87 protein-coding genes, 8 tRNA genes and 1 pseudogene are annotated in these 93,041 nt (G+C 60.5%); 51 read left to right on the top strand and 45 right to left on the bottom strand.

Features of this window, described 5'->3' with window-relative positions; genetic code table 11:
- The first annotated feature begins 216 nt into the window (after nt 1–216).
- The 4 genes from rhtA (at nt 217) to JBO08_RS26770 (ending at nt 3,019) form a co-directional block, all read left to right on the top strand.
- On the top strand, nt 217–1,104 hold the full coding sequence (rhtA, locus tag JBO08_RS26785; RefSeq protein ID WP_065872593.1) for a threonine/homoserine exporter RhtA: 888 nt from the start codon (nt 217–219) through the stop codon (nt 1,102–1,104).
- A gap of 164 nt (nt 1,105–1,268) precedes the next feature.
- Nucleotides 1,269–1,550, top strand: a complete 282-nt coding sequence (locus JBO08_RS26780; RefSeq protein WP_049709138.1) for a hypothetical protein — start codon at nt 1,269–1,271, stop codon at nt 1,548–1,550.
- Nucleotides 1,551–1,661: 111 nt separating this feature from the next.
- Nucleotides 1,662–2,393, top strand: a complete 732-nt coding sequence (locus JBO08_RS26775; protein ID WP_065872594.1) for an SDR family oxidoreductase — start codon at nt 1,662–1,664, stop codon at nt 2,391–2,393.
- A 35-nt stretch (nt 2,394–2,428) separates the two neighbouring features.
- A complete protein-coding gene (locus tag JBO08_RS26770; protein WP_065891421.1) occupies nt 2,429–3,019 on the top strand; it encodes a 2-hydroxychromene-2-carboxylate isomerase in 591 nt (196 codons plus the stop codon).
- A gap of 51 nt (nt 3,020–3,070) precedes the next feature.
- Here JBO08_RS26770 and JBO08_RS26765 read toward each other — a convergent pair whose 3' ends face one another.
- The 3 genes from JBO08_RS26765 to JBO08_RS26755 all read right to left on the bottom strand — a co-directional run bounded on the left by JBO08_RS26765 (nt 3,071) and on the right by JBO08_RS26755 (nt 6,592).
- A complete protein-coding gene (locus JBO08_RS26765; RefSeq protein ID WP_220075220.1) occupies nt 3,071–4,879 on the bottom strand; it encodes an aminopeptidase P family protein in 1,809 nt (602 codons plus the stop codon).
- 49 nt (nt 4,880–4,928) lie between these two features.
- Nucleotides 4,929–6,089 (bottom strand): cysteine desulfurase family protein, encoded by a 1,161-nt coding sequence (locus JBO08_RS26760; RefSeq protein WP_065872596.1) that lies wholly within the window; start codon nt 6,087–6,089, stop codon nt 4,929–4,931.
- Nucleotides 6,090–6,322: 233 nt separating this feature from the next.
- Nucleotides 6,323–6,592 (bottom strand): hypothetical protein, encoded by a 270-nt coding sequence (locus JBO08_RS26755; protein WP_065872597.1) that lies wholly within the window; start codon nt 6,590–6,592, stop codon nt 6,323–6,325.
- Nucleotides 6,593–6,991: 399 nt separating this feature from the next.
- On the opposite strand from JBO08_RS26755, the gene msuE reads away from it, so the two are divergent.
- The 4 genes from msuE (at nt 6,992) to JBO08_RS26735 (ending at nt 11,197) form a co-directional block, all read left to right on the top strand.
- Nucleotides 6,992–7,555 (top strand): FMN reductase, encoded by a 564-nt coding sequence (msuE, locus tag JBO08_RS26750; protein WP_220075221.1) that lies wholly within the window; start codon nt 6,992–6,994, stop codon nt 7,553–7,555.
- 9 nt (nt 7,556–7,564) lie between these two features.
- Nucleotides 7,565–8,710: an FMNH2-dependent alkanesulfonate monooxygenase gene (gene ssuD / locus JBO08_RS26745; RefSeq protein ID WP_220075222.1), complete on the top strand. Its 1,146-nt coding sequence runs from the start codon at nt 7,565–7,567 to the stop codon at nt 8,708–8,710.
- A 184-nt stretch (nt 8,711–8,894) separates the two neighbouring features.
- On the top strand, nt 8,895–10,082 hold the full coding sequence (locus JBO08_RS26740) for an acyl-CoA dehydrogenase family protein (RefSeq protein ID WP_065872599.1): 1,188 nt from the start codon (nt 8,895–8,897) through the stop codon (nt 10,080–10,082).
- An 11-nt stretch (nt 10,083–10,093) separates the two neighbouring features.
- Nucleotides 10,094–11,197 carry a sigma-54-dependent Fis family transcriptional regulator gene (locus tag JBO08_RS26735; RefSeq protein ID WP_049709147.1) on the top strand — a complete coding sequence of 368 codons (1,104 nt, stop codon included), beginning with the start codon at nt 10,094–10,096 and terminating at the stop codon, nt 11,195–11,197.
- Here the strand turns inward: JBO08_RS26735 and JBO08_RS26730 are convergent.
- On the bottom strand, nt 11,186–11,551 hold the full coding sequence (locus JBO08_RS26730) for an antibiotic biosynthesis monooxygenase (RefSeq protein ID WP_065872600.1): 366 nt from the start codon (nt 11,549–11,551) through the stop codon (nt 11,186–11,188). The genes JBO08_RS26735 and JBO08_RS26730 overlap by 12 nt on opposite strands.
- A 101-nt stretch (nt 11,552–11,652) precedes the next feature.
- Between JBO08_RS26730 and soxR the strand changes: the two genes are divergently transcribed.
- The 9 genes from soxR (at nt 11,653) to JBO08_RS26685 (ending at nt 18,468) form a co-directional block, all read left to right on the top strand.
- Entirely contained in the window at nt 11,653–12,102 is a 450-nt protein-coding gene (gene soxR / locus JBO08_RS26725; RefSeq protein WP_065882524.1) for a redox-sensitive transcriptional activator SoxR, read from the top strand.
- 197 nt (nt 12,103–12,299) lie between these two features.
- Entirely contained in the window at nt 12,300–13,502 is a 1,203-nt protein-coding gene (locus JBO08_RS26720) for a PepSY domain-containing protein (protein WP_065882522.1), read from the top strand.
- Nucleotides 13,499–14,035, top strand: a complete 537-nt coding sequence (locus tag JBO08_RS26715; protein WP_065872603.1) for a thiamine pyrophosphate-binding protein — start codon at nt 13,499–13,501, stop codon at nt 14,033–14,035. Before JBO08_RS26720 ends, JBO08_RS26715 begins: the two co-directional genes overlap by 4 nt.
- Nucleotides 14,032–14,361, top strand: coding sequence for a hypothetical protein (locus JBO08_RS26710; protein WP_065872604.1), 330 nt, complete (start codon nt 14,032–14,034; stop codon nt 14,359–14,361). Before JBO08_RS26715 ends, JBO08_RS26710 begins: the two co-directional genes overlap by 4 nt.
- The gene (locus JBO08_RS26705) at nt 14,358–14,918 is read left to right on the top strand and encodes a DUF6162 family protein (RefSeq protein WP_049709154.1); all 561 of its coding nucleotides are present in this window, start codon (nt 14,358–14,360) and stop codon (nt 14,916–14,918) included. Before JBO08_RS26710 ends, JBO08_RS26705 begins: the two co-directional genes overlap by 4 nt.
- 19 nt (nt 14,919–14,937) lie before the next feature.
- Nucleotides 14,938–15,870, top strand: a complete 933-nt coding sequence (locus JBO08_RS26700) for a metal ABC transporter substrate-binding protein (RefSeq protein WP_065909842.1) — start codon at nt 14,938–14,940, stop codon at nt 15,868–15,870.
- Nucleotides 15,867–16,613, top strand: a complete 747-nt coding sequence (locus tag JBO08_RS26695) for a metal ABC transporter ATP-binding protein (RefSeq protein WP_065882517.1) — start codon at nt 15,867–15,869, stop codon at nt 16,611–16,613. Before JBO08_RS26700 ends, JBO08_RS26695 begins: the two co-directional genes overlap by 4 nt.
- Nucleotides 16,610–17,509 carry a metal ABC transporter permease gene (locus JBO08_RS26690; RefSeq protein ID WP_049709157.1) on the top strand — a complete coding sequence of 300 codons (900 nt, stop codon included), beginning with the start codon at nt 16,610–16,612 and terminating at the stop codon, nt 17,507–17,509. Before JBO08_RS26695 ends, JBO08_RS26690 begins: the two co-directional genes overlap by 4 nt.
- Entirely contained in the window at nt 17,509–18,468 is a 960-nt protein-coding gene (locus tag JBO08_RS26685; RefSeq protein ID WP_065872608.1) for a metal ABC transporter solute-binding protein, Zn/Mn family, read from the top strand. Before JBO08_RS26690 ends, JBO08_RS26685 begins: the two co-directional genes overlap by 1 nt.
- A gap of 154 nt (nt 18,469–18,622) precedes the next feature.
- Here the strand turns inward: JBO08_RS26685 and JBO08_RS26680 are convergent, their stop codons facing one another.
- Nucleotides 18,623–19,336 (bottom strand): UTRA domain-containing protein, encoded by a 714-nt coding sequence (locus JBO08_RS26680; RefSeq protein WP_065872609.1) that lies wholly within the window; start codon nt 19,334–19,336, stop codon nt 18,623–18,625.
- 347 nt (nt 19,337–19,683) lie between these two features.
- Between JBO08_RS26680 and JBO08_RS26675 the strand changes: the two genes are divergently transcribed.
- From JBO08_RS26675 to JBO08_RS26650, 6 genes are all read left to right on the top strand, one after another.
- Entirely contained in the window at nt 19,684–20,760 is a 1,077-nt protein-coding gene (locus JBO08_RS26675) for an ABC transporter substrate-binding protein (RefSeq protein WP_065882516.1), read from the top strand.
- Nucleotides 20,761–20,939: 179 nt separating this feature from the next.
- On the top strand, nt 20,940–21,746 hold the full coding sequence (locus tag JBO08_RS26670) for an alkaline phosphatase family protein (RefSeq protein WP_065872610.1): 807 nt from the start codon (nt 20,940–20,942) through the stop codon (nt 21,744–21,746).
- Nucleotides 21,743–22,579 carry an ABC transporter permease subunit gene (locus tag JBO08_RS26665; protein WP_065872611.1) on the top strand — a complete coding sequence of 279 codons (837 nt, stop codon included), beginning with the start codon at nt 21,743–21,745 and terminating at the stop codon, nt 22,577–22,579. Before JBO08_RS26670 ends, JBO08_RS26665 begins: the two co-directional genes overlap by 4 nt.
- The gene (locus JBO08_RS26660) at nt 22,566–23,366 is read left to right on the top strand and encodes an ABC transporter permease (RefSeq protein ID WP_049709163.1); all 801 of its coding nucleotides are present in this window, start codon (nt 22,566–22,568) and stop codon (nt 23,364–23,366) included. Before JBO08_RS26665 ends, JBO08_RS26660 begins: the two co-directional genes overlap by 14 nt.
- Nucleotides 23,363–24,352, top strand: coding sequence for an ABC transporter ATP-binding protein (locus tag JBO08_RS26655; protein WP_065872613.1), 990 nt, complete (start codon nt 23,363–23,365; stop codon nt 24,350–24,352). The genes JBO08_RS26660 and JBO08_RS26655 overlap by 4 nt, the downstream gene beginning before the upstream one ends.
- A 29-nt stretch (nt 24,353–24,381) precedes the next feature.
- Nucleotides 24,382–25,035, top strand: coding sequence for an HAD family phosphatase (locus JBO08_RS26650; protein WP_220075223.1), 654 nt, complete (start codon nt 24,382–24,384; stop codon nt 25,033–25,035).
- Nucleotides 25,036–25,177: 142 nt separating this feature from the next.
- On the opposite strand, the gene JBO08_RS26645 is transcribed toward JBO08_RS26650, so the two are convergent.
- The gene (locus JBO08_RS26645; RefSeq protein WP_065882514.1) at nt 25,178–26,140 is read right to left on the bottom strand and encodes a zinc-binding dehydrogenase; all 963 of its coding nucleotides are present in this window, start codon (nt 26,138–26,140) and stop codon (nt 25,178–25,180) included.
- A 138-nt stretch (nt 26,141–26,278) separates the two neighbouring features.
- On the opposite strand from JBO08_RS26645, the gene JBO08_RS26640 reads away from it, so the two are divergent.
- Together JBO08_RS26640 and JBO08_RS26635 are read left to right on the top strand one after the other, a co-directional pair.
- On the top strand, nt 26,279–28,360 hold the full coding sequence (locus JBO08_RS26640) for a carboxy terminal-processing peptidase (protein WP_220075224.1): 2,082 nt from the start codon (nt 26,279–26,281) through the stop codon (nt 28,358–28,360).
- 118 nt (nt 28,361–28,478) lie between these two features.
- Nucleotides 28,479–30,248, top strand: a complete 1,770-nt coding sequence (locus tag JBO08_RS26635; protein WP_220075225.1) for a bifunctional diguanylate cyclase/phosphodiesterase — start codon at nt 28,479–28,481, stop codon at nt 30,246–30,248.
- Here JBO08_RS26635 and JBO08_RS26630 read toward each other — a convergent pair.
- The 4 genes from JBO08_RS26630 to JBO08_RS26615 all read right to left on the bottom strand — a co-directional run bounded on the left by JBO08_RS26630 (nt 30,245) and on the right by JBO08_RS26615 (nt 32,701).
- Nucleotides 30,245–30,616 carry a hypothetical protein gene (locus JBO08_RS26630; RefSeq protein ID WP_005786715.1) on the bottom strand — a complete coding sequence of 124 codons (372 nt, stop codon included), beginning with the start codon at nt 30,614–30,616 and terminating at the stop codon, nt 30,245–30,247. The two genes, JBO08_RS26635 and JBO08_RS26630, sit on opposite strands and share 4 nt — an antisense overlap.
- Nucleotides 30,613–30,951 carry a helix-turn-helix transcriptional regulator gene (locus JBO08_RS26625; protein ID WP_065872618.1) on the bottom strand — a complete coding sequence of 113 codons (339 nt, stop codon included), beginning with the start codon at nt 30,949–30,951 and terminating at the stop codon, nt 30,613–30,615. Before JBO08_RS26625 ends, JBO08_RS26630 begins: the two co-directional genes overlap by 4 nt.
- 94 nt (nt 30,952–31,045) lie before the next feature.
- On the bottom strand, nt 31,046–31,504 hold the full coding sequence (locus JBO08_RS26620) for a YkvA family protein (RefSeq protein WP_065872619.1): 459 nt from the start codon (nt 31,502–31,504) through the stop codon (nt 31,046–31,048).
- 465 nt (nt 31,505–31,969) lie between these two features.
- On the bottom strand, nt 31,970–32,701 hold the full coding sequence (locus tag JBO08_RS26615; protein ID WP_049709171.1) for an FKBP-type peptidyl-prolyl cis-trans isomerase: 732 nt from the start codon (nt 32,699–32,701) through the stop codon (nt 31,970–31,972).
- Between the two features lie 258 nt (nt 32,702–32,959).
- On the opposite strand from JBO08_RS26615, the gene JBO08_RS26610 reads away from it, so the two are divergent.
- The 3 genes from JBO08_RS26610 (at nt 32,960) to JBO08_RS28250 (ending at nt 36,164) form a co-directional block, all read left to right on the top strand.
- Complete coding sequence (locus tag JBO08_RS26610; RefSeq protein ID WP_065872620.1) at nt 32,960–34,768, top strand: di-heme-cytochrome C peroxidase; 1,809 nt, start codon at nt 32,960–32,962, stop codon at nt 34,766–34,768.
- Entirely contained in the window at nt 34,765–35,931 is a 1,167-nt protein-coding gene (locus tag JBO08_RS26605; protein WP_220075226.1) for a catalase family protein, read from the top strand. The genes JBO08_RS26610 and JBO08_RS26605 overlap by 4 nt, the downstream gene beginning before the upstream one ends.
- A 110-nt stretch (nt 35,932–36,041) precedes the next feature.
- Nucleotides 36,042–36,164 (top strand): hypothetical protein, encoded by a 123-nt coding sequence (locus tag JBO08_RS28250; RefSeq protein WP_256530446.1) that lies wholly within the window; start codon nt 36,042–36,044, stop codon nt 36,162–36,164.
- Nucleotides 36,165–36,167: 3 nt separating this feature from the next.
- On the opposite strand, the gene JBO08_RS26600 is transcribed toward JBO08_RS28250, so the two are convergent.
- The 5 genes from JBO08_RS26600 to JBO08_RS26580 form a co-directional block, all read right to left on the bottom strand.
- Nucleotides 36,168–37,103, bottom strand: coding sequence for a LysR substrate-binding domain-containing protein (locus JBO08_RS26600; RefSeq protein WP_065872622.1), 936 nt, complete (start codon nt 37,101–37,103; stop codon nt 36,168–36,170).
- Nucleotides 37,104–37,186: 83 nt separating this feature from the next.
- On the bottom strand, nt 37,187–39,196 hold the full coding sequence (locus JBO08_RS26595) for a CocE/NonD family hydrolase (protein ID WP_220075227.1): 2,010 nt from the start codon (nt 39,194–39,196) through the stop codon (nt 37,187–37,189).
- A 27-nt stretch (nt 39,197–39,223) separates the two neighbouring features.
- On the bottom strand, nt 39,224–40,807 hold the full coding sequence (locus tag JBO08_RS26590) for a BCCT family transporter (RefSeq protein ID WP_220075228.1): 1,584 nt from the start codon (nt 40,805–40,807) through the stop codon (nt 39,224–39,226).
- A 303-nt stretch (nt 40,808–41,110) separates the two neighbouring features.
- Nucleotides 41,111–41,187 (bottom strand) — tRNA-Asp (locus tag JBO08_RS26585).
- Nucleotides 41,188–41,206: 19 nt separating this feature from the next.
- A tRNA-Val gene (locus tag JBO08_RS26580) sits at nt 41,207–41,282 on the bottom strand.
- A gap of 201 nt (nt 41,283–41,483) precedes the next feature.
- Here JBO08_RS26580 and JBO08_RS26575 point away from each other — a divergent pair.
- The 3 genes from JBO08_RS26575 (at nt 41,484) to JBO08_RS26565 (ending at nt 45,498) form a co-directional block, all read left to right on the top strand.
- Nucleotides 41,484–42,002: a sigma-70 family RNA polymerase sigma factor gene (locus JBO08_RS26575; protein ID WP_065872625.1), complete on the top strand. Its 519-nt coding sequence runs from the start codon at nt 41,484–41,486 to the stop codon at nt 42,000–42,002.
- 6 nt (nt 42,003–42,008) lie between these two features.
- Nucleotides 42,009–42,983, top strand: coding sequence for a FecR family protein (locus JBO08_RS26570; protein ID WP_220075229.1), 975 nt, complete (start codon nt 42,009–42,011; stop codon nt 42,981–42,983).
- A gap of 82 nt (nt 42,984–43,065) precedes the next feature.
- Nucleotides 43,066–45,498, top strand: coding sequence for a TonB-dependent siderophore receptor (locus tag JBO08_RS26565; protein WP_065891409.1), 2,433 nt, complete (start codon nt 43,066–43,068; stop codon nt 45,496–45,498).
- A 141-nt stretch (nt 45,499–45,639) separates the two neighbouring features.
- Here the strand turns inward: JBO08_RS26565 and JBO08_RS26560 are convergent.
- Nucleotides 45,640–45,716: transfer RNA gene (locus JBO08_RS26560), tRNA-Asp, on the bottom strand.
- 19 nt (nt 45,717–45,735) lie between these two features.
- Nucleotides 45,736–45,811, bottom strand: a tRNA-Val gene (locus tag JBO08_RS26555).
- Between the two features lie 159 nt (nt 45,812–45,970).
- On the opposite strand from JBO08_RS26555, the gene rdgC reads away from it, so the two are divergent.
- From rdgC to sugE, 3 genes are all read left to right on the top strand, one after another.
- Entirely contained in the window at nt 45,971–46,891 is a 921-nt protein-coding gene (gene rdgC / locus JBO08_RS26550) for a recombination-associated protein RdgC (protein ID WP_065872627.1), read from the top strand.
- 166 nt (nt 46,892–47,057) lie between these two features.
- Entirely contained in the window at nt 47,058–48,023 is a 966-nt protein-coding gene (locus JBO08_RS26545; protein WP_065882506.1) for a bile acid:sodium symporter family protein, read from the top strand.
- A 106-nt stretch (nt 48,024–48,129) separates the two neighbouring features.
- Entirely contained in the window at nt 48,130–48,444 is a 315-nt protein-coding gene (gene sugE, locus JBO08_RS26540) for a quaternary ammonium compound efflux SMR transporter SugE (protein ID WP_010211634.1), read from the top strand.
- A gap of 112 nt (nt 48,445–48,556) precedes the next feature.
- Here the strand turns inward: sugE and JBO08_RS26535 are convergent, their stop codons facing one another.
- The 4 genes from JBO08_RS26535 to JBO08_RS26520 all read right to left on the bottom strand — a co-directional run bounded on the left by JBO08_RS26535 (nt 48,557) and on the right by JBO08_RS26520 (nt 53,302).
- On the bottom strand, nt 48,557–50,431 hold the full coding sequence (locus tag JBO08_RS26535) for an MFS transporter (RefSeq protein ID WP_065872629.1): 1,875 nt from the start codon (nt 50,429–50,431) through the stop codon (nt 48,557–48,559).
- 67 nt (nt 50,432–50,498) lie between these two features.
- The gene (locus tag JBO08_RS26530; protein ID WP_220075230.1) at nt 50,499–51,647 is read right to left on the bottom strand and encodes a TDT family transporter; all 1,149 of its coding nucleotides are present in this window, start codon (nt 51,645–51,647) and stop codon (nt 50,499–50,501) included.
- A gap of 106 nt (nt 51,648–51,753) precedes the next feature.
- Complete coding sequence (locus JBO08_RS26525; protein WP_028615765.1) at nt 51,754–52,065, bottom strand: cupin domain-containing protein; 312 nt, start codon at nt 52,063–52,065, stop codon at nt 51,754–51,756.
- A 43-nt stretch (nt 52,066–52,108) separates the two neighbouring features.
- Complete coding sequence (locus JBO08_RS26520; RefSeq protein WP_220075231.1) at nt 52,109–53,302, bottom strand: MFS transporter; 1,194 nt, start codon at nt 53,300–53,302, stop codon at nt 52,109–52,111.
- 91 nt (nt 53,303–53,393) lie between these two features.
- Between JBO08_RS26520 and JBO08_RS26515 the strand changes: the two genes are divergently transcribed.
- Nucleotides 53,394–53,930 carry a TetR/AcrR family transcriptional regulator gene (locus JBO08_RS26515; protein WP_065872632.1) on the top strand — a complete coding sequence of 179 codons (537 nt, stop codon included), beginning with the start codon at nt 53,394–53,396 and terminating at the stop codon, nt 53,928–53,930.
- Nucleotides 53,931–53,995: 65 nt separating this feature from the next.
- Here JBO08_RS26515 and JBO08_RS26510 read toward each other — a convergent pair whose 3' ends face one another.
- The 4 genes from JBO08_RS26510 to JBO08_RS26495 all read right to left on the bottom strand — a co-directional run bounded on the left by JBO08_RS26510 (nt 53,996) and on the right by JBO08_RS26495 (nt 57,174).
- Entirely contained in the window at nt 53,996–54,775 is a 780-nt protein-coding gene (locus JBO08_RS26510; RefSeq protein WP_049709187.1) for an ABC transporter permease, read from the bottom strand.
- A complete protein-coding gene (locus JBO08_RS26505; protein WP_049709188.1) occupies nt 54,772–55,704 on the bottom strand; it encodes an ABC transporter ATP-binding protein in 933 nt (310 codons plus the stop codon). Before JBO08_RS26505 ends, JBO08_RS26510 begins: the two co-directional genes overlap by 4 nt.
- A 135-nt stretch (nt 55,705–55,839) precedes the next feature.
- Nucleotides 55,840–56,457: a glutathione S-transferase family protein gene (locus tag JBO08_RS26500; RefSeq protein WP_220075232.1), complete on the bottom strand. Its 618-nt coding sequence runs from the start codon at nt 56,455–56,457 to the stop codon at nt 55,840–55,842.
- Between the two features lie 57 nt (nt 56,458–56,514).
- Nucleotides 56,515–57,174 (bottom strand): transglutaminase family protein, encoded by a 660-nt coding sequence (locus JBO08_RS26495; RefSeq protein WP_065872633.1) that lies wholly within the window; start codon nt 57,172–57,174, stop codon nt 56,515–56,517.
- A gap of 158 nt (nt 57,175–57,332) precedes the next feature.
- Here JBO08_RS26495 and JBO08_RS26490 point away from each other — a divergent pair, with 158 nt between their 5' ends.
- Both JBO08_RS26490 and JBO08_RS26485 read left to right on the top strand, forming a co-directional pair.
- Nucleotides 57,333–59,780, top strand: coding sequence for an acyl-CoA dehydrogenase (locus JBO08_RS26490; RefSeq protein ID WP_065909856.1), 2,448 nt, complete (start codon nt 57,333–57,335; stop codon nt 59,778–59,780).
- A gap of 189 nt (nt 59,781–59,969) precedes the next feature.
- A complete protein-coding gene (locus JBO08_RS26485; RefSeq protein WP_049709191.1) occupies nt 59,970–60,377 on the top strand; it encodes a PA2817 family protein in 408 nt (135 codons plus the stop codon).
- A gap of 91 nt (nt 60,378–60,468) precedes the next feature.
- Here the strand turns inward: JBO08_RS26485 and JBO08_RS26480 are convergent, their stop codons facing one another.
- The gene (locus JBO08_RS26480; RefSeq protein WP_065872635.1) at nt 60,469–61,401 is read right to left on the bottom strand and encodes a LysR family transcriptional regulator; all 933 of its coding nucleotides are present in this window, start codon (nt 61,399–61,401) and stop codon (nt 60,469–60,471) included.
- An 89-nt stretch (nt 61,402–61,490) separates the two neighbouring features.
- Between JBO08_RS26480 and JBO08_RS26475 the strand changes: the two genes are divergently transcribed.
- The gene (locus JBO08_RS26475; RefSeq protein ID WP_065882497.1) at nt 61,491–62,132 is read left to right on the top strand and encodes a hypothetical protein; all 642 of its coding nucleotides are present in this window, start codon (nt 61,491–61,493) and stop codon (nt 62,130–62,132) included.
- 138 nt (nt 62,133–62,270) lie between these two features.
- The gene (locus JBO08_RS26470) at nt 62,271–64,010 is read left to right on the top strand and encodes a dipeptidase (RefSeq protein WP_220075233.1); all 1,740 of its coding nucleotides are present in this window, start codon (nt 62,271–62,273) and stop codon (nt 64,008–64,010) included.
- Nucleotides 64,011–64,150: 140 nt separating this feature from the next.
- Here JBO08_RS26470 and JBO08_RS26465 read toward each other — a convergent pair.
- From JBO08_RS26465 to JBO08_RS26450, 4 genes are all read right to left on the bottom strand, one after another.
- A tRNA-Gly gene (locus tag JBO08_RS26465) sits at nt 64,151–64,226 on the bottom strand.
- 4 nt (nt 64,227–64,230) lie between these two features.
- Nucleotides 64,231–64,306, bottom strand: a tRNA-Glu gene (locus JBO08_RS26460).
- A gap of 104 nt (nt 64,307–64,410) precedes the next feature.
- A tRNA-Gly gene (locus JBO08_RS26455) sits at nt 64,411–64,486 on the bottom strand.
- Between the two features lie 4 nt (nt 64,487–64,490).
- A tRNA-Glu gene (locus tag JBO08_RS26450) sits at nt 64,491–64,566 on the bottom strand.
- Nucleotides 64,567–64,925: 359 nt separating this feature from the next.
- On the opposite strand from JBO08_RS26450, the gene JBO08_RS26445 reads away from it, so the two are divergent.
- Together JBO08_RS26445 and JBO08_RS26440 are read left to right on the top strand one after the other, a co-directional pair.
- Nucleotides 64,926–65,696 (top strand): hypothetical protein, encoded by a 771-nt coding sequence (locus JBO08_RS26445; protein ID WP_065872638.1) that lies wholly within the window; start codon nt 64,926–64,928, stop codon nt 65,694–65,696.
- Between the two features lie 117 nt (nt 65,697–65,813).
- Entirely contained in the window at nt 65,814–66,626 is an 813-nt protein-coding gene (locus JBO08_RS26440; RefSeq protein WP_065945639.1) for an alpha/beta fold hydrolase, read from the top strand.
- Between the two features lie 36 nt (nt 66,627–66,662).
- On the opposite strand, the gene JBO08_RS28595 is transcribed toward JBO08_RS26440, so the two are convergent.
- From JBO08_RS28595 to JBO08_RS26425, 4 genes and pseudogenes are all read right to left on the bottom strand, one after another.
- Nucleotides 66,663–67,505 carry a methyl-accepting chemotaxis protein gene (locus tag JBO08_RS28595; protein WP_405045954.1) on the bottom strand — a complete coding sequence of 281 codons (843 nt, stop codon included), beginning with the start codon at nt 67,503–67,505 and terminating at the stop codon, nt 66,663–66,665.
- A gap of 18 nt (nt 67,506–67,523) precedes the next feature.
- Nucleotides 67,524–67,748, bottom strand: a pseudogene (locus JBO08_RS28590) (HAMP domain-containing protein); the annotation flags it as partial.
- Between the two features lie 996 nt (nt 67,749–68,744).
- A complete protein-coding gene (locus JBO08_RS26430; protein WP_220075234.1) occupies nt 68,745–70,157 on the bottom strand; it encodes a PLP-dependent aminotransferase family protein in 1,413 nt (470 codons plus the stop codon).
- 204 nt (nt 70,158–70,361) lie between these two features.
- Nucleotides 70,362–71,123 carry an SDR family oxidoreductase gene (locus JBO08_RS26425; protein WP_065872642.1) on the bottom strand — a complete coding sequence of 254 codons (762 nt, stop codon included), beginning with the start codon at nt 71,121–71,123 and terminating at the stop codon, nt 70,362–70,364.
- A gap of 240 nt (nt 71,124–71,363) precedes the next feature.
- Between JBO08_RS26425 and JBO08_RS26420 the strand changes: the two genes are divergently transcribed.
- A complete protein-coding gene (locus tag JBO08_RS26420) occupies nt 71,364–72,371 on the top strand; it encodes an NADP-dependent oxidoreductase (RefSeq protein ID WP_065872643.1) in 1,008 nt (335 codons plus the stop codon).
- Nucleotides 72,372–72,508: 137 nt separating this feature from the next.
- Here the strand turns inward: JBO08_RS26420 and pyrF are convergent, their stop codons facing one another.
- Complete coding sequence (pyrF, locus tag JBO08_RS26415) at nt 72,509–73,207, bottom strand: orotidine-5'-phosphate decarboxylase (protein WP_065872644.1); 699 nt, start codon at nt 73,205–73,207, stop codon at nt 72,509–72,511.
- 259 nt (nt 73,208–73,466) lie between these two features.
- On the opposite strand from pyrF, the gene JBO08_RS26410 reads away from it, so the two are divergent.
- Both JBO08_RS26410 and JBO08_RS26405 read left to right on the top strand, forming a co-directional pair.
- On the top strand, nt 73,467–74,231 hold the full coding sequence (locus tag JBO08_RS26410; RefSeq protein WP_065872756.1) for a response regulator: 765 nt from the start codon (nt 73,467–73,469) through the stop codon (nt 74,229–74,231).
- Entirely contained in the window at nt 74,231–75,268 is a 1,038-nt protein-coding gene (locus JBO08_RS26405; protein ID WP_065891398.1) for a HAMP domain-containing sensor histidine kinase, read from the top strand. The genes JBO08_RS26410 and JBO08_RS26405 overlap by 1 nt, the downstream gene beginning before the upstream one ends.
- 38 nt (nt 75,269–75,306) lie before the next feature.
- Here JBO08_RS26405 and JBO08_RS26400 read toward each other — a convergent pair whose 3' ends face one another.
- The 9 genes from JBO08_RS26400 to JBO08_RS26360 all read right to left on the bottom strand — a co-directional run bounded on the left by JBO08_RS26400 (nt 75,307) and on the right by JBO08_RS26360 (nt 83,151).
- Nucleotides 75,307–76,368, bottom strand: a complete 1,062-nt coding sequence (locus tag JBO08_RS26400) for an AI-2E family transporter (protein ID WP_065872646.1) — start codon at nt 76,366–76,368, stop codon at nt 75,307–75,309.
- A 71-nt stretch (nt 76,369–76,439) separates the two neighbouring features.
- Nucleotides 76,440–77,258: a DUF4892 domain-containing protein gene (locus tag JBO08_RS26395; RefSeq protein ID WP_065872647.1), complete on the bottom strand. Its 819-nt coding sequence runs from the start codon at nt 77,256–77,258 to the stop codon at nt 76,440–76,442.
- Nucleotides 77,259–77,360: 102 nt separating this feature from the next.
- Nucleotides 77,361–78,215: an alpha/beta hydrolase gene (locus tag JBO08_RS26390; protein WP_220075235.1), complete on the bottom strand. Its 855-nt coding sequence runs from the start codon at nt 78,213–78,215 to the stop codon at nt 77,361–77,363.
- On the bottom strand, nt 78,212–79,015 hold the full coding sequence (locus JBO08_RS26385; protein ID WP_049709209.1) for an alpha/beta fold hydrolase: 804 nt from the start codon (nt 79,013–79,015) through the stop codon (nt 78,212–78,214). Before JBO08_RS26385 ends, JBO08_RS26390 begins: the two co-directional genes overlap by 4 nt.
- Nucleotides 79,016–79,112: 97 nt before the next feature.
- The gene (locus JBO08_RS26380; protein ID WP_065882479.1) at nt 79,113–79,556 is read right to left on the bottom strand and encodes a hotdog fold thioesterase; all 444 of its coding nucleotides are present in this window, start codon (nt 79,554–79,556) and stop codon (nt 79,113–79,115) included.
- 30 nt (nt 79,557–79,586) lie between these two features.
- The gene (locus JBO08_RS26375; RefSeq protein WP_220075236.1) at nt 79,587–81,236 is read right to left on the bottom strand and encodes an AMP-binding protein; all 1,650 of its coding nucleotides are present in this window, start codon (nt 81,234–81,236) and stop codon (nt 79,587–79,589) included.
- An 85-nt stretch (nt 81,237–81,321) separates the two neighbouring features.
- Nucleotides 81,322–81,771, bottom strand: coding sequence for a phosphohistidine phosphatase SixA (gene sixA / locus JBO08_RS26370; RefSeq protein ID WP_065872652.1), 450 nt, complete (start codon nt 81,769–81,771; stop codon nt 81,322–81,324).
- Entirely contained in the window at nt 81,768–82,115 is a 348-nt protein-coding gene (locus JBO08_RS26365; protein WP_065872653.1) for a DUF4389 domain-containing protein, read from the bottom strand. The genes sixA and JBO08_RS26365 overlap by 4 nt, the downstream gene beginning before the upstream one ends.
- Nucleotides 82,116–82,125: 10 nt before the next feature.
- Complete coding sequence (locus JBO08_RS26360) at nt 82,126–83,151, bottom strand: NAD(P)H-dependent glycerol-3-phosphate dehydrogenase (RefSeq protein WP_220075237.1); 1,026 nt, start codon at nt 83,149–83,151, stop codon at nt 82,126–82,128.
- A 194-nt stretch (nt 83,152–83,345) separates the two neighbouring features.
- Here JBO08_RS26360 and JBO08_RS26355 point away from each other — a divergent pair, with 194 nt between their 5' ends.
- The 5 genes from JBO08_RS26355 to fabB all read left to right on the top strand — a co-directional run bounded on the left by JBO08_RS26355 (nt 83,346) and on the right by fabB (nt 90,292).
- A complete protein-coding gene (locus JBO08_RS26355; RefSeq protein WP_345945871.1) occupies nt 83,346–85,466 on the top strand; it encodes a TonB-dependent siderophore receptor in 2,121 nt (706 codons plus the stop codon).
- A 1-nt stretch (nt 85,467) separates the two neighbouring features.
- A complete protein-coding gene (locus JBO08_RS26350; RefSeq protein ID WP_220075238.1) occupies nt 85,468–86,397 on the top strand; it encodes an ABC transporter substrate-binding protein in 930 nt (309 codons plus the stop codon).
- Nucleotides 86,394–88,295, top strand: coding sequence for an ATP-binding protein (locus JBO08_RS26345; RefSeq protein WP_065872657.1), 1,902 nt, complete (start codon nt 86,394–86,396; stop codon nt 88,293–88,295). Before JBO08_RS26350 ends, JBO08_RS26345 begins: the two co-directional genes overlap by 4 nt.
- A gap of 249 nt (nt 88,296–88,544) precedes the next feature.
- Entirely contained in the window at nt 88,545–89,060 is a 516-nt protein-coding gene (gene fabA / locus JBO08_RS26340) for a 3-hydroxyacyl-[acyl-carrier-protein] dehydratase FabA (protein ID WP_003210552.1), read from the top strand.
- An 11-nt stretch (nt 89,061–89,071) separates the two neighbouring features.
- Nucleotides 89,072–90,292: a beta-ketoacyl-ACP synthase I gene (gene fabB, locus JBO08_RS26335; RefSeq protein WP_012723103.1), complete on the top strand. Its 1,221-nt coding sequence runs from the start codon at nt 89,072–89,074 to the stop codon at nt 90,290–90,292.
- A gap of 60 nt (nt 90,293–90,352) precedes the next feature.
- Here the strand turns inward: fabB and JBO08_RS26330 are convergent, their stop codons facing one another.
- Complete coding sequence (locus tag JBO08_RS26330) at nt 90,353–91,363, bottom strand: amidohydrolase family protein (protein ID WP_065882474.1); 1,011 nt, start codon at nt 91,361–91,363, stop codon at nt 90,353–90,355.
- A 140-nt stretch (nt 91,364–91,503) separates the two neighbouring features.
- On the opposite strand from JBO08_RS26330, the gene JBO08_RS26325 reads away from it, so the two are divergent.
- Both JBO08_RS26325 and JBO08_RS26320 read left to right on the top strand, forming a co-directional pair.
- Nucleotides 91,504–91,920, top strand: coding sequence for an OsmC family protein (locus JBO08_RS26325; protein ID WP_065872659.1), 417 nt, complete (start codon nt 91,504–91,506; stop codon nt 91,918–91,920).
- 64 nt (nt 91,921–91,984) lie between these two features.
- A complete protein-coding gene (locus JBO08_RS26320) occupies nt 91,985–92,851 on the top strand; it encodes a pirin family protein (protein ID WP_220075239.1) in 867 nt (288 codons plus the stop codon).
- The last annotated feature ends 190 nt before the right edge of the window (nt 92,852–93,041 follow it).

Genomic DNA, 93,041 nt, shown 5'->3' with positions numbered 1-93,041 from the left:
TCCGTTTCGACTGCGCCGGAAGTGGGGCGAATTATAGACTTCCAGAATCTGCCGTCAACCCTTAATTTTGTTTTTCTATCAAAGTGGCTGAAAACCTCAAAACTCGCACTCTGTAAGTTGCCTACTAGGATAATTGAGCAATATATTGCTCAACCCCCGACAGTTAAGCATCATAGCGCCGACGCTTCTCTTAATATGACCTCGGACGTACACCCAATGAATACCTCCCCCCGCAGCCTGGGCTCGACATTGTTCCCTGTCGGCCTGTTGCTGATCGCCATGGCTTCCATCCAATCCGGCGCCTCGCTGGCCAAGAGCATGTTCCCTCTCGTCGGCGCACAAGGCACTACGACCCTGCGTCTGATTTTCGCCAGTGTGATCATGCTGCTTCTATTGCGTCCTTGGCGCGCCAAACTGACAGCCAAGTCCCTGCGCACGGTGATCGTCTATGGAATGGCACTCGGCGGCATGAACTTCCTCTTCTATATGTCCTTGCGCAGCGTGCCCCTGGGTATTGCCGTTGCCCTGGAATTCACCGGGCCGCTTGCCGTGGCGATCTACGCCTCGCGTCGAGCGGTAGACTTTCTGTGGATAGCCCTCGCGATCACCGGCCTGCTCCTGTTAATCCCAATGGGTGAGGCCAGCAGCGGCATCGACTTGGTAGGCGCAGGCTACGCCCTGGGCGCTGGGGTCTGCTGGGCGCTCTACATTCTGTATGGCCAGAAAGCCGGCAATGACAACGGCGTACAAACCGCCGCCCTCGGCGTGATGATTGCCGCATTGTTTGTCGCGCCGATCGGCATCGTCCATGCAGGCAGCGCGTTACTGACTCCCGCGCTGATCCCGGTCGCCATCGGTGTCGCTATCCTGTCCACCGCCCTGCCCTACACCTTGGAAATGGTCGCACTGACGCGCCTCCCCGCCCGCACCTTCGGCACCCTCATGAGCATCGAACCGGCGTTTGGCGCGCTCTCTGGCCTGTTCTTCCTGCACGAGCACCTGTCCTTGGCGCAGTGGCTGGCAATTACTTGCATCATTCTGGCCTCCGTAGGTGCCACGGTAACGATGCGCAGCGAGTCAAAGCCGTTGGTTCCAGCGGATTGAAATCTGTTTGAATGTAGCTCTGGCATTTGGCGCGCATTTAGGCCATGTTTAAGCCGTAAACGAATGTCTTTCATGGAGAATTTCGACAAGGACAGCGCGAACGCGACACCCGAGAGCGAGTAGAGCAAGCTTCACTCTTTGCGAGGCGGCTATTAAGGATAGGAATGAAGCGAATTTTGATACTGTTAATGGTCATGGCCATTGCTGGCTGCGCCGCGACCACCAAGACAGAAGTAAAACGTGGCAAAAAAGGGCTGCATATCAACTGTTCCGGCCTGTCTTCTTCCTGGGACCAGTGCTACACCAGTGCTACCAACGCCTGCGGCGCCAAGGGCTACCGGGTAATCGCAAAGTCCGGTGACAATTCCGAGGAGCCAGGGGACTACCCCTTCGGCCTCAACCCTGCCGGCTACACCAGCCGCAGCATGATCGTCATCTGTAAGTAATCGCTTGAGCAGTCACCTCCTGGCTGCTCACATCTAGTTTCCGACACAAACCCGGCCCTTTGCACATCTGCGACTAGACTCCTGCTCGACATTCGAGCCAAGGGAGTTCCCATGACGCACAATAAGAAAATCGTCTTGGTAGTAGGCGCCGGTGATGCAACCGGCGGCGCCATTGCCAAACGCTTCGCCCGCGAAGGCTACGTCGCCTGCGTGACCCGCCGCAGCGCCGACAAACTACAGCCGTTAGTTGACAGCATCCAATTGACGGGCGGCGAAGCCCATGGCTTTGCCTGCGATGCGCGCAAAGAAGAAGACGTCATCGCGCTGATCGAACACATCGAAACCGAAGTGGGCCCTATAGAGGCCTTCGTGTTCAACATCGGCGCCAACGTGCCCTGCAGCATCCTGGAAGAAACCGCGCGCAAGTATTTCAAAATCTGGGAGATGGCTTGCTTCTCCGGTTTCCTGAATGCCCGCGAAGTGGCCAAGCGCATGGTCACACGCAATCGAGGCACCATTCTGTTCACGGGTGCCACCGCGGGACTGCGCGGTGCGGCGGGTTTTGCCGCATTCGCCGGCGCCAAGCACGGCATCCGGGCGCTGGCGCAGAGCATGGCGCGGGAATTGGGGCCCAGGAACATCCACGTTGCTCATATCGTGGTCGATGGCGCCATCGACACCGACTTCATTCGCGACAATTTCCCGCAGAAGTACGCGCTCAAGGACCAGGACGGCATCCTCAACCCCGAGCATATCGCAGAGAACTATTGGTACCTGCACAGCCAGCCACGTGACGCCTGGACATTTGAACTGGACCTGCGCCCCTGGAATGAACCCTGGTAAGCATGCCCCATAACAATAAGCAGCGAGCATCGACCATGAGTAAAACCCTGGAATTCTTCTTTGATCTCGGTAGCCCTGCCACCTACCTGGCCTACACCCAGCTACCGGCGTTGTGCGCGGCAACCGGCACGCAGTTGGTTTATCAGCCCATGCTCCTGGGCGGTGTTTTCAAGGCTACCGGCAACGCCTCTCCAATCACCGTTCCCGCAAAAGGTCGCTATATGTTTGATGACCTGGCGCGCTATGCACGTCGCTACAACGTACCGCTCAAGTTCAACCCGCACTTCCCCATCAACACGCTGATGTTGATGCGTGCAGTCACCGGCATCCAATTGCACCAACCTGAACGATTCGACGACTTTGTGGATTGCCTGTTCCGTGCCCTGTGGGTAGAGGGCCGTCACCTGGGAGACCCCGAGGTCGTGGCTGCCGTGCTTGCCGAGCACGGTTTCGATCCAGAAAAGGTCCTGGCCCTTGCCAATGACGACGCTGTAAAGGCGGCCCTCAAGGACAACACCGAACAGGCCGTTAAGCGCGGCGTGTTCGGTGCACCCAGCATGTTTGTAGGCAGCCAGCTGTTCTTCGGTCAGGACCGTTTGGAGTTTGTGCGCGAAGCCCTGAGTTAGCTGTCGGCACTATAGCCGGCGCCCTGATCAAGGCGCCGGAACGGCAAGCGATCAGATAGCCGCCGTACGCACCCGCAGCCATTCAAGCGCCGCGCCACTGAGCAATGGGCTTAGGCGCTCACGCACTTCGGCGTGGTAAGCATTGAACCACTCTCGCTCGTCCGCCGTCAGCAGCGACGGTTCCAGACAGCGCGTGTCGATCGGGCACAAGGTCAGGGTTTCAAACTTGAGGAATTCACCGAACTCGGTCTTGCCCGCTTCGCGGTTCAACACTAGGTTCTCGATACGCACGCCCCAACGTCCCGGACGGTAAGTGCCCGGCTCAATGGAGGTGATCATCCCCGGCTGCATCGCCGTTTGCGGGGCAGTGGCAGCCTGGTAGGCAATCACTTGCGGACCTTCATGCACGTTGAGGAAATAGCCTACACCGTGCCCGGTACCGTGGCCGTAGTCCACGCCTTCGGCCCAGATCGGCGCGCGGGCAATCGCGTCCAGCAGCGGTGACAAGATGCCTTTTGGGAAATGCGCACGGGACAACGCAATCACACCTTTGAGCACACGGGTGCAGTCACGTTTCTGCTCTTCGCTCGGCGTACCGATAGGCACCATCCGGGTGATATCCGTGGTGCCACCCAGGTACTGGCCACCCGAATCAATCAGCAACAAGCCATCGCCTTCGATCAGCGCGTGCTCCTCTTCAGTGGCGTGGTAATGCGGCATCGCACCGTTGGCATTGTACGCGGCAATGGTGTTGAAACTCAGCGACACATAACCCGGGCGACGGGTGCGCGCAGCGGTCAGGTGTTCGTCGATGGTCAGTTCGGTAATGCGCTCACGACCCAGCGCACTGTCCAGCCAGGCGAAAAACTCGCACAAGGCCGCGCCGTCCTGCTCCATGGCTTGGCGGATGTGCTCCGCGTCGGCCAGGCTCTTGCGGGATTTGGCCAATGTGGTGGGGTTGAGTCCTTCGACCAGCTTGACACCGGCATCAAGGTTTTCCAGCAAGCCGGCGGTGACGCGCGCTGGGTCGACCTGCAAACTGGCGCCCGCCGGCACCGCGCGCAACGCCTCTGCCACTTCGCTGTAATCGCGCAGTGTCACGCCATCCAGCTCCAGCACTGCCCGCAACTCGGCATCGACTTTGCTCAATGCCACAAACAGCGTGGCCTGCTGTTGATTGATCAACGCAAAGGACACAAACACCGGATTGAACGAAACATCACCGCCGCGCAAATTGAACAGCCAAGCAATGTCATCCAGGGTGGCGATGAAGTGCCAGTCGGCGCCCTTCTCTTTTAAGCTGGCGCGCAGTGCCGCGAGTTTTTCACCACGGCTGACGGTGGCTTGCGGTGGCAGGTGTTGATAGATCGGTTGGTCCGGCAACGCCGGGCGGTCTTTCCAGACCTCACTCAGCAGGTCGATATCAGTACGCAGCTGTGCACCGCGCTCCGCCAATTTTCCGCCCAGGGTACGCGCCGAGGCCACAGCCATCACCGCACCATCCACCGCCACCACACCACCTTCCGGCGTTTGCTCGGCCAACCACTCCAGCGGGCCAGGTTGGCCCGGTTGCAGCTTCACCAATTCGATGCCGCTGCCCTTGAGTTCCTTGGTGGCCTGCTCCCAGTAACGGCTGTCGGCCCACACACCGGCGAAATCCGCGGTGACAATCAGCGTTCCCACCGAGCCATGAAACCCCGACAACCATTGCCGCCCCTGCCAGTAACCCGGCAGGTACTCGGACAAGTGTGGGTCGGCCGACGGCACCAGCAAGGCATGAATGCCCTCGCGGCTCATCAGTTCACGGGTATGCGCCAGGCGCTGGGTAACCGTTCCATGGGTCAAAGGCTGCGTACTCATTGTGTCTCCTGCTAACCACGAATAATTATTATGTGTTGCGATAGATGAATCAGACCGCCCAGAACGCCGGCGCACTGGCCAGGGAAGCCTTGATCAATTGCACCGCCTGGTCGATATCCTGCTCGGTGGTAAACCGGCCCAGGCTCAAGCGAATGGTACGGCCAGCACTGCGAGCATCATGGCCCAGCGCCAGCAACACATGGGACGGTGCATTGCTCGCCGAATTGCAGGCCGAGGTCGCGGAAAACGCGATCCCCGCACTCAGCGCAGCGGAGTTGAATTCGCCTTCACTGAACGTGAGGCTCAGGGTGTGGGGAATACGTTGTGTAGCGCTACCATTCAGGCGCACGCCCGCCACCGATGCCAACTGATCCAGCAGGCGCTGGCGCAAGGCGACGATCACTGCTTTTTCCTCAGCAAAAGACGCCGCCGCCAGGGCGAACGCAGTGCCCATGCCGGCGATCTGGTGGGTTGCCAGGGTGCCGGAGCGCAGGCCGCCTTCGTGCCCACCGCCGTGAATCTGCGCCAAGACTTTCTGCTGCGCCCGCGGCCCAACATATAAAGCGCCGATACCTTTGGGGCCATACAGCTTGTGGGCGGAAAACGACATCAGGTCCACCGGCCACTGCGCAAGGTCGATCGCCACCTTACCCGCGCCTTGCGCCGCATCCACATGCAACAGCGCGCCATGCTCACGCACGCGAGCGCCGATGGCCGGGATATCGTTGAGGGTGCCCAGTTCGTTATTCACCAGCATCAGCGACACGAGGAAGGTGTCTTCGCGCAACGCTTCGCTGACCGCGTCGACACTGATCAACCCATCCGCGTCCGGCACCAGATAGGTCACCGCCACGCCGGCTTCCTGCAGCTGCCGTGCGGTATCCAGCGTAGCCTTGTGTTCGATCTGGCTGGTGATGATATGCCCACCCGCCACACCCCGCGCCTGGGCCACGCCCTTGATCGCCAGGTTGTTGGACTCAGTGGCGCCAGAGGTCCAGACGATTTGCTCGGGATTAGCACCGACCAGTTCGGCCACTTGGCGACGCGCCTGCTCAACCGTTTGCCGGGCCGCTTGGCCGAACGCATGGGAACTGGACGCAGGGTTACCGAAGTTGGCATTGAAGCCCAGGCACTCGACCATCACCTGGATAACCCGCTCATCTACCGGGGTAGTGGCGGCGTAGTCGAAATACAACGGACGTTTATTCATGACGTTAAAAACTCGCAGAGCAGGTTCCCGAGAGCAGCGTCTCAGGGGCACCGACCGGAACAGAGGTCGTCAGGTTTAACCGATCGGATGCCATTAAAGAAGGACCACTTTATGAAAATGTGCGTAGGAACGCTCCTGAAATTCAGCTTAACAGGCTGAAGTCGCGCCATGGCAAACAAAAAGCCCGAGGTTCCTTAAAGGAAGCCTCGGGCTTTTTGCCGCTGAGCGCAGGCTCAACTGGGACGACCATGCAGGGTCACGCTGCGTTCGGCGTTCATTTCACCCTGGCGATCAAAACCGAAAGGTTTCTGTGGTTGGCCGGTCAGTGCCGCGCGCTGTTGTTGATACTCATCAAACGACAACCCACGACGGCTTAACGCTTCCAGGGACAACTGTCTGGTTTCTTCCGCGGTGTAAGGGCGCAATTCAGGCGAAGGATGGGTCGCACATCCGGCAAGGACAGAGCTGACAATCAATAAGGAAACAGCGAAGAATCGGTTCATGGCGGTAGCCCTGCAGAAGAGGTTTCGAGTCAATGAACACAGGCTACTCCCGCCCTCGCACGGTGAAAAATCACCTCCCGTGATAGTTGCTATCAACCGCCAAGGCACCTCCGATAGCGGCGCCTTCATATTTCTTTATGATCTATAAATATGGAAATACGTTCATTTACGGAATAAAACTAACCCTCTATAAATGTCGCTACGCCCCAACGGCACTGTTGCCCACGCAACTGTTGCCCTGGCAACAGCCGTTCAACAAATCACCAGTCAGACAACAGCAGCATTTTTCAGCAGTGAGCTACAACCCCCGCCAATCAAGGCCTGCCCCCGTTGGTACAGCTCTTGCTCAACCGGTTGCACTTAACCTGCGGCAAACCACTGTTGAAAAAGGAACTGTTCATGACCCGTCCCCTGAATGTCGTTGCCCTCTCCGGCGGAACCTGGCGCCCGTCTCGCACCCTCGTACTGACCCAAGCCATACTGGCTGAACTGGCCACCTTGCTGCCGATCCAGACCACCCTGATCGAACTGGGTGATATTGCGCGGCCATTGGGCGGTGCGCTGTCGCGTGATGAACTGCCGGCTGAGGTCGAATCCCAATTGCTCACCATCGAACAAGCCGACCTGTTGATTGTCGCCGCGCCGGTCTATCGCGGTTCGTACCCAGGCTTGCTCAAGCACCTGTTTGATCTGGTCGGCCTTAACGCATTGATCGACACACCCGTATTGCTGGCTGCCACGGGCGGTAGCGAACGCCATGCGCTGGTACTCGATCACCAACTGCGCCCGCTGTTCAGCTTCTTCCAGGCACTGACCCTGCCGATTGGCGTGTACGCCACCGAAGCCGACTTCACAGACTATCAAATCACCAGTGAATTATTAAAAGCCCGTATTCAACTGGCGGCAGAACGCGCTGCGCCTTTGTTCGCTGCGCATTCCTCCTCTCTGCTGAAAATCGCTTAAGGATTTGTCATGGATGTTTTCTGGTTCCTGCCCACCCACGGCGACGGTCATTACCTGGGCACTACCCAAGGTGCGCGGCCCGTCACCCTCAATTACCTGAAACAAGTCGCCCAGGCGGCTGACAGCCTCGGCTACCACGGCGTGCTGATTCCTACCGGACGCTCGTGCGAAGACTCCTGGGTCATCGCCTCGGCGCTGGTGCCGCTGACCGAACGCCTGCGCTACCTGGTGGCGATTCGTCCGGGGATTATCTCGCCGACCGTTTCGGCGCGCATGGCGGCGACCCTTGATCGTCTGTCCAACGGCCGCTTGCTGATCAACGTGGTGACCGGCGGCGACCCTGACGAAAACCGTGGCGACGGCAGCTTCCTCGATCACAGCGAACGTTACGAAGTCTCCGACGAATTCCTACAGATCTGGCGCCGCGTATTGCAGGGCGAGTCGGTAGATTTTGAAGGCAAACACCTGCGGGTCCAGAACGCCAAAGCGCTTTACCCTCCCGTGCAGAAGCCTTATCCGCCGCTGTATTTCGGTGGTTCTTCCGACGCCGCCCACGATCTCGCCGCCGAGCAGGTCGATGTGTACCTGACTTGGGGCGAACCGCCTGCCGCCGTCGCCGAAAAACTCGCGGATGTGCGTGAACGTGCCGCGCGCCACGGGCGCGCTGTGAAGTTCGGCATACGCCTGCATGTGATCGTGCGCGAGACCGAAGAGGACGCCTGGAAAGCCGCCGACAAGTTGATCGAGCACATCAGCGACGAAACCATCGCCACCGCGCAAAAGTCCTTCGCACGCTTTGACTCCGAGGGCCAGCGCCGCATGGCCGCCCTGCACGACGGGCGCCGCGACAATCTGGAAATCGCCCCCAACCTGTGGGCAGGCGTCGGCCTGGTGCGCGGCGGTGCCGGTACCGCGCTGGTCGGCAACCCGCAACAAGTGGCCGAGCGCATCAAGGAATACGCGGATTTGGGCATCGAGAGCTTCATATTCTCCGGCTACCCGCATCTGGAAGAAGCCTATCGCTTTGCTGAACGGGTGTTTCCATTGCTGCCGGAACCCTATGCCAGCCTGGCCGGACGTGGCATCACCAACCTCACTGGCCCGTTCGGCGAAATGATTGCCAACGATGTATTGCCAACGACTAACAAGACCTGAGGACGTTTACATCTGCTGAAGGTAGAGCCTGGTTTTCTGTGGGAGCCGGGCTTGCCCGCGATACAGGCGACGCGATCTGCCAGTAGGACCGCAGTGATGCAATCGCAGGCAAGCCAGCTCCCACATTTGACGTTCATCACCCATCAGATAGCGCTTGGCCTTTGACCTAATTGAGGAACACCGCGTGACAGCCAAACCCCACAGCGTCCTGCCCTCACCGCTGCAGACCGCCAAACTGCTGGCCGCCGAGTTCGCTCTCACCGCCGTCGAACGTGACGAGCGTGCTGGCACACCCAAGGCCGAACGCGACGCCTTGCGCCAGAGCGGCCTGCTGGCCCTGAGCATTCCCACCCAATACGGCGGCCTCGGCGCACGCTGGAGCGACACCCTTGGAATCGTCCGCGAGTTCGCCAAGGTCGACAGCTCCATCGCCCATGTCTTTGGCTTTCACCACCTGATGCTCGCCACGGTGCGGCTGTTTTCGCGCCCGGAGCAATGGCAACCCTGGTTCGAACAGACCGCACGCAAAAACTGGTTCTGGGGCAACGCCCTCAACCCGCTGGACACGCGCACGGTGGTCAAGGACTTTGGCGGCTGGCGCGAGTTCTCCGGCAAAAAGAGCTTCTGCTCCGGCGCCAGCGACTCGGAAATGCTGATTGCCTCAGCGGTGGATGAGACCGCCGGCGGCACGCTGTTGATCGCTGCCATTCCCAGTGGTCGCAGCGGCATCACGTTGCACAACGACTGGAACAATATCGGCCAGCGCCAGACCGACAGCGGCAGCGCCAGCTTCGAACGGGTGCGCGTCGAGGAATCGGAACTGCTGCTCGATCCCGGCCCATTGAGTACGCCCTTCGCCTGCCTGCGCCCGTTGATCGCCCAACTGACGTTCACGCACATGTTTCTCGGCATTGCCGAGGGCGCCTTTGAAGAGGCGCGCAACTACACGCTTACCGAAACCCGTTCGTGGCATAAATCCAGCGCCGAAGATGTTCGCCAAGACCCTTACGTGCTGCATCACTACGGCGAGTTCTGGGTGGCGCTGGAAGGCGTGCGTCTTCTAGTCGAACGCGCCGCCGACTTGCTCGATCGAGCCTGGGCCAAGGGGCCGAACCTCAGCGAACACGAGCGCGGCCAATTGGCGATTGCCATCGCCACCGCCAAAGTGGCCGCGACCCGCCAAGGCCTGGAGCTATGCAGCCGCCTGTTCGAAGTCACCGGCGCGCGCTCCACCCATGCTTCGCTGCGCCTGGACCGTCACTGGCGCAACTTGCGCACGCAGACCCTGCACGACCCGGTGGACTACAAGCTCCATGAACTGGGGGATTGGGCGTTGAACCAATCCCTGCCAATTCCGACGTTCTATTCCTAAGAGAGGTGCCCATGCAGCTTTTGACCTTACCGCCCTCGCCCGCCCTTGCGACGTCGATCCGCGCCACGGCACAGGTCTTCGAAGACCCGAAATCCCAGGCGCTGCTCGACCATATCCAGCAAGTGGCGCCCAGCGAAGCCAGCGTGCTGATCATCGGCGAGACCGGCACCGGTAAAGAGCTGGTGGCGCGCCATATCCATAACCTCAGTGCGCGGCGTAACCGGCCGTTCGTGGCGGTGAACTGCGGGGCGTTCTCCGAATCTTTGGTGGAAGCCGAACTGTTCGGCCATGAAAAAGGCGCCTTTACCGGCGCCCTCAGTGCCAAGGCCGGCTGGTTTGAAGAGGCCGACGGCGGCACCTTGTTCCTCGATGAGATCGGCGATTTGCCGATGGCGATCCAGGTCAAGCTGCTGCGCGTCCTACAAGAGCGCGAGGTGGTTCGCCTGGGTTCGCGCAAGAGCATTCCGATTGATGTGCGGGTGCTTGCCGCGACCAACGTGCAACTGGAAAAAGCCATCAACGCCGGGCATTTCCGCGAAGACCTCTACTACCGTCTCGATGTGGTCAGCCTGGAACTCAGCCCGCTGCGCGACCGCCCTGGCGATATCCTGCCGCTGACCCGGCACTTCATCGAAGCCTACAGCCAACGCCTTGGCTATGGCCCGATCACCATCAGCCGCGAAGCCGAGCACAAACTCAAAAGCTACAGCTGGCCGGGCAATATCCGCGAGCTGGAAAACGTGATTCACCACACCCTGTTGATCTGCCGCAACGGCCTGATTGAACGCGACGATTTGCGCCTGTCGAACATGCGCATCGAGCGCCAGGACGACAGCCAACACGGCACCGACAACAGCGCCGAAGCGTTGCTGGCGCGCGCCTTCCAGAAACTGTTCGAGGAACAGGCCGGGGCCCTGCATGAAAAGGTTGAAGACGCCCTGCTCCGCGCCGCTTACCGCTTCAGCCATTACAACCAGGTGCACACCGCCAATCTGTTGGGCCTGAGCCGCAACGTCACGCGCACCCGCTTGATCAAGATCGGCGAGCTGGCGGTCAACAAGCGCCGCCCTGGCGAGAACGTGCAGGGCGAGCGCATGCTGCACTTATCCATTTAGGCGGCAGTGCAACGCGTTGTCATGGCTGCGCTCAATACTGCGCAGCACCTGGAACGAACCAAAGGTCACGGCGGTCGCCTGGTGGGCGCGAATCAGCGTCCAGAAATCTTCCTCACCGTGCTCAAAGCACTTAAAGGCCGCCTCGCCGTCTTCGCGCGTGCGCCATTGCAGGTAATTCAACACCCGCCGCCCGTCATCGCTGACCTGCACACTTGCGTTGATAAAACCGCCATGGCCCTGCGCCAGACGCTCACTCTGGGTGCTCAAGGCCGCCACCAGGGCGAGTTGTTGCTGGGGCTCGATCTGAAACTCGATCACCTGAGTGAAACTGCGATTCTTCTCTGTTACCTGCATGAACACTCCCCTTCCTCTGTAGGCAGAATCTTGTGATTCGATGCCACGCAGGGTAAAACCTCTAGTTAAGTCAAGGTCAAGCGCTGTTTGGGGGTTTTTGCATGATTACAAAAGAACTCACTGTCGGCCAATTGGCAGCACGCAGCGGTGTGGCCGTCACGGCCCTGCACTTCTACGAGGCCAAGGGGCTGATCAAGAGCAATCGCAACGCGGGCAACCAACGCCGTTATCCACGGGATGTATTACGCCGCGTGGTGGTGATCAAGATCGCCCAGCGTCTGGGGATTCCGCTGGCAACCATTGGTGACGCGTTGCAAACGTTGCCGGATGGACGCACGCCCAACGCTCAGGATTGGGAGCGGTTGTCGGCGCTGTGGCGGGAGGACCTGGACGAGCGCATCAATAAGCTGATGCTGCTGCGGGACAAGCTCAGTGGTTGTATTGGCTGTGGGTGCCTGTCGATGGAAGCGTGTCCGTTGCGTAATCAGGATGATCAGTTGGGTGAGCGTGGGCCTGGAGCTCAATTACTTGAGCCAACACCCGAAACCTGACCTGCCCCCCCAATCACTGTGGGTGCAGGTGTTCGAACGCGCTGAATGTGAACCTGAAACATTTTCTTTCATATCTGGGTTAGGGATTTCTCATTCTCATCCGTCTTAACTTAGATACAGCCTGTCGCGTCAGCAAAAGCTACGACTGGCCTTTTCTGGGCCTTCACTGCCCCCCTCCGATCAAGACCCTCATTCACATGTCGAAGAAGTCACGCTCCAAACTCTGGTTTCTCGTGCATAGCTGGCTGGCATTGCCCATCTGGTTCTTTGTACTGATCGTCTGCGTCACCGGCACCCTGGCGGTGGTCAGCCAGGAGATCGTCTGGCTGGCCAACCCGGATATCCGTGCGAGCAAGCCGTCCGACGATGCCGAGCCACTGAGTTACGACCAGGTGATCGCCGCGATCAAACGCGATGAACCTCAGGTATTCGTCCAGTCGATCAGCCGCCCTGATGAATCGCATTTCGCCCTCAGCGTCGACCTCAGCTACCCCGACGGGCGCTCCGTGGAGGTTTACGTCAACCCGTACACCGGAGCGATCCAGGGCATCAGCCCGTCCTTCAACTTCCAGCAATTCACACGCGCCCTGCACGGCTGGTGGCTGGTGCCGTTTACCAATGGCTACAGCTGGGGCTGGTATTTGGTGTCGGCGCTCGGCATCCCGCTGCTGGCGTCGCTGGTCACCGGACTGGTGGTGTACAAGAAGTTCTGGAAGGGTTTCCTGCGCCCGACCCTGCGTGTGCGCCATGGCGCGCGGATCTTCTGGGGTGATTTCCACCGCTTGAGCGGTATCTGGTCAATCTGGTTTATCGCAGTGATTTCTATCACCGGCATCTGGTTCTTGATCCGGGCGATCCTGGGCGACAACCAGATTTCGATTTCCACCGAACCCGTCATCCCAGTGATTGCCCGGGAGAAAGTGCCGATGTCGGCACCCGGCGTGCCAGCGCCGATGATCCCGGTAGACGAGGCGATCAAGATCGCCACCCAGCGTATTCCTGGCCTGGAGCCGAGTTTCATCAGCCTGCCGCTCAATGCCTACAGCCACCTGCAGATTGGCGGGCGAGGCTGGTACCCACTGATGTTCCAGACCGCGCAAATCAACCCGTATGACGGCGAAGTCGCTGCGGCGCACTTGCTGTCCGACCGTTCAAAGCTGGAGTTCGTGACCGAATCCATGCGCCCGCTGCACACCGGCGACTTTGGCGGGCTGTGGATCAAACTGATCTGGGCATTCTTCGGCCTGGTCATGAGCATGATGGTGTTGAGCGGCCTGCTGATCTGGACCAAGCGCACCGCTTTGGCCACCCTCAATGCGCTCAAGCGCGAAGCCAAGACCCAGCGCAAGCCTGTTTCCATTCCGGCCAGGCAGGCTGAAACCTCGGAGGCTCGATCATGAGCAAGGTCGCTACCGCAAAGCCTTCGCCGCTGCGGGCCTTCTGGCTGAAATGGCGCTTCCACATCAATGTGCTGTTGTTGCTTGTGCCGCTGGGCTTCATGCCCAAGTACTTCGCCGATGCAGCGCTGTTTCGCGGCGACACTGGCATCGGCGAGCGTGTGGCCGGTGAAGTGCAGGTCGGGCCCTGGAGCCTGACCCTCGCCGAATTCCGTAATGAAGGACCGCGCCCAGACCCGGCCGGCCCGATGAAGTTTTTCAACGCTGCCCTGTGCGCCACCTGCGCCGACCAGGTCAAGGCCACCTACCTGCGTATCGGTAAGCCACGCAGCCTGCGGGCCGCTGGGGTGATCTTCTTCGGTACGCCGTACCGCATGGGCGCTGCCCTGCCGATCCCGGAACGCACACCAGCCGACGCCGAACTGTGGGTCACCATGGAAGGCTGGGACGGCGCTATGCACCAAGGTTCCATCCCGTTGAGCCAGGCCTCGCCTGCCACCATTGCCTGGCTGAACAAGCAAGGAGTTAAACCATGACTTTGATGCGCCTGACCCGCGCCTGTGCCGTCCTGTTGGCTTGCGCCGGTTTCAGTACCGTCGCCCTGGCCCACAACCCGATGTGCGAGTGCAAGGAAATTCCCGGCGAGCAGATCCAATGCAAAGGCGGTTTCTCTGACGGTAGCGGCGCGCCCGGCGTGACCCTGGACGTGATCGGCTATGACGAAACCATCCTGGTGCCCGGCAAGCTTGGCGAAGACTCGACCCTGACCTTCAAGAAGCCGTCCGCCGAGTTCTATGTGCTGTTTGATGCAGGCCCGGGCCACGTGGTGGAAATCGACCAAGCGGATATCCAGCCGCAATGAGTACCACACAGGTTGTACGCCCCGCCGGGGCCGGTCACGAAACCCTCTACGTGCTGCTGTTGTGCCTGATCATCCTTGCGGTGGCCGGCACGGTGGTGGCCTTGCACGGTGAAACCCAGGAAGTCGCGGCCGTGCCCAGCCACCAGTTGGACGCCCGTCGCGACCTGAGCGCCGCCGAGCAAGGCATCTACGCCGACCTGCGGGTGACCCTGGATGAGATCCAGCTGTTGCAGCAGGAGCAAAGTGCACTGCCCACCCCGGCGCAACTGGCCGAAGAGGGCTTCGCGCCGTTTGCCCAGGACGCCAGCTCGGTCAGCCGTGGCGATCATCGCTGGCAGTTGCTGGAACCCTCGGCCTACCTGGGCTTGAGCCAAGTGCCCGGCACCAGCGGCTCGCTGCTCATGCGCGTGCACGGTGCCGAACCGGATATCTGGCTCAATCGCCAAGCCAACCTCGCCGCCCCTTCCGACCTCACTGACCAGGCGCTGATCGCAGCCGGCTGGCAGCAGGTGGTCGCGCAATTCGATGCCGGCGTCACCCGCCAGCACCGTCACTGAACGAGAAGACCGATTGCCCATGTCTATTTCATCTCCCCTGTTGCGTCTGTTGCTGGTTGGTCTGCTCAGCCTGATGCTCGCTCCCCTGGCCAATGCACTCTCCAACCCAGAGCCGGCTAAACGCCTGCGTATCGGCATCACGCTTCACCCTTATTACAGCTACGTGGCCAATATCGTCGGCGACAAGGCCGAGGTGGTGCCGCTGATTCCGGCCGGCTTCAACCCGCATGCCTACGAGCCCCGCGCCGAGGACATCAAGCGCATCGGCACCCTGGACGTGATCGTGCTCAACGGCGTCGGCCATGATGATTTCGCCGATCGCATGATCGCCACCAGCGAGCGCCCGGACATTCCGGTGATCGAAGCCAACGCCAATGTGCCGCTGCTGGCCGCCACCGGCAATGCCGCGCGCGGTGCGGGCAAGGTGGTCAACCCGCACACCTTCCTGTCGATCAGCGCATCGATTGCCCAGGTCAACAACATTGCCCGCGAACTGGGCAAGCTCGACCCGGACAACGCCAAGACCTACACCCAGAACGCCCGCGCCTACGGCAAGCGCCTGCGCCAGATGCGCGCCGATGCCCTGGCCAAGCTGACCAGCGCGCCCAACCCGGACCTGCGCGTGGCCACCGTGCACGCGGCCTACGACTACCTGCTGCGCGAATTCGGCCTGGAAGTCACCGCCGTGGTCGAACCGGCCCACGGCATTGAGCCAAGCCCCAGCCAGCTGAAGAAAACTATTGATGAACTACGCGCACTGGACGTGAAGGTAATCTTCTCGGAGATGGACTTCCCGTCCACCTACGTCGACACCATCCAGCGTGAGTCCGGGGTCAAGCTATATCCGCTGTCGCATATTTCCTACGGCGAATACAGCGCTGAAAAGTACGAAGTGGAAATGACCGGCAACCTCAACACCGTGGTCCGCGCAATCCAGGAGTCCGGGTCATGACCGCGGCGCAGCAACTGAATGCGCTCAGCGTCGGCCCGACGCTGGCGTTCGACAAGGTGTCGCTGACCCTGGGTCGTACCGTGATCCTTGATGACGTGAGCTTCCAGGTACAACCGGGCAGCATCCACGCGCTGGTCGGCCCCAACGGCGGTGGCAAAAGCTCGCTGATCAAGACCTTGCTGGGGCAAACGCCGCATCAGGGGCGGTTGAGCCTGCACTGGCCGACCACTCCCGGCACCATCGGATATGTGCCCCAGGCCCTGGAGTTCGACCGCGGATTGCCGATGACCGTTGATGATTTCATGGCCGCCATGTGCCAGCGGCGCCCTGCGTTTCTTGGCCTGTCCAAACATTACGCCGGCGCGATAGGTGATGCGCTCGAGCGCGTTGGCATGCAGGACAAACGCAAGCGGCGCATGGGCGCCCTGTCCGGCGGTGAACGCCAGCGCGTGTTGTTGGCCCAGGGATTGATCCCGGCGCCGCAACTGCTGGTGCTGGATGAACCGATGTCGGCGCTCGACGAAGCCGGAATCCAAGTGTTCGAACGCCTGCTGAGTGACTGGCGCCTGGCAGGGATCACCGTGCTGTGGATCGAGCATGACCTGGAAGCCGTGGGCCGCCTGGCCGACCGCGTCACCGGCCTGAACCGCCGCGTGCTGTTCGACGCCACGCCGAAAGAGGCGCTGACCCCGGATCGCCTGCTGACCCTGTTCTCCACCCACCCTCGGAGCCCGGCGCAATGAGTTATGAAGCCTTTCGCTTGATGGTCCAGGGCTGGGCCTCTTCCGGTTATCTGCCGGAGGCGCTGGCCTATGGGTTTGTGGTCAACGCGCTGCTCGCCGGTCTGCTGATCGGCCCGGTGCTGGGTGGTTTGGGCACGCTGGTGGTGGTCAAGCGCTTCGCGTTTTTCTCCGAAGCGGTCGGCCATGCCGCGCTGACCGGCGTGGCCGTGGGTATTCTGCTGGGCGAACCCTACACCGGGCCCTATGGCAGCCTGTTCGGCTACTGCCTGCTGTTCGGCATCCTGCTCAACTACCTGCGCAACCGCACCGGCCTGGCGCCGGATACCTTGATCGGTGTGTTCCTGTCGGTGTCACTGGCATTGGGCGCGAGCCTGTTGCTGATCCTCGCCGGCAAGATCAACGTGCATATTCTGGAGAACGTGCTGTTTGGCTCGGTGCTGACGGTCAATGGCAATGACCTGCTGGTGCTGGCGATTGTCGGCTCGTTGGTGATGGCCCTGGCCTTGCCGCTGTACAACCGCATCATGCTGGCCAGCTTTAACCCGCAACTGGCGGCAGTGCGCGGGGTGGCGGTGAAGACCCTGGATTACTTATTTGTGATTCTGGTGACACTGATCACCGTCGCGGCGGTCAAGGTCATCGGCGCGATCCTGGTAGGCGCGCTGTTGGTGATTCCGGCCGCAGCGGCGCGCCTGCTGAGCCAGTCGCTCAAGGGGTTCTTCTGGGTCTCGGTGGTGATTGCCACCGTCAGCACACTGTGCGGGATCCTGCTGCCGATCATCTTCGACCTGCCGATCCCATCCGGCGCCGCGATCATTCTGGTTGCCGGTATCGCCTTCGCCCTGGCCGCCATCGCGCGCGGTACAGTGCCCAGCCTCAAAGGGAATCTTGGATAATGCGCCCTGTCTTTCGTCCATTGGCCCTGGCCATCGCTTGTTTGATCAGCACTTCGGCACTGGCTGTCGATGGTGCAGAACCCAAGACCCTCAAAATCCATCCCGGCCTGGGTCACGCCGCACTGAGCAAGGCCAAGTCCGTAAAACCGGTGAAGGTCCTGGCCTCGCTGCCGATCACCTACGGCCTGGCCGAGGTGCTGCTCAAAGGCACCGATGTGCAGTTGGAGCGCGCCGCCCCGGCCAACCTGCCCGGTTCGCGGCAGGTGTCCTACTTCACCGGTCGTGGCGCGCCGGCATTGAGCGCGTTGGCGCTGGACGCCGACGCCACTATTGGCCTGCGCTCGCTGTGGGCCGACGACCCGCTGTACCCGGTGGCGCGACGCAGCAATATCCGCATCGTCGAAGTCGACGCCGCACGCCCGGTGGACGGCGGCTTGCCGGGCATCGCCGTGCAGCCGGGCGTCACCGATGGCTTGAACAGCCAGCCATGGCAGTCGAGTAACAATATGGGACGCATGGCCGATGTATTGGCCGCGGACCTGAGCCGCCTGAGCCCCGACGCCAAGCCGAAGATCGACGCCAACCTTGCCGCCCTCAAGCAGCGCCTGCTCAAACTGAGCGCCGCCAGCGAAGCGCGGCTGGCCAAGGCGGATAATCTCAGCGTGGTCAGCCTGAGCGACCACTTCGCGTATCTGGTCAGCAGTTTGAACCTGGAAGTGCTCAGCACCGATGCACGGCCTGACGCGGATTGGACGCCTGAGGCTTTGCAGAAACTTAGCGCAGAGTTGAAGGACAACGATGTGGCGGTGGTGCTGCATCATCGTCAGCCGAGTGAAGCGGTGAAGGCCGCTGTGACGGCGGGGGAAGCGAAATTGTTGGTACTGAATGTCGACGGTGCGGAGCCGGTGACGGAGTTGGAGACCAATGTGGATCAGGTGATCAAGGCACTCACGCCATAGGTGAGCGATCCATCATGTCGAGCTTGGTTCAAATGTGGGAGCTGGCTTGCCTGCGATGCAGGCGCCTCGGTACACCAGACAGGTCAAGTTGATGCTATCGCAGCTCCCACACTTAGATCGCTGTGCGTCAGTTGAATCAGTCCCCGCCTGAATGTCACACCACATCCACGCCGACATGGATGGCATCATGCCGCCAGAACTCCAGGTCGCAATCGATCAGCCTCTGGTGCTGGTCATAATTGACCCGGGCTATCCGCAAGCCCGGGCTGCCCACCGACACACGCAACGCAGCGGCAGCCTCTACCGGCAATGACGTCGGCACAATCTCGAAACGCACCCGCCCATAGTGCAAGTCGTACTTGCGCGCATACAGCTCGGTCATCGACTGGTTCAGGTCGCAGTCCAGAATGCCCGGAAAATACTGCGGGTTCAGGTAGTGCTCCACATACAACACCAAACGCCCATCAATCCGCCGGCCCCGGCAGATCTGGATCACGCGGGACAACGCCGGCAACTGCAACCACGCACACACCGCCGCCGACGCCGGTTGCAGCCGTGCAGAGATCACTTCAGTGGAAGCCACCCGCCCCTGGTCACCGACCATGGCGTGAAAGTGGCTGCGCTGCATCAGGTTGTAGGCCAGCCGTGGCGGCGAGACAAACCAGCCGCGACGTTCCTCGCGATAGATCTGCCCTTGGGCCTCCAGTTGTAACAAGGCTTCCCGCACGGTAATCCGAGTGGTACCAAACAACTCGCTGAGCTTGCGTTCGGCGGGCAGTTTGCTTGCAGGCGGCAGCAGGCCGTGGTCGATCTGCTCTTGCAGCGCCAGGCCGATGGATGTCACCGCCTTGATTGCCTCATCACGCATCAACGTTACCTATCTGGACTAGACCAGCACCGATCAGGTGCACAAACCGCTCCGTAATTGGGCTTGCGCTGCTGCGTGCCAGCCTAGGCATTACAGATGACCGACAGATGACAGTCCGCGTCGATCCCGCACAGCACACCCTGCAATACATCGGCCAAGTCCAACCGCAGCGGGCACTTGGGCATGGTCTACGCTAAGCCTGCGCGCTGCGACATCGGCGCTTTGAAAACGACATCGACATGAAACTGTCATCCATCGCGTCTAGATTGGCTCAGGTATTGCTCTGACCTAGACCAACAACACCGTAGAAAAAACCGCCGCGTTGAAAACGCCCAAAGGAGCTTCGGATGAAACAGCTTTTCCTGGCATCACTGTTAGGCTCGACCATTGCCATGTGCACCGTCGCCATGGCCGCTGATACCGATCTAAAAACTCTGGAAGCCGCCGCGAAAGCGGAAGGCGCCGTCAACAGCGTCGGCATGCCCGATGACTGGGCCAACTGGAAAGGCACCTGGGAAGACCTGGCCAAGACCTACGGCCTCAAGCACATCGACACCGACATGAGCTCGGCCCAGGAAATCGCCAAGTTCAAAGCCGAAAAAGACAACGCCAGTGCCGATATCGGCGACGTGGGCGCAGCCTTCGGCCCGATTGCGGTGAAGCAGGAAGTCACCCAGCCGTACAAACCGTCGACCTGGGCCCAGATTCCGGATTGGGCGAAAGATAAAGACGGTCACTGGGCATTGGCCTACACCGGCACCATCGCGTTTATCGTCAACAAAAAGCTGCTGCACGGTTCCGAGGTGCCTACCAGCTGGGCTGACCTGCAGACCGGCAAATACAAGGTCTCCGTCGGTGACGTGAGCACCGCGGCCCAAGCCTCCAACGCCGTACTCGCCGCCGCCATTGCCAACAAAGGCGACGAGAAGAACATCGCGCCAGGCCTGCAATTCTTCACCAAGATTGCCCAGCAAGGTCGTCTCGGCCTCTCTAACCCGACCATTGCCACCATGGAAAAAGGCGAAGTCGAAGTGGGTATCGTCTGGGACTTCAACGGCCTGAGCTATAAGGCCAAGATGGCCAACCCGGATGACTATGTAGTGCTGATCCCATCGGACGGTTCGGTTAAATCCGGCTACACCACCATCATCAACAAATACGCCAAGCACCCGAACGCCGCCAAGCTGACTCGCGAATACATCTTCAGCGATGCCGGCCAGCTCAACCTGGCGAAAGGCAACGCACGTCCGATCCGCGCTGAAACCGACCTGAAACTGCCGGCCGATATCGCCAAGAACCTGATCCCGGGCGAGCAGTACACCAAGGCCAACCCGCAGCCGATCAAGGATGCCGATGCCTGGGAGGCGACTTCCAAGAAGCTGCCTCAGTTGTGGAACGAGCAGGTCATCGTAGAGATGAAGTAATCAGGCTCCCGGCCTGAAATGCAGTCAGTGTGGGAGCTGGCGTGCCTGCGATAGCGGTCTGACATTCAACCTCTGTGTCGACTGATGCACCGCCATCGCAGGCAAGCCAGCTCCCACAATTTGACCCGTTTGTGTCAGAGAAATTGAGTCAAGCCTACTGTTGCGGAGCGCCAGCCCCCATGAAGCACAATGTCATCCTTGTGGTGCTCGACGGCCTGAACTTCGAGGTTGCCCGGCACGCCATGGGGCACTTGCAGGCCTATGTCGGCGCAGGACGCGCAGCCCTCTACAAGCTGGAATGTGAACTGCCCGCCCTGTCCCGCCCGCTGTATGAATGCATCCTCACCGGCGTGCCTCCGATCCAGAGCGGTATCGTCCACAACAACGTCTCGCGCCTGTCCAACCAGCGCAGCATTTTTCATTACGCCACCGACGCCGGCCTTACCACTGCGGCGGCGGCCTACCACTGGGTCAGCGAGTTGTATAACCGCACGCCCTTTATCGCCGCCCGCGACCGTCATACCGACGACAAGGCGCTGGCGATACAACACGGGCATTTCTACTGGAATGACCATTACCCGGATTCCCACTTGTTCGCCGACGCCGAAAGCCTGCGCCTCAAACACACGCCGAATTTTTTGGTGGTTCATCCGATGAACATCGACGACGCCGGCCACAAGCACGGCCTCGACACCGCGCAATACCGCAACAGCGCACGCTCGGCCGACATCATCCTGGCTGATTACCTGCAAGCCTGGCTCGACGCTGGCTACCAGGTCCTGGTGACCGCCGACCACGGCATGAACAACGACCGCTCCCATAACGGCCTGTTGCCCGAAGAACGCGAAGTACCACTGTTTGTGCTCGGCGATGCGTTCAGCCTGGACACCACTGCCACGCCGAAACAAACCGACCTCTGCGGCACCGTCTGCGAACTGCTCGGCGTGCCCCACGACAAACCTGTATGCCGGGAGCTGTTGAAATGACCCGTGGCAAATGGCTGGCACTGCTGTGCCTGGTGCCTTTCGCACTGTTCTTTATCGTGTTCGAGATTGCCCCGCTCGTCTGGGTACTGATCAACAGCCTGCAGACTGAAGAAGCCGGCTGGGGCCTGGAAAACTTCGTACGCATCTTCAGCTCGAAGTTCTACCTGCAAGCCATTCAGTTCAGCCTGGAGATCAGCGTCTACTCCAGCATCTTCGGCATCATCATCGCCACGCTGGGCAGCTACTCGTTGCGCCGGGTGGATTCGCCGCTGCGCAATTTCGTCACCGCCTTCGCCAACATGACCAGCAACTTCGCCGGCGTGCCACTGGCGTTCGCGTTCATCATCCTGCTGGGCTTCAACGGCAGCATCACCATCATGCTCAAGCAGGCGGGGATCATTCAGGACTTCAACCTGTATTCCAAAACCGGGTTGATCATCCTCTATACCTACTTCCAGATTCCGCTCGGCGTGTTGCTGCTGTACCCGGCCTTCGACGCGCTGCGCGAAGACTGGCGTGAGTCGGCCGCCTTGCTCGGCGCGAATGGCTGGCAGTTCTGGCGGCATATCGGCCTGCCGGTGCTCACCCCTGCCCTGCTCGGTACGTTCGTGATTCTGCTGGCGAATGCCTTGGGCGCCTACGCCACGGTTTACGCATTGACTACCGGCAACTTCAACGTGCTGCCGATCCGCATCGCGGGCCTGGTGTCCGGCGATGTGTCCCTCGACCCGAACATGGCCAGCGCCCTGGCCGTGGTGCTGGTGGCGCTGATGACCGTGGTCACCGTGGTCCATCAACTGCTGCTCAAGAGGAGCTACCATGTCTCGCGCTGAAGCCGGCCCGGCCTCCCTCTACCATCGGGTAGTGGTGTGGTTGTTATTTGCGATCCTGGTGTTGCCGCTGGTGGGCACCTTTGTCTACTCCATTGCCAGCAGTTGGTCGGCAACCATTCTGCCCGCCGGTTTTACCGTGAAATGGTACGTGCAGCTGTGGAGCGACCCGCGCTTCTTGATGGCCTTCGGGCAATCGCTGCTGGTGTGCGTGGGGGCGCTGATACTGTCGGTGGTGTTGATTCTGCCGCTGCTGTTCGTGGTGCATTACCACTTCCCCAAGCTGGATGCGCTGATGAACATCCTCATCCTGCTGCCCTTTGCGGTGCCGCCGGTGGTGTCGTCGGTGGGCTTGCTGCAACTTTATGGCTCCGGGCCGCTGGCCATGGTCGGTACGCCGTGGATCCTGATCGGCTGCTACTTCACCGTAGCCCTGCCGTTCATGTACCGGGCGATCACCAACAACTTGCAAGCCATCAACCTGCGCGACCTGATGGACGCTTCACAATTACTCGGCGCCAGCACCTGGCAGGCCGCGATCTTTGTGGTGCTGCCGAATTTGCGCAAAGGCCTGATGGTCGCGCTGTTGCTGTCGTTTTCGTTCCTGTTCGGTGAGTTCGTGTTTGCCAACATCCTGGTGGGCACCCGCTACGAAACCCTGCAGGTGTACCTGAACAATATGCGCAACAGCAGCGGCCACTTCACCAGTGCCGTTGTGATTTCCTATTTCTTCTTTGTGCTGGTGCTGACCTGGGCCGCCAACATCTTGAACAAGGACAAAAGCCAATGAGCTTCGTCAGCGTCCAACACCTGCAAAAAAGCTACGCCGGCACCCCGGTGTTCAGTGATATCAACTGCGAGATCGCCAAGGGTGAGTTCGTCACCCTGCTCGGCCCGTCAGGTTGCGGCAAGTCCACCCTACTGCGCTGCATCGCCGGGCTGACCTCGGTGGACAGTGGGAAAATTCTGCTGGATGGGCAGGACATCGTCCCGCTGAGCCCGCAGAAACGAAACATCGGCATGGTGTTCCAGAGCTATGCGTTGTTCCCCAACATGACCGTGGAACAAAACGTCGCCTTCGGCCTGCGCATGCAAAAGGTCAACGCCGACGACAGCCACAAGCGCGTGCAGGAAGTGCTGCAACTGGTGGAACTCAAGGACCTCGCCGGCCGCTATCCGCACCAGATGTCCGGCGGCCAGTGCCAGCGCGTGGCGCTCGCGCGTTCCCTGGTTACCCGCCCGCGCCTGCTGCTGCTGGATGAGCCGCTGTCGGCGCTGGACGCACGGATTCGCAAGCACCTGCGCGAACAGATCCGCCAGATCCAGCGCGAGCTGGGGTTGACCACCATCTTCGTGACCCATGACCAGGAAGAAGCCCTGACCATGTCCGACCGCATCTTCCTGATGAACCAGGGCAAGATCGTGCAGAGCGGCGATGCCGAAACCCTCTACACAGCCCCCGTCGACGTGTTCGCCGCAGGTTTCATCGGCAACTACAACCTGCTGGACGCCGACAAGGCTGCGCAACTGCTGCAACGCCCTTTCAATAGCCGCATCGCGATTCGCCCGGAGGCCATCGAACTCAGCCGCACCGGCGAGCTGGATGCCCTGGTGCGCAGCCATAGCCTGTTGGGCAACGTGATTCGCTACCGCATCGAAGCACGAGGTGTGGAATTGGTGGTGGACGTACTCAACCGCTCGGCCGACGATCTGCACCCTGACGGGCAACGCCTGGCACTTACCATCGACCCAAGCGCCCTGTGTGAAGTAGCCTGATGCAACGTTTTATTGAGAGAGCATGACCGATGGCATTGGTAATTTTTGATCTGGACGACACGTTGATCCATGGCGACTGCGCCACCCTGTGGAGCGAACAGATGGGCCGCCTGGGCTGGGTCGACCCTGAGTCGTTCATGCGCAAGAACAATGAACTGATGGACGCCTACAGCCAGGGCAAGTTGTTGATGGAAGACTTCATGGACTTCAGCCTGGAGCCGATGATCGGCCGCACGCCGGAGGAAATCGAGCATCTGGTCGAGCCATGGGTCGAGGACGTGATCGAACCGTTGATCTACAGCGACGCCACCAAGACCATCGCCCGCCACCGTGCGAACGGCGACCGGATTCTGGTGATCTCCGCATCGGGCACGCATCTGGTCACGCCGATTGCGGCGCGGATCGGCATTGATCAAGTGCTGGGCATCAACCTTGAAGTCAGCCATGGCGTGTACAGCGGGCGGACGGTGGGTGTGCTGACGTATCGCGAAGGCAAGATCACGCGGTTGATGGAGTGGCTTGAGCAGGAAGGCGAATCGCTGGAAGGCGCGTACTTCTATTCGGACTCGCGCAATGATTTGCCGTTGCTGCTGAAGGTGGATCATCCGCAGGTGGTGAATCCGGATCCGGTGTTGCGCGAGCATGCCGAAAGGGCTGGCTGGCCGATCCATCACTGGGTCTGAAACCGACTTCAATGCGATCAAATGTGGGAGCGGGCTTGCTCGCGAATGCGGTGTCTCTGTGAAGAATGTTTCATCTGACACACCGCATTCGCGAGCAAGCCCGCTCCCACAGTTTGAATTTGATTCCAATTCGAGATTGAAATCAGGCCAGGCTCTCGTCAATCACCACCACCAACTTCCCGGAAATCTGATTGGTCGCCAACTCGGCAAACGCCGCCTCGGCATCCCCGATCGGGAAGGTCTTGGCCAGTTGCGGGCTCAGCCGCCCTTCAACAAACAACGGCCAAACATGCTGGCTCAAATCACTGAGCAGGTCCGCCTTGAACTGATCACTGCGGCTTCGCAGGGTCGAGCCCAACAGTTGAATACGCTTGCCGAGCACCTGCGCCAAGTCCAACTGCGCGTCGCGCCCGCCCATCAAACCGATCAACACCCAGCGCCCATCCAGGGCCAGCAGCTTGAGGTCCAGCGCCGCATAGTTGCCGCCCACCGGGTCGAGAATCACATCGAACGGCCCGAAATCCCGTAGCCCTTCGATCCCGTCGGTCCGTACCACGCCGCCCTGGGCGCCGAGTTCCTCACAATAGGCCAGGCGCTCCGCCGAGCCGACACTGACCCAGCACGGGCTGCCAAATGCCTTGCACAACTGGATCGCCGCGGAACCCACGCCGCTGGCGCCTGCGTGCAACAGCACTTTTTCACCGGGTTTGAGGCTCGCCAGTTGGAACAGATTGAGCCACGCCGTGCTGTACACCTCAGGCAACGCGGCCGCTTCGATCAGCGACAGGCCTTCCGGTACCGGCAATACGTGGCGTGCATCCACCACCACTTCTTCGGCCATGCCGCCACCGGCGAGCAACGCGCAGACGCGGTCGCCGACTTGCCAGGATGAACCCGCCCCCACTTCGCTGATCACCCCGGAACACTCCAGGCCCAGCACGTGGCTGGCGCCCGGCGGGGGTGGATAAAGCCCCGCACGCTGTAATAAATCGGCGCGATTGAGGCCCGCTGCCGCCACACGAATGCGAACTTGCCCTACATCGCAGGTAGGACTGGGTTCTTCCAACCACTCCACATGACCGTCAACGCCTTGCAATGCTTTCACAGTGCCTCCATAGTGAGTCTGGACTGAGCCCGTAGCTGTATCGCCGGGCTTTTTGCATTATGCGACCGGACCATATGGAACCGGCTCCCTCAAAGACGGCCTAATATGCGTTATCAATTGCCCCCGCGTCGAATCAGCATGAAGCATTTGTTCCCCAGCACCGCCCTCGCTCTTTTCATTGGTCTCGGCTTCGCGTCGATGTCGACCAATACGTTCGCAGCCAACAGCTGGGACAACCTTCAGCCGGATCGCGATGAGGTGATTGCCAGCCTTAACGTCGTCGAGTTGCTCAAGCGTCATCACTACAGCAAGCCGCCTCTGGACGACGCTCGCTCGGTGATCATCTATGACAGCTACCTCAAGCTGCTGGATCCGTCGCGCAGCTACTTCCTGGCCAGCGATATCGCTGAGTTCGACAAGTGGAAGACGCAGTTCGACGACCTCCTCAAGAGCGGCGACCTGCAGCCTGGCTTCACCATCTATAAGCGTTACCTGGACCGCGTCAAAGCGCGTCTGGACTTCGCCCTGGGTGAGTTGAACAAAGGCGTCGACAAGCTCGACTTCACCCAGAAGGAAACCCTTCTGGTGGACCGCAAGGACGCCCCTTGGCTGACCAGCACCGCCGCGCTTGACGACCTCTGGCGCAAACGCGTCAAGGACGAAGTGCTGCGTTTGAAGATCGCTGGCAAAGAACCCAAGGCGATTCAAGAACTGTTGACCAAGCGCTACAAGAATCAATTGGCGCGTCTGGACCAGACCCGTGCCGAAGATATCTTCCAGGCCTACATCAACACGTTCGCGATGTCCTACGACCCGCACACCAATTATCTGTCGCCAGATAACGCGGAAAATTTCGATATCAATATGAGTCTGTCGCTGGAAGGCATCGGTGCCGTCCTGCAAAGCGACAATGACCAGGTCAAGATCGTGCGTCTGGTGCCGGCAGGTCCGGCAGACAAGACCAAGCAGGTCGCCCCGGCTGACAAGATCATCGGTGTGGCTCAGGCTGACAAAGAGATGGTCGATGTGGTCGGCTGGCGCCTCGACGAAGTGGTCAAGCTGATCCGTGGGCCGAAAGGCAGCGTGGTGCGCCTGGAAGTGATTCCGCACACCAATGCACCAAACGACCAGACCAGCAAGATCGTGTCGATCACCCGTGAAGCGGTGAAGCTCGAAGACCAGGCCGTGCAGAAGAAAGTCCTCAACCTCAAGCAGGATGGCAAGGACTACAAGCTGGGCGTAATTGAAATCCCGGCCTTCTACCTGGACTTCAAGGCCTTCCGTGCTGGCGATCCGGACTACAAGTCCACCACCCGCGACGTTAAGAAAATCCTGACAGAGCTGCAGAAGGAAAAAGTCGACGGCGTGGTCATCGACCTGCGCAACAACGGCGGCGGCTCCCTGCAGGAAGCCACCGAGCTGACCAGCCTGTTTATCGACAAGGGCCCGACCGTGTTGGTACGCAACGCTGACGGCCGCGTCGACGTGCTCGAAGACGAGAACCCAGGCGCGTTCTACAAAGGCCCGATGGCGCTGCTGGTCAACCGCCTCTCGGCGTCGGCCTCGGAGATTTTCGCCGGTGCCATGCAGGACTATCACCGAGCCTTGATCGTCGGTGGCCAGACCTTCGGCAAAGGCACCGTGCAGACCATCCAGCCGCTGAACCATGGCGAACTGAAGCTCACGCTGGCCAAGTTCTACCGGGTTTCCGGGCAGAGCACCCAGCATCAGGGCGTACTGCCGGACATCGATTTCCCGTCGATCATCGACACCAAGGAAATCGGCGAAAGCGCCCTGCCGGAAGCCATGCCGTGGGACACCATCCGCCCCGCGATCAAGCCGGCGTCGGATCCGTTCAAGCCGTTCCTGGCGCAGTTGAAGGCTGACCACGACACCCGCTCCGCCAAGGATGCCGAGTTCGTGTTTATCCGCGACAAGCTGGCCCTGGCCAAGAAGCTGATGGAAGAAAAAACCGTCAGCCTGAACGAAGTGGACCGTCGCGCGCAGCACTCCGACATCGAGAACAAGCAGCTTGTACTGGAAAACATCCGCCGCAAGGCCAAGGGTGAAGATCCACTCAAGGAGCTGAAGAAAGAAGACGAAGATGCGCTGCCAGCCGAGGCTGACAAAACCAAGCCGGAAGATGACGCCTACCTGGCCGAGACTGGCAGGATCCTGCTGGACTACCTGAAGATCACCAAGCAGGTGGCCAAACAGTAAACGATGGCGATTTAATGTGATCGCTCCTCGGAGTGTCATCATATAGACATCATTCTGTCGTGAAATGAAGGACCGCAGGTTTCCAGCCTGCGGTCCTTTTTTTTCGATTGAGATCGCCATGACCATGACCGAACAGCTGAATGCACTGGGCTCTATCCTGGCTCAAGGCGGTGTGCACAGCCTGTTCCAACCGATCATCAGCCTGTCCGAACGGCGCATCCTCGGCTACGAAGCCCTCAGTCGCGGCCCGTCCAACAGCCCGCTGCACTCCCCCGTCGCCCTCTTCTCGATCGCCAGCCAGGCCGGGCGCCTCAGCGAACTGGAGATCGCCTGCCGCGAAAGTGCGTGCCGGCGCTTCAGCGAGCAGAAGTTACCGGGCAAGCTGTTCCTCAACGTCTCGCCACAATCGCTGATGGAAACCGCGCACCAACCGGGACGCACCTTGCAACTGCTGCATGACTTCGGCATCCCACCGAGCCAAGTGGTGATCGAACTCACAGAGCAAACCCCCACCAACGATATCGACCTGTTGCAAACCGCCTTGCACCACTACCGCAACATGGGTTTCTCGATTGCCCTGGATGACTTGGGCGCTGGGTATTCCAGCCTGCGGCTGTGGTCGGAGTTGCGCCCGGATTACGTGAAGATCGACCGGCACTTCATCGACGGCATTCATCAGGATGCGCTCAAGCGTGAGTTTGTCGGTTCCATCCTGCAAATCGCCAGGGCTTCGCGCGCCCAGGTGATCGCCGAAGGCATCGAGCTGCCCGAGGAGCTGGCGGTGTTGACGGAGATGGGCGTCGACTTGGTCCAAGGCTACCTGCTCTGCCGCCCGCAGGAACAACCGCCGCAGGAAGCGCGGCTGATGCTACCCAAGCCCGACAGTGCCAACGTGGCACTGAACGATGAAGCCAGTGACCTCAGCGCCTTGCTCAGTGAACAGCCCGCGGTAGACCAAGACACCGCCACCGCCCAAGTGCTCGAAGCGTTTCGCCGTCAGGCCAACCTCAATTCCCTGGCCGTACTGGATGGGCGCGGGCACCCGATCGGCATCGTCCACCGGCATTCGCTGTCGGATGCGTTGCTCAAGCCGTTCGCCACCGACCTGTTTGCGCGCAAGCCCATCAGCCGCTTGATGAGTACCGACTTTCTGGCGGTGGAGCTGAGCCAGTCCCTGCAACAGGTCAGTCGCTTGCTCACCAGCCGCGCACGGCAACGCATCGAAGAAGATTTCATTATTACGCTCAATGGCGACTACCTGGGCTTGGGCCGAGTGATCGATGTACTCAAGCTGATCACCGAGCTGAAAATCCAGCAAGCGCGCTACGCCAACCCACTCACCCTATTACCGGGCAACGTGCCGATCCAGCAATGCCTCACGCGGTTGCTGCAACAACAGCGCGAGTCGGTGATCTGCTACGTGGATATCGACAGCTTCAAGCCGTTCAACGATATCTACGGCTACGGGCGCGGGGATGAGGTGTTGTTGTGCCTGGCGCAGTGCTTGAACGACCGCGTAGACCCTAGCCGCGACTTTGTCGGGCACATCGGTGGCGATGACTTTTTGTTGGTGCTGGGCCCGCAGGACTGGCGCAAGCGGCTTAATCAACTGCTGGATGACTTCCACACCCAATGCCGGCGCTTCTACCGCGCCGAACACCTCGACGCCGGCTGTTTCGTGGCACTGAACCGCCAGGGCGTGCGTCAGGAATTTGCGCTGCTGTCTCTGTCCATCGGTGTCGTGCATTTATATCCACAGGCCTGTGGACAACTCGATGCCAGTCAGTTGGCGGAGCTGGCGTCGCAAGCCAAGCATCACGCCAAGAATGTCGCCGGCTACAGCATCCATGTGATCGACAGCATGGACACCTTGTCCCCCGCGCTCTAGGCCTCGGCAGACTCCGGGTACTCGTATTCGAATACCCGCACCACTTCCGAGGCGTGCCAGGAAGCCGCAGCCACACCGTCGGATGGGCCGCTGAATCGCCCCAGGCGCTCCACACATTCAAAGAAACCGGTACGCGGCAGGCGGCTGGCGCCCTGGCTGATCACCAATGAGCTGCGCAACGGCTGCTCGGCCTTGGCGTCCAGCGCGGCCAGGTGTTCCAGGGCAGCGGCCAGGGTTTGCATGGCCGGCGTGGGGAACTGTAAGCGCTCCAGCAACGCGCGGTAAGTCAGCAGATGGCGCTGGCGGCGCGCCTGGTCCAGTTCATTGAGTAACCCATCCCAGTGTTGACGACTGATACGTAGGCTCACGATTCATCCCTCCAACCTGCAACGCCCAATTCCCAGGCCAGGCTGCGGCGGATCGCGGCATCCGGCTGGCGCTCACCACTTTCGATCAATCCAAGATACGAGGGGCTGATACCCACGGTGCGGGCCAGGGTCTCGATCGCCAGGCCCTTGGCTTCGCGCAGGCCACGCAGGTCTGCGAGCAGGCGCAGATCCTGCTCGGGAGCAGCTTGGGCAGTAGAAGAAGGAGGTGGCGAAGGTTGTTGCTGACCGGCAGCTTTTAGCAGCGCCTGGTACTGATCCCATGGCAACACCGCGTATTCGGGTTCGCCATTCCGTGAAATTATCTGAATATCCATGACTGCCCCGTAGGATAACAACACTTACTGAGTAAGCACTTTCCTTAGGAGTGTAATCCTAACAGCCACAAAGGTCGCAGGGGGATATGCCGCGTCATCCGTTTTTTTGCGGGTTTTCCTTGGCCAACAGGGCTGGCGTCGCGGGCAGACGCTCAACCACGGCGAGCTTTTCCGGACGCTGAGCGTCACGCCAGGCGCGAAAAGCGCTCAGTTCGCCGTCCAGGGTCTTCATGACCCATGCCAGCACGGCGATGTCGTCGAGCATGCCGAACATGGGAATAAAGTCCGGGATCGCGTCAATCGGGCTGAGGAAATACATCAGCCCTGCCACAACTGAAATCAGCGCCTTGGGACTGATTGCGCGGTACTCGCCACGCCAGTAGGCCAGGCACAGGGACTGTAGCAACTTGAAGTCATCCTTGAGCTTACCCAGGCGATTGCCCTGGCTGGAGCCTTTAGCGGCGACAGCGAACAGCAGCGTCGGTAAACGCCCACGCCCCAGCAGGCGTGCGGCCATGGGCAGGAAACGAGTGAAATTGAAGGGTGGTTTCATCTGTCACTCCAGTTCCAGGCAACATAAAAGGTTATCCACACAAATTGTGGATAACCTTGTGAACAGAGCCTGTTTTATCGGCTGAAAGCCACGATATACAAGGCTTGCAGTCAGATCGGGCGTTTTTTGCGCACATTAAAAAAACCCAAGATTTCATTGACTTGGTGTTGCTGTGCGGCTAGCCATACTCGGGTTTTATATCAGACTGTTGCCAGGTGTGGACGTTCGTTTGGATTTGCACAGCCTGTGGACATCGGCCCGTAGTGAGCGGGCTTGCCCCGCGCTGGGTGGCGAAGCCGCCCAAACCCCAGGCACCTCAGTTCTGACTGGAGAACTCAGTGCCTGATACGGGGCGGCTTCGCCACCCAGCACGGGGCAAGCCCGCTCACTACAAGATCATGTAGATGCTGCGCCCGGAAACAACAACGCCCCGTCGAGACGGGGCGTTGTGTGTTCAGGCGCCTATTACTTCTTGGCGGCTGGTGCAGCAGGGGCTTCAGCCTTGGCTGGGTCCTTGATGGCCAGCAGTTCCAGGTCGAATACCAGCACGGAGTTGGCTGGAATCGCCGGGCTCGGGCTCTGGGCGCCGTAAGCCAGGTCGGACGGGATGTACAGCTCGACCTTCTCGCCAACGTGCATCAGTTGCAGGCCTTCGACCCAACCTGGGATCACGCCGCTGACCGGCAGGTCAATCGGGCTACCGCGATCCACGGAGCTGTCAAAGGTGGTGCCGTTGGTGAGCTTGCCGGTGTAGTGCACAGTCACCACGTCAGTCGGCTTAGGCTGGGCGCCATCGGCTTTCTTGATGATCTTGTACTGCAGACCGGAAGCGGTGGTGACGACGCCATCTTTCTTGGCGTTGTCTTCGAGGAATTTCTTGCCGGCGGTTGCCGACTCTTCGCTCATCTTGGTCATGCGTTCTTCAGCACGCTTTTGCAGTGCTGCAAACGCTTCAACCAGTTCGTCGTCCTTGAGCTTCTGCTCTTTTTTGCCGACGGCATCTTCGATGCCTTGGGCTACTGCTTTGGAATCCAGGTCATCCATGCCTTCCTGGGCAAGGCTCTTGCCCATGTTCAGGCCGATGCCGTAGGAAGCTTTCTGCGCCGGGGTTTTCAGCTCTACGCTGGTCTGCGAATCACAACCCGCAAGTACCAGGCTAACCAGGGCCACCGCCGCCGCCAACCGATGCTGTTTCATGCTATTTCCTTGTTCATGCGCCAAAAGGGCATTCGAATAAAGTCGCGAGCTTATCAGGCGGCCACGACCAATGGCTACCGGCATGTGAGCAGGAAACTTCTGATAAGTTCACGTGTTTAAAAGCATTTTCATTCATGATGGGGCCCCGCGAAGGATCGTGGGACCGCCTACTACCAAGCTCATGGCCACTTGCCGCACTTGTGGCGTAGTGGCATAACAACACGACTCTTCGACAAGACCGAGACAAGGATAGCCATCTTGCGCATTTTTTCCCGTGTATTACTGCTGATATTCACCCTTCTGGTCCTATTACTGGCCGTGGTGCTCTATTACACCGTCAACCCCAAGCTGCCGGAATACGTGCCCGTGGAGCAGGTGCACTATCAGGACCAATGGAGTGCCGCCGACCGCCAGACTTATTACTTCACGCCCCAGGGCACTCAAGTAAAAGGCCTGCACTACGACTGGTTCACCGCCCTGGAACTGCCGTTTTCCGAGCGACGTTTTGCCACGCCGGATTACCTGGCGCGCTTCGGTTTCCTGGTCGATCCCAAACAGGTGCCCACCGCGCAAAACCCCGGCAATCTGCCGGTAGGTTTCGCCCGACACAAGAACGCCGGCAGCAACGTCGAGTACCTGGATATCACCTGTGCCGCCTGCCACACCGGCGAGTTGCACTTCAAAAACCAGGCGCTGCGTGTCGACGGCGGTTCCGCCCAGCACGTGTTGCCTTCCAGCGTGCCAACCTTGCGCGGCGGCAGTTTCGGTCAGGCCCTGGTCGCCAGCCTTGCGGCTACCTACTACAACCCATGGAAGTTCGAGCGCTTCGCCCGCCAAGTGCTGGGCGATCGCTATGACGCTGAGCACAAACAACTGCGCGAGGACTTCAAGCAGTCCCTGAACAAGTTTCTCAAAGTGGCCTGGAACGACACTCACCGTGGTCTCTACCCCACCGAAGAAGGCCCCGGCCGCACGGACGCCTTTGGCCGTATCGCCAACGCCAGCTTTGGCGACGCGATTTCCCCGGACAATTATCGCGTTGCCAACGCCCCGGTGGACTACCCGCAATTGTGGGATATCTGGACCTTCGACTGGGTGCAATGGAACGGCTCGGCCCAGCAACCCATGGCGCGCAATATCGGTGAAGCCCTGGGCGTAGGCGCGACGCTGGGCTTTTTCGACGCCGCCGGCCAGCCGCTCCAGGGCGATGCGCGCTACCCGTCCAGCGTCCGCGTGCGCGACCTCAACCTGATCGAAGAAACCCTGCAACGCCTCAAGCCACCGACCTGGCCCGAGGACCTGTTCGGCGCCGTCGACAAACCCCTCGCTGCTCAAGGCCGCACACTGTTCGCCGAGAACTGCGCCGGCTGCCATGTGCCCAGCGTCACCCAGGAAAACGGGCGCCCGGTGCAGCAGCTTAAAATGCTGCCCGTGGACTACATCGGTACCGACCCCGGCACCGCCAGCAACATTGCCGACCAACGCTACGACCTCAGCGCCCTGCAGTGGGACCCCGCGGAACTGGCCACGCTCAACGTCGAACTGCACCCCACGCCGACCGAGCCACTGGACCTGAAAAAAATGTCCGTGGCCAAGGGGCTGGCTTACGTCACTGCCTTCGTCGAAGAGCATGCTTACCGCGCCGCCGGCGTGACCCCGGCCGAGCGCCCGCGCCTGGACGGTTACGGCCTGCCCATCGGCGTACGCGAGTTGCGCGCCTACAAGGCGCGGCCACTGGCTGGCGTCTGGGCGACGCCGCCGTTCCTGCATAACGGTTCGGTGCCGACGATCTACCAGTTGCTCTCGCCCCAGGACGAGCGCAGCACCACATTCTATAAAGGCACTTTCGACTACGACCCGCGCCATCTCGGCTTTGAAACCGGTGCGTTCAAGAATGCCTTTGTGTTCGATACCAAAATCACCGGCAACCACAACAGCGGCCACGAGTTTCGTGCCGGCAGTCGTGGCAATGGCGTGATCGGCCGTGGCCTGCTACCGCAGGAACGCTGGGCGCTGCTGGAATACCTCAAAGTGCTGGGCGGCCCGCTGGAGCAACAACTGCCATGATGATTCGATCCCCCTACGACCGACCTTCCCTGCTCGGCCGCCTCTGGCTGCGCATCGGCGCATTTCTCGGCAAAACCTTGCTGTGGCTGGTGGGCCTCGGCCTGCTCGGTTGGCTGGCGGCGACTGCCTGGTACGCCTGGCAACACAGCGGCCCGATGTCACCGGATGAGCAAATCCCAGCGGGCGAAGCGGCGATGACCCAAGGCATCATCCAGACGGCGGTGCGCATCGTCGACCAGCACCGCGAGGGCACGCGCTACCTGCGTGATGCTCACGCCAAGGCCCACGGTTGCGTGAAAGCCGAAGTCAGTGTGCTCGCCGATCTCGACCCGGCGTTGCGACAGGGCGTGTTCGCCGAACCGGGCAAGACCTGGCAGGCGATGATGCGGTTGTCCAATGGCAACGCTTACCCGCAGTTCGACAGCATCCGTGATGCCCGCGGCATGGCGCTCAAGTTACTGGATGTGCCGGGCAAGCAGCTGCTGGCCGACCAGCAGACCCGCACGGAACAAGACTTCGTGATGTTCAGCCACCCGAACTTCTTTGTCAGCGATGTGGCGGAGTACGCGCAGAACATCGGCGCGCAGGCGGACGGCAAGAAGGTGCTGGCGTTCTTCCCCAAGGCCGACCCGCGCAGCTGGCAAGTGCGTCACTTGTTCATCGCCCTGGCGACCCTCGCACCCGCACCGGCCAGCCCGACGCAGACTACGTACTTTTCAGTTTCACCCTACAAGTTCGGCACGGCCAACGCCAAATTCCGCGTCGCGCCCGACCCGCAAAACTGCCCGAAATATCAACTGCCGAAACAAAACCAGGACCTGCCGAATTTCCTGCGCGGCGCCTTGAGCCAGCAGTTGTCCACCGACCGCGTGCCTGCGTGTTTCGTGCTGCAGATCCAGCGCCAGAACCCGCAGAAATTCATGCCGATCGAAGACACCAGCATCGAATGGAAAGAAAGCGACGCGCCGTATGAAACCGTGGCGAAGGTGCATATCCCGGCGCAGGATTTCGATACGCCCGAGCAGAACCTGGCGTGCGACAACCAATCCTTCAACCCCTGGTTTGGCGTAGCGGAGCACCGCCCCATCGGCGGTATCAACCGTTTGCGCAAAGCCGTGTATGAAGCGGTCAGCGATTACCGCCACAGCCGCAACGCGCCATAAAGAATGCGTAACAATGGACCCGACGGCGTAAGGATTGCGTCGGGTCTATTGAGCCATTTCCACCCCGCCTCTACCGTGAGTACCTACCCCATCACCCGTAGGAAATCACCGTGGAAGGCTCAACCCTCGGCATGATCGTACTCACCCTGATCGCCGTGTTCGGCACCGCGTCTTTTTGCTTCGAACACCTGGCGACGCGCCAGATCAAAAAGAAAAAAACCGGTCAGCACTGACCTTCAGCCAGCGAGCCCAGCCTCTTCGGTACGGGCCCGCAACCACTGACGAAAACTGCGCACCGCCGCGGGTGGATTGCGATGATGCGGCTGCATCAGGTGCAAGCGGCCGCGACTGTGCATGCTGTGGGGCAAGGCCGTTTGCAGGCGCCCGGAGTCGAGGTCGCTTTCCAGCAAGCGCTTCCACCCCAGGGCGACGCCGTGGCCCATCACCGCCGATTGCATCAACAGTTGATAGCTGTTGGTGCGCAAGGCATGGCGCGGCGAGTAGTAATCGGCACCCGCATCCGCAAACCAGTCGGCCCACGTCAGCCAGTCGTGGTGATGGTCTTCCACGATCAGCAAGGTGTGCGCGTGCAACAGATGATGCAGGTCGCGAATCGGGCCGTGGCGCTCAAGGTAACCGGGGCTGCACACGGTGATGACCTGTTCGCTGTCAAACACCGGCGACAGCTCAAGGCCGTGGGGCGCGGCCATTTCATCCAAGTGATAGAACAAACCCAGGTCATATTCGCTGACATCCAGATGGCTGGGGCTTTCGCTGCACAGAACGCGGATATCCAGGTCCGGATGGTCGCGCTGGAACTGCGGCAACAGACCGGCCAGCCAGATAGAGCTGATGGTGGGCGTACTGGCCAGGGTCAACTGGCGATCGGCACCGCGCCTGCGCAACTCGGCGGACTCGCGGTCAAGCTCGCGCAACAGGCGTTGGACAGTACGAAAATAACGCACCCCGGCGGGTGTCAGGCTCAAGCCCTGGGCCAGCCGATAAAACAGCGGGCGGGCCAGGTCTTCTTCGAGGCGTTTGACCTGGCGGCTGACCGCGCTCTGGGTCAAGTTCAATTCATGGGCCGCCTGGGTAAAACTCAAATGGCGGGCCGCCGCTTCGAAGGTCTGCAAGCAATTGAGGGGAGGAAGATCGACGTTTCGGCGCGACATGAGCAAGTCCATTGGCAATGACGGGCCCAGGTTACCCCAGGCCCGCAGAGATCACGTTGGCAAGCATCCTGCCAGTTGCCTGCTCAGAGTGCGACCCTGGCCACGCGTTTACTCCATTGCCGACGGTGTTCCAACTGGCCGTTTTCCCAGGCGGTCTGCTCCGCTTCGATGTAGAACCACTCGGCGTCGGCGTGCACGCTCAATTGGCTTTCCACCTCCACGGCCCACTGGTCGCGGCCGACTCGGTAGTGCCATTCGATATCGGCCCACGTCGACAGCGGATCCCAGGGCAAAGTGCGGTATTGCTCGGTGCAACGCTGGTCCACCGACAGGCCGTGGTCGGTAAAACGCACCGAACCCAAGTCATCTTCGATTTTCACGCAGACTTCGCCACTGCCCACGTCTTCGATCAAGGTGCGTTTCGGCGCAGCGGCGCGTAGGACTTCCATCGCCACCGGCGTAGCCGACTGCGGCGCTTCGAACGGGCAGTCCACCGCCTCGCCTTTGAATATCGGCAGTTGCAGGCTTTGCAGGCTCGGCAGCAACGTCAGAGTGGTCAACTCACGGCTCGGCCACAGTAACGGGAAACTCGCGGTACTCAGGGCAAGACGCAAACGGTAGCCGACGGGCAGGCGCATGCCGATGTGGTCGAGGGTTAACTGCACGTCCATGGGTTCACCGGGGACTACAGGTGTTACCTGGGAAAAATCCTCACGCAGTGTGAGATTGAGTACACCGTAACTGATCTGCGTGACTTGCCCGTCCGGCGCTATCGCATTCAGCCGGGCGACCAATTGACCACAGGCGGTGTCACTTGCCAGGCGCAACTTAAGACGTGCATCGCCGAGCAACGCCAGCGGCTCGGTCAGCAGCGGGGAGTCGAAGCACAGCGAGTTGGCGTCATCACGACGTTGATCCGTCGGTCCATCGGGGCCAAACCAAATGGCGCAGTATTCGCCTTGGTGCAGGCCGGTGGTCAGCGGCGAGCAGATGCTGCGCGGCGCCGCCAACGGCAGTGAGCCTGCACTCAGGCCCTGTTCGCCGAGGCTGAAATCCGCCCATTGCACCTGCGGATCCGGCCAGCCGGAGGTCTGCACCCAGATCCCCGGCCGCTCGGCATAACTGCCCTTCGGCGGCAGAATATCCTGTAGGTAAAAAGTGCAAGATGCGTCATCCATCACCCCGTTTTTGATGCCCTTGAGCCAATGATCCCACCAGCGCTTGGCCTCTTGCAGGAAGCCGATGGCCGGGTTGGGCACGGCGAAATGCGGGTACTTGTGTATCCAAGGACCGATCATGGCTTTCTTCGGGCCCGGTAGGTTTTGCATCAGGCGCGAAACGGTGTTGCGGTAGGCATCGCCCCAGCCCCCCACTGCATACACGGCCGCCTTGATCTTCGAATAGTCCTCGCACACCGAGCCATGGCGCCAATAGTCATCGCGGGTCTGGTGTTGCAGCCAGGTTTCCGCCAGCAACGGCATGGCGTCCAGGCGTTGGTGCCAGAGGTGTTTCCAGTCGTCGCCCACCAGCAAAGGATCCGGCACCGCCGCGCTGAAGTTGAGCATGGTGGCGGCCCAGCCGAAGTTCTCCATCAACAGATTGCCACCCTTGTAATGGATGTCGTCGGCAAAGCGATCATCGGTGGAGCACAGGGTAATGATCGCCTTCAACGCCTCGGGCTGGCGCGCCGCGACTTGCAGCCCGTTGAAGCCGCCCCAGGAGATGCCCATCATGCCGACATTACCGTCGCACCAGGGTTGCTGGCACAGCCAGTCGATCACTTCGAGGGCGTCTTCCTGTTCCTGCAGCAGGTATTCATCGGCCATCAAACCTTGGGATTCACCGTTGCCCCGCATGTCCACCCGCACACACACATAGCCCTGCCCCGCCATCCACGGGTGGGTCAGCGCATCGCGTACGGCGGTGCCGTCGCGTTTGCGGTACGGCAGGTATTCCAGGATCGCCGGGAAGGTTTGCAGGCCGGCGACTTCCGGCAACCAGATGCGGGCGGCCAGTTGGGTACCGTCCTTCAAGGGGATCAGGCAGTGCTCGATTTCGCGCACGGTGTAAGCAAATTCAGTGACGATTTCCATCAGTAACTCCTACAGCGGTTCAATCGATCAGCGGGCGAAATCCGGCACCGGGCTGGCGCCACGCGATTGCGTTTCGGGGGTCCGCTGAAAGCGTTTCACATCCAGCAACGCGGGATTTTTCAGCCAGAAAATCAGCGAGGTACTGGCCAATAACACCAGGATCATCCCGGGCAAACCGCCGAGATTGGAGAGCATCTTCACCCCGTCGATGCCCACAAACGCGACCATGACCCACGACACCGTGCCGATAATCAGGCCCCAGACGATCTTCAGCAGCGGGTTGCCGTCGAGATCGGAATCCGCGGTCACGCCCTTGCTGCACAGGTTGGCGATCACATCGGTGCTGGAGTCCGCCGCCGTGACAAACGAGATGAACGCTACGAACAGCAGGAACGCGATCATCAGGCCGCTGGCCGGCAATTGCTGGAACATCTGGTACAGCACGTGCTCCACGCCCTGCTCGTTCAGCACACGGTTGAGGCTGCCGTCACCGAGGGCATCGAAGTACAGGCTGGTGCCGGAGAAAATGCAGATCCATATCGCCGTGAACAACGCCGGGTAGAGCATGTTGATATGGATGAATTCGCGCACGGTATAGCCACGGCCAATCTTGCCAAGGAACAGCGCGCTCACCGGCGCCCAGGCAAACCACACCGACCAGTAGAACACCGTCCAGCTGTGCGGCCAGGTGTCGCCACTCGCGGCGCCAGTGAACAGGCTGCGGCTGAAGAAGGTGTCGAGGTACACGCCGAGGGACTCGACGCCGAGGCTGAACATGTACAAGGTCGGCCCACACAGCAGCACAAACAATCCCAGCGCCAGCATGATCCAGGTGTTGAACGAGGACAGCATCACAATGCCTTTCTGCAGGCCGCTAGCGGCCGAGGCGACAAAGGTGATGACGATGATCGCAATGATGATGGCTAGGCGGAACGGCGTGGTTTCACCGCCGATATATTGGGCCAGGCCACCGGCCAGGGTCAGCGCGCCAGTGCCCAGGGATGAGGCCATGCCCGCCACCAGGGCGAACATCGCCAGGGTGTCGATCAGCCCGGCGTAGCGCTTGACCCGCGCTGCGCCCAGCAGCGGCTCGAGCATGGCGCCAATGGAGAAGTTGCTGCGACGGTTATAGAACACCAGCGCAAACACCAGCGAGGGCACCAGGTAAATGGCGTAGGGGGTGATGGTCCAGTGCAGGAACATCGTCGACATGGCAAAGCTCTTCGCCGCCGAACTGCCCGCCTCGATCGGCAGGCTGGTGGGTGGGCCATACAGGTGGTAGAGCGGTTCGGCGGTGGTCCAGAACAGCACGCCCACGGCCAGCGTGGTGCACAGCGCCACCATGAACCAGCGCCATTTGCTCAGCAATGGCTGGGCGTCTTCGCCGCCGATACGCACCTTGCCCAACGCGGAGAAGTAGACGATCGCCGTCAGCACCACCATGGCAAACGAGCCGGCACTGAACAGCCATGAGAAGTTTTTCAGGATTAGGTTATTGAGCTGTTTGCTGATCGCCAGGAAGGCATTCAGGTCGACGTAGCTGGCGATCACCGCCGCCAGCAGGATCAGGAACGTTGGCCAGAACACCAACGGACGCAGTGGATATTTCATAGAGAGCCATTCCCCTTGCAGACTATTTTTATCTTAGAGAGCGGGCACTGCAGCATCCTGCTGCCGTGACTCGCCTGGAAGTCTTCGCGTGGCTATAGATAACCGTTTAAGCGGTCAGGGACGCAATCAACCAATGTGCATGGGGGTATTCCGCCACGTCATGTCGCACCAGCACAGTTCAGGGCGAACATGCAGTGCACAATGGCAAGGCGCATTGAGGATAAATCGCAGACGAAAAAAAGCCCGCTCAATGAGCGGGCTTCTTGTGGTGACCTGGCGTTCAGCGTTCCAGGTAACCGAATATGGCGCAGCGGACGGGACTCGAACCCGCGACCCCCGGCGTGACAGGCCGGTATTCTAACCGACTGAACTACCGCTGCGCGTAACACTTGAAGCGAATGGTGGGTGATGACGGGATCGAACCGCCGACATTCTGCTTGTAAGGCAGACGCTCTCCCAGCTGAGCTAATCACCCTTCACTTTCGGTGTGGGCGGCATCATACACCAAAAATTCGCAATGTCTTGATTTAAATGCACTTTATTTTGGATTTTTTCCAGATCCCGGCAAAACCCCGTAAAAACGGGCTTCTGCTCGCGCAAATGCGAGTCTATTGCGTTTACCGGGTGCTTAGCCGCACAATTAAAAACTATTCTCAATAACGCCTGAGCCACGCTTATGTCTGTGGGTGAACCGCCATTCCAAAGGGAAATTACCCAGCTCTACAGCGAGCATCATGGCTGGCTGCTCACCTGGCTGCGGCGCAAGCTCGGCTGCCACCAGAATGCCGCTGACCTGGCGCAGGACACGTTTGCACGCATCCTGAACGCGCGCGAATCCGTAGCCGGCATTCGCGAACCCCGGGCCTACTTGAGCACGACGGCCAGACGCCTGATCATCGACCAGGCACGGCGCCGGCAGATTGAACAGGCTTACCTGCAGGAATTGGCCCTCACCGTGGACGCGCTCGAAGGGTTTCAATCGCCCGAGCAAATCCACACCACGCTTGAAGCCCTCGAACAGATCGCCTTTATCCTGGAGGGCATGCACGTCTATTCGCGCCAGGCATTCGTGCTGTATTACCTTGAGGAAATGACCCAACAACAGATCGCCCGACAGCTCAAGTTGTCGGAACGCACCGTGCGCAAGTACCTGATCCAGGCGCTCATGCACTGCGGCCACAGCATGGATACCTGATTGAGCATGTCGGACCAACAGATCGAAGAACAAGCCGCCGAATGGCTGCTGCGCCTGCATGAGGGCGAACTGAGCGAAACCCAGCGCCTGGCATTTGAAGGTTGGAAACAGCAAGGTCCGCACTACGCCGAGGCCGCGGCCCGCATGGAAGCCGTCATCGCCCGCATGCAGGCCTTGCGGGGTAAAAAAGCACCGGCGCGGGCAGCGTTGAACGCAGCGTTTACCCAACCAAAAAGCCGTCGCCGCAAGAACGCCCTGCGCGCGCTGGCAGTGGCGTGCAGCCTGGCGATTCCGACGGCAGCATTGCTGGTGAGTCCTTATCCCCAGCAGTGGATGGCCGACGTGCGCAACGGGCCAGGCCAATGGCAAACCCTGCAACTGGCGGATGGCTCGACGCTGACCCTCAACGGCATCAGCGCGGCAAACCTGCATTTCGATGGCAAGCAGCGTCGCATTGAACTGCTGCAGGGCGAAATCCTGGTGGAGGTCGCTCACGATCGCACGCGGCCGTTTGTCGTACAGACGCCCCAAGGCACACTGCGTGCGCTGGGCACGCGGTTTGTGGTCAAGCGCGAGGGCGATATCACCGTACTCAGCATGCTCGAATCCCGTGTGGCCGCACAAAGCGCCAACGGCCAGCAGACGCTGGAAGTCGACGCCGGTTCGCAGGCCCTGATGCAGTCGACTGCCGTGCGCTTGGTTGGCACTGTCGACCCGTCGAGCATCAACGAAGCCTGGCGTCGACATCAATTGGTGGTGGAGAACCGGCCTTTGCCGGAGGTGCTGGATGAAATCGCTCGGCATCGCGCCGGTCGCGTGCAATTTGATCGCGACGCCCTGCAAAACCTGCGGGTGTCAGCCGTGATCCCGCTGGATGACAGCGACCACGCCTTGCAGTTACTCGCGCAAACCTTGCCGATCAAGGTGCAGACCTTTACGCCGTGGCTGATCGTCGTAAGCCCACAGACACTTACCCAATAAATAATTATTCGCATTTGCTTCCGGTTTTTTCGAGGCTGCCCGTCAAGGAAGGTAATTCGACACATAAAGGACTGCCTTCACCATGCACACCCCTTCCTACCCGCGCGGACGCTTTCGGCTACTGAAAAGCGCGCCGTTGTCCCTGGCCCTGCTCACTGCCAGTACGCTGAACACCAGCCTGGCCCAGGCCGACGCCGTCAGCGTCGCCGCCCAAACCTACGAAATCCCGGCCGGGCCGCTGGGCAATTCGCTCAACCGCTTTGCCCAGCAGGCGGGTGTGGCCATCGTGTTCCAGTCCAACGAACTGGAAGGCCTCAAAAGCCCAGGCTTGAAAGGCAGCTACGGTATACAGGACGGGTTCGACAGCTTGCTGCAGGGCAGCGGCTACCGCGCGGTAAAGGGTGATCAGGTCTACGCACTGCAGCCCTCCCCTCTCGCCGGCAACGGCACCATGGAGCTGAGCCCGACCGCCGTCACCGCCAACCAGTTGGGCAACGTCACCGAAGGTACAGGTTCCTACACGCCCGGCACGATCGCGACCTCCACACGCCTGGTGCTGACCCCCAAGGAAACCCCGCAGTCAGTGAGCGTGGTCACCCGCCAGCACATGGACGATTTCGGCCTGAACAGCGTCGACGACGTGATGCGCCACACTCCAGGCATTACCGTTTCGGCCTTCGACACCGAGCGTACCAACTACTACGCCCGCGGCTTTTCGATCAATAACTTCCAGTACGACGGTATTCCCTCGACGGCGCGCAACGTCGCCTACTCGGCGGGCAACACCCTGAGCGACATGGCGATCTACGACCGCGTAGAAGTGCTCAAGGGCGCCACCGGCCTGCTCACCGGCGCAGGCTCCCTGGGCGCGACGATCAACTTGGTGCGCAAGAAACCTACAGCGGACTTCCAGGGCCACGCGACCCTCGGTGCCGGTTCCTGGGACAACTACCGCAGCGAGCTGGACGTGAGCGGCCCGATGACCGAAAGCGGCAACGTGCGTGGCAGGGCCGTGGCGGCCTACCAGGACAAGCATTCGTTCATGGATCACTACTCGCGCCAGAGCCCGACGTACTACGGCATCATGGAGTTCGACCTGTCGCCCGATACCCTGCTGACCGTCGGCGGCGATTACCAGGACACTCTGCCAAAAGGCTCCTCATGGTCGGGGAGCTTTCCGCTGATCAACTCCAACGGCGACCGCAACAGCGTCAAGCGCTCGTTCAACAACGCTGCCGATTGGAGCAGTTGGGAGCAATACACCCGCACCGTATTTGCCATGCTCGAACACGACCTGGGCAATGGATGGGTAAGCAAGCTGCAACTGGACCACAAGATCAACGGCTATCACGCCTTGATGGGCTCGATCCAGGGCGACCAGCCGCAGCCGGACGGCACCGCGCAACTCACCTCGGGCAAATACACCGGGGAAACCGTCAGCGATTCCGCCGACCTGTACGTGAGCGGCCCCTTCAGCCTGGGCGGGCGCGAACATGAACTGGTGCTCGGCGGTTCTATCAGCGCCTCGGAATGGAAAGGCAAAGGCTACTGGAACCTCTCCCCAAATATCGTCGACTTCAATAACTGGCGCGGCCACGCCACGATACCGGACTGGGGCAAGGCGCAATCACTGACCGATGACACCGTGCGCCAGACGGGCGCCTATGTGACCACGCGGCTGAACCTCGCCGACGACCTCAAGCTGCTGCTGGGCGGGCGCGTGGTCAACTACCAGGTCACGGGCTATAACCCCAACTACCGCGAGTCCGGACGATTCGTGCCGTACATCGGCGCCGTGTACGACCTCAACGACACGTACGCGGTCTACGCCAGCTACACCGATATCTTCATGCCGCAAGAGAATTACAACCGCGATCGCGACAACAAACTGCTTGAGCCGGATGAAGGCCAGAACTGGGAACTGGGCGTAAAAGCCGACTTCCTTGACGGTCGCGTGAACGCCAGCGCGGCCTACTTTGAAATCCATGAATCCAACCGCGCGCTCTCGGATGACGAGTACAACAACCAGACGCCGATCCCGAACAACTACGCCTACAAAAGCAGCAAGGCCGTCACCAAAGGTTATGAGCTGGAGATGTCCGGCGAGATTGCCCCCGGCTGGCAACTCCAGGCCGGCTACACCCACAAGGTCGTGCGCGACGACAAGGACGTGAAGATCTCCACCTTCGAGCCCGAAGATCAGGTCAAGCTGTTCACCACCTACAAGCTCAAGGGCAACCTCGACAAGTTGACGGTAGGCGGTGGCGTGCGCTGGCAAAGCGTGGGCTGGCAGGACATCTATAACTCTCCCCATGGCGGCTATGAAGCGTTCTCCCAGGACGCCTATTGGCTGGTCGACCTGATGACCAAATATCAGGTCAGCAAAAACCTGTCGGCGACGCTGAACGTCAACAACCTCTTCGACAAGTCTTACTACACCAACATCGGCTTCTATAACTCCGCCGCTTATGGTGAGCCACGCAATTTCATGGTGACCACACGCTGGGATTTCTGATCCCCCAATAAAAAACGCCGCCGATCATCGGAAATGATCGGCGGCGTTTTTTTATTTTTGCAAAGCCCAGACAGCAAAAAGCCCGCTCAATGAGCGGGCTTCCTGTGGTACCTGGCGTTCAGCGTTCCAGGTAACCGAATATGGCGCAGCGGACGGGACTCGAACCCGCGACCCCCGGCGTGACAGGCCGGTATTCTAACCGACTGAACTACCGCTGCGCGTAACACTTGAAGCGAATGGTGGGTGATGACGGGATCGAACCGCCGACATTCTGCTTGTAAGGCAGACGCTCTCCCAGCTGAGCTAATCACCCTTCGTTTCGGTGTGGCGCGCATTCTACGGAGCGGCCCCAGGTCTGGCAAGCACTTTCTTAAATCTTTTTTTTGATAGCTTCCAATGGCTTAGGCAGGGTTGGCCTGGGACGTTATCAAGAGAATAATGCCCCCCTTTGTATAAAGGAGAGACTCGCCCCATGTGGTTCAAGAACCTGCTTATCTATCGCCTGACCCAAGATCTGCCTGTTGATGCCGAGGCGTTGGAAGCGGCCATGGCCACCAAACTGGCGCGCCCTTGTGCCAGCCAGGAGTTGACCACTTACGGTTTCGTCGCGCCTTTTGGTAAAGGTGAAGAGGCTCCCCTGGTTCACGTCAGCGGTGATTTCCTGCTGATCGCCGCGCGCAAGGAAGAACGCATCCTGCCGGGCAGCGTGGTGCGGGATGCACTCAAGGAGAAAGTCGAAGAGATCGAGGCCGAGCAAATGCGCAAGGTCTACAAAAAGGAACGCGACCAGATCAAGGATGAAATCATCCAGGCCTTCCTGCCGCGTGCCTTTATTCGGCGTTCGTCGACGTTCGCCGCCATCGCGCCAAAACAGGGCCTGATCCTGGTCAACTCGGCCAGCCCCAAGCGCGCCGAAGACTTGTTGTCCACACTGCGTGAAGTGATCGGCACCCTGCCGGTTCGCCCACTCACCGTGAAAACAGCACCGACCGCGATCATGACCGACTGGGTCACCACCCAAAAGCCGGCAGATGACTTCTTCGTGCTCGACGAGTGCGAACTGCGCGACACCCACGAAGACGGCGGCATTGTGCGCTGCAAGCGCCAGGACCTGACCGGCGAAGAGATCCAACTGCACCTGACCACCGGCAAAGTCGTGACCCAACTGTCGCTGGCCTGGCAGGACAAACTGTCCTTCATGCTCGACGACAAGATGACCGTCAAGCGCCTGAAGTTCGAAGACCTGCTGCAAGACCAGGCGGAACAGGACGGCGGTGAAGAAGCCCTGGGCCAACTGGATGCGAGTTTTACCCTGATGATGCTGACGTTTGGTGACTTCATACCCGCGCTGGTCGAAGCACTCGGCGGTGAAGAGACCCCACAGGGCATCTAAAAGCTCATTAGATCTTATGTGGGCACGGTCAGTGTGGGAGCCGGGCTTGCCCGCGATGCAGGCACCTCGGTCTTCAGTTAAATCGAGTTGATGCTATCGCAGGCAAGCCAGCTCCCACATCTGATCGAGTTGCCACCTCCAGCACTCTAATAACAAGGACATCCCCATGCGCGCACTCGCCGCCTTGAGCCGCTTCGTCGGCAATACCTTCGCCTATTGGGTGTTGATTTTCGCCGTCGTCGCCTTCCTCGAACCCGGCTGGTTCATCGGCCTGAAAAGCGCCATCGTCCCGTTGCTGGGCCTGGTGATGTTCGGCATGGGGTTGACCCTCAAGATTGATGACTTCGCCGAAGTCGCCCGCCATCCGTGGCGCGTGGCATTGGGCGTGGTCGCACACTTTGTCATCATGCCGGGCGTGGCCTGGTTGCTGTGCCAGGCCTTCCACCTGCCGCCGGAAATTGCCGTTGGCGTGATCCTGGTCGGTTGCTGCCCAAGCGGCACCTCCTCCAACGTGATGACCTGGCTGGCCCGCGGCGACTTGGCGCTGTCGGTGGCCATCGCCGCCGTCACCACCCTCCTCGCCCCGCTGCTTACGCCGGCGTTGATCTGGCTGCTGGCGTCGGCCTGGCTGCCGGTATCGTTCATGGAGTTGTTCTGGTCGATCCTGCAAGTTGTGCTGCTGCCGATCGTGCTCGGCGTACTGGCGCAACGCGTGCTCGGTGATCGGGTGCGCCACGCGGTGGATGTGTTGCCACTGGTGTCGGTGGTGAGCATCGTGATCATCGTCGCGGCGGTGGTTGCCGCCAGCCAGGCGAAGATTGCCGAGTCGGGCCTGTTGATCATGGCCGTGGTGATGCTGCACAACAGCTTCGGTTACTTGCTGGGCTACTTCACCGGCCGCGTGTTCAAGTTGCCATTGGCGCAGCGCAAGTCGCTGGCGCTGGAAGTGGGCATGCAGAACTCCGGGCTGGGTGCCGCATTGGCCAGCGCGCACTTCTCGCCCTTGGCGGCGGTGCCGAGTGCGTTGTTCAGCGTCTGGCACAATATTTCCGGGGCGTTGCTCTCGACTTACTTCCGCCGCATGAGCGAGAAGGAAGACCGTCGCGCCCTGGAGAACACCCCGCAAACTTGATCAGTCGATCACTTTTGGGCACTCTTACGAGCTTCGCGGGGACGACCCCGCGACGCTTTCAAGCGCCTAATCCGGGGACGACCCCACCTAGCGTTAGGAGGTCATCATGTCCTGGATCATTCTGTTTTTTGCGGGTCTGTTTGAAGTGGGCTGGGCCGTCGGCCTGAAGTACACCGACGGTTTCAGCAAGCCGCTGCCCACGGCCCTGACGATTGCCGCCATGGCCGTAAGCCTTGGCCTGCTGGGGCTGGCGATGAAGGAGCTGCCGCTGGGCACGGCCTATGCCATCTGGACCGGAGTCGGTGCCGTGGGCACCGTGATCGCCGGGATTATCCTGTTTGGGGAATCCATGGCGCTGTTCCGGTTGGCCAGTGTGGCGTTGATCATTTGCGGGCTTATTGGGCTCAAGATCAGCACCTGATCCATTACCGCTGTCGAACCGCCGCTCCCACACCAGACCGCGTTCGCTTGAACAATGCGGTCCAATGTGGGAGCTGGCTTGCCTGCGAATAGGCCATTAATCCAGCCCGAAACTACCTGACACTCCCCCGCAACACCCCCACCCGTTCCTGCAACTGCGCAGGCGTCGCGGCCTCTACCGTCACCGGCTCACCCGCCACCAACACCACCCGCGACCAGATCCGATGAAACAACCCTTTGTTCGGATCGCGGCTGAAAAAACTCCCCCACAACCCCTGCAACGCCATCGGAATCACCGGCACCTGCGTCTCCTCCAGGATGCGCGTCACACCACCGCGAAACTCGTTCATCTCGCCATCGGCGGTCAACTTGCCCTCCGGGAAGATGCACACCAACTCCCCTTCCTTCAGATACTGCGCAATCCGTGTGAAAGCCTTTTCATAGATTTGGATGTCTTCGTGACGCCCCGCAATGGGAATCGCCCCGGCCGTGCGGAAGATAAAGTTCAGCACCGGCAAACGGTAGATCTTGTAGTACATGACAAAGCGAATCGGCCGACGCACCGCGCCGCCGATCAGCAGCGCATCGACAAATGAAACGTGGTTGCACACCAGCAGCGCCGCGCCTTCGTCCGGGATCGCTTCCAGGTTGCGATGCTCCACGCGGTACATGGAATGGCTGAGCAGCCAGATCATGAAACGCATGGTGAACTCGGGGACGATCTTGAAGATGTAGGTGTTGACCGCGATGTTGAGCAGCGACACCACCAGGAACAATTCGGGAATTGACAGCTTGGCCACGCTCAGCAGCAGGATCGACACAATCGCCGAGACCACCATGAACAGTGCGTTAAGAATGTTGTTGGCAGCGATGACCCGCGCACGCTCGTTCTCGGCGGTGCGCGACTGGATCAACGCGTACAGCGGCACGATATAGAAGCCGCCGAACACGCCCAGGCCGAGGATATCGAACAACACCCACCAGGCTTGGCCGTAACTGAGCACGGCGAGCCAATCGTTGGCCTGCACGTTCTGCGGGAAACCGCCGGAGTGCCACCACAGCAACAGGCCGAACACGGTCAGGCCGAATGAGCCGAACGGCACCAGGCCGATTTCCACCTTACGCCCGGAGAGTTTTTCGCAAAGCATCGAGCCGAGGGCGATACCCACAGAGAACACCGTGAGGATCAGCGTGACCACGGTTTCGTCGCCGTACAGCCATTCCTTGGCGTACGCCGGGATCTGCGTCAGGTAGATCGCGCCAACAAACCAGAACCACGAGTTACCCACGATTGAGCGCGAAACGGCCGGCGTCTGCCCCAGGCCCAGGCGCAAGGTGGCCCAGGATTCACTGAAAATGTTCCAGTTCAGGCGCAACCCCGGGGTCGACGCCGCCGCCCTCGGAATACTGCGGCTGGCCAAGTAACCCAATACCGCCACACCGACGATCGCCACGGCGACCACCGGCGCGTAATAGGTGGACGACATCATGATCCCGGCGCCAATGGTACCGGCCAGGATCGCCAGGAACGTGCCCATTTCCACCAGGCCGTTGCCGCCGACCAGCTCATCGTCGTGCAGCGCCTGGGGCATGATCGAGTACTTCACCGGGCCGAACAGCGCCGAGTGGGTGCCCATCGCAAACAGTGCCAGCAGCATCAGTTCCAGGTGGTTGGTCAGGAAGCCCGTCGCGCCCACAGCCATGATCACAATCTCGCCGATCTTGATTGCGCGGATCAATGCGTCCTTGTTGAACTTCTCGCCAAACTGCCCGGCCAGCGCCGAAAACAGGAAGAACGGCAGGATGAACAGCAAGGCACAGAGGTTGACCCAGATGGACCGGTCACCGTCGATGGTGAGCTTGTAGAGAATGGCCAGGATCAGCGATTGCTTGAAGATGTTGTCGTTGAACGCACCCAGCAACTGGGTGATGAAAAACGGCAGGAAACGCCGTGTGCGCAGCAAGGTGAATTGCGAGGGGTGGCTCATCGTCCGTGTTCCTGCGTGGCCTGTTTTTTTGTAAAAGCATTCAGGCCACGACTTTACCTAATCCGGCTTACTTATTCGCTAGTCCTGCAATGCATGGCGAAACAAAAAGCTCACCTTTATAGGCGCCCTGCACCGTGCGTTTAGCGACAATCAGCCACATCAGCGCCAACGCCACCACCAACAGACAGCCGAATACACTGAAGAAACCCAGGTGCAGCAGGCCCGCCAACTTCAGTGTGGCCAAGGCGTACACCCCCAAGGGGAAAGTGAAGCCCCACCACCCCAGGTTGAACGGGATACCGGCGCGCAGGTAAAGCAGGGTAATCAGTACGGCGATCAGCATCCACCAAAGGCCAAAGCCCCACAGTGTAATGCCCGCTACCAGCCCGAGGCCGTCAGCCATTTCACCGACACCCGGCAAGCCATTGGCCGCGAAGATCGCCGGCGCATCTCCCCCCAGCAACAACATGCCCAACGCACCAGTGCCGATGGGGCCTAGCGCCAGCCAGCTCGACGCGGCCATATTGGCGTGGGGCAGTTTATGCAGGGCCATGCGCAGCATCAGGATGGTCAGGATGCTGAACGCCACCGGCAGGGAAAACGCCCACAGCACGTAGCTGGTCACCAGCATCACCAGTTGCGAATGGGCGTCCGCCAGGTGCGGTGCCAGCAGGCCACCGCTGGCGGCGGCGACTTCGGCGGCAACCACGGGCAGCAGCCAAACGGCGGTCATCTGGTCGATGCTGTGTTCCTGGCGGGTGAACATCATGAACGGGATAAGCACGCCGCAGGCCAAGGCCATCGCGACATCCAGCCACCACAGCGCTTCAGCCAGCGGGATCACTTCGCTGCCCCAACGCGGCAGGCCGAACAGCAGCAAGCCATTGAGAATGGTCGCGAGCCCCATGGGGATAGTGCCGAAGAACATCGACACCGTAGAGTGCCCAAAAATCCGCCGCGCCTCGTGGAAAAACATCACCCAGCGGGCTGCGTACAACACGCTGAACAACACGAACAGGCCGACCGTGAACAACCACAGCGCTTCGGCGATGGCGTGCAAACCTGGCAGGTTGACCGGCAACTGCGCCAACGCCAGCGCCAGCACGCCGGTGCCCATGGTGGCGGCAAACCAGTTAGGGGTGAACTGGCGAATCACTTCCCGCGGACGGGTCAGGTGACTGAAAGGTTTGTAACTGATGGTATTCGAGCAGGTCATGATGGCAATCCTCTTCCTCGCATGAGGTTAAGGCCATGGTAGAACCTGATCGAATATCTATATAACGGGTAATATCTCTAACTGTTATCTACTTTGCAGATATAGTCTAAACGCTGCCTTCGCATTCGATCACCAGAATGCGCGCCGGGCCTTGGGGATGGGCGACATGCTCGGTGCCGACACTGGCATAGAAGATATCCCCTACGCCCAACTCCGCCACCTGTTCGAAGCCGTTGTCGCGGTAGTGCATCTGCACCCGGCCATCCAGCACCACGAACACTTCCTCGCCATCATTGATGTGCCAGCGATACGGCTGGTCAGTCCAGTGCAGGCGCGTGGTGATGCCGTTCATATTGGCGATATCCAACGCCTCCCAGGCGCGGCTGCCGGTGAAGTCCTTGCTGCGGATGATCTTCATGCTTGAATCTCGGTCGGGCGATACGAGAGGCGATTATTACCTATCAGCCGCCTGTCGTCGCCTTGGCGCGCGCCGAATCCTGCAACAGCAGGCCGACCAGTGCGCCGAGGGACAGCAGGATGAGTACCGCACCGTAGCCGTCGGTGGTGGAGATCAAACCAAAGCTGCGAATCAGGTTGCCCGCCAGCAAAGACGGCAGACAGAACGCCAGGTAACTCAGCACATAAAACGCCGACATCAAGCCCGCGCGCTCATGGGGCAAAGCCAGCGGCACCACACTGCGCAGGGCACCGAGGAAGCCCGCGCCAAAACCACTGCCGGCGATCAGCGTGGCGATAAAAAACAACGGCAGGCTGGCGCTGTGCACGGCCGTGAGGATCAGCGCCACACCGACTGCCAGCAAGCCGGCCCCCAGGCGCAGCACTTTGTCGGCGTGGCGATTGCGCAGTGTGAAGATCATCAATGCGCCGCTCAAGGTCAACACCGCCACCAGGCCGCCGCCGATCAGGTTGGAGGTCGAACCGGTGGCGGCCCGTACCAGTGACGGCGCCAGGGACAGGTAGAATCCGCCCATCGCCCACACCGCCACATCCACCGGCAGCGACAACCACAAGGCCCGGCGCGCTTGCGGCGGTACATGCAAAGTCGGACGCAGCGAAGCCAGTGCACCGGGAATACGGCTGACAGTTTCCGGCAGGCGCCATACGTACACGGCCTGCAACAGCATCAGCACCAACAGCGTGCAGTAGATCAACTGGGTCGGCAGCGGCGCGAATTCCACCAGCAGACTGCTGCCCATCGCACCGCACGCCATGCCCAGCAGCGGCGCCACGCTGTTGACCAGTGGCCCTTGCTGGCGATCCGTGTCGAGCAGTGCCGCGCCCAGCACGGCAGTGGCCATGCCCGTAGCAAAGCCCTGCAGCGTACGTGCGGCGATCAACCAGGCCACGCTGCCTTCATTGATAAACAGCAGCATCGCCAGCATGTTCAGGATCAATGCGGCGAAGATCACCGGCTTGCGTCCCAGGTGATCCGACAGTGAGCCGACAGTCAGCAGCGCCGCCAGGAGACTCAGCGCATAGACACCGAAGATCAGCGTGAGCATGCCTGCGGAAAAATGCAGGCCCTCCTGATACAGGTGATACAACGGCGTCGGCGCACTGGAGGCGGCAAGAAACGTCAGCAAGGTGACCGCAAGGAACACCAGGCTGGAACGCTGAGAAATAGGGCTAGACATGCGCACACTCCGCTAAAGCTAATATTTTGCTTTTATGGAGTGTGCTACCAGACTGGGCTTAAAGCAAATTCTTTGTGTTAAGGTTTTACACATGGCGATAAAAGAAGGCCTCCGCCCGGGGGGCCGTAGTGCCCGGGTACAAGAATCAGTGCATAGCGCTGTGCGCGAATTGCTGGAAGCCCACGAGCGCTCCAGCGTCACCGTGCCGATGATCGCTGCGCGTGCGGGGGTGACGCCGTCGACCATCTACCGGCGTTGGGGCGATCTTTCTGTGTTGCTGGCGGATGTGGCGTTGGCGCGGATGCGCCCGGACAGCGAGCCGGCGAATACCGGCAGCCTGCGCGGCGATTTGCAGGCCTGGGCCGAGCAGTATCTGGATGAGATGAGTTCGGAGCCTGGGCGGAACATGATGCGTGATGTGCAGTGCAGCCAGACGCCGGGCTATTGCGTGACCCTGATTGGCGGGCAGTTGCAGACGATTGTGGATCGCTACCCCGACAACACGCCACCCTGCGTAGACCGGCTGATCAACCTTCTGGCGGCGCCGACGGTGTTCAGGATTCTGTTTGCCAGCGCACCGTTGCAGGTTGAAGAGCTGCATGAGCTGATCGAATTGGCATTGCAATAATCAAAGCCCTATACGCCGATCAAAAATGTGGGAGCTGGCTTGCCAGCTCCCACATTAATCCTGTGTTACGTGCGCATCCCGCGCCCACTCACCAGCAGCTTCGCGCAACCGATATACAGCACCACGGTCGCCACCAACATGAACGTAATCGCCACGCTGATCTTGATATCCGACACACCTAAAATACCGTAGCGGAAGGCGTTGACCATGTGCAGCACCGGGTTGGCCAGCGACACGGTCTGCCAGAACGGCGGCAGCAAGGTGATCGAGTAGAACACGCCACCGAGGTAGGTCAGCGGCGTCAGCACGAAGGTCGGAATGATCGAAATATCATCGAAGTTGCGTGCAAACACGGCGTTGATGAAACCCAGCAGCGAGAAGATCGTCGCCGTCAGTACCACCACCAGAATGGTGACCCCGAGGTGATGCACTTGCAGGTGGGTGAAGAACAGCGACAATAAGGTCACGATCACGCCGACCATCAGGCCGCGCAGCACACCACCGGCGGTGTAGCCGATCAGGATGGTGTGTGGCGACACCGGCGACACCATCAATTCTTCAATTGAGCGCTGGAACTTGCTGCCGAAGAAACTGGAGACCACGTTGCCGTAGGAGTTGGTGATCACCGACATCATGATCAGACCCGGCACGATGTATTCCATGTAGGTGAAACCACCCATGTCACCGATCTGCCGGCCGATCAGATTACCGAAGATCACGAAGTACAGAACCATGGTGATCGCCGGCGGCAGCAGGGTCTGCGGCCAGATCCGGGTAAAGCGCTTCACTTCGCGATAGACGATGGTTTGCAGCGCGACGAGGTTGGGTTGCAGTTCGGAACTCATACCGCCACCTTCGCCAGATTTTTCTCCACCAGGGACACGAACAACTCCTCAAGGCGATTGGTTTTATTGCGCAGGCTCAGCACTTCGATGTTCTGGGTCGCCAACTGCGTAAACAGCGCGGTGATGCCCATGGCTTTATCCACCTGCACTTCCAGGGTATGGCTGTCCAGCAGACGACTTGGGTAGCCCATCAGCTGCGGCGCCACCGACAGGTTATTTTTCAGGTCGAGCAAAAAGGTTTCCACATGCAACTGGCCCAGCAGGTTACGCATGCTGGTGTTCTCGACGATGGTGCCATGGTCGATGATGCCGATGTTGCGGCACAGCTGCTCAGCCTCCTCCAGGTAGTGGGTGGTGAGGATGATAGTGATGCCTTTCTCGTTCAGCTCGGTGAGGAATGTCCACATCGAACGGCGTAGCTCGATATCCACGCCAGCAGTGGGCTCATCAAGGATGAGAAGGCGCGGCTCATGCACCAGCGCACGGGCGATCATCAAGCGGCGCTTCATGCCGCCGGACAGCGAGCGCGAAGGCACATCGCGCTTGTCCCACAGGCCCAGTTGGGTCAGGTATTGCTCGGCGCGTTCCTTGGCGATTTTCGCCGGAATGCCGTAGTAGCCTGCCTGGGTCACGACAATATCGAAGGTCTTTTCAAACTGGTTGAAGTTGAACTCCTGGGGCACCACGCCGATGGAACGCTTGAGCGCCGCCGGGGATTTGTCCAGGTCGTGGCCGAAGATATTTACCGAGCCGCTGGTCTTGTTGACCAGGGTCGAGAGGATGCCGATGGTGGTGGATTTGCCGGCGCCGTTGGGGCCGAGCAAGGCGAAGAAGTCACCTTCGGCAACGTCCAGATCGATACCACTCAGGGCCTGGAAACCGTTGCCGTAGGTTTTGGTTAGCTGCCGGATGGACAGAGCGGAACTCATATCGGGATACGCACCAAAGAAGGGAATAGAAAGAATAGATGAGGGCGCAGCGCAGGTAGTTCAACCTGCGATGCATGGCGGGCATGGTGCTTGCCCGCGCGGCACAAGTACAGTCACCTGTATTAATAGTCAGTATTAAGTCAACGCGGTCATGACCGCCTTGCGGTAGGCCGGTCGCTGCTGCAGGCGCTGGTACCAGGCCTCTAGATGGGGCATTGCGGGCCGTTCGATGGGCATTTCAAACCAGGCGTAGATGAAGCTGCCCAAGGGGATATCGCCCATGCCGACCTCATTGCCCGACAGATACGGCTGTGTGGCGAGCGCCTCGTCAACGGTCTTGAGCACATCGATACAGGTTTGGCGCCCGGCGTGGATGCTGTCCCAATTCTGTTTTTCGGCCGGGGTGCGCAGCACGCCCCAGAACACGATCTTGAACGGTTCGGCGAACGTGGAAGTGGTCCAGTCCATCCACTTCTCCGCGTTGGCGCGGGTTATCAGGTCACTCGGGTACCATCTGGACGCCTGCTTGGCGCAGAGGTAACGCACGATGGTGTTGGATTCCCACAGCACAAAGTCGCCGTCTTCGATCATCGGCACCCGACCGTTAGGGTTCAACGCTCGGTATTGCGGTGTGTCGACCACACCAAACGCCCCGCCAGCATCAATTGCCTCATAGTCCAGGCCGAGCTCCTCGGCGCACCACAGTGCTTTCCTGACGTTTGATGAATTTTTACGACCCCAGATCTTCAGCATGACCGCGCCTTTATTGTTGATGAACATGGCTGGATGAACGCAGCAGCATACGCCGGTTCAGGCGCGGCTTAAATCGCTGTGCATATCGCCAAGCAGGGGCGGCATATCCTCGGCAAACAGGTGCGGGTAACACTGCTGGATATGGGCGAAGAAAAACGCCTCGGGCACGTCAGTAAATTGCCCATGGTCGATCACGTACTCCATCGAACGCTGGCCCTGGCGGTTGAAAGCGTGGAAAACGCTGTCGTTGATACCGTCGAAATCCAGCGGCGGCACGTCGAACACATCGCACAGTTGCCTGTTGAACGCGGGCGTGGCTTTGACCCAGCGATCATTCAGGTAAAGCTCGGTATAACCGTGCATGGCAAACACGTCACTCTTGAGCAAGGCGAGCAGGCGCGGGGTCGACAAGTGATTGCGCACGTCCGCCAGGCCGATGCGCGCCGGGATGCCGCAGTGGCGGGCACAGGCCGCGAGCAACGTGGCCTTGGGCACGCAGTAGCTTTCGCCGGTGGACAGGGCGAAGCTGGCACTTAATGTGTCTGGATCGCGACTGAAGGTGTAGGGGTTGTAGCGAATCGCCTCACGCACGGCGTAGTAAAGGCTGACTGCCTGGTCACTTAAGTTCGCACGGGTTCCGCGATGTTTTTCGGCGAACTCCACCACCGCAGGGTGGTCACTATCGATGAAGCGGCTGGGACTCAGGTAGGTATCCATGAGTGTTATCTCCAAAGGAAGCCTGGAGTCTAACCACAGGCCTGCCGTGGAGTTGACGACGAATCGGCCAAATCTCGTTACACCCTGATCACCCCGCTTGCTCGGATGCCGACTAAGCTCCCTGGTGGTTTCGCCCCTGGTTTCACGGAGGATTGAATATGCTGTTGTTGTGGATACTGGTGCTGGTGGTCGGCATTGCCTACCTCGCACACCGCCGCGTCGCCCCCCTGCCCGCCTTGGGCGTGGTCGCCGTCTACTTGCTGGCGATGGGCGCCTGGAGCCACGCGCCGGGTTGGCTGCTGCTGATCTTCTGGGTGTTGATCGCGGTTGTGGCCGCGCCGCTGTTGCTACCCGATCTGCGCCGCCAATACTTCACCAAGCCGCTGTTCAGCTGGTTCCAGAAAGTCCTGCCGCCGATGTCCGAAACCGAGCGCGACGCCATCGACGCTGGCACCGTTTGGTGGGACGGCGAGCTGTTCAGTGGTCGCCCTGACTGGGACAAGTTGCTGGCCTATCCCAAGGTCCAACTGACCGAAGAAGAACAGGCCTTTATCGACGGCCCGACCGAAGAACTCTGCGCCATGGTCAGCGATTGGGAAATCGGCCAGGCCATGGACCTGCCGCCGGCTGCCTGGGAACACATCAAGACCCACGGCTTTTTCGCGCTGATCATTCCCAAGGAATATGGCGGCAAGGGTTTCTCGGCGTATGCCCACTCCCAGGTCGCGATGAAACTTGCCACCCGCAGCGGTGACCTCGCGTCTACCGTGATGGTGCCCAACTCCCTCGGCCCGGCCGAACTGCTGCTGCACTACGGCACCGACGAACAACGCAACCATTACCTGCCGCGCCTGGCCCGTGGCGATGACATCCCTTGCTTTGCGTTGACCGGCCCGCTGGCGGGTTCCGACGCTGGCGCCATGCCCGACACTGGCGTGATCTGCAAAGGTGAATGGGAAGGCAAGGAAACCCTCGGCCTGCGCTTGAACTGGGAAAAACGCTACATCACCCTTGGCCCGGTCGCGACCCTGCTGGGCCTGGCCTTCAAGGCCCATGACCCGGACCACCTGCTGGGTGAAGAAGAAGACCTGGGCATCAGCCTGGCGCTGATCCCGACCGACACCCCCGGCGTGGAAATCGGCCGCCGCCACCTCCCCCTCGGCGCCGCCTTCATGAACGGCCCCAACTCCGGCAAGGATGTGTTCATTCCCTTGGAGTACCTCATCGGTGGCCAGGAAATGCTTGGCAAGGGCTGGATGATGCTGATGAACTGCCTGTCGGTAGGCCGTTCGATTTCCCTGCCCGCCGTAGGGACCGGCGCCGCCAAGTTCACCAGCCTGGTGACCGGCCAATATGCGCAGGTGCGCGAACAGTTCAACGTGCCACTGTCGGCCTTCGAAGGTATCCAGGAAGCCCTGGCCCGTATCGGCGGCAACGCCTGGCTGATGGACAGCGCGCGCATGCTGACCGCCAATGCCGTGGACCTTGGGGAGAAACCTTCGGTACTGTCGGCGATCCTCAAATACCACCTCACCGAACGTGGCCGCGAGTGCATCGGCCACGCCATGGACGTGCACGGTGGCAAGGGCATCATCATGGGCCCGAACAATTACCTGGGCCGCAGCTGGCAAGGTGCGCCGATCTTCATCACCGTGGAAGGCGCGAATATCCTCTCGCGCAACCTGATGATCTTCGGCCAGGGCGCCATCCGTTGCCATCCGTTCGTGCTCAAGGAAATGGCCCTGGCCGGTCGCGAAGACCATGACCAGGCGCTGAAGGAATTCGACGGCCTGCTGATGCAACATATCGGTTTCGCCGTGAGCAACGCCGCCAGCACTCTGGTGCTGAACCTGGGCGTAGGTCGTTTCGAGAAAGCGCCGGGCAACCGTTTGAGCCAGGGGTATTTCCGCGCATTGAACCGTCAGGCTGCCGCGTTCGCGCTGCTGGCCGACCTGAGCATGATGCTGCTGGGTGGCGAGCTGAAGCGCCGCGAACGCCTGTCGGCACGCCTGGGTGATGTGCTGAGCCATATGTACCTGGCTTCGGCCGCACTCAAGCGTTATCACGACCTGGATTCACCGGATCATCTGCAACCGCTGTTCACCTGGGCCATGGAAGAGAGCCTCGGCGAGTCGGAGCGGGCGTTGGATGAACTGCTGAGCAACTTCCCGAACAAGGTCCTGGGCTGCCTGCTGCGGGTGATCGTGTTCCCGTTCGGGCGTCGCCATACCGGTCCGTCCGATGCACTGGATGCCGAAGTGGCTGCGGTAATCGGCCGTGCCAAAGGCGACCCAACCCTGGAAGAACTGCTCGCCGGCTGCTACCGCCCGCAATCGGCGGAAGACCCAGTGGGTGCCCTGCAACATGCCTACGACCTGCTCGGCGCGAGCCACCCGCTGCAGAAAAAACTGCACACCGCGTTGAAAAGCGGCCAGGTCAAACCGGCTGCCGGGGAACATGCCATCGACGCCGCGCTGCACGCCGGGGTACTGCAACCGGCTGAGGCGCAAACGTTGCGTGATGCCGAAGCGGCACGGCGCAAGGTCATCGACGTGGATGATTTCAGCAAGGAAGAGCTGACCCAGGCTGAGGGTAAAGTCCGCTGACCCCAGCGGTCATATAACTACGGGCAAAGTGCCCTGCCTCACAAATACTGATCCATTTTGACGGGGTCTGTTGTCGCCACGCTGCGTTGCCTGACAACAACAGCCACTCGTCAAAATGAATCGTATTTGTGAGGCAGGGCACCGAGGCATATACTCTCGCGCCCGTTTTTGCTTTAGAGGACTTATCTCGTGTCCAACATCGTTGCCGATCATCTCGTCTTGCTCGACCACTTGCGCAGCATCCTGGTTGCCGTCGGCGAAGCCGAGCAGGTGCCCGAGGAAAGCCATACGCTGTTTCTGGAGCGTTTTGACGAATTGCGCGCCCTGCTGCCGATCGATCCGATTGAAAGCCAATACCTGGGCCAGGACCTGATGAGCCAAGTCATCCTGCGCTACCCACAAATTGCCCACTTGGTGCCGCGCGACCTGCTGTGGTTCTTTGGCGGTGACTGCCTGCACTTTATGCCCGACGAAGAACTGGACCTGTACCAGGCCCTGGAAGAACGTCGCTTCGAAGCCGAACAAAACGACGAACCGTTCGACTGGAACCGGGAAAAACAGCTGCTAGCCATGCCGCAAGACCAGAGCAAGCACTGATTCCTGTGGGAGCTGGCTTGCCTGCGATGGCATCACCTCGGTTTAACTGCAGACTGAGTTGCCTGCATCGCAGGCAAGCCAGCTCCCACATCTACCGTCGGCGCAGTGTCGGCTCCTTCGCCATACACTCCACCAGATAATCAATAAACACCCGCAACTTCGGTGGCAGATACCGCGTGGGTGAATGCAGCAACCATGCCTCGCCATGGTAGGACGCAATAAAGTCCCACCCCGCCAACACCTGCACCAACCGCCCTTCTTCCAAGGCATGGCGCGCCGTGAAATACGGCAAGCTGCCAATCCCTACATGCTGCAACACCGCATCCAAGCGCACACCCGTATGGTTCGCCGCATAGCGCCCGCGCACGGCAACCGTCACGGCCTTGCCGGCCTGGCGGAACTTCCAGCGAGAATCCCCCGGCGTTTCCCCCAGGTAGATGCAACTGTGCTCCAGCAAATCATGAGGATGGGCCGGCGTACCGTGCTCGGCCAAGTACTGCGGCGTCGCGCACAACAAATGCTCGATAGGCAGTAACTGCCGACCCACCAACCCCGGCGGCGGGCTGTCGGTGATGCGAATACTCAGGTCGACATTGTCATCAATCAGGTCCACCGGCCGGTCCTCGAGGATCAACTGCACATCGACCTTGGGATAACGCCGCAGGAACTCCGGCATGTGCGGGTGCACCACAAACCGCCCCACCGCCTTGGGCACGCTGACCCGCACCAGCCCTTCGGCTTCATGGGTGAACTGCCCGCTGATTTCCATCACCGAACGCGCCGCGCTGACCATTTCCTGGCAGCGCTTGAACACCTCTTCGCCACCCTCGCTCAAGCGCAATTTGCGTGTGGTGCGTTGCAGCAACCGAGTCGCCAGGGCTTTCTCCAGGCGCGAGATGCTGCGGCTCACCGAGGAGGGTGAAGCGCCCATTTGCCGGGCGGCTTCGGAGAAGCTGCCGGCCTCCACCACTTTGACGAAAATCGCCATTTCGCCCAGCAGCGGCAAAGGTAGATTGATGCTCATGGTGCACAGGTCCATTGAAGATTGGGCAGATTATCACCCAGTTGCGCACTATTTATACTGTCGGTAGAACCCCGATGCGGATGTAGATAATGACCGAGCGCCTGTTTTTCACCCACGATCACCTGACTGCCGAGCTTGAAGTGCTGAGTTGCACCCCGCATGAGGATCACTTTGCAGTCACCTTGCAGTCGACGATTTTCCATCCCCAAGGTGGCGGGCAGCCCTGCGACACTGGCTGGCTCGGTGAGAGCAACGTACTGCGAGTCAGCCAGGACGCCGACCGCGTGGTGCATTACGTCGATCACCCCCTGCCGCCCGGCCCGATCACCGCTCGGGTCAACGAGCAACGTCGGGCCCTGCATACGCGCCTGCATTCGGCAGGGCACTTGATTGGCAATGCCGGCGAAACCCTGGGATGGATGCCCATCAAGGCCCACCACTGGCCCGGCGAAGGCAAGATTACTTTTATCCGTGGCGAAGCCGCACAAGCCATGGAGGCCGAGCTGATTCAAAAGCAGGTCAATCGATGGATCAGCGCCGACTATTCTCGCCATACAACCCTGGACGATGGCACCCGCGAAGTCGGCTTCGGTGAATTGCCCGCCTATGCCTGTGGCGGCACACACGTGCAAACATTGAGTGAATTGGGCCAGATCCGCATCCTGGCGCTATCGGAGAAAAAGGGCGCGCTGTCGGTGCGCTATAGCATCGGCGAAGTCATAGCGGTGTGATCTCCCCACCCATTTGGCAGACACTTCATGGGATTGGCGCTCCCACTCTCAAGCGGGGTGATGGTAGTGTGTGGAAATGTTTCTGACAGATCGATCAGAAACCTCCTACTCACTACCTGCAAAGGAATGCTTCTAACAATGCACTTTCCACTCAAGCACCTGGTTGCCGCCACCCTGGTTGCAGCGAGCCTTTCGGCCATCTGCGCCCCCGCCTTTGCCAACATCACCCCCGCTCAAAGCACGGTGATTCTGAAAAATTTCAGCGAAACCTCAGTCACTGACTTTCGTGGTTTCCTCGCTACTCTGGCCAAGGGGGAGTTGGGCAAAACCGGCGATGTGGGGCCGGCAATCAGCGCGTTCCTGGATAACAAAACCCTGAGCGCCGAGCAGCAAAACGAAATCCACCGCCTGCTGGGCATTTATACCCGAGTGAAATACGGCAAGGCTGCGCTCGAAACCCTGCGAGAGCTGGTGGAAATTCCGACGTTCAATGTGGACGGTGTACCGCAGTATAAAAACCCGGAATTTATCAAGATCGCCGGCAAGATCCAGGACCTGGCCAAGGCCTTCAACCTGAATTTCCGCAATATCGATAATCGTGTGTACGAAATTTCCCTGGAAGGCAGCGGCGATGAAGTGGTCGGCATTCATGCCCACGCCGATGTGGTACCGGTAACGCCGGAAAACTGGGTGCTGAAAGACGGCACCAAACTTGACCCATTCAAAGTCACACGGATCGGCGCCCGCATGTACGGCCGTGGCACCGAGGATGACAAAAACGGCATTGTGGTAGCCATGTATGCCATGAAGGTCATCAAGGAAGAGAAGCTGCCGCTGGCGCGTAACTTCAAGCTGCTGGTGGACACCACCGAAGAAACCTCCGGCGACGCAATTCCGTATTACTTTGAAAAGAACCCGACGCCGCAATACAACCTCGCGCTGGATGGCGGCTACCCGGTGGTGATTGCCGAAAAAGGCTACGGCACGGTGATGGCGACGTTCCCGCGTCGCAAGGGTGAAGGCAAAGGCGCGGAAATTATCTCGATGACCGGCGGCATGGCGACTAACCAGATCCCGTCGGCCTCGGTTGCAACGTTTGTCAGCGACAAACCTGCTGAATTGGCCGCCAGCCTGCAAAAGGCCGGCACTGAATATGCCAAGCGTAACGGCGGTGATTTCGAGGTCGCCGCCAAGGTCGACGGTAAAGACGTCAAGCTGACGGTCACTGGTGTTTCGGCTCACTCGTCCGAGCCGGAGTCCGGCATCAACCCGGTATCGCGCATGCTGGAGCTGATCCACAGCATCGACGGCAAAATCGCCCTCAAGCACAACCACATTACCGATGCCGCACGTTATGCGTCTGACAACTGGGGCCTGGACTACCTCGGCGGCAAGCTGGGCGTGGGCTTCTCTGACGAATTCATGGGGCCGCTGACCACCTCGCTGACCTTTGTCGGCCTGGATGACAAAGCCTTCAAACTGGCGGTGAACCTGCGTGTGCCAAAGGGCAAATCCCCGGAGAAACTCAAGGCAGAAATCGCCGATAAATTAAGCGCCTGGGACAAGAAAACCAAGGTCAAGGTGGACTTCACCTACTCAGTGGCCGAACCGATGTTCCGCAACCCGGAAGGTGAATGGGTGAAAGCCCTCCTGGCAGTGGCCAGCGAAAACCTCGGCATGGCGCACAAGTTCGGTACCTCGGCCGGCGCAACGTCCGTGCACGAGCTGCCCAACGGCGTGCAATTCGGCCTGGCACGCCCGGAAGTGAAATACACCGGGCACACCGACAATGAGTTCAAGACGGTCGACCAGTTCTTGCTGGACTTGCAGATCGTCACGGAAATGATGGGGCGTATCGGGCAGTTGCCGAAGCTCTGACGTTACCAGGGCTCGCCGCAATGGCGAGCCCTTGATTCGAGCAAAGCGATAAATCGCAAACCTTACGCGATATCACGCCTGCCTTTTCGAGCGCGCAAACAAAAACGCCGATCATCTCTGATCGGCGTTTTCATTGAATATGGAGCGGGAAACGAGACTCGAACTCGCGACCCCGACCTTGGCAAGGTCGTGCTCTACCAACTGAGCTATTCCCGCATATTGGCGTCCCCTAGGGGACTCGAACCCCTGTTACCGCCGTGAAAGGGCGGTGTCCTAGGCCACTAGACGAAGGGGACACGCTACTGAAACACATGGTGTGTATTTCAGTGCCCAGAGATTAAATCCGAAGATCATGCCCTGGTTTCACTCAGTGTCGCCCGAGAGCAACACTGCATAAATTTGGAGCGGGAAACGAGACTCGAACTCGCGACCCCGACCTTGGCAAGGTCGTGCTCTACCAACTGAGCTATTCCCGCATATTGGCGTCCCCTAGGGGACTCGAACCCCTGTTACCGCCGTGAAAGGGCGGTGTCCTAGGCCACTAGACGAAGGGGACACACGTACAACATTCACTCCCTACCGCGTTTCGCTGTGTGCTTTACGCTGTAAGTGGCGCGCATTCTATGGATGGATTGAAAGGTCGTCAACCCCCAAGGATAAATTTATTTAAATCAATGACTTCCCCCTGCTTTCCGGGATTGTGCGGGCGTTATGCCCGTTCGGGCTTTGACGCCTATATTCTGGCGCCCGACAAGACGCTATAGTTCACTCCGGCAAATGATGGCAATGTGCATCCATGCAGGGAACGCCTATCTATATAGAAGCAAACTACCTGGGCAACTGGTCGATCAGTTCTATCCGCCGCAACGCCCAGTCACTACACTCCACTGTAAACCCTATAAAGAGGTCACACCGGTGACACCACTCATGATCACCCTGTTGGTAATAGCCGTTATCGCCATCCTGATTGCCATTGGCTATATGAACCACGTGGTGGAAAACAACAAGCTGGAAAAGAAACGTACCGAAATCGAACTCAATGATCGGCTACGCCGTTGCGGTGAGATCACCGAGACCTTTCCCGGCCAGTTGATGACCCCGGCGCTCAAACTGTTGCTGACCCGACTGGAGCTCAACGTTAACCAGCGGCTGTTGAACCTCAACAAGACCAGCACACCGATCAAGGCCCGCATTGCCGAGCTGAATACGCTGGTGGCCCAGGGTGAATCGATCCCGGTGAACAACCCGCCCGCGCCGATCCAGACCGAAGCCAAGGCCAAGGACGTGCGTTTCCTGCTTGAAGCCCTGCACGGCCAGGTCACCCGCGCGGCCCAGGACGGCTTCCTGTCGACCAACGAGGCCAAGCACTGGATCAAGGAAATCCGCCATATCCTGGTGTTGCTGCATATCGAGTTCTTCAACAACCTCGGCCAGCATGCCTTGCAGCAAAGCCAGCCGGGCCAGGCGCGCCTGGCATTCGAACGTGGCGTGCAGTACCTACGCAAACAACCGGAGCCGGTGATCTACAGCGCGCAGCTGCAACAACTGGAAGCCCAACTGGTCCGTGCCAACTCCACGGTACTGACCAACAGCAAGCCTGCCGAAGACGAGGTCAACGAATTGACCGAAGGCCTCAAAGTGGTCGACGCCGACGCGGAATGGAAGAAAAAAGCCATCTACGACTGATTGGCCCCTCTCCATGTGGCGAACCCTGTTCGCCACATGCCATCACTTTGCATCTATCCCCCGCCCCTCGACTAGCGTAAAAAAGTGCCCCTCACACCGTGAAGTCAGAGGCCTGCTATGCCTGTCGCCGTCATTGATGGACAACCGCTGCACTACGTCGACCAGGGCTCCGGCCCCGTCGTCCTGCTCGGCTCAAGCTACCTGTGGGACCGCGACATGTGGTCGCCGCAGGTCGAAGCCCTGTCGCAACAGTACCGCGTGATCGTGCCCGAGCTGTGGGGCCATGGCGAGTCCGGCCCGCTGCCGGCGCAAACCCATTCCCTCGACGACCTCGCACGCCAGGCCCTGGCCCTGCTGGACCAGTTGGACATCGCACACATCAACCTGGTGGGTCTCTCGGTCGGTGGCATGTGGGGGGCGCGGCTGGCGTTGCTCGCACCCGAGCGGGTCAACAGCCTGGTGCTGATGGACACCTACCTCGGCGCCGAGCCCGAGGCCACGCGCCAGTACTATTTCTCGCTGTTCAAGATGATCGAAGACGCCGGCGCCATCCCTGAACCTTTGCTGGATGTGATTGCGCCGATCTTCTTCCGCCCAGGCATCGATCGTGAATCAGCGCTGTACCAGGATTTCCGCAAGCAATTGCAGGGTTACTCCAAAGAGCGCCTGCTGCGCAGCATCGTGCCCCTGGGCCGGTTGATCTTCAGTCGCGAGGATGTGCTGGCGCAGCTGCCACGCCTGGATGCCGATACTACCTTGGTAATGTGTGGCGAACAGGACAAACCGCGCCCTCCCGCCGAGTCCGAGGAGATGGCCGGCCTGATCGGCTGCAGCCTGATCCTGATTCCGCAGGCCGGCCATATCAGTGCGAGGGAAAATCCGGACTTCGTCAACGAAGCGCTGCTGACCTTCCTGGCCAACCACGCCTGACCGCCCTCCCCTGTGATCGCAGCCCACACGCTGCGATCACAGGCGGAAATGCCCCACCATGCCCTTGAGCTCCGCCCCCAACTGCGCCAGTTGAATACTCGACGCAGCGTTGCCCTGCATGCTCAGCGCCGACTGATCCGCACTGGCACGGATACTGGTAACGCTGCGGTTGATCTCTTCGGCCACCGAGCTTTGCTCCTCGGCCGCAGCGGCAATCTGCTGGTTCATCTGCTGGATCAACGACACCGCCACTGCGATGCTGCCCAGGGCGCTTTCGGTTTCCAGCGCATCGCTCACTGCCAGCTTCACCAGCTCGCCGCTTTGCTGGATCTGCTGCACGGACGACTGCGCCGCACTGCGTAAGGTACTGACCAACCGCTCGATTTCTTCCGTGGATTGCTGGGTGCGCTTGGCCAACGCGCGCACCTCATCGGCGACCACCGCAAAACCCCGCCCCTGTTCGCCCGCGCGGGCGGCTTCGATGGCGGCGTTAAGGGCCAGCAGGTTGGTCTGTTCAGCCACGCTTTTGATGACGCTCAACACGGTGCCGATATGCTGGATCTCCGCGCTCAGGCTCTCGATGCTGGTGCTGGCACTGGTGCTGGAGGTGGCTAGTAATTCAATGCGCTGCAGGCTTTGGCGCACCACCCGTTGGCCACTGTCGACTTTGTCGTCCGCCGTCTGCGCGGCTTGCGCAGCCTCTTCGGCATTGCGCGCCACGTCGTGCACGGTGGCGGTCATCTGGTTCATCGCCGTGGCAACCTGTTCGGTTTCTTCTTTTTGGCTGCTGACTTCGATATTGGTCTGCTCGGTGACGCTGGACAATGAATGCGCCGAGCTGGCCAGTTGTTCGATACCGGCTTGCAGGCCACTGACCATTTGGCTCAAGCCACTGCCCATCTGCTGCATCGCCTGCATCAACTGGCCGATTTCATCGCGACGACTGACTTCCATGCGCCCGCTCAAGTCGCCGGCGGCAATCTGCTGGGCCACGGCGATCACACTGCGCAGCGGTGCAACGATCAATCGGGTTATCACCCACGCCGCAATCAACCCTACCAGCAGTGCCAGGGCCGAAGAACCGATGATCAGCCCTGCGCTTTTCTTTAACTGCGCCTGCATCGACTGATCTTCGGCGCTGTAAGCCTGGTTAACCCGGCTGACCACTTGCTCCGCCCGATCATGCAACTGTTTGTAGACCACTTTCTCCTGCGCCAGCAGGCCGGTGTATTCGCCGAGCTTTTCACTGAACCCGGCGATATGCCCGGAGACTTCGTTGAGCACGGTCTGGTAGCCCGAATCCTTGACCGAGGTCTTCAGTTGCTCGACCTGCACCAGGGCCTGGTCCGCCTGCTCGATCTTGCCCTGCTCGGTGTCTTCCTCGCTCACTTTGCGGCTCTGATCCAGACGCACATGGGCTTCGTTCATGGCTTGCAACATCAAGCGTGAGACTTGGCTGACCTGTCCCGCCTGCTCGATAAACTCAGCGCCCTCCTTGCCCTGGCTTTCCTTCAGGCCATAGGCACCGTCATCTGCCAGCCCGGCCTGCAAGACGTCCAGGTTGTTCGCCACGCTGGACACCGACCAACTGGCCATTTCCAAGGCCAGGTCCTTGGTCTGGGTCAATTCGACAAACTCATCGAATGCCTTGCGGTATTCCGCCAATGCTTGCTCGACATCGGTCATCACCGGCACGTTGGCGGGCGATTGAGCCTTGAGGCTGGCCGCGAGCGCTGCCAGGGTATCGACACTCTCATGCAGGGCATCGACGGCCTTGGGGTCGGCATGCAACGCGTAGTCCTGCTCGATCAGGCGCACCTTGAGCAGGCCGCTGTTGAGCGAAGACATGGCCTTGAGGCCCTCAAAACGCTGCCCAACGGATTGCAGGGACCACACGCCGATGGCCGCGACCAACGCGGTCAGCAGCAATACCAGCGTGAAGCCCAAGCCCAGTTTCTTTGCCATACCGAGGTTGGCGAAATGTCGTTGCACGGCCGAAATCATTGCACTTGAATCCTCTTGCAATGGCAGATGCCATCAAGCCCGGTTAACTCAGGCGAGATTCGCAACCACAAGGCATTGAACACAAGTCGTTGGCGCCACAATAATGGCAAAAAGCTACACGCTCGTCGTTTTCAGGATGGTTGAGGTCGATTTGGCAGGCCCCATGGCGCGGAACAACGCCAAGGCTCGTTGATCGGCCGCATAGGCCACATTGATGCGCAGCCAGTCACTGGGTTCGCCGGTTGGACTGAACAGCGCCCCCGGCGACAACAAGACGCCGAGCCGCCGGGCACACCCCTGCACCCGTGACCGATCCCCCACTCCTGGCCGTGCCCACAGGAACATACCGCCAGCGGGTTTGGCGAACACCTCCCACTCCTCGTCCTCCAGTACCTGCAACGTAGCGGCCATTTGCGCACGCAGTCGCTTGCGCAGGCGCTGCACCCACTTGCGATAGGTGCCATTAGCCAGCAGCGTGGCCACCACCGCCTCGGCAAATCGCGAGGTGCCAAACCCGGTCATGGTCTTGAGGCTCGCCAGTTGCGCGATGATCACCGTGCTGGCACTGAGAAAACCCACGCGCAGGGCACTGCTCAGGGTCTTGGAAAAGCTTGCGACGTAGATCACCCGGTCACCATGGGGCAACGCTGAAAGCCGCGTGCAACTGGCGGGTTGCAGGTCGCCGAACACATCCTCTTCAATGATCAGGAAGTTCTCGCGGTGCGCCAGTTCCAGCAAACGTTCAGCCACTGTGCGGTTCAGGCTGGTGCCGGTGGGGTTGTGATACAGGCTGTTGATGAACAGGCACTTGGGCCGATGCCGCTGCAGCAATGCTTCCAGCGCCGCAAGGTCCGGGCCTCCTTGGGTGCGCGGCACTTGCAGCAGTTGCACGCCGTGGAACGCCAGCTGCCGATAGAGGTTGCCGTACCCCGGCGTTTCGACCACCACGCAATCGCCAGCCTTGAGCAGCGTGCGTATCAGCAAGTCCTGTGCATGGCTGGCGCCTGCCGTGGTGAGAATGCGGTCAAGGTGGGTGGCAATGTGGATCTGGGTCAGTCGCTTAAGCAGTTGCTCGCGCAGCGCCAGCAACCCCAATGGGGTACTGTAGTTGAACAAGCCGGCGGTGTCGGTACGGGTGACTTCCCGAATCGCATAGCTGATGTCATCGCTTTCGCGCCAGGCATCCGGCAACCAGCCGCAGCCCAGTTTCAGCTCACCCATTGGGTTATCGACGAACGGCCCCCATTCCCGCTCTGCGCCTTCGTACCATTGGCCCTCATGCAAGCCGGACGGCTGCGCGACCACGAACCCCGAGCCTTGCTTCGACACCAGCAAGCCCTGGGCGACCATCCGCTCGAACGCCTCGATCACGCTGGACTGGCTGAGCAGGTTATCGAGGGCCACCTGTCGAATGGACGGCAAGCGTGTACCGGGGCTCGCCCCACTGTTGCGAATCCACTGCGCCACTGCGCTGATGATTTGCTGCACCACCGGTACAAGGGCTTGTCGATCGATCCCTAAATCCATGCGCCACTCACTTCAACTGTTTGTTATTCAACCCAGAACAGTTAAGCACAGAAGCCCCTCGCAACCCGTCGCCAAATCTTATTAAAGTATTGATTTTATTAAGTTATTTACCTACTGATACACATTCTGACAGGGCCCATTGCCAGCTATGGAAACGCCCCACAGCCCTCCCAAACCTTTTCGAATAGCGGGCGACGTGAGGTCCTAGATAGCCGTAGCACCCCCGTCCACCGCCAAGGCCTGGCCAGTGGTAAAGGCCGCGCCATCACTGCAGAGGTAGAGCACCGCGCTGGCGATCTCCTCGACCTTGCCAATGCGCCCGACCGGATGCATGGCGGCGGCAAATTCGGCTTTGCGTGGGTCGGCTTCATAGGCACGCCGGAACATATCGGTATCGATCACCGCCGGGCAGACCGCATTGACGCGGATTTTCTTCTTCGCATACTCGATGGCCGCCGATTTGGTCAGGCCGATCACCGCATGCTTGGAAGCGGCGTAAATGCTCATCTTGGGCGCCGCGCCCAAACCCGCGACCGACGCCGTGTTGACGATTGCCCCGCCGCCTTGGGCCAGCAGCAGCGGCAACTGGTACTTCATGCACAGCCACACACCTTTGACGTTGACGCCCATGATCGCGTCGAACTCATCCAGGCTGCCGTCGGCCAGCTTGCCTTTCTCGATCTCGATCCCGGCGTTATTGAAGGCGTAGTCCAGGCGGCCATAGGCGGTGATGGTCTGGGCCATCAATTGCTGCACATCGGCCTCCAGCGTGACGTTGCAGCGTACAAACAGCGCTTCGCCACCCGCTTGATGGATCAGGGCGACGGTGCCCTCGCCACCCGCTGCATCCAGGTCGGCAACCACGACCTTCAAGCCTTCGGCGGCGAATGCGAGGGCGGTGGCGCGGCCAATACCGGCGGCGGCACCGGTTACCAAGGCGACTTGACCGGAAAACGTCATGCTCATGGAGGATGTCCTGCAGAGTGTTTTATGGGGAATCTAACCGTGGGCCGAGTCTAGCCAACGCCACGCCGGACGCGTCAGCACTATCAAAAGGCCGGTTAAGGCTGCATGGATCGCAGTGATAACAGACCTAGGCTGACTATCAGCAATGCCTATCGACAAGCATTCGCGCATTGGGTGAACCTTGCTCCCTGGCCGTTCAGGGTCTATGACTTCAGCTTCATTTCCAGAAGAGTCCCTGCCATGACCGCCCAGACCAACCGCCAATTCCTGCTCGCCAAGCGCCCGGTCGGCGCGGCTACCCGGGAAACCTTCACCTACCAGGAAGTGCCGGTGGGCACACCCCAGGATGGGCAAGTGCTGGTGCGCAACGAATACCTGTCCCTCGACCCGGCCATGCGCGGCTGGATGAATGAAGGCAAGTCCTACATTCCGCCGGTCGGCATCGGTGAAGTGATGCGTGCGCTGGGTGTGGGGAAAGTGATTGCGTCCAACAACCCGAAATTTTCGGTCGGGGACTACGTCAACGGTGCCTTGGGTGTGCAGGATTACTTCCTGGGCGAGCCGCGTGGTTTCTACAAGGTTGATCCAAAACTCGCACCTTTGCCGCGCTACCTGTCTGCCCTGGGCATGACCGGCATGACGGCCTATTTCGCGTTGCTGGACACCGGCGCCCCCAAGGCAGGCGAAACCGTAGTGATCTCCGGCGCGGCCGGCGCCGTGGGCAGCATTGCCGGGCAGATCGCCAAGCTCAAAGGCTGCCGCGTGGTGGGCATTGCCGGCGGTGCAGACAAGTGCACGTTCCTGGTGAATGAACTGGGCTTCGACGCCGCCATCGATTACAAAAGCGAAGACGTGCCCGCCGCGCTCAAGCGCGAATGCCCCAAGGGCGTGGATGTGTATTTCGATAACGTCGGCGGCGATATTCTCGACGCCGTCCTCAGCCGCCTGGCACTGAAGGCGCGCGTGGTGATTTGCGGTGCCATCAGCCAATACAACAACAAGGAAGCCGTGAAGGGCCCGGCCAACTACCTGTCATTGCTGGTCAATCGCGCGCGAATGGAAGGTTTTGTGGTGATGGATCACGCGGCGAACTTTGCCGCGGCCGGACAGGAAATGGCCGGCTGGATGGCGCAGGGCAAGCTCAAGAGCAAGGAAGATATCGTAGAGGGGCTGGAGACGTTCCCGGAGACGTTGATGAAGCTGTTCAACGGGGAGAACTTTGGCAAACTGGTACTCAAGGTCAACTGACACACCCCGAATACCACTGTAAGCACTGCTCAATGTGGGAGCTGGCTTGCCTGCGATAGCATCACCTCGGTATTACTAAAAGACCGAGTTGTCAGCATCGCAGGCAAGCCAGCTCCCACATTTTGCTCTGTGATCGATCAGGCGATTTCGGCTACCACGGCCGCCAGCGCCTGCGCCGGATCCGCCGCCTGGCTGATCGGGCGGCCAATTACCAAGTAATCCGAACCCGCATCCAGTGCCTGACGCGGGGTCAGGATACGGCGCTGGTCATCCTGGGCGCTGCCCGCCGGCCGAATGCCCGGCGTCACCAGTTGCAGCGATGGGTGCGCGGTTTTCAGCGCCTGCGCTTCCAGCGCCGAACACACCAGGCCATCGAGGCCGGCTTTCTGCGCCAGGGCGGCCAGGCGCAGGACTTGCTCCTGGGGCTCGATGTCCAGGCCAATACCGGCCAAGTCTTCACGCTCCATGCTGGTGAGCACGGTCACGCCGATCAGCAGCGGTTTGGGGCCGCTGCGCTGTTCCAGCACTTCACGGCAGGCGGCCATCATGCGCAGGCCGCCGGAGCAATGCACGTTGACCATCCACACGCCCATTTCGGCGGCAGCCTTGACCGCCATGGCGGTGGTGTTCGGGATGTCGTGGAATTTCAGGTCGAGGAACACCTCGAAGCCTTTGTCACGCAGGGTGCCGACGATTTCCGCGGCGCAACTGGTGAACAGTTCCTTGCCGACTTTGACGCGGCAAAGCTTGGGATCCAACTGGTCAGCCAGCTTCAGTGCGGCGTCACGAGTGGGGTAATCCAGGGCGACGATGATAGGAGTCTGGCAGACGGACATTGGAATGGGCTCTCAGGCAAGTCGAAATCGGCGCGGATTGTAGCGCAAGCAGCGCCGTTGCGGGATCCGATGATCGGTAAATACTGACCAAGCGCCGTCAGGCGGGCATTTCTGGAGATTATTTCAAAGCTGATACATTCACGACATGCCCACAACACGCCCTACGGCTAGCCTCGCCTGCACGACCCACCGACCAGCACTTCCAGCCATGGGGCTGGGCGCCTATGCTGACCGCAACGACCAGGCAGATGATCGCATTATGCATACCCCTTCCGTCTTTATGAACGACGAGCAAAAAGCCGCGGTGATCGCCGATGACAAGCGCTGGAACACCCGTGCGCTGATCGTTGACGACGATGTGCCGATTCGCGAACTGCTGATCGACTACCTGGCCCGCTTCGGCATTCTCGCCACCGGCGTCACCGACGGCACCACGATGCGCCAAGCCATGCAAGCCGAAACCTTTGACGTGGTGGTGCTCGACCTGATGCTGCCAGGCGAGGACGGCCTTTCGCTGTGCCGCTGGCTGCGCGCGGAATCGGACATCCCGATCCTGATGCTCACCGCCCGCTGCGAACCCACCGACCGCATTATCGGCCTGGAACTGGGCGCCGATGACTACATGTCCAAGCCGTTCGAGCCGCGCGAACTGGTGGCGCGCATCCAGACCATCCTGCGCCGCGTGCGTGATGACCGTACTGAACAGCGCGCGAATATCCGCTTCGACAACTGGCGCCTGAACAGTGTGCTGCGCCAGCTGGTGGCCGACGATGGTTTGGTGGTGCCGCTGTCCAACGCGGAATTCCGCTTGCTGTGGGTGTTTATCGAACGCCCGCGCCGCGTGCTGAGCCGCGAGCAGTTGTTGGATGCAGCCCGTGGCCGCTCAATTGAAGCCTTTGATCGCAGCATCGACTTGCTGGTGTCGCGACTGCGGCAGAAACTCGGGGATGATCCCAAGGCACCGCAGTTGATCAAGACCGTGCGTGGCGAAGGCTACCTGTTCGACGCGCGGGATATTGGCTGATGCGTGCCCCCTTCAATACGCTGTTTGGTCGGCTGTTTGGCGTGTTGCTGGTAGCGATTGTGCTGGCCCACGCGCTGGCGTTCTTCTGGTTCCACCATTACGGCCAACCGCCGCCGCCACCGCCTGAGCGGTTTATCGAGCAACCGGACGGAACAATGGTACCGGAGGGCAAAGAGCACCACCGCCCCTGGTTTGGCGGCCCGGTGGTGCCCCTGACGTTTCAATTTGTCTCACTGATTATCGCCGCCTGGTACGGGGCCAAGCTGTTGAGCAGACCGATTCAACGCCTCAGCGAGGCGGCCGAGCGTTTAAGCCTGGACCTCGACAGCCCGCCGTTGGAAGAGTCCGGGCCGCTGGAAGCGCGGCAGGCGGCATCGACCTTCAACCTGATGCAAAAACGCATCCGCGAACAGGTCAGCCAACGCGCGCGCATGCTCGGTGCGGTCTCCCATGACCTGCGTACCCCGCTGTCACGCCTCAAGCTGCGCCTGGAACAGATCGAAGATACGCGGCTGCAGGGCCAGATGCGCCAGGACCTGGACGACATGATCGGCATGCTCGACGCCACCCTGAGCTACCTGCACGAACAACGCACCAGCGAAACCCGGCATTGGCTGGACGTGCAAGCGCTGGTGGAGTCGATGAGCGAAAACGCCCAGGACCAGGGTTCGGATGTGCAATTCGCCGGCACCTGCGCGCCGTTGCAAGTGCAGCCGATGGCCTTGCGTTCATGCCTGAACAACCTGATCGACAACGCCTTGCGTTATGCCGGCTCGGCACGCATCGAGCTGACGGACAGTCACGAGGCACTGGTCATCCGCGTCATCGATCATGGCCCGGGCATCGCCGCCGACAAGCGTGAAGCGGTGTTCGAGCCGTTCTACCGGCTGGAAGGCTCACGCAACCGCAACTCCGGCGGCGTCGGCCTGGGCATGACGATTTCCAAGGAAGCGGCGGAACGCCTCGGCGGTCGCCTGAACCTGGAGGAAACCCCTGGTGGTGGACTGACGGCCGTGATGTGGTTGCCCAGGGCCTGAGGCCCAGCACCGCTCCCACATTAGCCCTCATACAACCGTTACAGCGGCTTATCTTCCCGACGCCCCTGAGCCTGGGTCGCACTCCAATCCGTCAACAGGCTGTAGGCCACCGCCAGCAAGGTCGGGCCGATAAACAGGCCGATAAAACCAAAGGCAATCAAACCACCGAACACGCCGAGCAACACAATGACCAGCGGCAGATTGCCGCCCCGACTGATGAGGTAGGGCTTGAGCACGTTGTCCACGCCGCTGATGATGAACGTGCCCCATACACCGAGGAACACCGCGTAGGTGTAATCACCTTTCCAGGCCAGCCAGGCCGTGGCAGGGATCCACACCAGCGGCGGGCCCATGGGGATCAGGCTGAGCAGGAAGGTGACGACGCCCAGCACCAGCGCGCCCGGTACGCCGGCGATCAGGAAGCCGATCAGTGCCAGCACCGCCTGGGCGGCGGCGGTGCCAATCACGCCGTTGACTACCCGTTGTACGGTGCCAGCCACCAGTTCGATGTAGTAGCCCGCGCGTTCGCCGATCAAGCGTTCCAATAAACGGTGGACGAACATCGCCAAGCGCGGCCCGTCTCGATAGAAAAAGAACACGAACACCAGGCTCAACGTCAGTTCAAGAATGCCGCCGCCGATCTGCGCACTGCGCGCCAGCAACCAATTGCCAACCTGCCCCAGGTACGGCTTGATGCTGACCATCAAGGCCGCGCCTTGTTGGTCGATGCTGTCCCAGGTTGCCACCAGCCGCTCGCCGACAAAGGGAATCGAACCGAGCCAGGTAGGCGCCGCCGGCAAGCCGTCAACCTGGATATCCTTGATCAACGCCACCGCGTCGCGCACATGGTCCGCGAGGTTGAAGCCCAGCCACACCAGCGGCACTGCCACCAGCAACATCCAGCCTAGCGTCAGGATGGCGGCCGCCAGAGACTCCCGGCCGCCGAGCCAACGCGTGAGCAGGACCATCAGTGGCCAACTGGCAAACGCCAGCACTGCGCCCCAGAACAGCGCCGACCAGAACGGTGCCATCACCCATAGACTGGCACCAAACAGCACCAGCAGCAGGATTTGCACCAGCAGGCGATCGTTATTGAGCATGGGGTATCTCTAGAAGAAGACTTAGGAAGACAGCTTAGGCGAACGGCGCGGGTCCGTTCGCCTGGTCACGCCTAGCGTATCAGATGCACATGCAGGCCTTTGGCGTCACCCGTGCCGCTTTCCAGGCGCGCAGCGCGCACGCCGTTGTCGATCAGGCCCTGGCGCCAGGCTTCGGCGCTCGGCCCGGTCAAACTGACGCGCAACGTGGTGTCGAGGTTCAACCCACGGGAAATCAAGGTCAGCCAGGTGGCGTCGGGTGCGCCGGCGAGCGCGGGGAAGCCCAGCTCACCGGTGCTTTTCAGCTCGCGCAACAGGGTCGCCGAGGTAGGCAACAGATCGCCCAATGGCGCGCTGGCGTCCAATTGCTCCACATGCAGATAGGCGCGGCGATTGCCCCGGGTGATGCCATAGAGCGCGACCAGGGAGTTGGCCTGTGGCTCGGCCAGGCGCAGCAACAGGTATTCCTGCTGGCTGTCGGCGCCGACCAGCTTGGCGTTGCCGAAAATCTCATTGGCCCACAGGCTGCTTTCACCACAATCGCGGGCCTTGCACCAGAACAACAACTGCGCGCCTTTTTCCTGCAACGCTTCACGCGTCGCGGTAAACGCGGCGCTGGCGCTGTGTTCGGCGGGCAACTCATAGGTGATGGCGGTGGCTTGGCCGCGCGCGATGGCCTGGCCTTCATAGCGCAGCTGGCCGCTGATCTTGCGGATCGCGCCCATGGGGTAGATGCGTTCTTTTTCTTCGGCGGGCCGGTAATCGACGATTTGCGCGTCGACCTGGCGGGCTACGGCGGGCAGGTCCTGGCTACCCGGTAGGTCGGCGGCGAATACCAATGGGCTAAGCAGGCTTAAGCCCAGGACACGGATACATCCGTTACGCACGCTCATAAGATCAACGAGCCCTGGCCATCGTTGGTCATAGCGATGTTGAAGTTGTTCATGGTTGACTCCCTTTCAATCCGCCCAGCCTCGGCAGTTGACCGCTCCAAGTCAAGGCGCGCGGAAGAACCGATTGAAACAGTCTGCAACAAGGAGCGCCCCAGACTCATCATTCAGGTGCAAATGATGGCCACCGGGCAGGGTGGTCACGGTAAAGGGTAGCTGAGAAAGCAATTCGGGATGTTTCGCCAGCATGCCGTCGGCAGCGACCACCAACTGCGTAGGGCAACTTACGCGCCGCACGAAGGCCATGGCTTGTTCGTCGGTCAGGCGCATCGGCGAAGCCAGGGTCAGACGGCTATCGGTACGCCAGGTGTAACCACCCGGCACCGGCATCAAACCGCGCTGGGCCAGCAGTTCTGCGGCTTCGCGACTGACCGCGACCACGCCTTTCATACGCGCTTCGACGGCACGATCCAGGGTGTTATAGACCGGCTTGCGCTTGTCCTGCAGGTTCAATTGCGCTTGCAACGCCATGCCCAGCCGCTCGGCAGCGTTGTCACCGCTGGCGGTCGGCGGGATCACGCCGTCGATCAATCCCAGGTGCGTTACGCGCTCCGGTAAGGCACCGGCGAGCACCAGGGACACAATAGCGCCGAGAGAGTGACCAAGTAATGCAAAACGTTTCCACCCGAGTTGCTCGGCGACTTGCAGCACATCGTAGACGTAATCCCACAAGGCATAACCGGCGCCTGCAGGACGATGCGCCGAATGCCCATGCCCGGCCATGTCCAGCGCAACGATGCGCAACCCCTGAAGTTTCGGTGCCAACCGCGCAAAGCTGTTGGCGTTGTCCAGCCAGCCATGCAGGGCGATCACCGGCAAACCGTCTTCGGGGCCAAACAGATGGGCCGCCAGTTCGATATGCGGCAGGCTCAGGCGGACTTCTTCGACCGGCGTATTCATGCGCAACTTCGCTCACGGGCTTCCCAGCGGGAAAACAGGTTCTTGATCAAGGTCGCGGTGTCCTGCGGGCGTTCAAGGGGGAACATATGGCCGCCGGGCATGGTGAGCATTTCGCCCATGGGCAGGCGCCCGACGCCGCTGGCGTGGTGACGCATCACCACCCGGCTTTGCCGGCCGCGCACCACCGCCAGCGGCACCTTCAATTGGCGCACCTGGCCTGGGCTGGTGTGGGGCACGCCACGGTAGATGCTGATTTCAGTGGCCGGGTCGAAGCGCAGGCGCAGGCGATCACCCACCTGATACAGGCCATGTTGCAGGTAAGCGTCGAAGCATTCCGGGTCAAAGCCACGGAACAAGGTCTTGCCGGCGAAGTAACTGCGCGCAGCCTCCAGATCGGTAAATTCCTCGCGACGGCCCAAGGTGCGTCCGGCCGGGGTCAAGCGATCAATAAAACCCAAGCGCTTGGCCGCACGAATCACCCAACGGTCCGCACGAGTCAGCACCGGGGAGTCGAGCATCACCACCCCACGATACAACTGCGGGCACCGCATGGCGGCGTGCAGGTGCAACACGCCGCCGAGGGAATGGCCCACGCCCCACACCGGTTCCGGTTGCTGCTCCAAGTGGTGGATCAACTCATCCACCAGGTTCTGCCAGTTATCGTCCACCGGAAACCTGGGGTCGTGGCCGTGCTGCGGCAAGTGAGCCACTGCGTATTCCGGGGCCAGCGCGGCAAACAACTTGCCGTAGGTGGCCGAGGGAAAGCCATTGGCGTGAGCAAAAAACACGTGCTGCGACATACCGGTTCCATCTACAAAAACAGAGATTGATTGTCACCATGCCCGGCCGGCACGGCAATGACTGTAACCGCCAGGAATGATGACACTCACGCCACGCCTATCGCGCCGGCGGGTTCTCGCCCAGTGGCACCACGGCCATGGTCAGGCGCGAGATGCAGCTGGCCTTGCCATCGTCGCTGGTCAGGCGAATGTCCCACACCTGGGTGGTGCGGCCGATATGGATCGCCCTGGCCACCGCCGTCACCCGCCCGCTGCGCACACCGCGCAGGTGGTTGGCGTTGACCTCAAGGCCGACGCAATAGAACTTGGCGGGATCAATACACAGGTAGGCGGCCGTCGAGCCGACGGTTTCTGCCAACACCACCGACGCACCACCGTGCAGCAAGCCGTAGGGTTGATGGGTGCGATGATCGACCACCATGCTGGCGGTCAGGGACTCGTCGTCCACGCTGTCGAAGCGAATATCCAGCAGCTCACCGATGGTGTTTTTCTGCATGGCATTGAGTTGTTCGATATCCGGTTGGGTGCGCCACAGGCTCATGGGAGGGTCCTTTTTGGTTTTATGATGGCCCTAATCCTGCCACAGAACCGTCTCGGTGCGCTCGCTCCAAACCTGAAACTGAGCGCCGTAAGTCGACTCGATCACGTTGCGCTTAATCTTCAAGGTCGGGGTTAAAAAGCCGTTTTCCACTGCCCAGTTGTCTTTCACCACCACCAGTTGGCGCAGACGCTCATGTTTATCCAGCGCTCCGTTGACCTGTTCCAGCCAGCGTTCAAGACTGCTGCGCAGCGCTTGCGGGTCCTGTTCCAGCGCCGACAACACGCACAAACCAATAGGCGCGCTCAGGCCATCGCCCACCACACACACCTGCTCGATACGCGGATGTTCGGCCAGGCGGTTTTCGATTGGCGCCGGGGCCACGTATTTGCCTTTGCTGGTTTTGAAGATTTCCTTGAGCCGCCCGGTCAGGCGCAGGCGGCCATCGGCATCCTGCTCGCCTTTGTCGCCAGTACGCAGGAAACCATCAGCGGTGAGGGTCTCGCAGGTTTTCTGCGGGTCCTTGAAGTAACCGAGCATGGTCGCACCGCTGCGCACCTGCACTTCGCCCGAGGGGTCGATGCGCACTTCAACACCGGGGCACGGCAGGCCGATCCAGCCGAGGATCTGTTGGCCGGGACGGCACACATGGGAGTAGCCGCAGCTCTCGGTCATGCCATACACCTCGAGCACATCCAGGCCCAGGCGTTGGTACCAGCGCAGCAGCGCCTCAGGCACGGGCGCCGCGCCGGACAGTGCGATGCGCAACGCGTCCAGGCCCAGGCCGGCAAGTACCTTGTGACCTACGCGTTTGCCGATAAAGGGCAGGCGCAGCAAGGTGTCGAGGCGCTTTTGCGGGATCTTGGCGTAGACGCCCATCTGAAATTTGGTCCAGATCCGCGGCACGCCAAACAGTGCGGTCGGACGTGCCCTACGCAGATCGGTCAGAAAAGTATCCAGGCTTTCTGCGAAATACACCGTTTGCCCGGTGTAAATCGACGCCATCTCCACAAACATCCGCTCCGCCACATGGCACAACGGCAGGTAGGACAACAGCCGGTCGCCCTCCCCCAGCCCAAATAACTCGGTGCCGCGGGTGGCGGCAAACCCCAAGGCGCCAAAGCTGTGCATCACGCCTTTGGGGAGGCCGGTGGTGCCGGAGGTATAGATGATGGTGGCCAGGTCCGGAGCTGCAGGCTGGGGGGCATCGTGAATCGGCGGGCACGCTTGCAGGTCGGCCCAACTGAAATCGAACGCGCCCGACGGGCACAGTGGCAGGCTGATGGTCGGCACACCCGCCCGCACACCGGGTGCCATGGCGGGCCAATCGTCGAGTTTGCCGATAAACACCAGTGCCGCCTCGGAATGGCTGAGCACATGGGCAACGGAGTCGGCGGTGAGGTTGGGGTACAGCGGCACAGAGACGTGCCCGGCCATCCAGATCGCCAAGTCGGCAATGATCCAGTGCGCGCAGTTTTTCGAGATCAGGGCAATGTGCGAGCCCTGGGGCAACTCGCGAGCACGCAGCCAGTGCGCGGCGCAACGGGCCTGGTGACCGACATCGCCCCACGTGAGGCTTTGCACCTCGCTGCCGCCAGTGGGCTGGACCAGAAAGGTCTGGCGCGGGTGGCGCGCTTCACGTTCAAAGAAGACCTGCAACGGCAAACGAAAAGCGACGGGCATGGGACGCGCTCCTTTGTGGTCCGACGATAGCCAACCAAGCACTTGCTTGGTTGAATATATAGCACACACAAAGCAGCGATATCGCCTACGGGTGTTTCACGCCTACCAGGCTCATCAACCCCGCCAGCGGGAAATCCCCCTCCAGTTCCGCCAGGCTGGCGGTGTGCATCGGCTGCGGCTGACGCGGGTGACCATGCTGCAGAAAGCTGATCAGGCTGCCCACCAACGGCTGGTGGCTGACCAGCAGCACGTTGTCATCGGTGTCGAGCTTTTCCAGCACCTGCCCAGGATTGCCCTCCGGCGTGAGCCACGGCACCGTGCGAATATCCGGCTCGAACCCCAAGGCCTCACGCACCAGGTGCGCGGTCTGCTGTGCCCGCACATAAGGGCTGGCGATGATGGCACTGAGGGGTTGGCCGATCAGGTGCGCGGCACTGCGCAACACTTCAGCGCGCCCGTGTTCGGTGAGGTTGCGCTGGGCGTCGGAGGGGGCATGGGCTTCTGCTTCGCCGTGACGCAAAATCCACAACTTCACAGCTTTGGCTCCTCATCACGCACCGGGTGCGGCGCTGGCGGCACGCTGTGGGCGGCTTCGCCTTCGGGTGCGCGCGGGGTCGGCCAGTCGGCGAACGGCCATGGTTTCTGTTCGGAGTGGAAGCTGCCGAAACGGCCGATCTGCGCCAGGAACTGGCTGAGGCTGTCGCCGAAGTTCATCAGGCCCAGGTTCGGTGCGCCATAGATCAAGCGGTAGATCAACTGCACCACCACCAGCGCGCCGAGCAGGAACTGCGCCACTTGCCACACCAGGGCAAACACCAGCATCCACAGGATGCGCAGGCCAATGGATTCGTACGTGGGCGCTGCTTTTGGATCGTTCATGACGCGTTCCTCAGTTGAAACCACTGGTGGAAATAAAGTCGACATCGGTTTTCGGTTCGGCGCGCATCAGCAGCTCGATGACCTGGTCCAAGGTGCGCCCTTCAAACAGGATCGCGTGCAGCCCGGCGACCAGCGGCATATACACGCCGGCCTCCTGGGCCTTGGCCTTGAGCACCTTGAGGGTGTTGACGCCTTCGGCCACTTCACCCAGGCGCGTGACCGCGTCTTCCAGGCTCAAGCCCTGGCCGAGGGCGAAACCCACCTGGTAGTTGCGGCTTTTCGGCGAGGAGCAGGTGACGATCAAGTCGCCCACACCCGCCAGCCCCAGGAAGGTCATCGGGTTGGCGCCCTGGTTCACGGCAAAACGGGTCATCTCGGCCAAGGCGCGGGTGATCAGCATGCTCTTGGTGTTTTCGCCCATGCCCAGCGCCACGGCCATGCCGGCGATGATCGCATAGACGTTTTTCAGCGCACCGCCCAGTTCGACGCCAAAGCGGTCGTTGCTGGCATAGACGCGGAAGGTCCGGCCATGCAGCACGGCCTGGACGCGCTCGCAGAGTGCTTCGTCTTCACTGGCGACCACGGTGGCGGTCAGCGCGTGCTCGGCCACTTCCCGCGCCAGGTTCGGCCCGGACAGCACGCCAATGCGCGCCTGAGGAGCGATTTCTTCAAGGATTTCGCTCATCAGCTTGAAGGTCTGCGCCTCAATGCCTTTAGTCAGGCTGACCAGCAGCTTGCCCGCTAGGCGTTCGGCGTGGGGCGCCAACACCGAACGCAGTGCGCTGGACGGCAACGCGACAAAGCACAGCTCGCAGGCTGTGAGGGTTTCCAGCAGGTCGGTGACAGGCTCGACCGCCGGATGAATCTTGATGCCTTTGAGGTAACGCGGATTTTCCCGGTTAACTCGAATGGCCTCGGCCTGTTCGGGATCGCGCATCCACTGGCGCACAGCGTGACCGTTTTCGGCCAGCAAATTTGCCACGGCGGTACCAAAACTTCCGCCTCCCAGGACCGCGATAGGGCGCTGTTCAGTCATATGCAATCCGTTAATCCATACCAGTGGCGATGGCGCATTATACGGGCCGACCCGCTTGCGGCCAGCCCCCGTATCAATTCGTGCGTTTGTCGGAAAATGGCAGGTTTGCATGAAGTAATTACAAGTCCGACGACTGGCAAAAGGCCCCACCTCAGTTAACATGGGCGGCTATCCGCAATTATCAAGGCCGTGCCGTGTATTTGGGCCCTCCTCCTCGTCTACCTTTGTGGCTGATGCTGCTGTGCAGCGCGCCGGTCATGGCCGATGACCTGTTCCTCGACAGCCAGCCCCTGCCCCAAGTGCTGACCGCCACGCGTCTCAAGCAATCGGCCGCCGCCGTGCCTGGCAGCATGACCGTGATCGACAGCGAGCTGATCAAGGCCAGTGGCGCGCGGGATATCAGTGAACTGCTGCGGCTGGTACCAGGGATGATGGTCGGCTACACCACCGGCAACCAGGCGGCGGTGAACTACCATGGCACCAGTGCCAGCGATGCGCGGCGCATGCAGGTGCTGATAGACGGCCGCTCGGTGTATCGCGCGGGCTTGGCCACCGTGGACTGGAGCGACATTCCGGTCGCCATGGAAGATATAGAGCGCATCGAAGTGTTCCGTGGCCCCAACACCGTCAGCTACGGCGCCAATGCCTTGATGGCGGTGGTCAACATCCTCACGCGCTCGCCAGCCAACACTCATGGCTCGCGGGTCAAGGTGGTGCGTGGCGCACGTGGCATCAACGACTTCTATGCCAGCCAGGGCGCAGGATGGGAAACCGGCGACTTGCGCCTGTCCCTCTCCGGGCAGCAGGACGACGGCTTCGACAGCGACGCTGCCGGTGCCGACCGCCGTGACGGCCGCCGCCTCAACCGCTTCAGCCTGGCAATCAGCCAGACGCTGAACACCCAACAGAGCATCGACGTGCAGTTGGATGCAAAGGAAGGCACCAACCAACGACCCTATACCTACACTCCAGTGTTTGCCGGGATTACCGAAGGCGGTAACAATTCTGACGTCACAGCCAAGGACTACGCGGGTTCCCTGCGTTGGAATTTTGATTTCAATCCTGACCACAGCCTGTATATCCAGGGCTCGGCCCAACAGTGGGATCGCCGGCAAATCTGGAAAGCCTGTGATGCCAAGGTCTCGTTCAGCCCGGAGCTGACCCAGTTATGGCAGCTGAACCCCAATTATGCCGAACAGCTGGCCCGGCACATGGACACTTACAGCCAAGGCAGTGCGCCACCGGGCAGCCCCGCCGAGCAAGCCCTGGCCGACCAGGTGCTGGACCAATGGCGTAACGGCGCCAACCAGAGCGTGTGCGGTGACATCGACCAAAGCACCCGCGAAAGCCGCTACGACCTGGAGATTCAGGACACCCTCAGCCTGTCCGACAGCCTGCGCTTGGTCAGCGGCATGAACTACCGCTACGACCGCGCCGACTCCGACACCTATTTCAACGGCACTCTGGACGACACCACCTGGCGTCTGTTCGGCCAGTTGGAATGGCGCGCCAGCGAGCATTGGCTGCTGCAAGGCGGCGCGATGTACGAAGACACGCACCTGAGCGGCAACTCGCTGACGCCACGGGTGGCCGTCAACTACCTGATCAACCCCCGCCACGGCCTGCGCGCGGTGTATTCAGAAGCGATCCGCTCGCCGGACATGTTCGAGAACAATGTCAACTGGAGCTATCGCGTCACCAACCTCGGCTCCCCGGCCTATGGGCAGACCACCGGGCAATACTTCGTAAAGACCCGGGGCCCGGGCAACCTCGATAAAGAGATGATGAAATCGAGGGAACTAGGGTACAACGGCTTTTTTGCCGACATCGGGCTGAACATGGACGTGAAACTGTTCTACGACGAGATCACCAACATGATCAGCTCGCCGCTGCGCAATAACCAATACATTGCCAGCAACGCCAACAGCTCACGGTTTACCGGCGCTGAATCCCAGTTCGACTGGCGCGTGAGCAACGCCGACCGCCTGCGGCTGACCTATGCTTACGTCGATGCCACCAGCAGTAACCCGCGTGATAAAGCACAAACCGCGCGTAACAGTGGATCCGCCGGCTGGTTGCGTGAATGGGGTCGCGGCTGGTCGAGCGCGCTGTTCTACTATGGCGACGACGCACTCAACGGCTACCGCTTCGAACGGGCCGACCTGCGGGTGGCCAAGCGCATTGCCCTGGGCAAAGCCAACGTGGAGCTGGCCGGCATGTTGCAACAACGCCTCGATAACCAGCCCACCACCTGGGCCGATAACAATTACGACAGTCGCCACGTGCTCTACTTCAGCGCGGAGTTAGAGTTCTGAGATGGGCGACTCGTCACGGATGACCCGTTCTTTTATCAATACGCTCTGGCGACGCGCTGCGCTGCTCGGTTGCCTGCTGTTTGCCGCTCCTGCCTGGAGCGCCGAGATCCTGCTGACCGCCGCCGAAGACGGCGCGGGCGTGCAGGCCTTTGCCCAGGCGCTGGCCCAACAACGCCCCGAAGACCAAGTCACTTTCACCGCCCTCAAGGATCTACCGGCTCCCAGCCACCTGCCGGCCAACACACGCCTGATCCTGCTCGACCTGCCCGGCCTCGACTGGCGCCTGCAAGACCCCCAGGGCCCGCCGACGCTGGTGCTGCGCATTAGTCGGCTGCAGGCCCACCAGCGCCTGGGCACAACGCAGCACCCACGCATCAGCCTGTTGTGGAGCGACCCGCCGCTGGAGCGCCAATTGCGCCTGATCACCGGCATCCTTCCCCAAGCACGGCGCATCGGCGTGCTCTATGGCGCCGAAAGTGAATTTCTCCTGCCCGAACTGCGCCAGCACGCCACGCCCCTGGGCCTGGAAATCGTGCCGCAGCTCTGGGACAACATTAATGACAGTCGACCGTTGCAAACCCTGTTCAGAAACAGTGACGTGTTGCTTGGCCTCGACGACCCGCAGCTGTACAACCCGAAAACCGCGAAGAACCTGTTGCTGAGCAGCTATGCCCAGCAATTGCCGTTGGTGGGCCCGAATGCGGGCTTTGTGCGGGCCGGCAGCCTGGCCAGCACCTACAGCGACCAGGACGACTGGCTGCGCGTGCTCGACCGCCTGCTCGACCATCCGCCAGCCAATTGGCCGAGTTCGCTGTATCCGGAACACTTCAAAGTCGTGGGCAACCCGCAAGTCGCGCGCTCACTGGGGATCGAACAGGTGGACGAAGCCAGCGTTGCCACGCGATTGGCCGAAGGAGAAAAACGCCCATGACCTTGCGTCGCCGTTGGGATATCAACACCCGTACCCAGCTCATCACCCTGGGCCCGGCACTGTTGCTGACGTTGCTGTTGATCAGCTTCTTTACCTTCGTGCGTATCCAGGACCTGCGCCAGGAACTGGACCACACCGGCCAATTGATCGCTAACCAACTGGCGCCCGCCACCGAATACGGGGTGATTTCCGGCAACAATGATGTGCTTGATAGCCTGTTGCGCGCCACGCTGGCCACGCCCCATGTGCGCTTCCTGGAGATCCAGGACAGCAGCGAGAACATTCTGGTGTACGTCGAGCAACCTTCAGAGAAACACGACCGTTCGCTGTCGGTAAAAGTGTTCCAGGCGCCGATTCGCCTGCAACACATCCAGTTGGGCAATGACTTTTTCCAGGACAACCTCAACGAACCCAAGGCACCGCGTGCGGACTACCTGGGCCGGGTGATCGTCGGCATGTCCAACGACGCGTTCAGTCAGCGCCAGCAGGAGATCCTGTTCAAGGCCGGCATCCTGGCGCTGTTCGCCCTGTTGTTCACCTTCCTGCTCGCACGGCGCCTGGCCGCCAGCCTGTCACAGCCAATCAGCGCCATGGGCAATGCGGTGAAGGCCATCCAGCAAGGTGACTACAAGACGCCGCTGCCGATCGTGGATGACTCAGAGCTCGGCGACCTGTCGCGGCATATCAATAACCTCGCCGAAGGGCTCAACCAGGCCAGTCGCGAACAACAGCAGGCCATGGCCCAGTTGATCCAGACCCGCGAAGAAGCCGAGCGCGCCAACAATGCCAAGTCGGATTTCCTGGCGATGATGAGTCATGAGCTGCGCACGCCCATGAACGGTGTGCTGGGCATGTTGCAGTTACTGGAAACCACCGAGATGACCGAGGAGCAGACCGAGTACGCGGCGCTGGCTTCCGAGTCCACCGAGCATTTGCTCAAGGTCATCAATGACATCCTCGACTTCTCGCGGATCGAACGCGCCGCGCTGGAGTTGGAGCACATTCCGTTCAACCTCGCGGAGCTGATCAACAGCTGCGCCCAGGCCTTCCAGCACAGCGCGCAGCAGCGTGGGTTGGCGCTGCAGCTGTCGATCCCGCAAGGGATGGACGCCTTGCGGGTGCAGGGCGACCCGACGCGGATCCGCCAAATTCTGGTGAACCTGATCGGCAACGCACTGAAGTTCACCGAGCACGGCGCGGTCAGCGTTGAACCCCAGTGGCAGGCCCTCGACCATGAACTGGTGTGGTTCACCTGTACCGTGCGTGACAGTGGCATCGGGATTTCCACCGAGCGCCTGGAATTGATGTTCGATGCATTCCAGCAAGCCGACAGTTCCATTTCAAGACGTTACGGCGGCACCGGCCTGGGACTGCCCATCGCCCGTACCCTGGCTGAACGCATGGGCGGCACCCTACGCGCACAGAGCGAAGAAGGCCGTGGCTCGGTGTTCACCCTGGAAATTCCCCTGGCCATTGATCAGCAGAGCTTGCCGGCCATCGCTACCGACGCCGACGGCAAAGGCAGCGCCGGCGATGGCCGCCATGTGCTGCTGGTGGAAGACAACCCAGTCAACCGCACCGTGGTCGAAGCCATGCTGCGCAGCCTGGGCTTCGCAGTGAGCATTGCCACCGACGGCGCCGAGGCGATCCGTAGCGCCGAAAGCCTGATTTTCACGGCGATCCTGATGGATTGCCGACTACCGCTGATCGATGGCTACGAAGCCACCCGACAGATTCGCCAATTGCCGGGGTGCGCTGACCTGCCGATCATCGCCCTGACTGCCAACGCCTTGCAGGGTGACCGTGAAGCCTGTCTTGCAGCCGGAATGAACGATTACCTGGCCAAGCCGTTCAAACGCACGGATTTGCAGCAAATCCTGCAACGTTGGGTGCAATAGCGCCGCGCCATCAGCCAACTGCGACTGGCGTGAAAGGCGAAAGTGCGGCAGTCTTAGGCACCCGAACGGACCCATAAACAGGCCCGGTTTAAAATTTCAGTGAACAAGTGTACATTGAGTGCCTTGCCGCTGTGACTTTCACTACAACGCAATAGTCTATGTGTAGGCTGCCGACATGAGGCATGAACGCTTTATTCGGTTCGGGAAGATTTGCCCTACCCTGCCGCATGGGATTATTGAGGAGCTCGCATGACCAAACAAAACGCCTTTACTCGGGAAGACCTGCTGCGCTGCAGTCGCGGTGAGCTGTTCGGCCCAGGTAACGCGCAACTGCCCGCCCCGAACATGCTGATGGTGGATCGCATCACCCATATCAGCGAAGAAGGTGGCAAGTACGGCAAAGGTGAATTGGTCGCCGAGCTGGATATCACCCCGGACCTGTGGTTCTTCGCCTGCCATTTCGAAGGTGACCCGGTGATGCCAGGCTGCCTGGGCCTTGACGCCATGTGGCAACTGGTTGGCTTCTACCTGGGCTGGCAAGGCCTGCCGGGTCGCGGTCGCGCCCTGGGTTCGGGCGAAGTGAAATTCTTTGGCCAGGTCTTGCCGACCGCCAAGAAAGTCACCTACAACATTCAAATCAAGCGCGTCCTCAAGGGCAAGCTGAACCTGGCTATCGCTGACGGTTCGGTGACTGTCGACGGTCGCGAGATCTATACTGCCGAAGGTCTTCGAGTCGGCGTATTCACTTCCACTGACAACTTTTAAGGGTTATCCGCATGCGCCGCGTCGTTATCACTGGTCTGGGCATCGTTTCTTGCCTGGGCAATGACAAAGAGACCGTCACCGCTAACCTGCGTGCAAGTCGCCCTGGCATCCGCTTCAACCCGGAATATGCCGAAATGGGTCTGCGTAGCCAGGTTTCCGGCTCCATCGACCTGCCCCTCGAAGAACTGATCGATCGCAAGATCTATCGCTTCGTCGGCCACGCTGCCGCCTACGCCTACCTGGCGATGAAAGACGCGATCGCCGACTCCGGCTTGAGCGAAGACCAGGTATCCAACGTACGCACCGGCCTGATCGCCGGCTCCGGCGGCGCATCGACCCTCAACCAGATGGAAGCGCTGGACATCCTGCGCGAAAAAGGCGTGAAGCGCGTTGGCCCGTACCGTGTTACGCGGACCATGGGCAGCACCGTTTCGGCCTGCCTGGCCACGCCGTTTGCTATCAAGGGCGTGAACTACTCGATCTCCTCGGCCTGCGCCACCAGTGCTCACTGCATCGGGACTGCCGTTGAGCAGATCCAGCTGGGCAAGCAGGACATCGTGTTCGCCGGCGGCGGTGAAGAAGAGCATTGGAGCCAATCGTTCCTGTTCGACGCCATGGGCGCACTGTCCACCCAGTACAACGAAACCCCGGAAAAGGCCTCCCGCGCCTACGACGCCAAGCGTGACGGTTTCGTCATTGCCGGCGGCGGCGGCATGGTAGTGGTCGAAGAGCTGGAACACGCTCTGGCCCGTGGTGCCAAGATCTACGCGGAAATCGTTGGCTACGGCGCGACGTCCGACGGCTACGACATGGTTGCGCCAAGCGGTGAAGGCGCCATCCGTTGCATGCAGATGGCGATGTCTACCGTTGACACCCCAATCGACTACCTGAACACCCACGGCACGTCGACTCCGGTCGGCGACGCCAAGGAAATGGAAGGCGTGCGTGCGGTTTTCGGCGACAAGGCCCCGGCCATCAGCTCTACCAAGAGCCTGTCCGGTCACTCCCTGGGCGCCGCTGGCGTTCACGAAGCGATCTACTGCCTGCTGATGATGGAAGGCAACTTCATGGCCGGCTCGGCCAACATCGACGAGATTGACCCGGTTGTGGCTGATATGCCGATCCTGACCAAGACCGTTGAAAACGCCAAGATCGATACCGTGATGAGCAACAGCTTTGGCTTTGGTGGCACTAACGCTACCTTGGTGCTGAAACGCTGGCAGGGTAAGTAAGGCCTGTAGCTTGATCGAATAAAAAGCCCCGACTGGTTCGGGGCTTTTTATTGGGTGAAATCAATACCTCGACGGCTTAGGCAGGATGGCCAGGAAGTTATCCCGCGCCACTTTGTGGGCCACCTGCGCAGGCAGCGCATCGAGGAACGGATCAAAGCGGCGCATTTCCTTACCCAGCTTGTTGAAGCGCCCTACCACGTCAGAACCCAGCATGAAGCGCTCCGGGAAGCGCTCCACCAGCTTTACCCACTCTGGGCGGGGCTTGCCCGCTTCATCGAGCAAGTAAGGCGTGAGCATGCTCCAGGACAGGTCGATATACAGGTTGGGGTAAGCCTCAAGCAGGCGACTCAACGTGGGCAGTAAGAAGTCCATCTGCACCTGATGCCGGTGGATTTCCTTGCTGGTGCCGGCATGGGCCCAGATAAAGCGGGTGTGTGGATGGTTGCGCAGCGACTCCTCGACCTCGGCGAGATACAGCGGGTTACGCTCGCGCTTGGAGGTGATATTGGAGTGCAGCATCACCGGCAGGTCGTTTTCAGCGGCCAAGTGGTAGATGCGGGTCATGGCTTCGTTATTGGCGCGTGGGGTGTCGCCTGATGTCAGGGCGGTGAGGTCGTCGTGACGGGTGAACACCTCACCGATACCCTGCCACAGCCCCGGGTTCAGGTCGAGCATGCGCTGGATATGGGCCGCGGAGTTTTTGTCGTTAGGGTTAAAGCCCGACAGGAATGGATGAAAGTACTGGCGCTGCTCAGGGGCCAGTTTATTGACCGCAGCGGCGACGATCACGTCAGTGGCACTGTACCAATAGGCATCGGCGTCATCACCGGCGTAATAGCGTGGGCGTTTGGGCTCGTCTTCGTGCCATTTCTTCGCGACCGGTATGCCGGAAATCATCACATGCTCAATGCGGTTGTCGGCCATCGCCTTGAGCAGCTGGTCCATACCCGCCGTTTCCTGGAAAAAATCCACGTAATGCAGGTGCGCGTCGCTGTAGGCATAGTCACGGGCCTGCGCAGCAAGGCTACTGGCGGCGAGCAACAGGGCAAGGGTCAGGCGAGTCCAGGGCACGGTAAAACCTCGATTAGGGCTGATACGGGTAGACCTTGCGCGCCCTGCCGGGGTTCATCCAGCAAAAAACGCGGAACACCGAAGTGCCAGCATGCTCTATAACTGCATGACCTTCATCCTGCCACCCTGTGAGGTTTGCCATGCCTGTTACCGTGAATACCCTGAATCAGGACAACTTTCGCCATAGCGTCAATATCAACAACCATGAGTTGTTTACTGACCTGCCCAAAAGCCTGGGCGGCGACGATTCGGCGCCCTCCCCCCATGACTACTTCGACGCGGCACTGGCGTCGTGCAAAGCCTTGACCGTCAGGCTTTATGCCCAGAAAAAAGACATCCCGTTGACCGGTGTGACCGTGGAAGTCACCCACGACGCCACCGAAGAGCAAAAGGGCAAATACACGCTCAACGTCAAGCTGACGCTAAAGGGCGTACTCACCGACGAACAACGCGATGAATTGCATCGCGTGGCTGATCGCTGCCCGGTGCACAAGTTGATGACTACCGCCGAGGTCAGCATCGAGACCCAATTGTCGGAAGGCGCCTTCAGCCAATAGCGGCAACATCCTACCGAGCGGGTTATGCTCAGAAGCATCCAACCCGCTCAGACTGGGATGCACCATGACCACCCTCACCGTGATCCGCCCTCGCCCCGAAGATGTCGAAGGCCAACCCATCCTGCGCCCTTTGCCATCGCGAGAATGCCGCAGCGTTGGGCCTTTTGTGTTTTTCGACCATATGCTGCTCACCCGCTACGCGCCCGGCGATGGCATGAACATCCGCCAGCACCCGCATATCGGGCTGTCGACCCTCACTTATCTGTTCGACGGTGCACTGCAGCACAAGGACAGCCTGGGGTCGGACCAAGTGGTGCAGGCCGGCGATGTCAGTTGGATGACTGCCGGCAGTGCGATTGCCCACGTCGAGCGCACGCCAGAGGCGCTCAAGGCCAGCGGTTTCAGCCTGCATGGGCTGCAAGTGTGGCTGGCATCACCAATGGACCACGAAACGGGGCCGGGGCATTACAGCCATCACCCGGCAGCGAGCTTGCCGGTGAGTGACAACCTCGGCGTGCAGATCCGCCTGATTGCGGGTGATGGGTTCTGCCTCAAGTCGCCGGTGCCGGTGCTATCGCCCACGCTGTATGCCGAGGTGCGCATGCAAACGGCCACGACGCTGCTGATTCCTGATGAGCATGAGGAACGCGCGGTGTATGTGCTGGAGGGTGAGGTGCAGTTGGAGGGTGAGCCGTTGGAGGTGCATAGCCTGGTGGTGTTGCCGGTCGAACGGGAGATGACGTTGTCTGCCGATACCGATTGTCACCTGGTCCTGATTGGCGGCGCAGCGCTGGATGGGCCACGGCGGATCAATTGGAATTTTGTGGCGAGTGATCCCTTAAGAATCGAGCAGGCGCGGCAGCGCTGGGCGGCTGGGGATTGGCCGACGGTGCCGGGTGAGTCTGAAAGAATTGAGTTGCCTGTGAGATAGCTATCGCAGGCAAGCCAGCTCCCACTTTTGACTGTGTTCACAAATCAAACTGTGGGAGCTGGCTTGTCGGGTCGCCGCACCGCTGCGATGAGCATAAGTATCTACACATCTTCAAAGTGAAATTGCGTAGCAGCTGTCGAGCCCCGGCGAGGCTGCGTTTGCGGGCTGTCTGACACACCGCTGACGCAGC

The sequence above is a fragment of the Pseudomonas sp. LAP_36 genome (assembly GCF_019456785.1).
GTDB lineage: Bacteria > Pseudomonadota > Gammaproteobacteria > Pseudomonadales > Pseudomonadaceae > Aquipseudomonas > Aquipseudomonas tritici.
This window is presented reverse-complemented; position numbering and strand designations above follow the sequence as displayed.

Bases quoted from the DNA above. Each gene is read 5' to 3' on its own strand.
- rhtA (WP_065872593.1), top strand. From the start codon at position 217: ATGAATACCTCCCCCCGCAGCCTGGGCTCGACATTGTTCCCTGTCGGC.
- JBO08_RS26780 (WP_049709138.1), top strand. From the start codon at position 1,269: ATGAAGCGAATTTTGATACTGTTAATGGTCATGGCCATTGCTGGCTGC.
- JBO08_RS26775 (WP_065872594.1), top strand. From the start codon at position 1,662: ATGACGCACAATAAGAAAATCGTCTTGGTAGTAGGCGCCGGTGATGCA.
- JBO08_RS26770 (WP_065891421.1), top strand. From the start codon at position 2,429: ATGAGTAAAACCCTGGAATTCTTCTTTGATCTCGGTAGCCCTGCCACC.
- JBO08_RS26765 (WP_220075220.1), bottom strand. From the start codon at position 4,879: ATGAGTACGCAGCCTTTGACCCATGGAACGGTTACCCAGCGCCTGGCG.
- JBO08_RS26760 (WP_065872596.1), bottom strand. From the start codon at position 6,089: ATGAATAAACGTCCGTTGTATTTCGACTACGCCGCCACTACCCCGGTA.
- JBO08_RS26755 (WP_065872597.1), bottom strand. From the start codon at position 6,592: ATGAACCGATTCTTCGCTGTTTCCTTATTGATTGTCAGCTCTGTCCTT.
- msuE (WP_220075221.1), top strand. From the start codon at position 6,992: ATGACCCGTCCCCTGAATGTCGTTGCCCTCTCCGGCGGAACCTGGCGC.
- ssuD (WP_220075222.1), top strand. From the start codon at position 7,565: ATGGATGTTTTCTGGTTCCTGCCCACCCACGGCGACGGTCATTACCTG.
- JBO08_RS26735 (WP_049709147.1), top strand. From the start codon at position 10,094: ATGCAGCTTTTGACCTTACCGCCCTCGCCCGCCCTTGCGACGTCGATC.
- JBO08_RS26730 (WP_065872600.1), bottom strand. From the start codon at position 11,551: ATGCAGGTAACAGAGAAGAATCGCAGTTTCACTCAGGTGATCGAGTTT.
- soxR (WP_065882524.1), top strand. From the start codon at position 11,653: ATGATTACAAAAGAACTCACTGTCGGCCAATTGGCAGCACGCAGCGGT.
- JBO08_RS26720 (WP_065882522.1), top strand. From the start codon at position 12,300: ATGTCGAAGAAGTCACGCTCCAAACTCTGGTTTCTCGTGCATAGCTGG.
- JBO08_RS26715 (WP_065872603.1), top strand. From the start codon at position 13,499: ATGAGCAAGGTCGCTACCGCAAAGCCTTCGCCGCTGCGGGCCTTCTGG.
- JBO08_RS26710 (WP_065872604.1), top strand. From the start codon at position 14,032: ATGACTTTGATGCGCCTGACCCGCGCCTGTGCCGTCCTGTTGGCTTGC.
- JBO08_RS26705 (WP_049709154.1), top strand. From the start codon at position 14,358: ATGAGTACCACACAGGTTGTACGCCCCGCCGGGGCCGGTCACGAAACC.
- JBO08_RS26700 (WP_065909842.1), top strand. From the start codon at position 14,938: ATGTCTATTTCATCTCCCCTGTTGCGTCTGTTGCTGGTTGGTCTGCTC.
- JBO08_RS26695 (WP_065882517.1), top strand. From the start codon at position 15,867: ATGACCGCGGCGCAGCAACTGAATGCGCTCAGCGTCGGCCCGACGCTG.
- JBO08_RS26690 (WP_049709157.1), top strand. From the start codon at position 16,610: ATGAGTTATGAAGCCTTTCGCTTGATGGTCCAGGGCTGGGCCTCTTCC.
- JBO08_RS26685 (WP_065872608.1), top strand. From the start codon at position 17,509: ATGCGCCCTGTCTTTCGTCCATTGGCCCTGGCCATCGCTTGTTTGATC.
- JBO08_RS26680 (WP_065872609.1), bottom strand. From the start codon at position 19,336: ATGCGTGATGAGGCAATCAAGGCGGTGACATCCATCGGCCTGGCGCTG.
- JBO08_RS26675 (WP_065882516.1), top strand. From the start codon at position 19,684: ATGAAACAGCTTTTCCTGGCATCACTGTTAGGCTCGACCATTGCCATG.
- JBO08_RS26670 (WP_065872610.1), top strand. From the start codon at position 20,940: ATGAAGCACAATGTCATCCTTGTGGTGCTCGACGGCCTGAACTTCGAG.
- JBO08_RS26665 (WP_065872611.1), top strand. From the start codon at position 21,743: ATGACCCGTGGCAAATGGCTGGCACTGCTGTGCCTGGTGCCTTTCGCA.
- JBO08_RS26660 (WP_049709163.1), top strand. From the start codon at position 22,566: ATGTCTCGCGCTGAAGCCGGCCCGGCCTCCCTCTACCATCGGGTAGTG.
- JBO08_RS26655 (WP_065872613.1), top strand. From the start codon at position 23,363: ATGAGCTTCGTCAGCGTCCAACACCTGCAAAAAAGCTACGCCGGCACC.
- JBO08_RS26650 (WP_220075223.1), top strand. From the start codon at position 24,382: ATGGCATTGGTAATTTTTGATCTGGACGACACGTTGATCCATGGCGAC.
- JBO08_RS26640 (WP_220075224.1), top strand. From the start codon at position 26,279: ATGAAGCATTTGTTCCCCAGCACCGCCCTCGCTCTTTTCATTGGTCTC.
- JBO08_RS26635 (WP_220075225.1), top strand. From the start codon at position 28,479: ATGACCATGACCGAACAGCTGAATGCACTGGGCTCTATCCTGGCTCAA.
- JBO08_RS26625 (WP_065872618.1), bottom strand. From the start codon at position 30,951: ATGGATATTCAGATAATTTCACGGAATGGCGAACCCGAATACGCGGTG.
- JBO08_RS26620 (WP_065872619.1), bottom strand. From the start codon at position 31,504: ATGAAACCACCCTTCAATTTCACTCGTTTCCTGCCCATGGCCGCACGC.
- JBO08_RS26615 (WP_049709171.1), bottom strand. From the start codon at position 32,701: ATGAAACAGCATCGGTTGGCGGCGGCGGTGGCCCTGGTTAGCCTGGTA.
- JBO08_RS26605 (WP_220075226.1), top strand. From the start codon at position 34,765: ATGATGATTCGATCCCCCTACGACCGACCTTCCCTGCTCGGCCGCCTC.
- JBO08_RS26600 (WP_065872622.1), bottom strand. From the start codon at position 37,103: ATGTCGCGCCGAAACGTCGATCTTCCTCCCCTCAATTGCTTGCAGACC.
- JBO08_RS26595 (WP_220075227.1), bottom strand. From the start codon at position 39,196: ATGGAAATCGTCACTGAATTTGCTTACACCGTGCGCGAAATCGAGCAC.
- JBO08_RS26590 (WP_220075228.1), bottom strand. From the start codon at position 40,807: ATGAAATATCCACTGCGTCCGTTGGTGTTCTGGCCAACGTTCCTGATC.
- JBO08_RS26575 (WP_065872625.1), top strand. From the start codon at position 41,484: ATGTCTGTGGGTGAACCGCCATTCCAAAGGGAAATTACCCAGCTCTAC.
- JBO08_RS26570 (WP_220075229.1), top strand. From the start codon at position 42,009: ATGTCGGACCAACAGATCGAAGAACAAGCCGCCGAATGGCTGCTGCGC.
- JBO08_RS26565 (WP_065891409.1), top strand. From the start codon at position 43,066: ATGCACACCCCTTCCTACCCGCGCGGACGCTTTCGGCTACTGAAAAGC.
- rdgC (WP_065872627.1), top strand. From the start codon at position 45,971: ATGTGGTTCAAGAACCTGCTTATCTATCGCCTGACCCAAGATCTGCCT.
- JBO08_RS26545 (WP_065882506.1), top strand. From the start codon at position 47,058: ATGCGCGCACTCGCCGCCTTGAGCCGCTTCGTCGGCAATACCTTCGCC.
- sugE (WP_010211634.1), top strand. From the start codon at position 48,130: ATGTCCTGGATCATTCTGTTTTTTGCGGGTCTGTTTGAAGTGGGCTGG.
- JBO08_RS26535 (WP_065872629.1), bottom strand. From the start codon at position 50,431: ATGAGCCACCCCTCGCAATTCACCTTGCTGCGCACACGGCGTTTCCTG.
- JBO08_RS26530 (WP_220075230.1), bottom strand. From the start codon at position 51,647: ATGACCTGCTCGAATACCATCAGTTACAAACCTTTCAGTCACCTGACC.
- JBO08_RS26525 (WP_028615765.1), bottom strand. From the start codon at position 52,065: ATGAAGATCATCCGCAGCAAGGACTTCACCGGCAGCCGCGCCTGGGAG.
- JBO08_RS26520 (WP_220075231.1), bottom strand. From the start codon at position 53,302: ATGTCTAGCCCTATTTCTCAGCGTTCCAGCCTGGTGTTCCTTGCGGTC.
- JBO08_RS26515 (WP_065872632.1), top strand. From the start codon at position 53,394: ATGGCGATAAAAGAAGGCCTCCGCCCGGGGGGCCGTAGTGCCCGGGTA.
- JBO08_RS26510 (WP_049709187.1), bottom strand. From the start codon at position 54,775: ATGAGTTCCGAACTGCAACCCAACCTCGTCGCGCTGCAAACCATCGTC.
- JBO08_RS26505 (WP_049709188.1), bottom strand. From the start codon at position 55,704: ATGAGTTCCGCTCTGTCCATCCGGCAGCTAACCAAAACCTACGGCAAC.
- JBO08_RS26500 (WP_220075232.1), bottom strand. From the start codon at position 56,457: ATGCTGAAGATCTGGGGTCGTAAAAATTCATCAAACGTCAGGAAAGCA.
- JBO08_RS26495 (WP_065872633.1), bottom strand. From the start codon at position 57,174: ATGGATACCTACCTGAGTCCCAGCCGCTTCATCGATAGTGACCACCCT.
- JBO08_RS26490 (WP_065909856.1), top strand. From the start codon at position 57,333: ATGCTGTTGTTGTGGATACTGGTGCTGGTGGTCGGCATTGCCTACCTC.
- JBO08_RS26480 (WP_065872635.1), bottom strand. From the start codon at position 61,401: ATGAGCATCAATCTACCTTTGCCGCTGCTGGGCGAAATGGCGATTTTC.
- JBO08_RS26475 (WP_065882497.1), top strand. From the start codon at position 61,491: ATGACCGAGCGCCTGTTTTTCACCCACGATCACCTGACTGCCGAGCTT.
- JBO08_RS26470 (WP_220075233.1), top strand. From the start codon at position 62,271: ATGCACTTTCCACTCAAGCACCTGGTTGCCGCCACCCTGGTTGCAGCG.
- JBO08_RS26440 (WP_065945639.1), top strand. From the start codon at position 65,814: ATGCCTGTCGCCGTCATTGATGGACAACCGCTGCACTACGTCGACCAG.
- JBO08_RS28595 (WP_405045954.1), bottom strand. From the start codon at position 67,505: ATGGTCAGTGGCCTGCAAGCCGGTATCGAACAACTGGCCAGCTCGGCG.
- JBO08_RS26430 (WP_220075234.1), bottom strand. From the start codon at position 70,157: ATGGATTTAGGGATCGATCGACAAGCCCTTGTACCGGTGGTGCAGCAA.
- JBO08_RS26425 (WP_065872642.1), bottom strand. From the start codon at position 71,123: ATGAGCATGACGTTTTCCGGTCAAGTCGCCTTGGTAACCGGTGCCGCC.
- JBO08_RS26420 (WP_065872643.1), top strand. From the start codon at position 71,364: ATGACCGCCCAGACCAACCGCCAATTCCTGCTCGCCAAGCGCCCGGTC.
- pyrF (WP_065872644.1), bottom strand. From the start codon at position 73,207: ATGTCCGTCTGCCAGACTCCTATCATCGTCGCCCTGGATTACCCCACT.
- JBO08_RS26410 (WP_065872756.1), top strand. From the start codon at position 73,467: ATGCATACCCCTTCCGTCTTTATGAACGACGAGCAAAAAGCCGCGGTG.
- JBO08_RS26405 (WP_065891398.1), top strand. From the start codon at position 74,231: ATGCGTGCCCCCTTCAATACGCTGTTTGGTCGGCTGTTTGGCGTGTTG.
- JBO08_RS26400 (WP_065872646.1), bottom strand. From the start codon at position 76,368: ATGCTCAATAACGATCGCCTGCTGGTGCAAATCCTGCTGCTGGTGCTG.
- JBO08_RS26395 (WP_065872647.1), bottom strand. From the start codon at position 77,258: ATGAGCGTGCGTAACGGATGTATCCGTGTCCTGGGCTTAAGCCTGCTT.
- JBO08_RS26390 (WP_220075235.1), bottom strand. From the start codon at position 78,215: ATGAATACGCCGGTCGAAGAAGTCCGCCTGAGCCTGCCGCATATCGAA.
- JBO08_RS26385 (WP_049709209.1), bottom strand. From the start codon at position 79,015: ATGTCGCAGCACGTGTTTTTTGCTCACGCCAATGGCTTTCCCTCGGCC.
- JBO08_RS26380 (WP_065882479.1), bottom strand. From the start codon at position 79,556: ATGAGCCTGTGGCGCACCCAACCGGATATCGAACAACTCAATGCCATG.
- JBO08_RS26375 (WP_220075236.1), bottom strand. From the start codon at position 81,236: ATGCCCGTCGCTTTTCGTTTGCCGTTGCAGGTCTTCTTTGAACGTGAA.
- JBO08_RS26365 (WP_065872653.1), bottom strand. From the start codon at position 82,115: ATGAACGATCCAAAAGCAGCGCCCACGTACGAATCCATTGGCCTGCGC.
- JBO08_RS26360 (WP_220075237.1), bottom strand. From the start codon at position 83,151: ATGACTGAACAGCGCCCTATCGCGGTCCTGGGAGGCGGAAGTTTTGGT.
- JBO08_RS26350 (WP_220075238.1), top strand. From the start codon at position 85,468: ATGGGCGACTCGTCACGGATGACCCGTTCTTTTATCAATACGCTCTGG.
- JBO08_RS26345 (WP_065872657.1), top strand. From the start codon at position 86,394: ATGACCTTGCGTCGCCGTTGGGATATCAACACCCGTACCCAGCTCATC.
- fabA (WP_003210552.1), top strand. From the start codon at position 88,545: ATGACCAAACAAAACGCCTTTACTCGGGAAGACCTGCTGCGCTGCAGT.
- fabB (WP_012723103.1), top strand. From the start codon at position 89,072: ATGCGCCGCGTCGTTATCACTGGTCTGGGCATCGTTTCTTGCCTGGGC.
- JBO08_RS26325 (WP_065872659.1), top strand. From the start codon at position 91,504: ATGCCTGTTACCGTGAATACCCTGAATCAGGACAACTTTCGCCATAGC.
- JBO08_RS26320 (WP_220075239.1), top strand. From the start codon at position 91,985: ATGACCACCCTCACCGTGATCCGCCCTCGCCCCGAAGATGTCGAAGGC.